A 110,294-nucleotide genomic window follows, 5' to 3' on the forward strand; every position below is an offset into this window, starting at 1 on the left:
GGGCCGGTGGGGGCCGAGATTAGCGCAAAAGCCGGCATTTGGCAGCGCCAGTATTGCCCGTAAAAAAGCCGCATCCGGAAAGGATGCGGCTGGCGTGCGCTTGGCCGACTTAACTGAAGCTGAGCACGCTGTTGGCATTGCCCGCCACGCCGCTGGTGGCCGGCGAATATACCGTCGGGCAACCGGTCGATGCGGCCTTGGTGTCGTAGGCCTCCAAATAACTGGTGCTGTAGGTCTCAAACCCCACCTGGCAGTTCTTTGCCCAACCGCCATTAATTACCATGGTCGTTCCGCAAAGCGCTCGGAACCCATTGTTGCAGTTTTCCGCAATGGCCATCGGCGCGTAAATCACCCCAGCCCAAACCGCTTGGAAACCCGTATCGCAATTGAGCGCCTTGCCGCGCCGCCCCTGCGGCAAAGACGGCACCGGTCCGGAACCATGATTCCATGTCACAGCGCCAGAATGCGCCTCGAAGCCGACCCCCGATTGCTCCACCACGCTACCATCGCACCAGAGATAGGCGTTGCGGGCGGAGGCAAAACCAGTTCGCACCCCGGTAATACGCCCCTCGGTTACCCAAGCTCGGCTGGTATCCGCGCATATTATCCCTTGCGGATTGGTACTGCGGTCGTTGATATCCAGGCGCAATGGCACCTTGGTCAGATAGTTCTTACCCTCCCCGACAATGTTCAAGTTGTGCAGCTCGCAGTGGGAGCCGCCGCCGACAGCGGCGCCCCACTCTTTAACCTTGTTGACCCTCAGCTTGCTGTTGCTGAAGCGGGAGTTTTGCTCCACTTGCAGGCCATTGCTCGCGCCCTCCAGGATCAAAGAGCTTTCCGCGCCCCAAACCCAGGAGCCTTCGCCGATATGCAGGCAACGATGGGTCCAGTTGCCTTCAGCGGCCTCGCCTATCAGGTGAAAACCGGATAACTCGACGCCGCGGGCATTGGAAAACACCACGCCGTGGCTGACTTTGTTGGCATCGGCGATGAAGCGGATCTGGCAGGCCGAGGGGTTGGCGATATTGCCGCGAATGCGGATGCGGCTGGCGAAAGGCTGGTTGCCCAGCCAGATGCCGGTGGCGGTGTATTGACCGTCGTCCACCTTGATCAGCACATCTGTCTTCAGCGTTTTGCCGTTGAGGCTGTTCCACGCGCTGGCGATGTCGGCGAACTCGCGGCCGGGGCCCACTTGCAGCTCCTTGTAGCCGTTTATCCCCCAATCGTCGGTCTTCATCGCATCGGTGATGCCGTAACCGGCCAGCGTGGTCGGCTTGCTGGCGCCGCCCCAGGCGATCTGCTTCACCGCCTGCAGCAACTGGTCTTTGCGCGCCGGGTCCGCGTTCTGGCCGCTGCTTTTGACCACGGTCAACAGCTCCTCCTGGCTGGCGATGACCGCGGACTGGACGTTGTTCAGCCAGTCGGCGCTGACAATGGTGCCCAGCTCGCCGCTGCTGGGGTTGCCGTCGTGAAACAGGGTATCCGGCGTGGGAACCGGCTTGATGACATCTTTCATCAGTCTCTCCAAAAAACAGTGAATGAATCAGGATAGGGACGGGGTTGGCTGGGATTGGCTGCCTAGGCGCGCCCAAACCTCCTGCTGCGTATCGAAGACCGAAGACGCCGGAACCGGCGCGGGGTCGGCCGCAAGGTCTTTGTTTTGATCGGGGTTTGCCGTGGCTTGGGGGTCTTGCATGGAGCGCTCCTGAAGGAAGGGAAGAGCACAGGCTCCCGCCCGCCGGGGCGGGGCTGTGAGGGGAAGGGAGAAAGGACGGGAAGGTCCGCGCTCGGCGCGGTTTAAGGCTGGTAGGCGAAGTAGACGTAGGTGTGGGCCGGCTTCAGATCCTTGAACAGATCTTCCAGTCGCGGATCGCCGAAGGTGGTGAGGCGTTCTCCGGCCAGCGACTGGCCGGCGCGGAAAAAGTACGGCCGGGTCTTGGCGCCGAACACGGTGACTTGCCACACCCAGGGGATGTCCGCCGTCCACAGCTGCTGGCCGGCGCGGTTGAGACCGGCGCGGAAAGGCTGCGGCTCGCTGATGGCGATGCGGTAGCCCATGCCGGCCGCCAGCCGGGTGAAGTAGGGAATGGACAGACCGCCGGTTTCCGCCAGCTTGGCCAGCACCGCCTGCTGGCGCTGCTGGTAGGGCGCGTCCGTCGGCGGGGTCAGGCCGCAAACGCGCTCCCAATCCGGCAGCAGGCCTTCGGCCAGCAGCGGCGTGGTGGCGCCCACCAGCTGCCGGGCGCCGTTCTGCACCCGGTCCAGCGCCGCGCCTTCGCTGCCCAGCTCGGCTTGCAGCCGCGGTCCGTCCGGACTGTAGCTGGTGGGCGGCAGCAAACGCGTCAGCAGTTCGCTATGCGGGGTTTGCGGGCTCATTGCATCCCCCTCACCGTGAGTTTGCCCAGGCGCAGCCATTCCACGGTTTTCTCATTCACCGTCGGTTCGATATTGGTGGCCGGCGACAGCAATTGACGGTCCACCACGCCGGGCAGGTCGGAGATCAAGGCTTCCAGCCGGCTCTTGTACAGCTTGCTGCCGGGGGCCAGGCTGGAGAAATGGGCGGCCAGCACCTGGCGCAGCGGCTCGGTGACGGCTTGCACGGTGGTGCCGTCCACCGTCAGCGCTACTTCGATGTCCACCGGACGCGGCGTGGGCGCCAGCACCAGGCAGTTCTTGGCGGTGACCGGACGCAGGTCCTCGATATGGGCTTGCACCGCGGCCAAGGTGTCGGCCGAGGGCAGACTGTCCTGGGCGGTGATCACCACGTCCACGGTGCCGAGGCCGCGGCGCAACGGGTAGACGTAGGCGGCGGACACTCCCGGCACTTCCAGCGCCCAGCGTCGGTAATCATGGCGGTTGCCGCCGGCCGGCGGACGACGGATCAGTTCCAGCAGCCGCGCCAGCAGAGCGGCGTCGTCCTCTTCGTCCACGCCACCGTCCATGCTGACGAAGCTGACGCGGCTGCCCAAGCCGCTGGGCGCGGCCATCAGTTCCGCCACCGTGCCTGCCGACACATTGCCGGCCAGGCCGGGCAAATCCGCCGCCACCACCACACGGGCCTGGCCGTCCACATCCAGCTGGCCGCCAGCCTGAGTGGTGTAGAGCTGCTCGCCCAGCCGCACTTTCAGACCGGCGGCGAAACCGGCGCCGGGATTGCCGCCCAGCTGCAACAGCCCTTTGGCCGCCACCGGCGGCTTGCGGCCGAGGCCGCGCACCCGGGCGTGCTGCTCCAGATAGTCGCGGTCGGCGCTGTCCGGAAAGATCTGGCGGGCGATCCAGCTTTGATGCTGGTATAAGCCTTCCACCGCGCTGGCGACCGAGCTGGCGCGCACGTAAAAGTCGCTGTCGGGACCGACGTCGGCGTCGGCGCGCAGGTTTTGCAGATCGCGCAGCAGCGCGCCGCGTATGGTTTCAAAATCCGGGGTGGACAAAGGCATCAGGCTATCCTCACATGGTGTTGGAAATGTCGGGTCTGGCCGCCGGCTTCTTCCACTTCGACCAGCAGCAGCAAACGGCCGCTGCCGGGGCGTTGCGCCTCTACGCCGACGCGGCGGGCGCGGCCGTCGCGCAACAAGGGCTGCAAGGCTTGCTCGGCGTATTGGCAGGCCAGCAGGTCGATCTGGTTGCTGTCCTTGCTGCGAGACAATAGATGCAGGCGGGAGCCGAGTTCGGGATCGGCCCACCAGCCGCCCAGCGGGGTCATCAGCCTCAGGTAGACGGCATTGGCCAGGGTGTCGGTGGTGCCGCCGGCGTAATCGCCGGTGATGGGGTCCAATAGAGGGTCCATGGCGTTATTTTCCGGGTTTGAAGGGATTGGGGATAAGGGAAGCGGGTCAGTGCCGGCGAGCGTTCAAGCAAGCGATATCAACAGCACGCTTGGTGAAAATCGTGTTTTACAACGGTGGACTGGTCGTACCGTGCACGCCGTTATGTTGGTGTCCCACCAGGCTCTTGCCGCCGGCCACCACGTCGCCGCTGACGGTGACGCTGCCCTTGACGCTGGCGCCGTTGCCGCCCTGAATGGCCATGCCACCGTTACCGTTGATCTGGCCCTGGGCCACCAGCTGCGCGCTGGTGCTGAGCGTGGGCGTGGTGAAGCTGGCTTGTTCGCTGGCGTTGACCTGCCAGTTTTTGCAACGCAGGCTGAAGGTATCGCACTCCACCTCGATCAAACGGCCGCGTTTAAGCACGATCTTGCTGCCTTCGTCGCTGTACAGCGCCACTTCGCCGGGTTTGAGCTGCTTCAACCGGTAGTTGCCGTGCTCGGTGGCGATCACCACGCCGTGGCTGCTGCGCCCGCCCAAGGGCAGCACCACCGCCATGCTGCCCGGCGGCGGATTGGCGCTGTAGCCGTAATGCTGGAACAGCTCGGCGTCCTGCAGTTGCTCGCCGGCCAAGGCGTCGGCCTGCACGGTTTGCACATCGCCGGCGCTGTCCACACGGGTCAACACCGCGCGGAAGCCCTGCCGCACATTGCTGAAGGCGCGGCGAATTCTCTGGTCTACGTCATTCCACATCGTTTCAACCTTTCTTTGTCTCAGCGTTTGCGCATGACCGGCAGCCAGCGGCCGTCCTCTTTCAACGTCAGCCGGGTAGTGCTGCCCTGCCCGCGCCCGCCGCTGAAGGTGCGCGCCATCAGGAAATAAGTGCCGCCCTTGATGCCATGCGGCTCGCTGTCCACCTGGATGCGCTGGCCGGGTGTCCACAGTTCGCCCGCGCTGTTGCGGTGTCCGGCCACGGTGGCGCTGAGGGTGTAGCCGGCCAGCCGCGCGTCGGCCAGCATCTTGTCCGCGCGCGCCGCCAGTTCCGCCGGGTTGGCGGCGTCCGGCTCCACCACGATGCGCGGTTTGTGATAACGAACATCCGGGTCCGCGGACTGGTGCTTGAGATCGTGTCTGCCCGGGGTCAAGGCTTGACGATGGCCCTGGCCCAGCAGGGTCAGCTGCGAGTAGCGCGGCGCGTGGGAACGGGTTTCCACCAGGCTGAGCACATTGTTGCCCTTGCCGTCGCGGCGCAGGATCAGCTTGGCCTTGGCCGGCGCGCTGTAGTCCGGTCCGCCCACCACCAGGGTGCCGTCCGGATCGAACCAGGCGGCCAGGCCGTTGGCTGCGGCGGCGCGGGTGAGCACGTCCCAGGCGCTGTTGCCCGGGTCCACGCTGATTTTCTCGATCTGGCCCTTGGCCTTGCCATCCACACGCAGGCGGCTGACGCCCAGCGGCTTGATCACGTTCTCCAGCACGTCGCTCAGCGTCATGCCCTTGCCGGTGAGCAGCGGCGCGCTGCAGTCCAGTAACATGCCGGCCAGATCCCGGCCCGATAGCGTCAGTTGGTGGCTGCCGGCGCCTATGCTGTGGCTGATGTCGTCCACCCGCCCCTGCAGCACCACGTCCGCGCCCACCAGCACTTTGACCTCGGCGCCCGGCTCCACCGCTGGCGGCACCTCGCCGCCGGGCAGGCCCAACGACACCTGCCAGGCGTCGGCGGCCACGGTCAGATCGGAGTCGATGCTGTACTGGGTCCAGTAACGATGAGCCTTGCCGGCGATCTCCAGGCTGACTTCGTTCTTGGCCGAGGCGCTTTTAGCGGGCGTAACCATGGATCAGCTCTCCTGCTTGCAAATGGTTGGGATGCGCCAGCTGCGGATTCAGGCGCAGCAGTTCGGCGGCGCGGCCGCTGTCGCCGTACCACAGGTGGGCCAGCTGACGCAGATTGGCGGCGGACTCCACCTTGCGGGTAATCAAGGGCGGCTTGGCGGCCACCAGGCCGGCGGCGCTGCGTTGCACCTGCAGGCCCAGATCGCGCAGGCTTTCAATCACCTGGCGCGCGTCCTCGCCCGGCAGCGCCTTGCGCCATTGCTCTATGGTCTGCTGCAAGGTGGCGCGCACGTCGCCGGCCACTTGCTCCAGCGCCGGCGGCGTCAATGTCGGCTGCGCGGCTTCCGAGCGGAACAAATCGGCGGCGGCGTTCGCCATCGAGGTGGACACGGTCAGCTTGAGCAAGGCGTCGATGCGGATCTCGTCCTCGGTCCAGACCTCCAGCGCCTTGCCGGCCTGGCTCAAGCTGTCCGACGCGCGGCCGATTTTCTTGGACACGCCGTTGAGCCTGTCCTTCATCGCGTTCCAATCGGCCAGAGTGGCCTGCGGCAGCTTCGCTTCCGCCTCCCACTTCAGGCCCGGCCAGATTTCCAGCTTGACGCCAAAACGCCAGTTGGCGACCTCGTCCACCAAGGACGTCACCTGGCCGATGAAGGCTTGCGGATAGGCCAGCAAGTCCACCACCTGGGCAATGCCTTGCTGCGCCATGCCGGCAAGCTGCCGCACGGTATCGCTCAAGCGCACGCGCAACGCGCCCAGCCGGGTCAGCGCGGTATTGGCGTTTTGCAGCAGGCCCTGAGCCTTGGCGAAGGCCTCGCCGCCCAGGCTGCGCGCCTTGGCCGCCAAAGCGCTGATGGCCTCCACCTGCTGCAAAGGCTGCTGGCTGGCGAAAAAGGGATTGCCCGGCGTGGCCTCCACCCAGTTCGCTTCCACGGTGCAGGAATCCGGCGCGTCAGCCTCGTGACTGATCTGGTAATCCAGCAGTTGCGCCTTGGGCATGCTGCCGAATACCGGGTGAATCAACTCGCCCGGACCGGCCTGGTCCAGCGCGGCGACGAAGTCGCGCAGCCGCTGCTGATAATCGCGGCCCCAGAAGAAAACGCTGAGCGAAACCTTGCGCGCCTTGCGGCCCAGGTCTTCTACGTCGGCGCCGTCCAGGTAGGGGTATTCGTGCATCGCCTGGTCGCGCTGGGCGCTGTCCACGCTGCGCAGGCACTCAAAACGCACCCCGCGGAAACTGGCGTCCACCAGCGCGCCGGCGGCGGAACCGGCAAACAGACTGAGATTGAACATCAGCTTCTCCTTTGTTGTTGGCTATTGGCGGCGTTGACGGCGGCGACGATATTGCCGTTTTGGACGTCGACGGTGATATTGGTGGGCTGCGCTAGATGGCTAACCAACTGGCTCAAACTGGCCTGGATCTGCGACATGACGATCAGCAACTGCTCGTTTGAAACATTGGCGTTTGGACCGCCGGACTCGCCGGTGTTGGATAGCGGCGGAGATGCCGGAGCCAATGCGGCCTGCGCGACGGGAATAGACTGAGCATCCTCTGCCCCAGGCAGCGCCACACCTTCCTCAGCCGCTGTTTTCTTTATTGGCTTTTGCGCTGGCTGCGCATTTTTGGGTGTGGTTCGCGGCTTTTCCGCCGTCGTTTTTTTGGTTGCCTCTTTAGGTGCCGTCTGCACGCCAACTTTTGGAGACAAATTGGCCTCCTTCCGCTGCTCAGGCTTTACCTTTTCTTGCTCTACCTGTTTTTGCTCTGCCTTTGCTCGTCTTGCTTTGGTCGCATATTCTTTTTCAACGGATTTAACATAGTCTCTGTTTAGCTCGGCTATTTTCTCTCCGACCATGACTTCCGTATATCTCGCCCCCATCAGGTCGCTGCGGTCGTTATGAGCAAACCAAGTAAATACCCCTGTGCCATCCACATCCACTGCGGAATAAGCGTGGCCATCTTTATCTTCCAAGGTTTTTTTCAAATCGACATCATTAGGCAGCGTGCGAGGAGGGCCCCATTTATTAACGTAATCTCCACCGGTCAAGCCTTGGGCTATTGATTTGACACTATCCCCCGCAGCCTTGCCCACAATGGCTTCCGCCGCCCTTTGCGCAACAGCGCCCTTCATCAGTTTTCCAGCCTTACCACCAACGCCCATAGAAGCAGCGATGCCAAGTCCCTCGGTCATTGCTTCATGGAATCGGCCATTAACGACATGATCGCCAAACCCGATAACATCATTGGTCGCGCTCAAGGCCTGTGCCACGCCAGGCATCATGGCGGGAAGTTTGGGAATCAATTTTGCCAATGCGCCCGGCACGGCCTCTTTCCCCAAAATGGATGCCGCCAATGTCGCGGCCTCGGGAATCGCTTGCTTGCTGGCCACTTTCTTTCTTAATTGTTCCAGCTGGATTTTTTTCTGTCCGGCAGGCAGGTCCTCAAGAGCCTTGGCTGGGCGTGGCAGTTTTTTAGGCGCTTGTTTTTTCGACGTTCGTTTTTTCGGCGATGCAGGCCCTTGGCTTTTTTTGTCGCCAAAGAATGTGTCGTACAATCCCAGCCCCGCGCCCGCCAGCGATTCTGTGACTTTCTTTTCAATCGGCTCGGTCATTTCGCTGACTTTCCCGCCGACCACATCCATGGAACTTTCCGCCGCATTCAACAGCGTGTCGGTAAGGCCGATCTTGCCATCCTTGGGCAGAGATACATGGTCTCCGCCCAAAGCAAACGTATCGAAAGCAGTTCCAGGCCAGCTGCCATCCGGCAAGCCAAAAGCCTCGGTAAAATTTTTGGCGTCTGCCTGTACTATTTTTTTGATATCCATTCCCTGATCCTTGAGGATCTGGGGGATCATTTCTTTGGCGAGCTTATTTGAGGCCTGATTGTAAAGCGCATCGGAATATGGCTTTTTCCCATGCTTCTTCATTAAATTCTTGGTTGATGCGCGGAGAAAAGAGTCATAAACATCGCCAGTCCCGCCATTGGTCGACTCCGCCACGGACAGCCATAGATACAGCCCATCCAGCTCCTGCGAACGCTTGATTGCCTTGGCTTTTTCATGCGGCAGCACTGCGCTTTGATGCGCTTCTTGCTTCATCTTTTCTGCAACCGCACCCTTCAGAAAAGAGTAGATATCCGCATAATCCCCTCTTTTCCTGGCGGCCATTTCTTCTAGCTTCTTCAACTGCTCCGGGCTTAATTTAAGCATAACTGCTCCAGGTCAATGCTTCACCGCCCCGTGAAATCAACTACTCATCAGATAAGGCTCTATACCTGTCAAAATGCACTGATGTCTTACCGCAGCTTAAAACTGCGTATTCGCTCATATGATTTTCTGAGGCGACAAGGCGGGAATATATGAGAAAACGGCTAGATGCTTCCTGTCACACCACATTCCACATCCAGCCGTTAATTATTTAATCAGCCGATTAAATAAGCTTGAGCTCACTCCTGAACCTTACGCAGCGACAGCAGCTTGATATCGCGGCGCGCTTCGCTTTCCACGCCGTATTTCTCGCCCACTTCCAGCGTGAAGCAGTCCAGGTAGCTGGTGCGCTTGCCGCCCGGCGCCACCGGGAATTCGGTGAGCTTGGCGCCTTCGATCGCTTCCCAGTCCAGCTCGCCGGACAGCGGGATGGAGACGGTGACGGACAGCTCGTATTCCGAGATACCACGCGCGAAGCCGCGGGCGCGGCCGCTGCTGTTCATGGTTTTCACCAGCTTGCGGCCGGTCTTGCTGCTGACGTTCAGATCGATGACGTCGATTTCCTGGCCGTTGACTTCCAGTACGATCGAACCTGCGTATTCTTTCAAAGCCATGTGAATGTCCTTTTCGGTTTCATGTGGGCGGCCCGGCCGATTTGATGGCGGGCCGCCGGATCAAGCGTTAACGGGGGAAAACCAGGTCCGCCCGGGTAACAGCGCTGGGGCAAGGCGGCGCGCCGCGGCACCACGCGTGTTTACCCAGCGCCGCTTAGAACCTGTTTACGATCTGCTGCGCGTCGGCGGTACAGCGTTGAAAACCCCTTCGAAATGCTCATGTACCAACCGTACATTCCGCTTTCTCAGCCGCAACGCCTTGTCTCGCCTTAGCTCGCGAGACCGTAAACACGTTCTTACAGCAGCAGATCGATGCGGCCGGCGAACACATGCAGGCCGTTGACTACGTCCACCGGGATCTTGGCGTCCAGACGGTTCACGTCTTGCGCGTCGCGCTCGACGATCAGGCCGTCCTTGTTGGCCTCCACCGCCTCGATGATTTCCAGCTCTTCCAGCTTGTAGAGCACGTCCAGCAGCTCGGAGCGGACCTTGGACGGGGTGCGATCGGACAGCTTTTCGCGCGGGAAGCGCAGCGCCACGCGCTCGCGGCAGGCGCGGCGCACGTAGTCCAGGGTGCGGATGGTGGTCAGATCCAGCAGCGACACGTCGTCCACGCCCTGCGCGTCCTTGGTGTAGGTGCTGATGGAGCGCACGATCTGCACGCGTTCGCCCGGGCCCACTTCCAGCGGGGTCACGCCGTTGTAGAGGGCGTTTTCCTGCTCGGTGCGGCTGGTGCGGGCGGCCAGTTCCACCACATCCAGGCCTTTGAGCTCCAGGGTGTTGAGCGGACGGGCCGGATCTTCCTCGCTGGCGATCACCGCGGCGTAAGCGGCGGCCAGTTCGCCCGGCAGCTTGGCGGAGCCGCGATACCAGGCGGCGCTGACGCGGCCGCTGGCCAGTTTGGACGCGACGGCGCTGACTTCCGACAGCGCGCCGACGGCGCCGACCACGCCAATGGCGCCGCGTTGCTCCATCGGACCGGACACGAAGTCCAGATGGGTGCGCAGCGCGGTGAAGGCGGTGTCGTTGTTGAAGGGATTGACCACGATGTGGTGGCCGCCGCTGACCACGGCCGCCAGCGCCGGAGCGATGTCCGGATCGGCGGCGCCGCCCTTCATCGCGCCCACGGTGATGCCGAGGCCGGCGATCTGTTCCTGCGCTTTCAAGGCGACGGCGTTGCCGGCCGCGCCCTTGTGGCGAGCGGTCAGGGTCAGCACTTCCTTGGCGGCGGCGGCGGTCACCGGCAGATCCGCCAGCTTGTCGACGGCGGTCTTGGCGGCGGCGGCGATCTTGGCGGCGTCGTCGCCTGCGCCCACGGCCACGTCGATGCGGCGGCCGCCGATGAACAGGCTGGCCACGCCGGCGCCGGTGGCCGGGCCGGTGAAGGTGAAGGTGCCGACGGCGGCGGCGGCGCTGTCCGCGTCGTCAACCGCGATCACGCTGAGTTGCAGATAGGGGTTGGCGTTGATGGCGGCGCGGGCCAGCAGATGGGCGTAGGAGCCGCGGCCGAAAGCCTGGGCGGCCTGCTCGTCGCTGAACACGTCCAGCGCGGCCAGAGCCGGTTGAGCGGAGTCGGCGAAACGCTGGCCGATCACCAGCACGCGCTGCGGATTGCCCGGCAGGGTGCGCACCGCCAGCTTGGTGTTGAACTCGAAGTATTTGCCCGGCTTGCGGATGGACGCCGGAATCTGGTCGAAGCTGATGTTGGGGCTGGCCATAAAGTATGGGCTCCTGATTGATGCGGTTGGGGGAAAGTCGCCGCGCCGGACAGCGCGACGGGATACTGCGAAAAATCAAACGGCGGGCGGCTTGGGCTGCAGCACGACATCCTGGGCCTTGACGGCCGTTTTGCCGTCCAGGCTGTAGTCCAGCCGGGTGCTGCGCCATTCGACGGCGGAGCCTTCCAGCCGGCCGCCGAAGCGGGCGAACAGCTGGTCCGGATCCGTCTCGCCTTGCGGCGACGGCCAGTGGCCGTTGTCCAGCGCCTCGTCCAGCCAGTGGGTAGCGAAATCGCAAGCCACCAGACTCCAAGGCTCGCCGTCCCGCTGCGCCTGAGCCAGCGGTCGCACTTGCTCGGGAATCAGCGGCGACACCGCCAGGCCGAAATCCTGGGCCGCCAGCAAGCGACGCACCGCGTAAACCAGCTGCCAGACGCCGGCGCCGGCGTAGCCGCGATCCGCCTGCAGGCGGTCGCCGACGATGACGGTGAAGCGGGCCTGCGCCTTGTAGCGCTGGCGTTGGCTGGCCGAAGGCTGGCAGGCGATAACGCCGCCGGCCACGGTCCACAAGGCCGGCAAGCGCGCCAGCGCCTGCGGATTCAGACCCGGGCTTCCCGCCGCCGGCGTCAGCCGGCTTTGGTAACGGCCTTGCGCCAGATCCAGCCCGCAGAGGCCGGTTTCGTCCAAATCGGCCGCCACTTCGCGCACCATGCGGCCCAGGCCTTGGCGCAGGCGGTCGGCGATGGCGTCTTGCAGTTGGATCAGCTGGGACATGATTTCCTCAATGATTCAGCGGTTTATCGATACGGCTATTGTCTCGCGCCCGCGGTTTTGGGCTTAGCTGAGCGATGTCAGTGGGGGCTTGCGGCCACGGGCGCGGCCGAGGTGGATCAGGCCTTGATGCAGGCCAGCAGGGCGAGGTTGCGAGGACGGATGGATCGGAGCGATTGGGCGTCGCCCACCGCTTGGCCACTAGGAGTGAGCTTGTGAACTTGAACGGATGAGGAAGTCGCCGGCTCATACCCCAACTCAAGCAAGTTATTGCTCTTGCGATCGATGACCCCAACCGCCAGAGCAACATCGTCGTCCACTAGTGCTTGCGTCGATGCTTGCGCCGAACCTAATACCCGACCAGCATCAACCTTACGTCCATCGTCCCAACCACGGATGAATTCGCCCCGCAGATCGGGCAATTGAAACAGCTCGGTGTTTTCCGGACGGGACGAGCCGGTTTGTTCACCCGGCGGAGTGAACTCGGCCTGGTAGCGGCACTTCTTGGAAATCATCCAATCCTGGAAGTAGCCGCCAGCGGAGTCGGCGTAAATCGGGTCGTGGCCATCCACCGAGAACACGATGGTGTTGTCCGGAATATTGACTTTCAGCTCAGTCTTCAAGCTCCACGCCAGCTTGCCGTCGACAAACAGGCGATAGGTCGCGCCGTCGTAACACAGCGCGATGTGATACCAGCGGGCCTCAGGAAACGCATTGGCCTGGCCCTGTACGCCTTCGCAGATAAAACCCGAACCGGGACCGGCCAACCAAACCATGGGCGCCTTGGTCTGCGAATGGATGCCGAGACCGATCTCGCCCCAGGGCGCCGAGGCGTTCATGCCGAAGATCCAATTGGGATGGCCGGTGAACATCGGGTAATGCCAGCCTTCAATCGTGAACGCGTCCGGGTTGAACTTGCTTTGCACGGTGAAGCGGGCGTAATTGCCCTTGGCCTTGGTCTGCAAACTGGTTTTGCCGAATTTGCTTTGCTCGGTGCTCAGGTTTGCAGTGCCCACCAGCACCGCCTCTTTGCCGCTGATCAGATCGATCAATTTGTTGCGATCGTCAAATTTGAGCAGCGCCTGGATGTCCGTGTCCATTTCCTTGTTGGCGAACATATCGCCAATAGCTTGGTACAAAGAGGCATATTGCTGCTTGGACACCAGCGAGCCATCCGCCTTGATCCAGCCCGCCGGCGCTTCCTTGCGGGCGAAATACTGGATGGCGCCGCTCGGAACCGAAGCGCCCGAGTTTGCGCCGTCGTCGCAGCAGCACTGATTCATTTCGATACGTACGGGATTGGTTTCCGCTTGCCCCAGGACATTGACCTGGAATTGCGGCGTGATGCAGACAGTCGTGTTCGACATCTGGCTCTCCTTCTCTGGGTTGATTGAATACAAGGAAGAATCGGCGTCGCGCCTTGGACGCTGTTACCGATCCACAGCGCGTGGGCGGGGGGAGGAAAATAACTTGGAACCGGCGTAGAAATGCACGCGCGGCTTTTGCGCCAAAGCTGTTTGCGCGCTCAGTGGATTAAGCGCTTGAGGAACTCGCCCAGCAACGTCACTGCCAGCGCGGACAACGCGCCGGACATGGCGCCGCTGCGCGCGGCCTGGACTTCGACGTCGCGCAGGCGGCCGTCCAGTTCTTCCAGTTTCTTGTCTTGTTTGGCGAGGTGCGCCACGATCATGTCCAGCTTGCCTTCTATGCGGCCTAGGGCCATCAGATTGTCATGTTCCACGTGAAACCCGCCTTTCAGCCTTCGGCCAGTTGTTGGCAAATCACGCAGCGGGTGCAGCTGGGCATGATCGCCCGCCGCGCGGACGGAATGGGGTCGCCGCAATCCTCGCAGTGGCTGTAGCCTGTCTGGTCGAACTGCTGGTAATGGCGGGCAATCGCTTGCTCGCGGAACTCGGTTTCCAGCTCGCTGGCCCGATCGAAAAAGTCGCTCATGGTTGTGGTCCTTCGGAAGTAAACAGCCCGCCGAGCGCCGTCAGCCTTTGTTCCAGCTGCTGGCACCAGGCGCCGTAATCGGCGGCGTGGGCCAGGAGGTCTGCTGCCGGTAACCCGGCGCCGGCGGAGGCGGCTTGATGGGGATTTGCAATAGATACGGAGTCGGTTGCGGGCACTGCGGCGGCGGAGTAGCCGAGGACTTGCCGGTAGAGGCGCAGGCTGTCAGGGCCAAGGCCGCCATAGCGGCCGCCATCCTGTTGCACGACATATTCGATCCTTTGTTTCTGGTCTCGCAGCCGCTGCTGCAGATCCTGTTGCTGACTCAACAAGCGCGCCTCCTGCCTGCCCAGCAGTTCGCGCAGACGTTGCTGCTGCTGCAAGGCCGCCTGCAGTTGCAATTGGGCGCGCTCCGCTTCCGCGGCCTGGCGGCCTTGATCCGCCGCCCGCTGTTCGGCCAAGCGCGCGCGCCAACTCTCCGCGCCGTGGCGCAGTCCCAGCGGATAGGCCAAACACGCCGCCAACAAGGGCGGCAGCAGCCAGCCCCCCAACTTCAGCCACGCGGGCACCGGCCCCATCAGCGCCCGCCTCGATCTCGCCAGGCGGCGATCAGACGCAAGCCCGCGGAGTAGCCGCCGACAATGCCGAGATAAATCAGCCAGATATCCGCGCCCAAAGTGCCGCGCAGTCCCTCCACCACAAACAAGAGCGTGGCCGCCGCGCAGGCGATGTTCGCCCACAGCCGGGAATGGCTCAGCCGGCGGCCGCCGGGCCGGGTCAGCAAATCGGACAGACGCATCATTTCTTCTCCTTGTCGAGGCTGGTCGAATTCAACTCAAAGTGGGGAAACTCGCGGAACGGCGCGTCGGCCCTGCCATACCAGTTCAGGCCCAGCGCGGCGCCGATCTCGCCCATCACCTGCCAGTGCGGGTGGTGGGCGTCCCAGACCGGCTTGCCGCCGATCAGCGGCACCACGTCGAAAGCTCGCGCCGCTGGACTGCCGTGCAACATGACGTTGTGCGCGGACTGCCCCGCGCGGGCGTTGGTCACCTTCGGCCCAGGCCGGGAACGGCCCTGCGCGTACAAGGCGTCCTGTTCCGCGCCGGAACGCCAGGTGCAGGTGATCAAGGCCTCCACGCCGGCGTCGCGGCAGCGCCGCACAAACGCCTCAGCCAGGGGTTGCAACTGCGGGTGCAGGTCGGAAATAGCTCTGCTGGCCATGAAGACTCCTTGTTGTTGACGAAACGTGGCACATCGGCCGGCCGTCATGCGCGGCGCGCGCGCAGCCCTGCCAGGCACGGACGGAACCGACTAGAAACAAACAGGAGAAATCGGAAGAGAGGGGAAGCGGCGTATAGCCTTAATGCAGATCTTGACTAGGCGTTTTCAGCACGCGCCACACCATGCGGTCGCTCAGTTGGAAACGGATAGCCAGCACGCTGACCGCCTCGTTGGCGCCCAGGCCTTGCTCCAACAGTTGATCGAAGTCGTTCAACAACTGCTGATTGCGCGCCAGGCGCAAAGCCTGACTGCAGCGCGGCACATACAGGATGTCGCCGCCAAAGTGATGCGTCAGGCTGGCGGCGGCGTCTTCGCCTATCACTTCCACTAAGGCGGCGAAGCGCAACTGGCCCGCCTTGCTTTGGTTTTTGGAAATGGGCAAGGTAGTGCCGCCCAAGGCCTGCACCAGTTGCAAGGTGCGCGGCAAGCCGATCAGCTCAGCCACCAGGCGCATGGTTTCGGGCAGGGCCGGGGCGATATTGGCTACGGTCATCGCGGAAATCTCCTTGAAATCACGGGACAAAGACGATAAGTTCTAAATGAGTTATAATTAATCAAGATCAGGCACGCCATCTGCATTTAGAACTGTCGTTCTAAACACGGGCAAGCCCATGAATTCTATTGAAATCGAGCACATCGGCTGGTGCTTCGGAAGATGCCTTGCTTGGGTTCGATTTGTTTTGAACTTATCTCGAATTCATGAGTGCTATTTTAGTTCAAAACATAAAACTGATCAATTAGTACGATGTCACTACCTGTCCTTTTGTACAGGGCATTTGACCGGGCCGTGGCGCCGGCCTCGCACGCCAAATGGAGTTCTACATGGAAAAAAACTTGGAACAGAGTGACTTCAAGCAGCGACTGGAACTGCTGATTGGGGCGGAGAAGCCCTACGCCTGGGCAACCCGCATTGGAATCAACAAAGGTTCGTTCACCAATATGTGGTATCACGGCGGCGTGCCCCGCGCGGCCACCGCCAGCAAGATCGCGGAGGCTAGCGGCTGCAGGCTGGAATGGCTTTTGCACGGCAGCGGCCCGCAGTACGACGCGGCTCCTCCGCCCGGCGCGTCTATCCGACTAGAACGAGATCCGGATTGTTTTGTACCGGACAACGTTCATGAAGAGTTCTGTTTTATCCCGCGCTATAACCTGAAAGCCTCGGCCGGCTTCGGTTCCAATGCCAGCGAAGAAGCGCCGATGTTCTATATGGCGTTCCGAAAATACTGGATCAAGAACCACCTGAACGCCTCCGCCCGGGATCTGGCGGTAATCAGCGTCAAGGGCGACAGCATGAGCGGCGTGCTGGAGGACCGCGATACCATCTTGGTCAACACCGCCGAACATTCTCCCGGCGAAGGGCTTTACGTGATCCGCATGGGCGACGACATCTTCGTCAAGCAGCTGCAGCGTTTGCCTGGCGGCGCGGTGCAGGTTCGCAGCACCAATCCCTTGTACGAGACCTTCACAGTGGACTTGCAGCGCAATACCGGCGAGTTCGAAGTCATCGGCCGCGTGGTCTGGTTCGGGCGCCAGATCGGCTGAGAACCGGTTTGCGATCCGCTGTGCAGCGCGGAGCGTCACAGGGAGTGCATAGCTTCGAAACGCGCAAGCCCCGCGCGTACGTTCCACTTTCTCAATTGTTTTCGCCTGGTCCCGCTCTTGTTCGCGAGAGCGCAAACAGGTTCTGAGCCCGACCTTGCGGGTGTAAACTGCGGTTTTGCCGCACCGCATGAAACGGACACCACCATGATTCAACACATCGAAGCCAGCCTGGTCGAAGCGCAAACCGCCTTGGCCAATCTGCTGGCCAACCCGGAAGCGCTGGCCAGCATCGACGCGGCGGCGCAAACCCTGATCGCCAGCTTGACGGCCGGCGGACGCATCTTTTCCTGCGGCAACGGCGGTTCGATGTGCGACGCCATGCATTTCGCCGAGGAACTGACCGGCCGCTATCGCAAGAACCGCCGCGGCATGGCCGCGGTCGCCATTTCCGATCCCAGCCACATGACTTGCGTGGCCAACGACTACGGCTACGAGTTCGTGTTTTCGCGCTATCTGGAAAGCCACGCCCGCGCCGGCGATGTGCTGATCGGCATCAGCACCAGCGGCAACAGCCAGACCATCGTCAACGCCGCGCAGGTGGCGCGCGAAATGGGCGTCAAGGTGATTATCCTCACCGGCCGCGCCGGCACGCGGCTGGAACCGCTGGCCGACGTCTACGTCAACACGCCCGGCGGCCAGTTTGCGGACCGGGTGCAGGAGCTGCACATCAAGGTGCTGCATATCCTGATTGAATTGGTGGAACGCCACTTCTGCCCGGAAAACTATTGAGTTTCCCTTTCGTCACGCTTGCCATTGTGCGGAAGACGCGCGCCGCGCCCTATGCGACGCCTGTCAGTACAACGGCATGACGGCGCCGCTTAAAAAACCGCCGCCCGGTCAATCCGGCGGCGGTTTTGCTTTACGCCTGCGCGGCGCTAGCGGTTGAGGAAGACGCCGATGCGCTGATACACCTCTCGGCAAACGTCCGGCACGATGGCCTCCAGATTGAGGAAGGCGTGCACCATGCCTTCTAAGTGCAGGTGCTCCGCCTCCACCTCCGCCGCGCGCAGCTTGTCCGCGTAGAGAAACGCCTCATCGCGCAGCGGGTCGAAGCCGGCCGACACCACCAAGGTCGGCGGTAGCTTGCGGCTAAACTCTCCATGCAGCGGCGAGGCCAGCAAGCGGTTCTCCGCGTGCTGGAAGTAGTTATCGAAATACCAGGCCACCCGCGCCTTGGTCAGCAAATAGCCCTCGCCGTTCTCATCCACTGAGGGCTGGCTCAAGGTGTAGTCGACACTGGGATAGATCAGCACTTGGCGTTTGATCCGCAACGATGCGTCGTACTGGCCCAAAGCGCTGAGGCTGGAGGTCAGCGCGCCGCCGGCGGAATCTCCGGCCAGCGACAGCTGACGCACATAGGGCAGCTGGCGCGCGTCCAGCGCCTGCCACAAGCCCTTGGCCACGACGGCGGCGTCCTGCAAACCGCCTGGGTAAGGGCTTTCCGGCGCCAAACGGTAGTCGGCGGCCACCACAATGTGCTGGCTGGCGGCGGCGAGCCGGCGGCAAATCGGATCGTAAACGCTGACGCTGCCCACCATGTGTCCGCCGCCGTGGAAAAACGCCAGCACCGGCAGCGCGCGCTTCGGGTCCGGGTGGTAGATGCGCACCGGCACGGTGAAGTCGCGGCCCGGCACCAGATCGTCGTTGACCCAGGCGATGTCCGGCCCCGGCGTCACCATCTGCCGAGTCAGATTGGCCAGCGCTTCGCGTGCGCCGATCGACGTCGCCTTGTAGCCTTTGGCCACCAGTTCGGCCAATTCGCGGTTGTATTCCTCCAGCCAAACGGCCAGAGCAGGATCGAGCTGATGCATGCAAGCTCCTATCGGCCCAGGCGTGACGGACGGCGCGCGGGCGCAAGCGAGAGAAAGAGGAATGCCCGGCATGGACCGCTGCCGCGCCCAGCCCCGGCGAGCGGTCCGTCTGTGGACTTAAGCAGCTTATACCATTGGTATTGCCGCGCAAGCGCGCAAGGACACTTGCCATGGCCCTTGCGCCAGCCGGACCGGGACACCCCTTCAGCCGAACAAACGCTCCAGCAGGCTGGGTTTGCGCGTTTGCAACAACTGCTCGGCGCCCAAGAGCAAATCGTCTATCAGCCCTGGGTCGCTACGCGGCTGGCGCGCCAGCGCCGGGTTGGAATGGCCGGACGGGGCCAGTTCCAGCAGCGGGCCGCGCCGCGTCAGCCTGTAGCCGCCGGCGCAGCTGGGACAGAATATCTCCTCGCCGTCGGCCATCCCTCGCGGCACGGCGATGATGGGGCCGCAGCCCGCGCAGCATTGCAAGGGAATGCCCGGCTCGCTATGGCCGATGACGTGATCGAACCGCCCGGCCTCGCCCAGCTGAATGAAACGTTCACCCAGTTCGCGGTCGAATTGGGCGCCCAGATTCTCCCGTATGATGGCCAGCGCGCGCTCCTTGGGCATGCCCCGCCGATACGGCCGGGTACTGGTCATCGCATCGAAGGCGTCGGCGATGCCGACGATGCGCGCCGCCAGCGGTATCTCCTTGTCTCTCAACCCCTGCGGGTAGCCGCGGCCGTCCGGCATTTCATGGTGGCTCAGCACCGCGTCCAGCGCCAACTCAGCCAAAGGATGATCGCTCAGCAAGTCGGCGCCCACCCGAGGATGGGTCTTGATGACCTCGTACTCGGCGTCGCTCAGCTTGTCCGGTTTGTTCAACACCGCGTCAGGCACGCCCACCTTGCCCAGGTCGTGCAAAAAACCGCCCAGCGCAATGCGCTCTACCTCGGACTGAGGCAGGCCCAGCTTATCGGCCAGCGCATAGCACAAGCGCGACACCCGCCATAAATGCCCCCCGGTATAGGCGTCGCGCGCCTCCACCATCATCGCCATCGTATACAGCGTTTTCAGCAGCTCTCGCGCTTGTCGCATCTTTCATCCCCGCATGCCGATGGGGCCCGGCCGCAAGAGCGATACCTGCAAGCGCTCCCGCGGCGACTCAGGCCGAATGATTTCAATATGGCATATCAATGCGGCTTTGCTGCGCTGGCAGCAATACGACAGTCGAGCGCCCGGAAATAGAGCAATCATTCCATTTGCATGAAATTTTCATTTTTCTTGGCTAGCCTAGACGGCACGCGGATCGCGCGCCGCCAACGGCGCGGTCCATGCGTTCGCGCCATCGCCTGACGGCGTCCCACACGAGGAGACAACAATGAAATCGCTGCTATTGCTGGGCCTTGCCCTGAGCCCGCTGAGCCACTCCGCCGCCGCCGAACCGGTTCAGCCCGACCCGCGCTACAGCCACGTGCTGTCTTCATCCGGCCCGCTCAGCCGCGAACAGCTGCTGAAGACGGCTCCGCCGGCGCCAATGAGCCGCGCCGCGCGCGGCGACGCCAATATCGAGCTGATGTCGGTGCCCGGCCCGGCCACCTATACCTATCTGCGCTGCTATTACCGCACCGGCGACGCCGCCAGACCCACCACCGACTACGTGTGGGGGCTGGACCCCAGCAGCGGCGACTACTACCGCTTGAACGGCTATTGGTGGTCCAGCAGCGCGCTGGACTGGAAGAACATGTATTACACCGACGTGGCGCAAAGCACGCTGCAATCGGTTTGCCGCGGCACCTTGCAGAAAAAGGGCATTCAGCAGAACCCGGCGATGGTGTTCGCCGCCGACAACCAGCTGTCGTTCAACTACACGGTATGGACCAACGACAAGGCCGGCCAGGGTTCCGGCATCAACAAGATCGTCGCCTTCGGCGATAGCCTGTCGGACAACCAAAACGTCTACAACGCCTCCATGTGGACGCTGCCCAACCGCAACAGTTGGTTCCTCGGCCACTTCAGCAACGGCCAGGTGTGGGTGGAATACCTGGCCGGCCGCCTGCAGTTGCCGGTGTACAACTGGGCGATAGGCGGCGCCGGCGTGGACACGCAAAAACTGGTGATTCCCGGCGTGCAACAGCAGGTGCAGTCGTGGAAAGACTACATGAAGCAAGCTCGCGACTACGATCCGGCCACTACGCTGTTCACCATGCTGATCGGCGGCAACGACTTCGTGAACTACAACAACTCGGTGGACAAAGTGATCAGCGGCCAGAGTCAGGCGCTGACCAGCCTGATAGACGCCGGCGCGCGCAACATTCTGGTGCTCAACCTGCCCGACGTATCCCGGGCGCCGGTATTCCAGTTCAAGTCCGGCGCGGCCCAGGTGGCCGTCCAGGTGCGCGACTACAACCAGCGTCTCAACGCCTTGGCCGCTCAGCTGCGTCTCAAATACGGCAGCGGCCTCAAGCTGAACGTGTTCGACAGCTACGCGCTGTTCAACAAGGTGCTGGGCAACCCCTCCGCCTATCAGTTCAACAACACCACCCAGTCCTGCCTCAACATCAACGCGGACTCCAGCACCAACTATCTGAGCTCGCAGAGCCCGCGCGCCAACTGCGTGAATCCCGACAGCTTCGTGTTCTGGGACACCCTGCACCCCACCACCCGCACGCATAAGGTGCTGGCGGACGAGGTGTACGGCTTCATGAACGGCTCCGCCGGCTTGGCCGCCCTGCCGCGACGCTGAAAACGTGTTTACAATCTGCTGCGCGCGGCCAAGCCGCGCTACCAGACGGGCCGCCTGCAGGCGGCCTGTTGTTTTGCAAGGGCTTTTCCGGACGCGCATTTGAGCGCGGCGGCGGCAGCGCATACAATGAAGGATTTTCCGGCGCGCTCGCCTCCGCGCAGCGAGCCGGCCCGGAACCGCAAGCGAAGGCCCCCGATGTCCTCCCTGACCCCATTGCTGCAAAGCGCCGAAGCCGCGCGCGCAGAACTGATCGCCCGGCTGCAAGCCGAAGACACCAATTGTTATCGTCTATTCCACGGCAGCGTGGAAGGCATGCCCGGCCTGACCGTGGACCGCTACGGCGAACAGTTGCTGGCCCAAACTTTCCACCAGCCGCTGAGCGACGACGAGCTGGCGGAAATCCGCGCCCATTACCAGGCCAGCCACCCCGGCTTGCCGCTGGTCTACAACGACCGCAGCGCCGGCAACTCCCGCATCGGCAACGCGCTGACGCTGGAACAGCAAGCCGAGGCCGAAGCCGACCACACCATCCGCGAACTAAGCGTCAACTACCACTACCGCGCTCGCCACAAGGGCCAGGACCCGTGGCTGTTCCTGGATTTGCGCGCCGCGCGCCGCCGCGTGATGGAGCTGGCGGCCGGCAAAAGCGTGCTGAATCTGTTTGCCTACACTTGCGGCGTCGGCGTCGCCGCGGCCAAGGCCGGCGCCAGCTTCGTGATGAACGTGGACTTCGCCGAATCCAGCCTCAGCGTGGGCCGCGCCAACGCCAAGCTCAATCTGCTGACCACCCGCCCGCGCTGCGTGCAGAGCGATGTGTTCGCCGCCATCCGCCAGTTGTCCGGCATCGGCCAGCCCGAGCGCGTGCGCGGCAAGAAAATGCCGCCCTTCCCCAAGCTGGAAGCGCGTCAGTTCGATCTGGTGTTTCTGGACCCGCCGCGCTATTCCAAGAGCCCCTTCGGCGTGGTGGACCTGATCAACGATTACCAGGCGCTGTTCAAGCCGGCGCTGCTGGCCACCGCACCGGGCGGCACGCTGATTTGCTGCAACAACGTTGCGCAGGTGGACGGCGACGCCTGGCTGGATTCGCTCAAGCGCAGCGCGGCCAAGGCCGGCCGCGAAGTGCGCGCGGCGGAATGGATCGTCCCGGACGCGGACTTCCCCAGCCCGGACGGCAAGCATCCCTTGAAGATTGTCGCGCTCAGCGTCTGATCTGTGCTCTTGACGGCAGCGGGCCCCGGCCCGATTGCCGCGGCCAGATCCAATCTCGCCAAACGCCCGCCTTGCGCGGGCGTTTTCGCATAAAAAGCCACAGCATTTAAGCCATATGGCATTTTTACGCATAACTTAAAATTACCGTATATTTTCATCTGTAAATACTTAAAGATCCCGATACGGCACCACGCCGAAACAGCCGCGCTAGACGGCATACAACAGACAGCTTGACTCAAATCACGTATCGGGAAAGTCTCTATGAAACCTCAACTGCTACGCGGCCTGCTGGCCGCCGCCGGCCTGTTCGCCGCCAGCCAGGCTCACGCCCAGCTGGACCCGCAATTGGACTATCTGTCCCCCGGCGGGCCACTCAGCGAAGCTCAGGTCAAGGCCGCTGCAACCAAACCGGCCGTGGCGATGGGAGCCGCCACCTACACCTATCTGCGCTGCTATTACCGGCTGGACATGAGCCCCGCCAAACCGCAAACCAGCTACCACTGGGCGCTGGACCCCAGCAGCGGCGACTACTACCGCGTCAACGGTTACTGGTGGTCCGGCAGCATCGTCGCGCTGAAGAATATGTTCTACAGCGACGCGGCTCAGGACACCCTGGCCGCCGTCTGCCAGAAAACGCTGGCGGCCAAGGGGGTCAACCGTCCGGTGGCGCTCTACGCCGCCGCCAACAACCAGATGTCCTACAACCACACTATCTGGAGCCAGGACAGCGCCAGCCAGCCGGCGCGCGTCAACAAGCTGATCGTGTTCGGCGATAGCCTGTCCGACACTCAGAACATGTACGGCGCGTCTCAATGGCGGCTGCCCAACGCCAAGAGCTGGTTCATCGGCCGCTTCAGCAACGACCGGGTGTGGGTGGAATATCTAGCCGAGCAGTTGAAGCTGCCGATCTACAACTGGGCTATCGGCGGCTCCGCCGGCGATCAGCACCTGGTGGTGCCGGGCCTGCTGCAGCAGGTGGAATCATGGTCGCAATACATGCAGAAAGCCGCCAATTACCGGCCGGAAAACACCCTGTTCACCATGCTGATAGGCGGCAACGATCTGCTCAACTACGGCCGTACCGTGGACCAGGTGATCACGGACCAAGGCAAGGCGCTGGAAGGCATCATCGCCGCCGGCGCGCGACACATCGTGGTGCTGAACCTGCCCAACCTGGCCCGCACTCCGGCGGCCCAGGCCAGCGGCAAAGCCGCCGCGCTGGCGCCGCAGGTACGCGACTACAACGCCAGACTGGCGCTGCTGGTGACGCAATTGCAACAGAAGTACGGCAGCACGCTGAAGCTGAACCTGTTCGACAGCAACGTCCTGTTCGACGACCTGCTCGACAACCCGTCCAAGTATCAGGTCAGCAACGCCACCCAGTCCTGCCTGGACATCGCCGGCAACGCCAGCCTGCCCTATATCTGGGAACAGAAACCCCGCGCGGAATGCGGCAATCCGGACGCCTTCGTGTTCTGGGACGTGCTGCACCCCACCACCCACACGCATAAGCTGTTGGGCGGCTATGTCGCCAACTTCGTCAAAGCCGCGGATCCGGCGGTCTCCGCCGCGGCGGCGCTGAAGGCGCGGCGCTAAGCGCTGACCCCAAGCCGCCGCCATGGCGCGGCGGCTTGGGGTAAGATGCCGGTTTTAGCCGGACGTCCGCCATGAACCAAGCTCAGCAAGCTGTTCTCAAACCCTGCCCCAAATGCGGCGCGCCCGCTCTGCTGGTCAAGGCCGGCTCCCGCCGCTTCTGGGTACAATGCAGCCGCTACCCGGACAAGGGCAATTGCAGCGCCATCGGCGCCCAGGCCGACAACAAAAAAGAGGCTATCGCCAACTGGAACGCCTCCCGCTGAGCACGCGCCATGAATCTCTCGCCCTATCTCCTGACGCCGCTGCTGCTGGTGTTGTCCAATGTGTTCATGACCTTCGCCTGGTATGCCCACCTGAAGGATATGTCGTCCAAACCCTGGTGGCTGGCCGCGCTGGCAAGTTGGGGCATCGCCTTGTTTGAGTATTTGCTGCAGGTGCCGGCCAACCGCGTCGGCTACGGCGTGATGACGCTGTCGCAGCTGAAGATCATTCAGGAAGTGATATCGCTGTCGGTATTCATACCGTTCGCGGTGTTCTACATGAACCAGCCTTTCCGCTGGGACTATGTCTGGGCCGGGCTGTGCCTGGTGGGCGCGGTCTACTTCATGTTCCGCGGTTAAAGCCGGGCTACTGGTTGGCGCGCACCCAGCGGTGCCATTGGGAAAACAGCTCCGGATTCAGCGCGGCGATGGCGGAACGCTTCCAGATCACGTCGCTCCAGTAGTCGTCGCTGTTGAGGCTGGCGATCTGGCCGCCGGCCTCTTCCAGAATCACCGCGCCGGCGGCGTAATCCCACAAGCGCTGGCCGCCATGAAGATAAAGATCGTAGCGGCCGGCCGCCAGATAACACCAGTCCAGCGTGCTGGAGCCCAGATTGCGCAAGCTGCCGCAGGGGCAGGTGCTGCCGATGCGCGCGGCCAGCTTGCCGGAGCGCAGATATTTGACCTCGACGCTGGCAATGGCGTCGCACATGGTATTGACCACGGTTTTCAAGGGCAGGCGCTGGCCGTTCAGAAAGGCGCCCTCGCCGCGGCTGGCGTAGAACATTTCCTGGGACACCGGGTTGTAAATCACGCCCAACCGGCTTTTTCCGCCCACCATCAGGCCAACGGAAATAGCGAAATACGGCAGTCCGTTGACGAAGTTGGTGGTGCCATCTATCGGGTCCACCACCCACAAACCGTCCTGATTTTCCGCCCACAGCCGGTCCTGCTCGGCCAGTTCCATCTCCTCGCCTAACACCGGGTGGGGCAGAATGCGGGGCAAAGCAGCCTGCAAAGCCTGCTGGCAAGCCATATCGGCCTCGGTGAACAGCGTGCCGTCGTCCTTGCGGCTTTTGCCCACTCGCAAAAAGCGCGGCATCACCTCGTCGCGCGCCACTTCCCTGAGCACCTGCATCACCTGTTCCAGCACCTGCATTCGTTTTCCCCCAAGGCCGCTGCAATCCTATTGCTGCAATCGCAGCAAACAAAGCAAAATACCGGTATCAACAGCGACTTTCAATACGTCATGCCCAGGTTTTACATTGACGCCGACCTCAGCGTCGGCCAAACGCTTGCCTTGCCGGACACCGTCGTGCGCCATATCCAGGTGCTTCGGCTCAATGCCGGCGACGCCGTCACCCTGTTCAACGGCCGCGGCGGCGAGTACTCCGCCGTGCTGGACGCGGTGATGAAACGCGACGCGCATTGCCTCATCGATGGCTTCGACGACGTTTCACGTGAAACGCCGATCTGGCTGGGCCTGGCCCAAGCCATTTCCGGTGGCGACAAAATGGAGTTTACCTTGCAAAAGGGCGTGGAGATGGGCGTGTCCGCGTTTCAGCCCATCGCCGCGGAACGCTCCATCGTCAAGTTGTCCGGCGAGCGCGCCGACAAGCGCGTGGCGCGCTGGCGGGAGATCGTGATTTCCGCCTGCGAACAAAGCGGCCGCAACGCTATTCCTGCAGTATTGCCTATTCTGTCGCTGGAGCAATGGCTGAAACAGGCTCCGAGCGCCGACGCGCGGCTGATCCTGTCGCCGGTGGGCACTCAGCGCCTGGCCGACATCGCCGCCGCGCCTAAGCGCGCCTGGCTGATGGCCGGCCCGGAGGGCGGCTACTCAGCGCGCGAAGAAACCGCGGCGCTGGACGCCGGCTGGACGCCGCTAAAGCTGGGGCCGCGCATCTTGCGCACCGAAACCGCGGCGCTGGCCGCGGTGGCGGCGATGCAGACGGTATGGGGGGACTACCGCTAGCCAGAGCGGAGCGAGGGCTCGGTCCCGCTATAGGAAACGCAGCGGATCAATCTTCCACTTGTCCGGCGACTCGTGTTTGACGATGCGGTCGCCTCCGCCGAATCCCATGCCGCGCGACAGATCCACCATCTCCGGCGGAATGTAGACATTGCTCTTGGTGCTGAAAAACACCTTCACCTTGGGCGAGATCAGATTGCTTTCATTCTGTTCCACCACCACGCCCAGGCGGCCGCTCTCCAGCCGCACCAGGGTGCCGATAGGATAAATGCCTATGCTGCGCATGAAGGCTTGCACCAACTGCGGATTGAAGTGGAACTTGGACCACTCGTAGATCTTGCGCAGGGCGTCGGTGGGCGCCATGCCCTTGTGGTAGCAACGGTCCGAAGTCAGCGCGTCGTACACGTCGACAATGGCCGCCATCTGTCCCAGCTGTGAAATCTCCTCGCCCTTGAGGCCCGCCGGATAGCCGCTGCCGTCGTGACGCTCATGGTGCTGCGCCGCCACCAGCACCGCCGTTTCGGAAATGCCAGTGGTTTGCAGCAGGATCTGCTTGCTCTCCACCACATGGCACTTCATTACCGTGAACTCCTGCTCGGTCAATTTGCCCGGCTTGTTGAGAATGCGGTCCGGAATCTTCATCTTGCCGATATCGTGCAGCATGCCGCCGATGCCGGCGTGATGAATCACTTCCTTGCTCATCCCCATTGCGTTGCAGAAGCTGACCATCAAGGCGCCGACGCTGACTGAATGCTGGAAGGTGTAGTTGTCCTTGTCCTTGATCCGGCACAGCGACAGCAACGCGCCGCCGTTGCGCAGGATGGACGAAGTCATCTTGGTCACCGACGGCTCCACCATCTCCAATTCCACCTGCTTGCCCAGACGCACGTCCTTGAGAATGCCCTGGATGATCAGGTTGGCTTCGCTGTGGATCAACTGGGCACGGCCGAACTCGGAGCCGGCCTCCACCTGCCGCTCCAGAATGGTCTCGTTGCTGCCGAACTCGCGGATCTGCTCCTCCAACAGCTTTTTCACCTCGGTGGCGCTGGGCGCGGAGGGCAAATCCATTCCCTTGCGCGTGTCGATGTACACCTCGTGAATGCCGGAATCGGCAATCTTGCGGATCTCTTCCTCGTTCTTGATCAGGAAACGCTTAAGCAAAAAGGGGTGCGACATCCAATCGCAGTTCAGATCGTGGATGTACATGCCCACCTTGAGATCGGCCACTTCTATGCACTTGATCATTCTGTGCTCTTTATCCCGCCGCGCGTCTGTGCCGCCGGCCGCGCGCATACGTCTCCGCCACCCTGTCACCGGGACCCCGCCGGCCGCAATCGCCGGCGCAAATGGACCGGCACGCCCGATGCCACCCGGGCGCGCCTTCTTTCAGCATCAACTCCGCTATCGGCATTTGCAAGGTATTCCATTAGCCCGACGGCTAAATAAGCGGCGTCGCATGACATGCGAATTCGCCGTCAAAATCGCGCAAAGCCTGCTAGATAACGCAGTGCGCCGCCGCTTGTCACGCGGCTGTAAATATTGCCGCCGCGGCCGTTGTGGCGCGCTCCCCACGCTCCGCCGCGCCGCGGCCGGCTTTTAGCTCGTCGGCATGGACCGGTGCGGGCCTCTGGCTTTAATGTCTATAAATAAGGGCAAGAGGCCGGACCTCGCCTCCGCTCGCGCGCTAACGCGGCAAGCCGCTATATAACAAGCTTCGCAAGGTACTGGGGAAAGAAGAATGAAACAGCAGAAATGGGGCCGCCTGAGCACCCGCATCATTCTGGTGGCCGCCGCCGCCATCGCCGTCGGCTTCGCCGTCATGATCGGCCTGATCGCCTGGCAGAGCTACAGCTCGGCGGTGGACCAAGGCTACAAGCTGGCCTCTGAGCAGGCCAGCAGCTACGCCAAGGACGCGGAAAGCGACTTTGCCCGCAACTTCACCCTGCCGCGCCACCTGGCCGACGCGGTGCTGGGCATACAGCGCGTCGCGCATCCGGACCGCAAGCACACCGACAACACCATCCAGCAGATGCTGGACAACGCGCCGCAGTCGGTGGGCCTGTGGATGCTGTGGGAGCCAAACGCCTTCGACGGTAACGACAACGGCTTCCGCATGGACTGGCCTCGCCATGACCCGACAGGCCGCTACCAGCCCTACATCACCAAGAACGACAAGGGCAAGGCGCAGATGGACGTAATGATGTCGGCGGACCGCGTCAAGGAATTCCCCAAGTTCAAGGACCACCCGGAAAGCTATCAACCCGACTACGAAAAACCGGGCTGGGGCGATTTCTACTACGTGCCCAAGCAACGCGGCCGCGACACCATCACCGAGCCCTACCCCTACGAGGTGCAGAACCGCAAGATCCTGGAAAGCTCGCTGGCCGTGGTGATCAAAGACGCCGCCGGCAAAATGCTGGGCGTCTCCGCCACCGACATCGCGCTGGACGACCTGCAAAAGAAATTCGGCCAGATCCGGCTATATGAAACCGGCTACGTCAGCATGCTGTCCGAAGGCGGCCTCTACGTGGTCAACCCTGACGCCGGCTTGCTGGGCAAACCCGCGCCCAAGGACAGCCCGCTGACGCCCTATCTGGGCAAGATCAAGCAAGGCGAGGACTTCGTTTACGAGGCCGGCGGCTTCACCCATTTCTTCCATCCGGTGAAAGTGGCCAATACCGGCCAGTTCTGGACGCTGGGCGTCAGCATACCCACCGCCGCCATCACCGCCGACGCGCGGCGGCAAAGCCTGACCGCGGTGCTGATAGGCGCGGTGGCGCTGGCGCTGATTCTGCTGGTGCTGGCCGGCGTGGTGCGCGCGCTGACCCGGCCGCTGAATCATCTGGCCGCCACCATGGAGCAATTGGCCTCCGGCAAGGGCGACCTGACCATCCGCATCCCGATCAGCAACCGCGACGAAATCGGCCGCACCGCCGACGCCTTCAACCGTTTCATCGCCAGCCTGCGCGACATGTTCGTGGAGGTGCGCGAACAGAGCCGGGCGGTCACCGCGGCGGCGGTGTCCTTGCAAGAGTCCGCACGCCAGGTGGAAAGCGCTTCCGCATCGCAATCGGACGCCGCCAGCGCCACCGCCGCCGGCGTGGAGGAAGTGACCGTCAGCGTGCAGCACATCGCCAACACTGCGCAGCTGGCCGAGAGCACCGCTAGGGAAACCGGCAGCCTGACCGAGCAGAGCGTCGCCACCGTCAACCAGGTCACCGCCGAAATACGCCGCATGACCGACAATATGCACGCGCTGGCGGATCGAGTGAACGTTCTGGGCGCGCGCTCAACCGAGGTCAGCACCATCGTCAACGTGATCAAGGACATCGCGGACCAAACCAATCTGCTGGCGCTGAACGCGGCGATCGAAGCCGCGCGCGCCGGCGAGATGGGCCGCGGCTTCGCCGTGGTGGCGGACGAGGTGCGCAACCTCGCCGGCCGGACCGCCGAGGCCACGGTGGAAATCAGCCGCATCGTCAACGCCATCGGCCAGGAAACCCGCGACGCCGTCAGCGATGTGCAAAAGAGCAGCCAGTTGGTGGGCAACAGCGTCGCCATCGCCGAAGACGCCAACCAGGCGATGCAAACCGTGCTGGATCGCAGTCACGACCTAGTGGGCAGCATCGTCGACATCGCCTCCTCCACTCGCGAACAATCCGCAGCCAGCCTGGAGATCGCCCAAAACGTGGAACGCATCAGCAGCATGGCCCAAAGCAATAGCGACGTGGTGCGCCAGGTGGCCGCCTCGGTCAGCCATCTGCGCGAACTGTCGGCGCGGCTGGAGGCGCTGGTGGGCGATTTCCGCACCTAAACGCGCGGACGATGAAAGGAAAACCCTGATGACGGCAATCGACTGGTGGCCGTTTGTCGCCGCCTCGCTGCTGCTGGTGGTCACGCCGGGAGCCGGCACCCTATCCATCCTAGGCGCGCTGAGCGGCGGCGGGCTGCGTGCCGGCTACGCGGCCCAGGCCGGTTTGCTGGCCGGCGATCTGATCCTGATCGCGCTGGCCGGCGGCGGCGTGGCGGCGCTGCTGGCCGCCCACCCCGGCTGGTTCGAACTGCTGCGCTATGCCGGCGCGCTCTATCTGGCCTGGCTGGGCGCCAAATTGCTGTTCCGCCGCGACGGAGGAGCCGCCGCCGTAGCCTCGCCGGCGCCGCGCGGCGCCGCCGCCTGGTTCCGACGCTCGCTGTTGATCACCCTGGCCAACCCCAAAGCCATTCTGTTCTTCATGGCCTTCTTCCCGCAATTCCTGGACGCCGGCCGCACCGGCCCGGCCGGCTTCGCGCAGCTGGCGGCGGTGTTCTGCCTGATCAATATGCTCTACCTGGCGCTGCTGGTGTGGCTGGCCGGCCATCTGCGCCGCCGCGCGTTCGCCCCCGGCGGCCGCCTGCTGCTCAACCGCCTGCTAGGCATCTGCTTTCTGGGCCTGGGGATCAAATACGCGCTGCGCTGAGAACCTGTTCATAGTCTGCTGCGCGTAGAAGTGTCCTTTTTTTGCCATTAATTTCGGTAAATGCGACACGGGCCTTACCGCCGCGCTGGAATTGGGATTACAATCCCGCAGTTTTGTTCGGACCACAGGCAATGACCCACGCAAGAACGCTTCCCGCACGACGCACCGCCCGCCACGGCGGGGACCTGGCGTTGGCTCGAGCCGTTGCCGTTCCCGAACCCCGACGCAGTAATAAAACAAGCTCCTGATTCCAGGGGCTTTTTTTTTACCCACGACTCATAAAGCCAATATTGAAAGGACGCGACCATGGCCAACCCCCTCTACCGCAAACACATCATTTCCATACCGGACTTCAGCCGCGAGGAACTGGAGCTGGTGGTGGCCACGGCAACCCGCCTGAAACAACAGCCTCGCAACGACCTGCTGAAGGACAAGCTGGTGGGCAGCTGTTTCTTCGAGCCCTCCACCCGCACCCGGCTGTCCTTCGAGACGGCGGTGCAACGGCTAGGCGGCAGCGTCATCGGCTTCGCCGACGGAGGCAACACCAGCGCCAAGAAGGGCGAAACCCTGGCGGACTCCATCAAGATCATCGGCTCCTACACCGACGCGGTGGTGATGCGCCATCCCAAGGAGGGCGCGGCGCGGCTGGCCAGCGAGTTCTCCGCCGTGCCCATCATCAACGGCGGCGACGGCTCCAACCAGCATCCGACCCAAACCCTGCTGGACCTGTTCACCATCCGGGAAACCCAGGGCACGCTGGAAAACCTGACCGTGGCCTTCATCGGCGACCTCAAATACGGCCGCACCGTGCACTCGCTGACCCAGGCGCTGTCGCTGTTCGGCGCGCGTTTCTACTTCGTGGCGCCGGAGCAACTGGCGATGCCGGACTACATCTGCGAGGAACTAGACGAAAAAGGCATTCAGTACACCGTGGTCGACAGCTTGGACGACGTGATTCCGCAAGTGGACGTGCTGTACATGACCCGGGTGCAACGCGAGCGTTTCGACGAGGCCGAGTTCAAGAAGATTCAGGGCAAGTTCGTGCTGCGCGCCGACATGCTGCACAGCGCCCGCACCAATATGAAGATTCTGCACCCGCTGCCGCGCGTCGACGAAATCGAAACCAGCGTGGACGCCACGCCGCACGCTTATTACTTCGAACAGGCCAAGAACGGGGTCTACGCGCGCCAGGCGCTGCTGTCGCTGGTGTTGAACGAGACCGTCTGATTCAGGAAAAGGAAACCATCATGCAATACACCCGCACCGTAGAAGCGCTGAAGCAAGGCACCGTCATCGACCACATCCCGGCCGGCCAGGGCCTGGTCATCCTGCGTCTGTTCAAACTCAGCGAAACCGGAGAGCGCGTTACCGTGGGTCTGAACCTGTCCAGCCGCCACATGGGCGCCAAGGACATCATCAAGGTGGAGAACATCGCGCTGTCGGAGGAACAGGCCAACGAGCTGGCGCTGTTCGCGCCGCAAGCCACCGTCAATGTGATCGACAACTTCGAGGTGGTGAAGAAGCACAAGCTGGCACTGCCGGACACCATCGAAGGCATCTTCTCCTGCCCCAACTCCAACTGCATCTCGCACAACGAACCGGTGACCAGCTTTTTCTATGTCAAACCCCAGGCGCGCGACACAAAAATGAAATGCAAGTATTGCGAAAAGGTGTTCAGTAGGGATATCGTTGCAGAGGTGCGCTAAGTCGTACAAGGGTGAATAGAGAAATATCAAGAAAACACTGCGTTCGACAGTGGTAAAAAGCACGAGCAAGCGCCGCAGTCATCTGCGGCGCTTCTCATTTCAGGCTCAGGACGCCGCCGGACCCTCGCTGGCGCCGTCGATGAAGCGCTGCAAGAACACCAGGTCCAGCCAGCGGCCGAACTTGAACCCCACCTGCGGCAGCATGCCCACCTGCTGGAAACCCAATTTTTCATGGAAGCGGATAGAACCCGCGTTGGCGGCGTCCACCGCGCCCACCATGGTGTGTTTGCCCAGCCCCTTGGCGCGCGGGAACAAGGCCTGCACCAAGGCGGTGCCTATGCCCTTGCCGCGCGCGTCGGCGGACAGATGCACGCTGTGTTCCACGGTGAAGCGGTAGCCCGGCTTGACGCGGAAATCGCCAAAGCTGGAAAAGCCCAGGATCTTGCCGTTTTCCTCGGCCAACAGCACCGGATAACCGGCGGCGGTGCGGTCCTGGAACCAGACGGCGAACTCCCCGGCGGACAGCGGATCGTCGTTGTAGATGGCGGTGGTGGTGGCGATGACCTCGTTGTAGATATCGAGTATCGCCGCCAGGTCTTCCAGCGTGGCGTCGCGAATAATCATGTTCTGTCCCTTGCTGATGTGGCTTGTTGTTTGGATCGCGGGCACGGACGCCGACGCGGATCCTTAGAACCTATTTACGATCTGCTACGCGTCGGCGATACCGCGTTGAAACCAACTTCGAAATGCTCATGTACCACCTGTACATTCCGCTTTCTCAGCTGTTTTCGCCTTGTCTCGCCTTAGCTCGCGAGATCATAAACACGTTCTTTAGGAATGCAAACAGTGTACCAGCAGCCGGTTCAGCCGGCAGCAGCCGGCTTTTTGCGCGGGCTGCGCTTCTTGCGCACCGGCGTCTCCAGCGTCGGCTCCGCCGCGGGCGGCGTTATCACGGGCGCCGCGAGCACGGATTCCCCATCCTGTTTGAGCCGGATCTCGCAATGCAGTTTGGAGCCGTTTCGGCTTTCCTGCACCGTCAGGAAGTCCAGCTTTTTCACCATCTGCGACAGCCGGGAATGACCGTAAACCCGCGGGTCGAACGAGGGGTCGTTCTTGGCCAGATAAGTGCCCACCACCGACAGCTCCGCCCAGCCGCTGTCGCGCGACACCGCCTCGATCGCATTGGTGAACATGTCCTGCAGCGGGTGGCGCTCCTTCTCCGGCTGCGGTTTGGCGCGGCTGCGCGCGCTGCGCGTCTTGGGCTTGTCGGCCACGTTCTTGGCCGCCGCCGGCTCCGGCCGCAGAATCTCGGTGAACACGAATTTATCGCAGGCGGCGATAAAGGGCCGCGGCGTCTTGGACTGCTCGCCCAGGCCGATCACCATCAGCCCGGATTCGCGCAACCGGGTCGCCAGGCGGGTGAAATCGCTGTCCGAGGACACCAGGCAGAAACCGTCGAAATTACCGGTGTAGAGCAGGTCCATCGCGTCGATGATCAGCGCGGAGTCGGTGGAGTTCTTGCCCTTGGTGTAGGCGAACTGCTGAATCGGCGAAATCGCGTACTGGTGCAAGACTTCTTTCCAGCCCTTCAATTGGCTGGTGGTCCAGTCGCCGTAGGCGCGCTTGACCACGGCGGTGCCGTACTTGGCCACCTCGGCCAGCAACTCGGCGATCAGTGCCGACTGCGCGTTGTCCGCGTCGATCAATACCGTCAGTTTGCGGTTTTCCATGCTTGGTTTCCGTAAGGCAATCGAGCCATGCTAAAACCGGCCGCCGCGGCTGTCAAAACCGGCGGCCGGACGCGGCGGTGCGCAGGTTCTACGGCGGCGCGGCACGCAGCGTTTGCTCCACGATGGCGGCAATCCGCCCCTCGCGCTTCATCTGCCCCAAGACGGCGTTCAGTTGCCGGATGAAATCGTCCAGATAGGGAAAACGCTGCTGGCCGCGCTTGGCGAAGCCGACGTAGGCCTGCTCGCCGTTCAGGCTGGCCGCCACCGCCAGTCCGCCGCGTTGCTCCGCGCTGATCGCTCCGCGCCGCTGCAGCCGCTCCAGCACATAGAGAATGGACAGCTTGTCGTTCAAATAACAATCGATGCGGCCATTGATCAGCTTCAGCAGATTGCCCTGAGTGTCCGGCGCTTCGTCCAACTGAATCTCGCCGCGCTGCACCGCCAGCCAGAACGCCTTGCCGCCGGGGCGGAAACCCGCGTTGTTGCCAAAGCGCAGGCCCAAGAAATCCGCCGGCCAATGCGGCCGCGGCGCGCGCATGATGTCCGCCCGGCAATACACCGCCAACTGCTCCTGCCAGAACGGCGCCGAATACCCCATGTAGTCGCGCTCCGGGCGGTAATACGGCGGCGACAGCGCCGGCGCGCGGCCGGCTTCCAGCTCGGACAGGCCGCGCTTCCACGGCACAGGCCGCAGGTCGATGCGATAGTCGCGCAAGCGCTGCGACGCCTCGCGCAACACTTCGTTGTAAACGCCCTCTGCCCGTCCGTCCTTCTCATAGGAATACGGCGGATAACCGTTGTCGACCAGAATCACCACCTGGCGCGGCGGCGCGGCCTCGACGCCCTGCGTCATCCCGGCCAACAGCAACAGCAATAAACCCGATCTGATCATTTGAATGACATACGCCGTGTCGATAAACACGTTATAGCCGCTGCGTCGGCCGCTGCGCGCGGCAAACAAAAAGCCGCCCAGCGGGCGGCTTTGACGGCGAAGCGCGGATGCGCTTACTTTTTGGCGACGCTCTTGCCGAAGCTTTCCGCGGCGGCGCGCATCTTGGGCAGCAGCACCGGCTCGGCGGCCTTCAAGGTGTCGCCGGCGATGGTGTTGATGATCTGCGGCTGCTGCTTCAGCAGTTTCTGACCCGCGGCGGTTTTGTAGAAAGCGTTGATCTGCTTGAGCTCGTCGGCGCTGAACTGGGCGCTGTAAGCCTTGGCCACAGTCTGCTCGAACTGCTGCTTGGCCGTGCTGGAGCCAAAGTAATCGCTGGCCAGCTTGTGCACGTTCTCGCCGTAGGTCTTGAAGCCTTCCTGCGCCTTCTTCTGCTGGGCTTCGCTCAGCTTGATCTTGTTCTTGACGAAGTATTCCTGCAGCAGCGGCATCGCGCTGGCGGTGGTGCGCTGCGCCAGTTCCGGCAGCATATTGTTCAGGCTCAGCGTGGCGGACAACTCTTTGACGGCGGCGTCCTGGGCGGCGTCGGCGTGCGCCAGCAGCGGCAAAGTCAGCGCCAGGGCGGCCAGGCCGGCTTTGAGCGGGCGTGATGCGAACATGTGGAATCCTTTGGCTTTGAGTTGAAAACGGCTGGCGTCGGCCAGGCCGACGCGAAAACACCGGCAGTGTGACACCGCCGCCGCCGCAGGTCAAAAAAGACGGGGAGCCTCCGCCTAGCGCGCCGCGGCGGGCGCCGGGGGCAACTGGCTTTGCCAGCCCTGGTAGGCGCCGATATTGGCGCGAGTGATCAGCTGCACCGGCACCGTCACCAAGCGCGGCTTGGCATTGGGCGTATCCAGCAATTGGCGGCCTAGCTTCACCGCCTCCACGCCGATGGCGTATGGAGCCTGGCTGACGGAGGCCACAATCTGATTCTGCCCTCGCAACGCCTTCTCTATATCCGGCGAGCCGTCCACCCCGGCCACCATCACCTCCTTGCGGCCGGCTTCCCGCGCGGCCTGCTCCGCCCCCAGCGCCTGGCGGTCGTTGCTGGAGAACACGCCGTTGATCATAGGATAGCGCCGCAGATGTCGTTCCATCAGCCGCTTGCCGCCCCAACTGGACTCCATGCCGCTCTCTTGATGGCTGAGCAAGCGGATTTTGGGAAATGCCGCCAAGCTGCGGCGACAGCCGGCCACCCGGTCCCAGACAGAAGACACCGGCGGACCGTTCTGAATCACCATCGTCCCGCTGCCATGCATCTGCTCCGCCAGATAACGACAGGCCAGCGCGCCGGCCTGGACATTGTCCGATTTAACCGTGCCGTCGACGCCGGGCGCGTCCACGTCCACCGCCACCACTCGCACCCCGGCCTGGTGCGCCAGACGCACCAGCGGCGCCACCGCCTTGCTGTCAGCGGCCACCAGCAGAATCAGCTCCACCTGCTGACGCAGCAGTTGCCGCACTTGTTCTTCCTGCCGCTCCAGGCTGAAATTGGCGGAAAGGGTGGTGACTTGCGCATTGGGATTGGCCGCGCGCGCCTCGTTCAGCGCGCCTCGCGCCACGATCTGATAGAAGGGGTTGTCCAGCGCTCCCACGGATACGCCGATGCGGCTCAAGGGGGCGGCGTAAACGGCGCCGGCCAAGGACAAGCAACAACAGGCAAGAAATCGGCTCGGCATCATGGCCACTCATGAGATGGTTGCAATACGTGCCATCCCAGTTTAGACCACCTGGCTTGGACCGAAACCACGCCGAGCAACGGTTTGGAAGCCGCAACGCTCCCAGCGCCGCCAGCGGCGAGCGGACCTGTTCAAAACCCGGCGCGCTAGAGCAAAACAAGGTGAAAACCGCTGAGAAAGCGAAATGCGCATGTGCCCCATGAGCATTTCGAAGCGACACTCGCCGTGCCGCGTGTCACCACGCGCAGCAGACCCTAAACAGGCTTTCATGCCGCCTGGCTCAGGCTGGCCCGCACCCGCTGCGCCAGCAGCTCCAGTTGCAGCCAACCGTCTTCCCATTGGCAGTGGCCGGACTCCACATTGATGTGGCCGGCCTGCCGCAGCCAAGCGATGGGCGTGCGCCAGTAGCCGGCCAGCCGCGCCGCGCGCGGCGTCTTGCAGAACGGATCATTGCTGCTCGCCACCATCCTGGCCGGAAACGGCAAGGGTTGCCGCGGCGTCGGCGCGAACCCCATTAGCTCGCGCGGAACAAAGGGCCGCTCCACATCCGCCGGCGCCACCAATAAAGCGCCGGCAATTCGTCGCGGATGGCGCTGCGCGTAATGCGCCACCGCTACGCAACCCAGGCTGTGAGCAATGACGATGACCGGCTTTCGCGTCCGGTCCAGTGCCAGATCCAAACTCTGCAGCCAGTCGTCCAGCCGCGGCGCGTCCCAATCGCCCACCTCCACCCGCTCGGCGTTCAAGCGGCGTTGCCAGTGGCTTTGCCAGTGCCGCGGGCCGGAGTTGCGCCAGCCGGGCTGAATGATCAAGTCGAAATCCGCCAGCGAAGGTTCCATCGCTCAGCTCCTTAAGGGTGGATCTCGCACTGTAGAATGACTTTTATATTCTTGGAAATGATATTGAACGAAAAACTTATTCCCCATGCCTCTAAGAAACCCCTGCCGCCGCATAGATTTATTTGGAATTTAAAGATAAAAAACAATCACTTCTGGCGCTAAAACATTTCTGATTAGATGCATTCATCGCTTGCACCCTCAGGACATCGCCATGCCACGACACTCCCTCCGCCACGCCCTTCTCTCCCTCGTCTTGTTCAGCGGCGCCGCGCCGCTGCTGGCCGCCGAGCTGCTCAACGTCTCCTACGACCCGACCCGCGAGCTCTACCAAGACGTCAACAAGGCTTTCGCCGAGCAATGGAAGAAACAGGGCGGCGACGTCGCCATCAAGCAATCGCACGGCGGCTCCGGCAAGCAATCGCTGGCCATCCAGCACGGCCTGGAAGCCGATGTGGCCACACTGGCGCTGGCCTACGACATCGACGTGCTGGCGGACCAGGGCCTGCTGCCCAAGAACTGGCAAAGCCGGCTGCCGGACAATAGCTCGCCCTACACCTCTACCATCGTGTTCCTGGTGCGCAAGGGCAACCCCAAGGGCATCCGCGACTGGGGCGATCTGATCAAGCCCGGCGTTCAGGTGATCACGCCCAACCCCAAAACCTCCGGCGGCGCGCGCTGGAACTATCTGGCGGCCTGGGGTTACGCGCTGAAACAGCCCGGCGGCAACGAGGCCAAGGCCCGCGCCTACGTAGGCGAACTGTATAAACACGTGCCGGTGCTGGACACCGGCGCGCGCGGCGCGACGCTGACCTTCGCCCAACGCGGGCTGGGCGATGTGCTGCTGGCTTGGGAGAACGAAGCGGTGCTGGCGGTCAAAGAGCTGGGACCGGACAAGTTCGACATTGTCACCCCCTCCTTGTCCATCCTGGCGGAACCGCCGGTGGCGGTGGTGGACAAGGTGGCCGACAAGAAAGGCAACCGCAAGCTGGCCGAGGCTTATCTGAAGTTCCTGTACACCCCGCAGGGCCAGACCATCGCGGCGCAGAACTACTACCGGCCGCGCGACGCCAAGATTGCCGCGCAATACGCCGGCCAGTTCCCCAAGGTCAAGCTGTTCACGCTGAAAGACACTTTCGGCGACTGGCGCGGCGCCCAGCGTAAACACTTCGCCGACGGCGGCGTGTTCGATCAGTTAATCACCAAGAAATAACACGCCCTCAAGGCGAACAGCCCGGCTAGCCGGGCTGTTGTTCATACGGGGACAAGAGCTCAGGCCGCCTGGCTTTCGCGCCAGGTCAACCACACCCGCATGTCGAATTCCAGCTGGTGGTAGTCCGGCTCCATATGGCAACACAGCTGGTAGAAAGCCTTGTTGTGGTCCTTCTCCTTCAGATGAGCCAGCTCGTGCACCACGATCATGCGCAGGAAGGGCAAGGGCGCGTCGCGAAACAAGGCAGCGATGCGAATCTCGTTCTTGGTCTTCAGCTTGCCGCCCTGCACCCGCGACACGAAGGTATTGGTGCCCAGCGTGCCCTTGACCGGGTGTTGTTGGCTGTCGTAACTCACCTTGGCCGGCAAGGCGGCGTTTTTTAGATAACGCTGCTTGATCTCGGACACGTACTGATACAGCGCCTTGTCCGTCTGCACATCGTGGCTTTCCGGATACTTGCGCGCCAGCCAGCCGCCCAGCTGGCCGGAATCCAGCAGCGCCCGCACCTGACTGAGCAGCGCGGCGGGATAATGCTGCAAATAGTTGAGGGTAGACATCGCGCCATTGTAAAACGACTGCGCGGCCAGGTGTTGCCGCGGCGCAAACCGACGCTACAGCAAGCAGGATGGATCATCCCATTGATAACTTAACGCCAGCGCGCGGTTGCCGGCGGCGGTATCCACCTCGCTGGACGCCGACGCCGCGCCGCCCAGCGCCCGGTAAAAACCGCAGGCGGCGTGGTTAGCCTGATACACCCATAGATAAAGCGGCCGGCCCGGCGCGACGCGCATGGCTTCCGCCGCCGCCGCGGCCATCAGCGCGCGGCCGATGCCGCGTCCCTGCTGCCCGGCCAGCACATGCAGATTATCCAGATACACGCCCCGCTCCGGCGCCTCGTCCGGCAATAGGCAAACAAAGCCCACCGGCTCTCCCTGCCACAGCGCCAGCCGTACCCAGGGCGGCCGCGCGGCGGCGAAACGATGTCGCCACACAAGCAGGCGCTCGTCCCAAGCGCGCAAGTCCAGATACTCATCCGGCAGGATGCCGCGGTAATGCAGCCGCCAACTGGCGATGTGCAGCGCTGTTATCCGCTCTACATCCCCAGCATCGGCCTCGCGCAGCAATAGATTCTTCGTCATTTTCGCTCCTCCTGGTCGCGATGGTTCCACGCCAGCGGCCAAACTGGCTCTGGCCAAGACCGCCGACAGTCGAGACAATGCCGATTCCCCCACCTTACTCTAGGAAGGTCCTTCATGCATGTCGTGATTTTCCGTGCGGCCACGCGGCAACTGGATGACGAGTACTTCGCCGTGGCGCAGCAAATGCGCCAGCTGGCGCTGGAGCGCTTCGGCTGTCTTGCTTTTGTTTCCGCCTGTGAGAACGGCCAAGAGATCGCACTATCCTACTGGCCTGACGCCGACAGCATCCGCGTGTGGAAGGCCCACGCCGACCATGTGCTGGCGCAGCAGCTGGGACGCGAGCGCTGGTATCGCCAGTATCGGGTGGAAGTGGCGCACATCGAACGCAGCTATGAATGGACCATGGACGCGTCAACCTGAGGTCCGCCGCATGGCGCTGTTTCACGTGGAACCGGGCCGCTTCGCGGCGCGACTAGCTGCTTTTTATCCACGCCAGCGCTTTCTTTAGCCGCTTTTTACGCGCCGGCGCCTAGCATGCAGCCAAGATCCCACCTTCGAGGCCCTTGCTTATGAACGCAAGCAAACCCGTCCGTCACACCTTGCCGGCGCGCGGCATTCCCGACTACCTGCCGGACGAGGACCCGGCGCCGCTGGCGCTGCGCCGCTACATCCTCGAAGCCCGTTTTCCGGCAACGCCCTGCCGGGCCGGGCCGAAACTCGGCTGGCGCGCGTCCTTGCGCGCCTGGTGGCTTCTGGTGAGCGCGCAACGATGAAACGCGGCGATCTCGCTCTGCGCCACCGCCGGCTATTGAATGCCTACGCGCAGGCCCGCCATCAACGCCTGCCCTGGCTCAAACGCAAGACGCGGCTGCCGCGCGCGACACACGCAGGCTGGCTCGCGCGTCTGCGCGCCTGGCTGCGCGGCTGAGCGCCTTATTTGAGCCGCAGCGGCTCCACCAGCACATTGCTGGATTCGTCGGCCAGCCACATCTGGCCGTCCTGGATCGTGGCGCTCAACTGCATGCTGCGCTGGCAGATGGCGACCAACTCCGCCAGCGTGGCCGGCTCAACGCGGAATACGCTGAGCTTGTCCAGCCGGGACAGCTTGTTCTCGATCTGCGGCCACCATACCTCGCTGGCGCGGCCGCCGTAGCTGTACAGCGCCACTTGCTCGGCGCGGCTGCACGCTTTCTTCAGCCGTTTTTCATCCGGTTCGCCCAGTTCCACCCACAGCTCGATATCGTCGGCATAGCTTTTCTGCCACAACTCCGGCTCGTCGTCTGCGCTCAGGCCGCGGCTGAACTGCAGGGTTTCGCTGGCGTTGAGCGCAAAGGCGGCCAGGCGCAGCATCATGCGCTCAAGGGTTTCGGATGGGTGCTGGGCCAGCGTCAGCTGATGACTGGCGTAATAGCCGCGATCCATGTCGGACACGGCAAGATTGGCTTTGTAAATGGTGGCGGACAGGGCCATGCGGAAACCGGCTTTGCGAAAAAAGAAGCTATTGTACGGGTCAGCCGGCTTTTGCGCGCAATCATCGCAAACAACGAGCGCCGCCCTATCTCAAGGCGAAGGCTGGCTGGAACAATCCAAGGGTTCGCCGCGCCAGGTGATGCTGGCCTCGCGGCCCTTGATCCACAGCTCCAGTCCCGGCGCCGCGTAGCGCGCTCCGCTGCCGCTCAGGCCCTGGTGCAAGATGGCGGTGGAACCGTTGTACTCCAGCTTCACCGTGGGGGGATGGGTGCGGTAAAAGGTGGCCAGCACAGTGCGGGTGGCGTTGCCCTTGCAGACATAACGCAAGGGCGTCAGCGACGGCGCCAACCCCCAAGCCGCCTGCAACTGGGTGATGCGCATGATGTAGACGTCGCCCAGACACATATGCATGTCCTCGGACTTGACGCAGTCCTTCAGGCTTTTCACCCAGCGGCGCTGCTCGGCGATCAGTTTGGCCTCGGCTCCCGGCCGCCCTTGCTGAGCCTGCTCCAACGCCTGGGCGTAAACCTTTTCCAAGCGATTGTCCTGCCGGGTCAGGCTGTCGTCCTGACACACCATGGCCTCCACCGGATTGCCCGGCTTTTCGCAGTTGAAATCGGTTGCCACCGGCGCGTTGGCTTCCGCCGCTTCCTCTGCGGCCTTGGCGCTCTCCGCCGCGCGGCCGTGGCCGCCCTCCGAACCGCCCTTGCCGGCGGCCAGCGCCAAGGCCGGACACAAAATGATCAAGCCGACCAGCCTACGGGCGGATCCAGGCATACCGATTTCCTCTGAACTGCGTTATTCGCCGCCCATCCCGGGCGGACACATCAAAACAGGGCATCTTGCGGGCCGCGGCGCTCCGCGCACCGGCGACGTGACAACATGATACCAGTTCACCCATTCGCATTTATTAATAATATCGGCCGTCAAAACGGCCTTGCGCGGGTTTGGATTCCGCTGAAATGGATATGACAATGCGGCGACAAGTTCCCAAACCGACGATTTGAAGGTAAACTCCGGCCTCCCGCGTGCAATTCCAATCTTTGCGCGCCGCGCGCGCTTCATCCCGAAGCGCCCATCGCATCCCTAACTTTTTCCCGTCAGCCTGGATTGGTTCGCACATACTGCGATAGGCCGTCGCAGGAGCAAACATGTCCACACTCACCTTTGCCGACCTCGGTCTGGCCGAACCCCTGTTGCGCGCTGTCAGCGAAACCGGTTACACCACCCCCACCCCGATTCAAGCCCAGGCCATTCCGCAAGTGCTGCAAGGCGGCGATCTGCTGGCCGCGGCCCAGACCGGTACCGGCAAGACCGCCGGCTTCACCCTGCCGCTGCTGCACATCCTGATGGGCAAGCCGGCCACCCAGCCGGGCCGCCCGCGCGCGCTGGTGCTGACTCCCACTCGCGAACTGGCCGCCCAGGTGGAAGAATCGGTGCAGACCTACGGCAAGCACCTGCCGCTCACCTCCATGGTGATGTTCGGCGGCGTCAACATCAATCCGCAAACCCGCGCGCTGCGCAAGCCGCTGGACATCCTGGTGGCCACGCCGGGCCGTCTGCTGGACCACGCCGGTCAACGCAATATCGACCTGTCCGGCGTTGAAATCCTGGTGCTGGACGAAGCCGACCGCATGCTGGATATGGGCTTTATCCACGACATCCGCAAAGTGCTGGCGCTGCTGCCGGCCAAGCGTCAGAACCTGCTGTTCTCCGCCACCTTCTCCGACGAGATCAAGAGCCTGGCCGACCGCCTGCTGGATAATCCCAAGCTGGTGGAAGTGGCGCGACGCAACACCACCAACGAGCTGGTGGACCAAAAAATCCATCTGGTGGACCGCGACCGCAAGACCGACTTGCTGATCCACCTGATCAAGGAGCACAACTGGTTCCAGGCGCTGGTGTTCACTCGCACCAAACACGGCGCCAACCGCTTGGCGGAAAAACTGGACAAGACCGGCATCCCCTCCGCCGCGATTCACGGCAACAAGAGCCAGAACGCACGCACGCGCGCGCTGGCCGACTTCAAGAGCGGCGAATTGCAAGTGCTGGTGGCCACCGACATCGCCGCGCGCGGCCTGGACATCGACCAGCTGCCGCAAGTGGTCAACTTCGAATTGCCCAATGTGCCGGAAGACTACGTGCACCGCATCGGTCGCACCGGCCGCGCCGGCAGCAAGGGCGAGGCGGTGTCGCTGGTCTGCGTCGATGAGTTCAACTTCCTGAAGGATATCGAGAAGCTCACCAAGCAATCGATCGAGCGCTTCGCGGTGCCGGGCTTCGAGGCCGATCTGTCGGTGAAGCCCGAACCCATTCCGATGGGCGGCGGCAACCGCCGCGGCCAGCCGCAACGCCAAGGCGGCGGCGGCAAGCCGCGCCATCAGCCGGACAGCAAGCCCACCGGCCACGGCCTCCGCTCGCCGGCGTCCAAGCCGCGCCAGGGCCAAGGACAGAGTCAGGCCAAAAACGCCACAAACGGCCAGCCTGGTCAACGCTCGTCGCAAGGCCAGGGTCAGGGCCAGCGCAGCAAGCCCGCCGCCTCGCGTCCGAGCTCGGCGTTGTTCAGCCCGCCGAAGGGCCGCTAAGTCCGCGTGCGCCGCGCCGTGTCCTCGCGGCGCGGCCGCCGCAACGCTGCTTTGCCGACCCCGCGGCAATGGAAGCGCTTTACGCCGGACGCCAAACCTGCCTACGATTCAGCAATAGGCCTTTGAGGCCGACAACAATATCGAGCGGAGACGGCGCACGCCGCGCTCCGCACGGGCAGCACGCATGCCGCGCGCACAGATCGAGCAAGGATCGGGGAAATGATGAGACTTCGCAGCTGGCTGCTGGGCAGCCTGGCTGTAGTCCTGCTGGCGGCAGCTCAGCCGCAGGCCGCGCCACGTCTGAAAATCACCCTGTCCAATCAGGAGTGGCCGCCCTATATGGGCAAGGAACTGCCGTATGACGGCATTTTGTCGCGTCTGGTCAAAGAGGCGTTCGCCCGCGCCAACGTCGACGTCGCCTTCCGTTACTACCCCAACAACCGCACGCTGCAATCGGCGCGCAACGGCACCGTGGACGGCAGCTTCGGCTGGGCGCCGACGTCGGAACGCAAGCAGGATCTACTGTTCACTCAGCCAGTGCTGCATGCGCGCATGGTGTTTTTCCAGCGCCGCAACGCCAACTTCCCCTGGAACGACTTGTCCAATCTGCGCCATGCGCGGGTGGGCGTCACCGTCGGCAATTTCTATTCAGACGAGTTCAATCAGCAGGTCAAGGCCGGCCACCTGATCCCCGACATGGCGCCGGACGACGTCACCAATCTGCGCAAGCTGCTGGCCGGCCGCATCGACTTGTTCCCCATCGACGTGGAAGTGGGCCAATACCTTATCGCCCGCAACTTCCAGCCCCGGCTGGCTCAGCAATTGGAGCCGCAAAGCAAATCGTTCTGGGTAGCGCCGCTGCACGTGGTGATCTGGCGCAAACACCGCCAGGGACCGGAATTGGTGGAGCGTTTCAATCGCGGCTTGAAGGCCTTGCAGGACAGCGGAGAGTTCGATCGCATTGTGGCGGAGACCCGAGCCGCCAGCCTGGCCTACCACAAACCGATCAAGGCCCAGTGAAAAGGCCCGGTACGGAGGATGCGACGCTACAACGCGTCCGTGCTGCTCAACACCACCGGGCGGCCGTGGAAATAGCCCTGGAACCAGTGGAAACCCAAATCTCGGCAACGTTCGAACTGCTCGCGGCTGTCCACCTTTTCCGCCAGCAAGATGCCGTCGAAATCGCTCAACTGCGCCATCAGCGCCGGCAGGCTCTCCGTTTCCACCGCAGCCACGTCCACTTTGACAATATCCACCAGCGGCAGCATCGCCGTCTGGTCCGGCCCCAAGTGGATCACGTCGTCCAAGGCCAGGCGGAAGCCGCGTTGGCGCAACAGCGCCATGCGTTGCAGCAAGGGCTCGGTGACGGTCACCGTTTCCAGTATTTCCAGCACCAGCCGTTCCGCCGGCAATTGGTCCAGGATGGCGTCTTGCAACAAATCGGCGCTGGCGTTGATGAAACCGGGAAACTGGCCCAACACATCCACGCTGCCCAGTTCTCCGAAGGCGTTGCGCAACACCTCGGCGCTGGCGAGCAGATCGTCTCGCACCAAGGCGAAATTGGCCGGGCTGGAACGGAACAATAGTTCAAAAGCCACCAGTTGCTGCTGGCGATCGACAATTGCCTGCCGGCCAAGATAACGTGAAGAATTAGGCATGCCGACGATACTACAGGATATTTCCACCGCCGTTGGGCATCTCCTGCTGGTACCGTCAAAAAATATGACAGCTTATGCCTGACCACCGTCATTAAATGCGGTAAGGTTGCAAATTACCCTCACGTCAGCGAGACCGCCATGTTGCCAACCCGACAAATTCCTCGCGAGGAGATCAAAGCGTTGCCGCTGTTCGCCGGCCTGACGCCGGAACAGGTGCGGCTGGCCGCCACGCCGGAGTTGGCCGCCGCCGCGTTGCGGGCGCTGGGCGGTTGCGCGGTGCTGGGCTTCGACACCGAATCCCGTCCCACTTTCCACAAAGGCGAAAAACCGACCGGCCCGCACCTGATCCAGCTGGCCAGCGACGACGGCGCCTGGCTGTTCCCGGTGCAGGATGGCCAGTGCGCGCCGGAGCTGAAAATCCTGTTGGAAGACCCGCAACGGCTATTGGTGGGCTTCGAGCTCAGTTCGGATCAGTCGCTGCTCAAGCAGCGCTTGGGCATACGCTGCGGCCGAGTGCTGGACTTGGTGTCCTGCTTCGACAGCGACGATGCGCGCATCACCGTCGGCGCGGTGCAGGCGGTGGCGCGGCTGTTCGGCCAGTACTTCCGCAAATCCAAAAAACTGTCTACCACCAACTGGTCCAAACTGCCGCTGACGCCGGCGCAACAGGCTTACGCCGGCAACGACGCCTGGGTGGCGCTGCGGGTGTTCCGCGCGCTGGAAGCGCGCGGACGGCTGCCCCCAACGCCCAAACTCAAGGCAGACGCGTGATCCGGTTCAGCGCCGGCACCGCCACCGGCGACGCCACGGCGAAATAACTCTCCAGCACGTCCACGTCCACGCCGCCGCCAACCCGGTTGCCGCCCTGCGTCAACACCGTGAAGCCGTCGCCACCACCGGCGATGAAGTTATTGACCTGCACCCGGTAGCTAGCCGAAGGATCAATAGCTATGCCGTTGATCTTGATGCTGGCGATGTCCACTTTGTTGCCCACCGGCGCCGCCTGGCTCCAGCTATAACTGAAGCCCTTGGATACTTGCAGAATCTTGACCTTGGACGGATCGCTCCATTGCTGCTCCAGCAACTGATCAATCTGCGTACCGGTCAGGGTCAACGTGGTCATCACATTGCCAAATGGCTGAGTGGTGAACAATTGGTTGTACGTCACATTGCCGCCGCCGCCGGGAATGATGTCGGCGCGCACGCCGCCCGGGTTCATGAAAGCCACTACAGCACCCTGGGCGGCGCCGGCCGCCAATTGCGCGTCGGCCACCACGTCGCCCAAGGCGGTTTCGCCGGCCGTGGACGGGGTGCGATCCAAAGTGCCTCCGGCCTGGCCCACGACTCGATTGGCCACTGGGGCCACCAAATCCTTGTACAGCTTGACCAGATTGCTGACTGAGGTCAGCGGCGCGATGTCGCGCGCCACTACCCGGTTCTGAGCTTGAATGGAGCCGGGCTTGACGTCGCGGGTGGCCGGATCCAGCACAAAGTCGATCTCGGTGAACAACTGACCGTAATTCTTGGCGCTGGTCACCCGGCGGCCGTCTATTACGCAGTTGTAGGCCTGATGGGTGTGGCCGGTGACCACCAGCTTCACAGCCGGATCCAGTTTTTTGACGATGTCGACGATGGGGCCGGACACGCCGTTGCAATCGTTGAAATTGCCACTTTGGTAGCCGCCCTCGTGCACCACCACCACCACGGCGGATACGCCCTGCCGCTTCAGTTGCGGAATCAGTTGGTTCACCGTGGCCGCCTCGTCCTGAAAGCTCAGGCCCTTGATGCCGTCCGGCGACACGATTTCCGGCGTGCCTTTCAAAGTCATGCCGATGAAAGCCACCGGGATGCCGCCGAACTTCTTGATTTCATAGGCGGGGAACAAGGTGCCGCCGTCGCTTTTCTTGACGTTGGCCGCCAGGAATTTGAACTTGGCGCCAACGAACTTGCCGTTCTGGCAGGACGTGGTGGGCGCGTCCGTCTTACAACCGCCGTTCTGCATGCGCAGCAATTCCTGCTGGCCGTCGTCGAACTCGTGGTTGCCCACGGCGTTGAGGTCCAGGCCCAGCAAATTCATCGCCTCGATGGTGGGCTCGTCGTGGAACAAGCCGGACACCAGCGGGCTGGCACCGATCAGATCGCCGGCCGACACCACCACGGTATTGGGCGATTTGGCGCGCAGCGACTGCACCCAGGCCGCCAGATAGTCAACGCCGCCGGCGTTGATCTTGACGGTCTTGCTTGGGTCGGCCGGATCCGGCACCGTCAGTTGGCCCGGCATTTCCAGATTGCCGTGGAAATCGTTGAAGGCGATCATCTTAACCGCCACCGGCTGGCGCGAAACACCGGTGTTCTGATCGCCCGGACCCCAGCCGCCGGAGCCGGCGGAACAGCCAAACAGCGCCAGGCTCGCCGCCAGGCACACGCTCATGGTTTTCAGTTTCACGAAACGCATCCTTGTCTTGTTTGTTGTCGCGCGCGCCGGCGCCGCCGGCCACGATCGAAATGAAGAGACGTCCGTCCACTGCCATGGACCGTGATGGACGCTCCGATCGCGCGCACTATAGCAAAACAAAATGACAAAGAGTTAAAACTTTCGTGATGCGAAACAAATCGCCATGCGGCCTCAGTCGGCGCGCGGCTCAGCCTCAAGCGCCGCCAGCGCGTCCGCGGTGTTGAGATTGGGAAAGAGATGGTCGAACGCGACTTCGACATGGTCCAGCCCAGCCAGCCAGCCGCGGATGGAACGGCCGCCGCCGGCCAGATAGGCGGCCAGGCCTGCGCGAAGACCGGGCCCCAGGGCCAGCAGGCTGGGATGCCAGCCTTCGCGGTCCCTCGCGCTGGCCGCTTGGCGGCCAGCCGCCACTTCCGCCAGCAAGCGACGCGAGAAGTCGGCCGGCAGCCGCACCGCATCGCAAGGCATCACCAACCAGACCGCGCCGTCGTCGCGCTCCAAGGCCGCCAACACCCCGGCCAACGGTCCAGGGTAATCCGGCAGGCTGTCCGGCAGCAGCGGGCAGCCAAAGCCGGCGTACACGTCCAGATTGCGGTTGGCCGAGACCCACACCCGTTCGGGTGGCGGCATCTGCGCGGACAGCGCCGCCAAGGCGTGCGCCAACAACGGCCGCCCGGACAACATCGCCAGGCCCTTGTCGACGCCGCCCATGCGCGTGGCGCGGCCGCCGGCCAGAATCAGCGCCTGGTGGCTCATTGCCAGCGTTCCGCCGCCTGGGCGTCGCTGTATTTGGCGTCCACCCAGCGCGCGCTGCCGTCGGCCAGAATTTCCTTTTTCCAGAACGGCGCGTCCTGTTTCAGATAGTCCATCAGGAATTCCGCGGCGGCGAAAGCGTCGCGGCGGTGGCTGCTGGCCACCACCACCAACACGATGGGCTCGCCCAGACCCAGCCGCCCAACGCGGTGGATGACGGTGGCCGCCTGCAACGGCCAGCGCCGGCGCGCCTCCGCCACAATGGCTTCCAAGGCCTTTTCGGTCATGCCCGGATAATGCTCCAGCTCCAACGCCGTCACGTCGCGGCTGTCGCCGTAATCCCGCACCAGCCCGCTGAAGCTGACCACCGCGCCGCAAGCCGGGTTGCCGGACAGCGCGTCGATTTCCTCGCCGGCGCTGAAACGCTGCGGCTGCACCCGCACCGTGAACGCGTCCATGCTCATCCCCCGGTCACCGGCGGAAACACCGCCACCTCGTCGCCGTCGCTCAAGGCGGAGTCCAGGCGCGCCATCTGCTGGTTCACCGCTACGCGGAACACCCGGTCGGCGGCAAGCTCCCGCGCCCAGACCTCGCCCCGCAGCCGCAACTCCACCAGCAGTTCCCCCACCGTGGCCGCGTCGCTGTCCAAGTGTTCGCTCTCCAGGCCGAACTCGTCCCGCAAGCGGGCAAAATACAAAAGATTCAGTTTCATTGCCTGCCTCTGTGCGCATTAAGCGGATACCGCAGTGTAAGCAATCCGTGCCGGGCCTCCAATACGTCAAGGTAGCTAGGCGCCCGCCCGCAAAAAAGCCCGCTCGCGGCGGGCTGGTCGGGACAAGCCGGCAGATCCTTACTTAACGATCTGCGCCAGTTCGCCCTTCAGGTATTTATTGGCCATGGTGTCCAGGTTGATCGCCTTGATCTTGCTGGCCTGGCCGGCGGAGCCAAAGGCCTCGTAGCGGGCGATACAGATGTCGCGCATCGCGTCGGTGGACACTTTCAGGTATTTGCGCGGATCGAACTCGGCCGGGTGCTGGGCCAGGAAGCGGCGAATAGCGCCGGTGGAGGCCAGACGCAGGTCCGTGTCGATGTTGACCTTGCGCACGCCGTGCTTGATGCCTTCCACGATTTCTTCCACCGGCACGCCGTAGGTTTCACCCAGGTCACCGCCAAACTCGTTGATGATCTGCAGCCATTCCTGCGGCACGCTGGAGGAGCCGTGCATCACCAGATGAGTGTTGGGGATGCGAGCGTGGATTTCCTTGATGCGGTCAATGCGCAGCACGTCGTCGGTGGGCTTCTTGCTGAATTTGTAAGCGCCGTGGCTGGTGCCGATGGCGATGGCCAATGCGTCCACGCCGGTGTCCTTGACGAACTGGGCCGCTTCTTCCGGATCGGTCAGCAACTGGCTGTGGTCCAGCACGCCTTCGGCGCCCACGCCGTCCTCTTCGCCGGCCATGCCGGTTTCCAGGCTGCCCAGGCAGCCGATCTCGCCCTCCACCGACACGCCGCAGGCGTGGGCGAAGTTGACCACGGTGCGGGTGACGTCGACGTTGTAGTCATAGTCGGCCGGGGTCTTGCCGTCGCTCTTCAGCGAACCGTCCATCATCACCGAGGAGAAGCCGAGCTGGATTGAGCGTTGGCACACGTCCGGGCTGGTGCCGTGATCCTGGTGCATCACCACCGGGATGTGAGGGAACTCTTCCACCGCGGCCAGGATCATGTGGCGCAGGAAGGGCGCGCCGGCGTATTTGCGCGCGCCGGCGGAAGCCTGCACGATCACCGGGGCGTTCACCTTGTCGGCGGCCTCCATAATGGCGCGCATCTGCTCCAGGTTGTTGACGTTGAAGGCCGGCAGGCCGTAGCCGAATTCCGCTGCGTGATCCAGCAGCTGACGCATGGAAACGAGAGCCATGGTGTTCAATCTCCGCAAACTGCTCCGCCGGAGCGGAGCATGGTTGGCGCCCGGACCGCGCCGCGGCCCAAGGCGAATTCATCAATTCAGTGTCTGGACACGCTGGACAACAATACGCCGGCGCCGACGAAAGCGCCGCCGGACACCTTGTTGACCAGCTTGAGACGCCGCGCGCTGTTCAGCCAGCCGGCCAAACGCGCGCCGCCGCCGGCGTAAGCCAGCTGCCATGACGCCTCGATCACATAAAACGTCGCCGCCAGGATCGCCAGTTGCGGCCCCTGCGGCTGTTGCGCGTTCATAAACTGCGGGAACAACGCGGTAAAGAAAATAAAGGCCTTGGGATTGCTCATCGCCACCAGGAAACCGGTGCGGAACATGCCCCAGGGCGTGTGCTTGCCGCTCGCCGCCCCGCGGACTTCCTCCACCGGCTGCGGCTGGCTGCGCCAGGTCTTGATTCCCAGATAGATCAAATAGGCGGCGCCCGCGTATTTTACCAAGGAAAACAGCAGTTCGGAGGTGGCCAGCACCGCGCCCAGCCCGGCGGCGGAGCCGAACATGATCAAACCCAGGGCCGTCATCAGGCCAAAACACGTCATCAGCGTGCGCCGCACCCCGTAGTGGATGCCGTGGGTCATCGCCAGCAGCATATTGGGGCCGGGCGTGGCCGAGACGAAAAACACGGTGGTGACGAACAGCAACCAGGTATTGAGCGACATGAATATCTCCGGCGGGTGGGCCATCAGAATGAAACGGCGAGGAATGAAACAGTGTAACGCAAGCCATTCATCCTGATAGCCTTTTCCCAAGCCTTAGAATGTATTTACGATCTCGCGAGCTAAGGCGAGACAAGGCGAAAACGAGCGAAAAAGCGGAATGTACACGTGGTACATGAGCATTTTGAGCTCGTACTCACCGTGCAACGCTTCACGACGCGCAGCAGATCGTAAACAGGTTCTTAGCCGGCGCGCTCGCCCAGGATGGTCACCGCCGGCAACTCCTTGCCTTCCAGGAACTCCAGGAAAGCGCCGCCGCCGGTGGAGATGTAGCTGATGCGCTCGGTGATGCCGTACTTGGCGATCGCCGCCAGAGTATCGCCGCCGCCGGCGATGGAGAAGGCCGGCGAGGCGGCGATGGCCTGGGCCAGGGTCTTGGTGCCGCCGCCGAACTGCTCGAACTCGAATACGCCCACCGGGCCGTTCCATACCACGGTGCCGGCTTTGGCGATGATGGCGGCCAGCTCCCGCGCCGAATCCGGGCCGATGTCCAGAATCATGTCGTCGGCCTCCACGTCCGCCGCGTTCTTGGTCACAGCGGCGGCGGTTTCGGCGAACTCCTTGGCGCAGACTACGTCAGCCGGCAACGGCACATTGCCGCCGCGAGCGCGGATCTTGGCGATCACCTTTTTGGCCTCGTCCACCAGTTCGGCTTCGGCCAGCGATTTGCCGATGGCCTTGCCCTCGGCCAGCAAGAAGGTATTGGCGATGCCGCCGCCCACGATCAACTGGTCAACCTTGTCGGCCAGCGATTCCAGAATGGTCAGCTTGGTGGACACTTTGGAGCCGGCGACGATGGCCACCAGCGGCCGCGCCGGCGCTTGCAGCGCCTTGCCCAGCGCTTCCAGCTCGGCGGAGAGCAGCACGCCGGCGCAGGCGGCCGGCGCGAACTGGGCCACCGCGTGGGTGGAGGCTTCCGCGCGGTGAGCGGTGCCGAAGGCGTCGTTGACGAACACGTCGCACAAGGCGGCGTAGGCGCGGCCCAGGTCGGCGTTGTTCTTTTTCTCGCCCTTGTTCAGGCGCACGTTCTCCAGCATCGCCACTTCGCCGGGCGCCACGCTGAAGCCGGACTGCCAGTCCGCCACCAGGCGCACCGGCCGGCCCAAGAGGCCGGACAAACGCTCCACCACCGGCGCCAGGCTGTCTTCCGGCTTGGGTTCGCCCTCGGTGGGGCGGCCCAGATGGGTCATCAGGATCACGCCGGCGCCGGCCTTCAGGCACAGCTCGATGGACGGCAGGCTGGCGCGGATGCGGGTATCGTCGCCGATGACGCCGTTTTTCACCGGCACGTTCATGTCCACGCGGATCAGCACGCGCTTGCCGGCCAGGGCCTGTTCGGAAAGTTTATTGAATTTCATCGTTCGCTCGCTCGGGTTTGGATTCGCTTGTCGATTGATTCATCGGCGCAGATTCCGGCTTGGCGCCGGGACGGCCGCATTTTTTGCAGTACGGAAAAAAGGCGAAATTGCGCGCGCCGCAGTCGCAGCCGCGGAACAGCTGCAGGCCGCAATGCACGCAGTAGTCGGCGTCGTCGCCGGCAATATTGTATTGATGGTCGCAGGACGGGCAAGTTTTCTTCTGGTAGGCGCCCAAGGCCTGGGCGTAGGCCACGTGTCGCGCGCGCTCGCTCTGGCTTTGCTGCAGTTCGGCGCGCTTTTTCTCCGCGTAGCGCTGGAAGGCCTGGATCATGCGCAGGCCGGCGAACACCGTCAGCGCGATGCCGACGGCCAGCCGCACATAGCCGCCGAAATTGGGCAGATAGGGCAGCAACTCGACAAAGAAGGCGAACAAGGCGAACAGGCCGAAGCCGTAAACGAAGAACCAGTAACGATGAGTCCGGTAACGGCTGAACAGCCATACCGCCAGCAAGAGCAGCGGCAGGATCACCGCCAGCCGCAGCAGGAAGACCTTCAACTCGAAGCGCTGGTAGGCCTGCTGGTAACGATCCTGGGCGACCGTCTCCACCCGGACGATTTCCTCTTGCAGCGTTTGCCGGCTCCGCTCCAGCCCGCGCAGGCCGTCGCTCGCCCGGTCTTCCTTCTGCTGCCATTGCAGGATCTGCGCCTGCAGGGCGTCCAGTTCCCGGGTGCGGCGACTGACTTCGGCGCTTTGCCGCGGATCGGCGCTGGCGGCGCGGCTGGCCAGCCAATTGGCCAAGCCCTTGCGCTGGGTCTGGTAATTGCGCTCCAGTTGCTCACGGGTGGCGCCAAGGTTTTCCAGTTGGGCTCGCTGCGCGTCGTTCTGGCGCTGCAAGGCCTTCTGCCGCTGCCGCAGCGGCTCGATGCCGGCCTGCTGTTGCAGCGTTTCCAGCTGCGGCGGGCCGCCGTCCGGCACGTAGAACAGATCGCGGATCACCAGCTCGCCCAGATTGGACAGAAAGCCGGCGAACACCAAAGCCACCAGCCAGGAGGCCAGCCGGACCCATTTTTCAGGGCGGGACAGTGCTTGGTTTTGTCGCATGCTGCTCTCCTGTAACGGCGGGTTCAGCGGGGGCGATTCGGCGATCGCCCGGCAAGTGTATGCCAAAAAAACGGCCCTACCTTAACATCAATCAAATGCCTGTGGATGTAGCGCCCGCGCTAGCAGACGTAAAAAATCCGGGCCGGCATGGCGCGCCGGCCCGGATTTCCTGGATCACTTCGTCGTCAGCAAGCGAACATCGCGCGCGCGGTGCGCAGCATCTGGCAGCTGAAACCCCATTCATTGTCGTACCAGGCCAGCACCTTCACCATATTGCCGCCGGTCACCTTGGTCAGCGTGGAATCGAAGGTGGAGGCTTCTTCGGTGTGGTTGAAGTCGCCGGACACCAGCGGCAGGGTGTTGTAACTCAGAATACCCTTCATCGCGCCGTTGGCGGCTTCCTTCAGGATGTCGTTGACCTCGTCCTTGGTGGTGTCGCGCGCGGCGCTGAAAGTCAGGTCCACCAGCGATACGTTGATGGTGGGCACGCGCACCGAGAAACCGTCCAGCTTGCCTTTCAGCTCCGGCAACACCAGACCGACGGCCTTGGCCGCGCCGGTCTTGGTCGGAATCATATTGTCGGTGGCGGAACGCGCGCGGCGCAGGTCCTTATGTTTGACGTCGGTCAGCACCTGGTCGTTGGTGAAGGCGTGGATGGTGGTCATCAGGCCTTTCTTGATGCCGATGGCCTGGTGCAGCGCCTTGGCCACCGGGGCCAGGCAGTTGGTGGTGCAGCTGGCGTTGGACACCACGGTCATTTCCGGCTTCAACACGTCGTGGTTGACGCCGTACACAATGGTGGCGTCGACATCGTCGCCGCCCGGCGCGGAGATCAGCACCTTCTTGGCGCCGGCGTCCAGGTGGGCCTGGCATTTGTCCTTGCTGGTGAAGGCGCCGGTGCATTCCAGCACCAGGTCCACGTCCAGTTCCTTCCACGGCAGCTCGGCCGGGTTGCGGGTGCTGAAGAACGGGATCTTGTCGCCGTTCAGGATCAGGTGCGCGTCGTCCTGCTCGACCTCGCCGGGGAAGCGGCCGTGCACGGTGTCGAACTTGGTCAGGTGGGCATTGATGTTGAGATCGCCGGTGGCGTTGACGGCCACTACTTTGAAATCGTCGTGCAGCTGGTTTTCGTAGATGGCGCGCAGTACCTGGCGGCCGATACGGCCGTAACCATTGATGGCGATGCGGATAGTCATGCTTCTAAATCTCCTGGGGACGATCCGGAGCGCCCGGCTTCCCGGCCGGCGCTCCGCGTGTTGTGTAGTGCGTCCACTACATGAAACGGCGAACAAAAGGCCATTGCTTTCGCAATGGCCTGTCTTTACATCACAGCAGCGCTTTGGTCTTGGCCACGACATTGTCGACGGTGAAGCCGAAGGCCTGGAACAACTGCGGGGCCGGGGCGGATTCGCCAAAGTGGTCGATGCCGACCACGTCGCCGTCCAGGCCCACGTATTTGCGCCAGAAGTCCGGATGGCCGGCTTCGATCGCCAGCCGCGGCAGGCCCGCCGGCAGCACGCTGTCGCGCCAGGCCTTGTCTTGCCGGTCGAACACATTGGTGCACGGCATGGACACCACGCGCACGGCGACGCCTTCCGCCGCCAGCGCCTCCTGCGCCTTCAGCGCCAGTTCCACTTCGGAACCGGTGGCGATCAGCACCGCGCGGGCGCCGGCGGCGTCGCGCAGCACGTAGCCGCCCTTCTGGATCGCGGCCAGCTGCGCCGCGTCGCGGGCGACGAAGGGCAGGTTCTGGCGGCTCAGCACCATGCTGCTCGGCGTGGTCTTCTGCTCGACGGCGTGCGCCCAGGCCGCCGCGGTTTCGGCGGTGTCGCACGGACGCCAGGTATGGTGGTTGGGGATGTAACGCAGCGTGGCCACTTGCTCCACCGGCTGGTGGGTGGGGCCGTCTTCGCCAAGGCCGATGGAATCGTGGGTGAACACGAAAATCGGGTTGATCTTCATCAGCGAAGCCATGCGCAAGGCGTTGCGGGCGTATTCGCTGAACATCAGGAAGGTGCCGCCGTACGGACGCAGGCCGCCGTGCAGGGTCATGCCGTTCATGATGGCGGCCATGCCGAACTCGCGCACGCCGTAGCTGATGTAGTTGCCCTGGCCGTCGTGGTCTATCCACTTGGAGCCGGACCAGTTGGTCAGATTGGAGCCGGTCAGGTCGGCGGAGCCGCCGACGAATTCCGGCAGCGCCGGCGACAGCGCTTCCAACGCGATCTGGCTGGCCTTGCGGGTGGCCACGGTCTGGGCGGCGTCGGCGATCTTGGCCAAGGCGGCAGCCTTGGTCTCTTCCCAGCCGGCCGGCAGCTCGCCCTGCATGCGGCGGCTGAATTCGGCTGCCAGTTCAGGGTAAGCGGCGCGGTAGGCGTCGAAGCGCTTGTTCCATTCGATCTCGGCCAGCGCGCCCTTGTCGCGCGCGCTCCACTCGGCGTAAATCTCGGCCGGGATCTCGAACGGCGCGTGCGGCCAATTCAAGCCTTCTCGCGCGGCGGCGATTTCGACCGCGCCCAACGGCGAGCCGTGGCAATCGTGGCTGCCCTGCTTGGTGGGCGCGCCGAAGCCGATGGTGGTCTTGCAGCAGATCAGCGTCGGACGCGCGCTTTCCTTCTGCGCGGTGGCGATGGCGGTGGCCACTTCCACCGGATCGTGCCCGTTGACGTTCTTGATCACCTGCCAGCCGTAGGCTTCGAAGCGGGCCGGCGTGTCGTCGGTGAACCAGCCTTCCACGTGGCCGTCGATGGAGATGCCGTTGTCGTCCCAGAAGGCGATCAGCTTGTTGAGCCCCCAGGTGCCGGCCAGCGAGCAGGCTTCGTGGCTGATGCCTTCCATCAGGCAGCCGTCGCCCAGGAAAGCGTAAGTGTGGTGGTCTACGATCTGATGGCCGTCGCGATTGAACTGCGCCGCCAGCATTTTCTCGGCCAGCGCCATGCCCACCGCGTTGGTGATGCCCTGGCCCAGCGGGCCGGTGGTGGTTTCAATGCCGGGAGCGTAGCCGTATTCGGGATGGCCGGGCGTTTTGGAGTGGAGCTGACGGAACTGCTTGAGGTCTTCGATGGAGAGGTCGTAACCGGAGAGGTGCAACAGGCTGTAGATCAACATGGAACCGTGACCGTTGGACAGCACGAAGCGGTCGCGGTCTGGCCAGTTGGGGTTGGCCGGGTTGTGTTTCAGGTGATCGCGCCACAATACTTCCGCGATGTCTGCCATCCCCATCGGGGCGCCGGGGTGACCGGATTTGGCTTTTTCAACAGCATCCATGGACAGGAAACGGATGGCGTTGGCAAGCTCGGTACGGGTGACCATTTCGGGAAAACCTCAAGACTTGTGTGGAAACCGGGACGACGGCCGCGCCATCCGAACATGCCTCCGGCATGGACCAACCGTCGCAAAATCATGGAATTATCGCTGATTTTCACCATAGGCGGCAACCGCCCCGCCGCGCGGAATACCGTGGCGGCATGAAGGGGTATGAAAAATAGCCGGATGCGGCCGTTTTGCAAGATAATGCCGATGCAGGCGTAAAATGCATTTTGAATCAAAAGCCTGCGAATGATTCCGCTCCCGATTTCATCGATGACGAATGGGCATAATGCGGATAAGAGGCGCAGGCGGGGAAACCCGCGTCGCAAATCGCGGTCAGTCTGGCTCTGCCTTTTTGCCGCGCAAACGACGCAACGACGCGAGCCGGCCGGCGCCGCCAAGCGCCGCCGGCTTGTTTGGCACAACCTTTTTTGGAGATTTAGATGCAATCATTCGATGCCCTACCCGCTCCGCGCAAAGTCGCTTTAGGACGCGGCTGGCGCTGGATCGTGGAGGCCTTCTACATTGTTCGCCAGCAGCCGCTGACCTGGATTTTGCTGGCGCTGGCCTATCTGGTGATCAATTTCATCGTCAGCATGATTCCCTTGCTGGGCGGCCCGCTGTCCTTCTTCCTGGCGCCGGTGTTCGCCGCCGGCTTCATCCTGGCGGCGAAAAAATGCGAGCAGGGATCGGAGCTGGAACTGGGCGATCTGTTCGCCGGCTTCAAGACCGCGCTGCGGCCGCTGATCAATGTGGGCATGCTGTACCTGGCCATCCTGATCGTCATCGGCGTGGTGCTGGGCCTGTTGATGGGCGCGATGGGCGTGAGCGTGGCCAAGAGCGACCCCAACGCGATCCCGGTGATCGCCGGCCCCATCGCGCTGTTCGCCTTCATCGGCGGCGTGGCTATCTTCCTGGTCAGCCTGGCTTACTGGTTCGCGCCGGCGCTGGTGACGCTGAACCAGGCCGGCCCGTGGCAGGCGATCCGCGCCAGCCTGCAAGCCGGCCTCGCCAACTGGGGCGCGGTATTGGTAAGCGGTCTGATGCTTGCGGTGCTGGCCTTCATCGCGATGATTCCGCTGGGCCTTGGCCTCTTGCTGTGGTTCCCGGTGCTGTACGTGACCGCCTACACCGGCTGGAAAGATATTTTCGGCCAGTCGGCGACGCCGGCGCGGCCGGACGAGCCGGTGGTGTTTTAAGAACCTGTTCAACGTCTGCTGCGCGTCGGCGATACGGCGTTAAAACCGCTGCGAAATGCTCATGTACCATCGCTTCCTCAGCCGTTTTCGCCTTGTCTCGCCTTAGCTCGCTAGATCGTAAACACGCTCTAAGCCCGGCTCGCCTCTTCAATCAAGCCCCGCCCAGCGGGGCTTTTTCATGCCCTCACAGCAGCATCGCGGCGGCCCAGCCAAAGCCCAGCAAGGGCAGGTTGAAGTGCAGGAAAGTCGGCACCACCGTGCCCCACATATGATCATGCTGGCCATCTGCGTTCAAACCGGCGGTCGGCCCCAGAGTGGAATCCGACGCCGGCGAGCCGGCGTCGCCCAAGGCCGCGGCCGTGCCGACCAGCGAAACGATGGCCAGTTCGGAAAACCCGAACCCCAAGGCCAGCGGCACGTAGATGGAGGCGATGATGGGGACGGTGGAGAAGGACGAGCCTATCCCCATGGTGATCAGCAAACCCACCAACAACATCATGAAAGCGGCCAGCGCGCGGTTGTCGCCAATCAGCGCCACCGAGGAACGCACCAGCGACTGGACGTCGCCGCTGGCGTTCATCACGCTGGCGAAGCCCGCCGCGGCGATCATGATAAAGCCCACCTGGGCCATCAGGCGCATGCCCTGAGTGAAATGGCTGTCCAGTTCGGTCCAGCGCATCACCCCGGAGCCGGAGATCAAGGCAAAACCCACCAGGCCGCCAAACACCATGGACCCGGTCCACAGCTGCGCCAGCAAGGACAGCAACAAGGCCGCGCCAATGGACACCCGCTGCCAAGGACCCAATTTGACGCTGCCGTGTTCACCGCCGGTCACGGCGACATCCTGGTAACTGCGCCGCCGCCGATAGCTGAACAGCAAGGCCAGCGCCAGACCAAACACCATGCCCGACGCTGGGATCAGCATAGCCAAAGGCGCCGCGCTCAAGCCAACCTGAAAGCCGCTGGCCGCGCCGGCCTTGTTGATGTTGCCCACCAGGATATCGTTGAGGAAGATGGCGCCGAAGCCGATCGGCATCGTCATATACATCACGGTAATGGAAAAGGTGATGGCGCAGGCCACCGCGCGCCGGTCCAGTTGCAGCCGGTTCATCACCAGTAGCAAAGGCGGCACCAGGATGGGGATGAAGGCGATATGCACGGGAATGACGGTGCCCGAGGCGAAACCGGCCAGCACCAGGCAAGCCAGCAAACTCCACTTGACCACGCGCAGCATGCGCTCCGAATGCCCTCCGTGCTGGATGTAGCCGACCATCCGGCCCGACAGCCCCTGCACAATGCCGGTGCGCGACAGCGCAATGGCGAAAGCGCCCAAGGTCGCATAGGCCAGCGCCACCGGAGCGCCGGCACCCAAGCCCCCGTTGAACGCTTGCACCACCGCCTCTGGCGACATGCCCGCGTAAATGCCGCCAATGGCGGCGGAAAGAATCAGGGCCAACACCACCGGCACCCGCGACAGGCTCAAAGCCATCATGACCAATACGGCTAACACTACGGCATTCATCGGAGTCTCCTCGTTCACGCCCGTCTTGGCGGGCGCGTCGATAGTCTGGCGTCCCGGCACCGCCGGGCTCCACTCCCCGAACTACGCGCATCATGGTCTGATGGCTCATGATTATCAGCTTCGCCTCCGGCTTGCCGGAGACGAGCGCGCCGGCCCAGGAAACACCTGGAGCCGGCGTTTTACAACCCGCCGCTTTCCCTTTACGCGGTGGGCTGAGTGCTTACAGCGACGGCAGCAGGCCGGTCTCGACGAAACGGTTGTAGGAACCGCTGGCCACCAGCGCGGCGGCTTTCTCGATGTCCGGCGCGAAGTAGCGGTCCTTGTCGTAGAAGCTCACCTGCTCGCGCAACTCCGCCTTGGCCGCTTCCAGCTTGGCCGAGGTCTTGTGCGGCGCGCGGAAGTCCACGCCCTGGCAGGCGGCCAGCAATTCCACCGCCAGGATGCCGGCGGTGTTGCCGGCCATGTCGCGCAGACGGCGGCCGGCGAAAGTGGCCATGGACACGTGGTCTTCCTGGTTGGCCGAGGTGGGCAGGCTGTCCACCGAGGCCGGATGCGCCAGCGATTTGTTTTCCGAAGCCAGGGCCGCGCCGGTGACCTGGGCGATCATGAAGCCGGAGTTGACCCCGCCGTTATTGACCAGGAAGGGCGGCAGCTTGGACAGATTGCTGTCGATCAGCAGCGCCATCCGGCGTTCGGAGAGCGAGCCGATTTCGGCAATCGCCAGCGCCAGATTGTCGGCGGCGAAGGCCACCGGCTCGGCGTGGAAGTTGCCGCCGGACAGGATGTCGTTGTCGGCGGCGAACACCAGCGGGTTGTCGGACACTGAGTTGGCTTCCACCACCAGCACCGCCGCGGCTTGGCGAATCTGGGTCAGGCAAGCGCCCATCACTTGCGGCTGGCAGCGCAGCGAGTACGGGTCCTGCACCTTGCCGCAGTTTTCGTGCGAGCCTTCGATCTCGCTATGTTCCAGCAGGCTGCGGTAAATACGGGCGGCGTCGATCTGGCCGGCGTGGCCGCGCACAGCGTGAATGCGTTCGTCGAACGGCGTGCGGCTGCCCAGCGCGGCTTCCACCGACAGCGCGCCGGCCACCGAGGCCGAGGCGTACAGGTCTTCCGCGGCGAACAGACCTTCCAGCGCAAAGGCGGTGGACGCCTGGGTGCCGTTCAGCAAGGCCAGGCCTTCCTTGGGCGCCAGAGTAATCGGCTCCAGGCCGGCGGAGCGCATCGCCACCGCGCCCGGCACGCGGGTGCCGTTGACGAAGGCTTCACCCTCGCCGATCAACACCGCGCTCATATGCGACAGCGGCGCCAGATCGCCGGACGCGCCCACCGAGCCTTTCTGCGGAATCACTGGATAGATGCGCTGGTTGAACAAGGTGACCAGCGCCTCGATCACCAGCCGGCGGATGCCGGAAAAACCGCGCGCCAGCGAGTTGATTTTCAAAGCCATCACCAGGCGCACGGTGGATTCGTCCATCGGCGCGCCGATGCCGGCGGCGTGGGAGAGCACGATGGAGCGCTGCAGCAATTCCAGCTCTTCCGGCGCGATGCGGGTATTGGCCAGCAAGCCGAAACCGGTGTTGATGCCGTAAGCGGTGCGGCCTTCGGACAGCACCCGCGCCACCGTGGCGGCGGAGGCGTCGATGGCGGCGTGGCTGGACGGATCCAGTTTCAGTTGCAAACCGGTTTCACGTGAAACGCGACGCAGCTCGGCCAGGCTGAGCGTGCCGGGAACAATATTCAATGCCATCTTGAGGTTCTCCTTCTAAAGCGTTTGCAGCGCCGCTCGCCGCGGTGAGCGCTGGTTTTGTGTTATCGCGCCCTGCCGGCAAGCGGCTTGAATGTTCCGGCGAGCGAGCGCCCGCCGGATAAAAAAACCTTGCGCCGCGCCTTTACGCGGCGTCGCGCTGAGCCTGAGCCTCCACGCCGGGCGCCAGCACCCGGCTCCACAGGAAATGTCCAGCCACCACCAGCGCCACCCACACCATGCCCACCAGCAGCGCGGAGCGGGTATCCTCGAAGTAACCAAGCACGCCGATCACGAACAACATGAAGCCGATCGCCGCCAGCGGCGCGTACGGCCAGAACGGCACCGGGAATTTCAGCTCCGCCGCCTGCTCCTTGCTCATCTGGCGGCGCATCGCCACCTGAGACAGCAAGATCATCAGCCACACCCACACCGTGGCGAAGGTGGCGATGGAGGCGATCAGCAAGAACACGTCCTTGGGCATCAGGTAGTTGAGCACCACGCCCAACAACAAGGCGGCGGCCATGACCAACACCGTCATCCACGGCACGCCGTTGGACGACAGCTTGGCGAAACTCTGCGGCGCCTGGCCCTGACGCGCCATGCCGTAAAGCATGCGGCCGGCGCCGAAGATGTCGCTGTTGATCGCCGAGATCGCCGCCGAGATCACCACCGCGTTGAGAATATGGGCGGCGGCGGGAATGCCCAGGCTTTCGAAAATCTGCACGAAGGGGCTGCCCTGGCTGCCGATCTTCGGCCACGGGAAGATGGACATCAGCACGGTCAGCGTCAGCACGTAGAACAACAGGATGCGCACCGGCACCGCGTTGATCGCGCGCGGGATGGTGCGCTGCGGATCCTGCGCCTCCCCGGCGGAAATGCCGATGATCTCGATGCCGCCGAAGGCGAACATCACCACCGCCAGCGAGGCGACCACCCCGCCCCAGCCATTGGGCATGAAACCACCGTGCGACCACAGATTGTGCAGGCCGCTGGCCTCGGCGCTGCCGAAGCCGAACAGGATGATGGCCACGCCGCCGATGATCATCGCGACGATGGCGCCCACCTTGACGATGGACAGCCAGAACTCCATTTCGCCGAACACCTTGACGCTGCACAGGTTCAAGGCGCCGATGAAGAAGATGATGCTCAGCACCCAGATCCAACGGTCCACTTCCGGAAACCACAAACTCATGTAGATGCCGAAGGCGGTCACGTCGGCCAGGCAGACGATGATCATCTCGAAAGCGTAGGTCCAGCCGGTGATCACCCCGGCCAAGGGGCCAAGGTAGCTGGTGGCGTAATGGCCGAAGGAACCGGCCACCGGGTTATGCACCGCCATCTCGCCCAGCGCGCGCATCACCATGTAGACGGCCGCGCCGCCGATCAAATAAGCCAGCAATACCGCCGGACCGGCCATCTGTATCGCCGCCGCCGAACCGTAGAACAAGCCGGTGCCGATGGCCGACCCCAGCGCCATGAAACGGATGTGACGGGCGGTCAGACCGCGCGTCAGTGTTTGTGTCTGCATCTCTCTCCTCCTGGGCATGGCTGCGCTTGTCGACCGAACGCGGATGCGCCCGCTACGCCGCATCCCGCGGCCCGACATGTTTCGTTGCGCAACCCAGCGCCGGCAAACTGTAGAGCCAGCGTGGACGGACCACAAGACCAAGACGCGGAATCCGCGACAGCTCATGACGAAACCATGTGGACTGCGGGCGCGAACGCGCCGGCGCGTCTCAACGAACGCGCAAGAACAACCTGACCGTTTTTTTCCTTTGCAAAACAATTGCCTGCCCCGCCGCTTATTTGTACAAGCTTGTCGTGCGGGGCCGCGGCATCCGGGCCTTCCCGGCTGCCGTCAGTCGCCGCCGGCGTGAGCGCGGCGGCAATACCCTACCTTCAGAACGTAAGGGTTCTCAGCGCTTCAGCATCGGCAGGTCCAATCCCTGCTCTCTCGCGCAGTTCTCGGCGATCTCATAGCCTGCGTCGGCGTGACGCATCACGCCGGTGCCCGGGTCGTTGCGCAGCACGCGGCCCACGCGCTTGGCCGCGGCGTCGCTGCCGTCGCAGACGATGACCACGCCGGAATGCTGGGAGAAGCCCATGCCCACGCCGCCGCCGTGATGCAGCGACACCCAGGTGGCGCCGCCGGCGGTGTTGAGCAAGGCGTTCAGCAAGGGCCAATCGGACACGGCGTCGGAACCGTCCTTCATGCTTTCAGTCTCGCGGTTGGGCGAGGCCACCGAACCGGAGTCCAGGTGGTCGCGGCCAATTACGATGGGCGCTTTCAACTCACCGTTCTTGACCATCTCGTTGAAGGCCAGTCCCAGGCGGGCGCGGTCCTTCAGGCCCACCCAGCAAATACGCGCCGGCAAGCCCTGGAAGCTGATGCGCTCCTTGGCCATATCCAGCCAGTTATGCAGGTGAGGATCGTCCGGGATCAGCTCCTTGACCTTCTGGTCGGTCTTGTAGATATCTTCCGGATCGCCGGACAGCGCCACCCAGCGGAAGGGGCCGATGCCTTCGCAGAACAGCGGGCGCACATAGGCCGGCACGAAGCCGGGGAAGTCGAACGCGTTGGCCACGCCCTCTTCCAGCGCCATCTGGCGGATGTTGTTGCCGTAGTCCAGCGTGGCGGCGCCGTGCTGCTGCAGAGCCAGCATCGCGCGCACCTGCACCGCCATCGACTGCTTGGCGGCGGCGGTGATTTCGGCGGCGGACGTTTTCTGCTTGGCGCGCCATTGCTCCACGGTCCAGCCCTGCGGCAGATAGCCGTGCACCGGGTCGTGGGCCGAGGTCTGGTCGGTGACCACGTCCGGAGTGATGCCGCGTTCAACCAGTTCCGTGAACACGTCGGCGGCGTTGCCCAGCAAGCCCACCGACACCGCCTTGCCGCTGTGCTTGGCCTCATCAATGATGGCCAGCGCCTCGTCCAGGGTCTTGGCCTTGCGGTCCACATAACGGGTTTTCAGTCGGAAATCGATGCGGGTCTCGTCGCATTCGACGGCGATCATGCTGAAGCCGGCCATGGTGGCGGCCAGCGGCTGGGCGCCGCCCATGCCGCCCAAGCCGCCGGTCAGAATCCAGCGGCCTTGCGGCTTGCCGTCGAAGTGCTGGTTAGCCACGGAGAAGAAGGTTTCGTAAGTCCCCTGCACAATCCCTTGCGAACCGATGTAGATCCAGGAGCCGGCGGTCATCTGGCCGTACATCATCAGGCCCTTCTTATCCAGCTCGTTGAAGTGCTCCCAATTGGCCCAGTGCGGCACCAGGTTGGAGTTGGCGATCAAAACGCGCGGCGCGTCGGCGTGAGTCTTGAACACGCCCACCGGCTTGCCGGATTGCACCAGCAGAGTTTCGTCGTCCTCCAGACGCTTGAGCACGTCCAGGATGGTGTCGTAGCACTTCCAGTCGCGGGCGGCGCGGCCAATGCCGCCGTACACCACCAGGCTTTGCGGATGCTCGGCCACTTCCGCGTCCAGATTGTTCTGGATCATGCGGTAGGCGGCTTCGGTCAGCCAGCTCTTGCAAGTCAATTCGGCTCCGCGCGGCGCGCGGATGTGGCGGGTCGGATCAAAACGCGGGTCGGACATCAGTATTCTCCTTTGTAAACCCGCCGCCGGTTGTGACCCGGCGGGCGGGGAATGACGCTATCGCTAAACGGATTCAGGCTTGTTTCAGATGCCGGCCTATGCTCCACGCCAGCCGGGCGGCGGTCTTGGCGCCGTGGCTGTCTATGTCGAAGGCCGGGTTCAATTCCACCAGGTCGGCGGCCGCCAATTTGCCGCTTTCGGCCAGGCGCCGGACCAGGGCCTCGACCACGGGCAGCGCCACCCCCATGGCGGCGGGGGCGGAAACCGCCGGCATCACGCTGGCGGGCAATACATCCAGATCTATGGTCAGGTAGACGATGTCCACCTGATCGACGAAAGCCATCATCGCGCTGCGCACCGTGGACAAGGTATCCAGCGTCATGTCGCTGTCCAGCGTCCACTTGACGCCGAGCGCGCGGGCGCGGGCGAACAGCGCCTGGGTGTTGGACGGCTCGGCCACGCCCAGGCACAGATAGTGGAAAGGCCGGCCGGCTTGCGCGCAATCGGCGGCGATCTGGGCGAACGGGGTGCCGGAGGTGGCCTCGGCCGCTTCGCGAAGATCAAAATGAGCGTCGAAATTGACAATGCCGATCACCTTGTCCGGATGCGCGGCCGCCAGGCCGCGCCAGGTGCCGTAGGCGGTTTCGTGGCCGCCGCCCAGCACCAGCGGGAAATGACCGTCGGCGCGCAGCCGACGCACTTGTTCCGCCAACCGCGCCTGCGCGGCGTCCAGATCGCCGTCGGCGCAGGCCACGTCGCCGGCGTCGCACAAGGGCAAGGCCTGGTGCCAGGCCAGATTGGCCAACGCCTTGCGGATCGCCGTCGACCCGGCGGCCGCGCCGACGCGGCCCTGGTTGCGGCGCACGCCCTCGTCGCAGACAAAGCCGACGATGCCGACGCCCGGCTCCAGCCCGGCGGCGTAGGGCCGCGCCAGTTGATGCCAGCGCCGCGCCAGATCGCCCTCGCCGGCGTCGATCCGGCCGTTCCAAACACTCATGTCCACGCTCATGCTTCAACAGCCTTTCATATGCTGCGCCACGCCGCGGAACACGCGCTGACGCAAAGGATTGTCGCCCAAGCCGTAAACGATCTCGGCCGGCGAATCGATGTCCCACACCAAGAAGTCGGCGACGCGGCCGGCGGCCAAGCGGCCGTTGCTGCCGCCGCGGCCCAGCGCCTGCGCCGCGTGGCGGGTGACGCCGGCCAGCGCCTCTTCCGGCGTCAGGCCGAACAAGACGCAGGCCTGGTTCATCGCCAACCGGATGGAGGCGAACGGGCTGGTGCCGGGATTGAGATCGGTGGACACCGCCATCGGCACGCCGGCGGCGCGGAGCAGCTCCACCGGCGGCTTCTGGGTCTCGCGCAGGAAATAGAAGGCGCCCGGCAGCAGCACCGCCACGGTGTCGGCGGCCTTCAAGGCCGCCACGCCGGCGGCGTCCAGATATTCAACGTGATCGGCGGACCAGCCGCCGAACTCGGCCACCAATTCGGCGCCGTGCAGATTGGACAGCTGCTCGACATGCCCCTTGACCTTGAGACCATGCGCGCGCGCCGCCTCGAACACGCGGCGGGTCTGCGCCGGGCTGAAGCCCACGCTCTCGCAGAAAGCGTCAACCGCCTCCGCCAAGCCGGCGCTCGCTGCGGCCGGCAGGATGGCGTCGACGATGTGGTCGATGTAGGCGTCGGCGCGGCCGGCGAACTCCGGCGGCAGCGCGTGAGCGGCCAGCAAGGTGGCGGACACTTCCACCGGCAGCTCGTCCCGCAAACGCCGCGCCGCGCGCAATTGCTTGAGTTCGTCTTCCAGACTCAGGCCGTAGCCGGACTTGATTTCCACCGTGGTCACGCCCTCGGCCATCAAGGCGCGCAGCCGCGGCTTGGCGGCGGCGGCCAGGCCGGCCTCGTCCAACGCCCGAGTGGCGCGCACAGTGGATACGATGCCGCCGCCCTCGGCGGCAATCTGTTGGTAAGGCACGCCGTTGAGGCGCTTTTCCCATTCGGCGGCGCGGTTGCCGCCGTAGACCAAGTGGGTGTGGCAATCGATGAAGCCTGGGGTGATCCAGGCGCCCTGGGCGTCGATCACCGCGCCGTCGAAACCCGCGGGGTCGATATCCGCGGCCGGCGGCAACGCGACGATGCGGCCGGCTTCCAGCAAAAGCGCATGGCCTTCCAAGGCGCCGTAGGGCGCCGGGAGGCTCGGGTCCATCGTCGCCAGCCTGGCGTTGATCCACAGGCTACGGCGATCCGTTTCGGCTTGACTCATGGTGGGCTCGTTGCGGGTTATTTGTATATACAATTAATCCTATCCAAACTGCCTGTCAAGTTTGGCGCCGTGATTTTTGTAAATAGGCAGAATTGGCAGATTGTGCTTACAGGACAATCATTTGATGTTGCATGGCAACAAAAAAGCCGCCCAGAGGCGGCTTGTGCGAGCGCGAAAATTCAACGCTAATTTGTATATACATTAAAACGCCGCAAACCATCAGGCGCCACGGCGCGGACGCTTAGCGCTTGACCCGGGTTTGCGAACGCAGCTTGTAGCGCGAGCCCGGATGGGTCAGCCGCGCAAAGCTGACCAGCTTCTTGTGCGACCAGGTGCGGCGTAAAACCAACAGGCAGGGCTCACGCGCCGTCATGTCCAGCATCGCCTGCTCCGCCGCGCTGGGCAGCACCGCCTCCACGCTGTGCTCGATATCGGTCAGCGGGCAATTTTTCATCAGGTAGTCATTGGGCGTGCGGCTGCTGAAGTCCTGTTCCAGATAATCCGGCGCGAAGGCGGGGTTGACGTAGCGGTCTTCCAGCTGAATGGCCACATCGTCCTCTCGGTGCACGATCAAGGAGCGAAATACCGTACTGCCTTCCTTTACCCCCAGGCGCAAGGCCACGTCCTCGGTGGCGAGCACGGCCTTGAGTTCGTAAACGTCGGCGCTGTGGCGGTGGCCGCGCGCCTCGATTTCCTCGGAGATATTGTTGATGTCCAGCAAAGGCGACTCAGCCTTGCGCTCGGCCACATAAGTGCCGTCGCCGGCGAAGCGCAGCAGGATGCCGGCCTCGGCCAGATCGCGCACCGCCTTGTTGACGGTCATGCGCGACACCTGGAACTGGCGCGCCAACTCCAGCTCTGGCGGGATCTTGCCGCCGGGCAGAAACTGGCGGGAGCGGATGCCTTCGAGGATGTATTCCTTGATGCGCAAATAACGCGGTTGTGCTGTGGATGACACCTTGGGAACCTAGAAGATTGAACGGTTGGCAAAAGGATTGTAGCCCAAGGCGGCGCGCAAGCCCCTGATCCAGCGCAGACAAAACCGGCCGCGGGCATTGCCGCCGCCGCTTGTCTGCGCCAAGATGGAAGCCCGTCGCCCGTTTGCGAGGCCTGACATGACGCTTGAGCAATGGTTGCAAGAGTATGATCTCAGTCACCGCCATCCCGTCAATATCCGCATTCATAAAATCTGCGTGCCCGCCATCGTGTTCGCGCTCTTGGGCCTGCTATCCAGCGTGCCCTCGCCGCTGAACCTCGCCTGGCTGGCCGCGGCGGCCGGCCTGGCCTTCTATTGGCGGCTGGGCCGCGCGCCCGCGCTGGCGATGGCGGCGATGTGCCTGCCCATGCTCTTGCTTCTGGAGGCGGCGACGCGAGCCGGCCTGCCGCTGGCGTTCCTCTCTCTGGGGCTGTTCGTCGTCGCCTGGATCGGCCAGTTCGTCGGCCACGCGATCGAAGGCAAAAAGCCCTCCTTCCTGCGCGACCTGCAATTCCTGCTGATAGGTCCGCTATGGACGCTGCGCCGCTGGCTATAGCGCGCTATCATCGGTTTTTTGCCCGGAACCCCGTATGTCCGTCGCCCTGCCTCCCGCCGCCTCGCTGTCCAACCGCGCGCCCGGCGTCGATATTCTCGTGATTGCCGCGGCGGATTTCCACGCGGAAATCTCCTTGCTGGGCGGCCAGTTGCTCAGTTTCCGCCCCGCCGGCGAACAACCCTTGCTGTATTTGTCGCCGCAGGCGCGCTACCTGCCGGGCAAGGCCATACGCGGCGGCGTGCCGCTGTGCTGGCCCTGGTTCGGCCCGCACCCGGACGACCCGACGCAGCCGGCCCACGGCGTGGCGCGCACGCAAGCCTGGCGCCTGGACGAAGTCCGGGAAGACGCCGGCGCGTTCCACGTGAAACTCTCCGGCCCCCAACACCACGGCCTTACGGCGGAAATGGAATACCGGCTGGGCGCAGCGGTGGAGGCGGCGCTGACCACCCGCAATCACGGGGATCGTCCCCTGCGACTGGGCGCCGCGCTGCACAGCTATCTGGCCGTAGGCGACGCGCGTCTGGCCACGCTGTCCGGCCTGGACGGCGCACGCTGTCACGACAAAGTGGCAGGCCGCGAACGCCGCTGGCCGGACGGCGAGTTCCGCTTTCACGGCGAAGTGGACAGCATTGTTTACAGCGAGCGGCCCGCCTTGCTCCGCGACCCGGTCTGGCAACGTTGCATTCGCGTCACAGCGGAAGGCGCCGGCAGCGTGGTGGTATGGAACCCGGCGGCTGAAAAGACGGCCTTGCTGGGCGACTTGCCGACAACCGCCTGGCTTGATTTCATCTGCGTGGAAACCGCCAACGCCGGCGACGATGTCCGAGAGCTTGCTCCCGGCGCCAGCCATCGCCTGGCTTGCCGCTTGACGCTGGAGCCCTTCCACGCCGAGGCCGGGGTATAATGAGGGCCGAAACCGCCGCGGCCCTCAGCCCGGCGGACCGCGTTTTTCAGTTCCGGAACCCCTAGCGATGGCCAGACCCGACAAGATTTCCCGTTTCCTGCCGATTTCCTTTGCCAACGGCAACAGCGTGCGCCGCTTCGGCAAACACTGCCCCAGCTGTCGCGCGATGGTGGGCTCGGAGCATATGGAAGGCATCGCCAGCAAGCAGCAGGACAAGATCTTCCTCGCGGCCCAGGCGCGCTGCCCGTCCTGCGGCGCCGGCTTTCCGGTACGTTGCGTGATTACCGACGACAAACGCGTTCACCGCGTGCTGCTCCCGCACTGGGCCTTCCGCATGTGGCTGCACATGGCCACCCGCAACGATCCGCAACCGCCCGGCGACGACAACTGGACGCTGGAGGAAGCCCCGACGGAAACCGCGCAGCAAGGCTTCGTGCTGCCCGACAACGCCTTCGTCACCCGTTCAGAGGAAGTGCTGGGTCGTTTTCAGGGAGAGCCGATCAACGCCTGGATCGAATATCAGGGCCAGCGCTTCGTGTTCGAGCGCGCCGCGCCGCCCAGCGGCGACGCCCGGCTGGACGCCAGCGAACTGCTGTTTGAGGGCCGGCTGATTTACCGTCAGGCTTGAGCGGCGACCTTTAAAAACAACGGCAGCCCGCGGGCTGCCGTTTTTGCGTTCTAAAGCCTAGTACGGCTCACGATCGCGCGCGCCACCGAACTCTCCGTGTCGCGTCCCGCGAAGCGCAGCGGATCGTGAGCAAACCTTAGAACGTGTTTACGATCTCGCGAGCTAAGGCGAGACAAGGCGAAAACGAGCGAAAAAGCGGAATGTACTCGTGGTACATGAGCATTTTGAGCTTGGTTTCAACCGCCGTATCGCCGACGCGCAGCAGATCGTAAACAGGTTCTTAGTGTGCAACGGCCGGGTAACGCTCCCCCACCCACGCCTCGAAACGGCGGCACATTTCCGTCTCCCCCGCGGTGTTGTCGGCGATCAGCTCGGCGCCGTGCACCAGACGTATCGTCGCGTCCAGCCGCTCCGGGTAATCCCGCGCATAATCCCGTTCCGCGGCGGCGGCGATCAGCCTCTCCGCTTCCCTCCAGGCCTCGTCCACGCTGAGGTCGCAGGCTTCCGCCAGATAACGGGCGTTGAAATGCTCGCCGGTCAGGCTCAGCAAAGTGGCGTCGTGATCTAGGCTGTTGCCCGGAGCCCAGTAATGCTTGGCCAGCAGCGGGCCGATCGCCGGATTGTCGGTCAGATAGCCGTATTCGCGCAGGAAATGGGCCCGGGTCTGATACACCGCCATATGCGCCAGCAGATAGCCGTGATAAGACGCCGCCGACTCCTGATTCAACAGATGCGGAATCGCCAGCAGCGGTCGCGGGCCGCATTCGACGCCCAAGATCTCGCGCTCGCAGCGGCGCGCCAGCGCCAACACCGTTTCCGGCGTCAGTTCCGCCTCCGGCAGCCGGTACAGCTCGCGCTCGAAGTAAGCGACCACGGCGATGGACCGCTCGGAGAAGGCGAAGAAAGGCTGGATCGCCTCAATGCGCGCGCGGATCAGCGCGTCCGGCATCGCCTCGCCCGCGGCGTTGCGCGCGTAGCGCTTCAGCCAGTCGGCGTCGTTCAGCAGGCTGTCGCAGAACATGCTCTGGGTTTCGGCGTAAGCCATCGAGGTGGGCGCGAACTCCTGGGAGAAGCACGGCGCGTTTTGGATCACATTGGCGAAATGAGCGGCGTGGCCGCCTTCGTGGAACAAAGTGTTGATCGCGCGCGCGCCACTGCCCACCTGATCCGGCGTGGCGTCGGCGGTGAAATTGATCCTGCCCGGCACCCAACGGCCGCCGTCGTAATAGCTGGGCACCGGCCCGTGGCAGAAGCCGTTCTGATACTTGCCTTTGCGCTCCACGAGGTCCAGCTGCATGGTGGCCTGCCGGTATTGCACGCCCAAGCGGCGAAAACTCAGCACCCAGCGTTCCACCGCCTTGGAGAACGGCAGATAGGGATCCATCTGCCGGGTAACGTCGCCGCTCATATGGAAGCGCAGATTGTACGGCAGCAACGCCTCCGCGCCTTTGTCGTCGGCCAAGCGCCGCAGCGCCCGCTGATTGGCGTCGCGGGTGCGCGCTTCGAAATCATCGAGCACGGCGAACAGCTCCTCCGACCTCATCTGCTCGTTCTTGCGCACCTTGTGCTCAAAATAATCGGCGCTGCCCAGGCTGCGCGCCAGCGCGTTGCGTTGTTTGACGATGTCGAGAAAACCGTTGTCCAGCACCCAGCGCTCCAGATCGAGCAAGGCGTCGTGCGAGCTTTTGCGCGCGGCGAGATCTGGGTTGGTGGCCATATTGATGGCCAGCATGGTGAGCGTCGCCTCTTCGCGCTCGCCGCGCTCGTTGATGTGGCTGAGCGCGAGGTCGCGGCGCTTGGCGAACAACTCGGCCTCCATCTCGATCAGCCGGCGCATCTGCTCCTGCGCCGCCGCGCTGGCGATGATGTTGCTTTCAAACAGGGCCAACCAACCCTGATAGCCGTGCAGCAAGGCGTCGCGCTCCGCGCCGGCCGGCTGCGCCTGCAAACGCTCCAAGGCCGCGCGCACCACCGACAGCCGTTCCGGGCTGGAGATAAAGGCTTTGTAGTCGGCTTCGGCGCGAGCGAAACCGTCGTGGTCGTCGGACACCGCCATATAGGTGTCCCAGAACAGGTCTTCCTTGGTTTTGTGCACCGCCAGGTAATCGTGGTTGAGCTGGTCGAACTCCGCGCGCAGTTCGGCAATTGCTGTCATCTTGCTACTCTCCTTTGCGCTGTCCATCAGCTGCTTTTGGCAGGCCTGGACAGTCTGTTTATGAAATTTGCATTGAGTGTGCGCGCGCCTTCCACACGGGTCAAGTGCGAGCCGCTCCCATCGCTAAGCACCTGTTCAACGCCGTATCGCCGACGCTCAACGGACATTGAACAGGCGCTTAGCTCGCGAGATCGTGAACTGGCTCTAACAACTGGCGGCAGCCCATTGCAGCACTTCGCGCCGAGGGCCGGAGAACGGAGGCGGCACCGCGGACAACAGCAGGCTCAGCCGCGGCTCCGCGCCCAGCGGCTGCACCACGAAGCCCAGCCGTCGCGCCAATTGCAACATGGCGATGTTGCCCGGCGCGCAATCGGCCCAGATCCGGTGCCAGCCCAGCTGCCGATAGCCGAAGTCCAGCATCATTCGCGCCGCTTCCAGCGCGTAGCCCTGGCCCCAGGCCGACTCCGCAAGCTCGATGCCGAAGCCGGCTTCGCCGCCGCGCTCCAGTCCGCGCAGACCCACCGAGCCCAGCAGCGCCTTGTCTTCGACGCGCACGATGGCCAGCTGCCAGGCTCGCCGGGGAGAATCGCGCTGCTGCTCCAGAAAGCGCAGCAACCATTGCCCGCTGCGCGCCGGCGTCACTTCTTCAGGCGGGTAATGACGAGCGAACTCGCGGCCGCTGCGCGCCATCGCGTAGGCAGAGTGGTCGTCCGGGCGGAAATCGCGCAGCATCAGGCGCCGACTGTAGAGCAAGGGGCTCAGCATAAGCCGCCCTTCTCCAGCCTCAGCCGGTGAATGCGCTGTTCCAGCTCCTGACGCTGGTATTGCCCTTGTTGATCTTGGTGTTGAGCCTGGCTTTCTCGCCATGCTTTATCGGCCAACGCCGCGTGGTCGTCGCCGAGAATGTCGCGCAGCAAGTGCCGCGACAGGGGAATAAAGAACAATGCCATGATGGCGTAACCTGTAAAGAACGATAAAGATCATGGACGGCTGGCCCGCGGGGAGCGGGAAGGCGTCCGGCATGCGTCGTCTGGCTTGTGGGGCCTGGCGACGCTGCGCAGTCTGCTACCGGGCCGGCATGGCGTCAAGCATAATCTGCGTGAAACATCCCCATGGCATGACAAGAAAACGGCAACGGCCGCGCCCTCCGAAGCGGCCGTCCAGCGTCGGCGCTTAGAACGTGTTTATGATCTCGCGAGCTAAGGCGAAAACGGCCGAGAAAGCGGAATGGTCATACGGTACATGAGCATTTCGAATGCTGTTTTCAACGCCGTATCGCCGACGCGCAGCAGATCGTAAACAGGTTCTTAGCGCCACCAACCTAGATATCGGGCCAGGCTGGTGGAAATGGCCGCATCGGTCAGCCCCAATTGCAGGCCGACCATCGCCGCGTAAAGCTGCATGCCGTGTTCGTCCGGCATATAGGGCAGCGCCCAATCGCTCAACATCGGATACAGCAAGCAAGCCAGCAACAGGCCGGCCGCCAGCGCCGCCCCCACCCAGGCGCGGGAACGCGCGCGCAGGGCCAAGCGGATCAAAAGGTCCGAACCGAAGAAAACCACGCTAACCAAATAGAGCGCCATGACGCGCCTCCTTGCAAAATATTGACCATGTCACTCCGCCGCCGGCAGCACGAAGGCGGCGCGGAGCGAATGCTTGTTTTTGGGGCAATCAGGGCGGCAACGGCATCACAACGATGCATAGGCGGCGCGGTGCGGCCGCGCTCGGTGCTCTGGAACTACAGACACGGGCCGGATTCGGCTCGGCAATGGGCCGGAGCCGAAAGTGTCCGGCGACGGCCCATTGAGTGGTTTATAGCAAATTATCCTAATGAAAACAGCCCGCGTTTCTTGCGAAACGCGGGCTGTCCTGACGGCGGAAAAATCAGGCCGCGACGGCTCGTCGCCCCTGCCACATCTGCAGCAAGCCGGCGACGGAGTACAGCAGCAAAGCTGCCCAGATCAAGCCGAAACCGATGGCGCGGCCGCTGTCGAAGGCTTCGCCGAACAACAACACGCCCAACGCCAACTGGATGCTGGGGCCGATGTACTGAATCACCCCCACCGTCGCCAGCTTGAGCCGGCGCGCGCCGGCGGCGAACAGCAACAAGGGCACCGCGGTCACCACGCCGGCGCCGATCAGCAAGCTGGTCTGCGCGGCGGAACCATGGCCGAAAGCCCCCTGCCCCTGCCATTCGAACCAGACCAGCGCCACCGCCGCCAGCGGCGTCATCAGGAAGGTTTCCAGCGCCAGCCCCTCCAGCGAAGCCAGCGGCGCTTTCTTGCGCAGCAGTCCGTACAGGCCAAAGGTGACCGCCAGCGACAGCGCGATCCACGGCAACGCCCCGGCGCTGTAGGTGATCCAGGCCACGCCGGCCGCCGCCAGCAGCAAGGCGGCGTTCTGCAAACCGCTCAGGCGCTCGGACAGGAAGAGCCTGCCCAGCAGCACGTTGAACAGCGGATTGATGAAGTAACCCAGGCTGCCCTCCACCACGTGTCCGGCGTTCACCGCCCAGATATAGATCAGCCAATTCAAAGACAGCAGCAAGGAAGACAAGGCGAAAATGCCGAGCTTGCGCGGTTCGCGCACCGCCGCCGGCAACCAGCCCCAATGATTGCGCACGGTCAGCACCGCAGCGACGAACAGCGCCGACCAAACAATGCGGTGGCACAGAATTTGCAAAGCCGGGACATCGTGCAGCGGCTTCCAGTACAGCGGAAACAGACCCCAACAGATGAAGGCGGCAACGGTGAAAGCGACGCCGCGGCCGCTTTCGGAAGTAGAAGCATTTGAACTCATGGGATTTCACACAGCAAGGGAGGGGGTCAGGATGACAGCTTAACCAAATTGCCTCAGCGGAAAAACCGCTATTCAATCAACAGATTGTTCAATATTTAAAACAATGACTTTCCAAATGGCAAGCATGCTGCGCTGGCACAATCGCCGCAGTCGCCGTCCACATCAGTCAATCTCTTTGACGTTGACGTAAACGTAACTTATAGTCCGATCAAATAGAGAAAAGACTCTAGAACCCAGCCCCGGACCAGGGACCGCGCCGACATGTCAAGCAGGCCGGCGATCAAAAACAACACCGGCTGGAGATGGAGCTCAACCGCTGACAACAAAGGAGAAGCCGTCGGCGCCGCATAGACCGCAACCATGCGGCGGGCGCAGACACACCGGGCCGCCGCCCTGGATAGAATCTGTTTACGATCGTAAATACGTTCTTAAGGGGCGGTGGCATCGGGCCAGCGGGTCTAAAACTTAAGGAGAAGGCCGGCCGCACGCGCCCACAAGGCTCAGGCCGGCCCCATCGCCACAAGCGATGGGACGTCCACAGCGCGGCGCTGGCGCCCGCGGGACGCGCCCGAGAATGACAGGAGGAGAAACCATGTCGATCCGCCACGCAGACCTGGAAGAAAAATACACGGCCCCCACCGGCCAGGTGCTGATGACCGGGATTCAGGCGCTGGTGCGCCTGCCCATGCTGCAACAACAACTGGACCGCGCCGCCGGGCTCAATACCGCCGGCTACGTCACCGGCTATCGCGGCTCGCCGCTGGGCAACGTAGACCAGACCATGCAGAAGGCCGGCAAATACCTGCAGGAGCACAATGTTGTGTTCCATCCCGGCCTTAACGAGGACCTGGCCGCCACCGCGGTCTGGGGCACTCAGCAGGTGAATATGTTCGACGGCGCCAAATACGACGGCGTCTATTCACTGTGGTACGGCAAGGGCCCGGGCGTGGATCGCTCCGGCGACGTGCTCAAGCATGGCAACGCCGCCGGCACCAGCCGTTACGGCGGGGTGCTGCTGGTGGCCGGCGACGACCATGCGGCCAAGTCGTCCACCTTCCCGCATCAATCCGACCACATCCTCGCCGCCAGCATGATTCCGGTGCTCAGCCCGTCCGGGGTGCAGGAAATCATCGATTACGGCCTGCATGGCTGGGCGATGAGCCGCTATTCCGGCTGCTGGGTATCCATCAAGGCGATCTCCGACACCATTGAAAGCTCGGCCATCGTCGACATCTCGCCGGAACGGCTGCAGTTCAAGATTCCGGCGGACTTCCCGCTGCCGGAAGACGGCCTCAACATCCGCTGGCCGGACGCCCCTCTGGCGCAGGAAAAACGCGTGCTGCACCACCGCTTGTACGCGGCCCTGGCCTATGCCCGCGAAAACAAGCTGAACCACATCACCCTGGATTCGCCCAAGCCGCGGCTGGGCATCATCACCTGTGGCAAAAGTTATCTGGACGTGATGCAGGCGCTGGACGATCTGGGCATAGACGAAGCCCTGGCCGCCGATATCGGCTTGCGCATCTTCAAGGTGGGCATGGTGTGGCCGCTGGAGCCGGAAGGCGTGCGCCAGTTTGCCGAAGGACTGGAAGAAATCCTGGTGGTGGAGGAAAAACGCCAGATCATCGAGTACCAGCTGAAAGAGCAGCTGTACAACTGGCGCGATGACGTGCGACCGCGCGTGGTGGGCAAGTTCGCCGAAAAAGGCGAATGGGCGCTGCCGCACGGCGACTGGTTGCTACCGGCCGCCGGCGAACTGACCCCCGCGATGATAGCGCGCGCGATCGCCGGCCGGCTGGCGCTGATTTTCGACAGCCCCATCATCCACGACCGGCTGAAGTTCTACGACGACAAGGAAGCCCAGCTGGTCCAGCCTCGCGAATCCATCGCCCGCGTGCCGCACTACTGCTCCGGCTGTCCGCACAACACCAGCACCAAGGTGCCGGAAGGCAGCCGCGCCGTCGCCGGCATCGGCTGCCACTACATGGCGCACTGGATACAGGCCGACAGCACCAAGACCTTCACCCAAATGGGCGGCGAAGGCATCACCTGGGTGGGCCAGGCGCCGTTCACTCACACCAAACACATTTTCACCAATCTGGGCGACGGCACCTACTTCCACTCCGGCCTGCTGGCCATCCGCGCCGCCGTGGCCGCCAAGGTCAACATTACTTACAAGATCCTGTACAACGACGCGGTGGCGATGACAGGCGGCCAGCATGTGGACGGTTATCTGGACGTGCCGATGATCACCCGCCAACTGGCGGCGGAAGGCATTAAGCGCATCGTGATCACCAGCGACGACCCGGACAAATACCAGAACGTCCAGGGCTTGGCGGCCGGCGTGGAAGTCTTCCACCGCCGCGAGCTGGACCGGCTGCAAAAAGAACTGCGCGAAGTCGAGGGCACCAGCATCCTGATCCACGATCAGACCTGCGCCGCCGAGAAGCGCCGCCGCCGCAAACGCGGAGATTTCCCCGACCCCGCCAAACGCGCCTTCATCAACCAGCAGGTATGCGAGGGTTGCGGCGATTGCGGCCAGAAATCCGGCTGTCTGTCGGTGCTGCCGGTGGAAACCCCGCTGGGGCGCAAGCGCAAGATCGACCAATCCAGCTGCAATAAGGACTATTCCTGCGTAGAAGGCTTCTGTCCCAGCTTCGTCACCGTGGAAGGCGGCCAACTGAAGAAATCCGCCGGCAGCAGCGCCAGCCTGAGCACGATGCCGACACTGCCTGAACCGAAGATCCCGCAGCTCCATGAGCCGTTCAGCATCATGGTCACCGGCGTGGGCGGCACCGGCGTGGTCACCATAGGCCAGGTGCTGGGCATGGCCGCCTATCTGGACCGCAAAGGCGTCACCGTGCTGGACATGGCCGGCCTGGCGCAAAAAGGCGGCTCGGTGTGGTCGCATGTGCGCATCGCCGACAGCCAGGACAAGCTGCACGCCGTGCGCATCGCCGCCGGCGACGCCAACCTGGTGCTGGGCTGCGACCTGGTGGTGACCGCCGCCGAGGAGGCGCTGGCCAAAATGCGCGACGGCTTCAGCCACGCCATCGTCAACAACTACGAATCGCCGACCAGCGCCTTCCTGAAGAATCCGGACGTGCGCTTCCCCAGCAAGGCGATGAAAGACGCCATCATCGAATCGGTGGGCACCGGCCGCTACAGCGAGGTCAACGCCACCCGGCTAGCCACCTCCCTGCTGGGCGACGCTATCGCCAGCAATATGTTCATGCTTGGCTACGCTTGGCAAAAGGGCTTGGTTCCGGTAACGCTGGAAGCCATCATGGAAGCGGTGCGCCTGAACGGCGCCGCGGTCAAGTTCAACCAGGACGCCTTCAGTTGGGGCCGACACGCCGCCCACGACCCGGCGCGCATCGAAGCGCTGGTCAGTCCGTCGGCGGTGGTGGCCTTCGTTCCACGTGAAACTCCCGACGCGGTGCTGCACCATCGCGCCACCGCGCTGACCGCCTACCAGAACGCGGCGCTGGCCGAACGCTACAAGACGCTGGTGGCCCGCGTGCGTCAGGCCGAGGAAGCGCTGAACCCGGCCAGCAGCGCGCTGACGCTGGCGGTGGCCAAGAACTACTACCACGTGCTGGCGTACAAGGACGAGTTCGAAGTGGCCAGGCTCTACACCGACGGCGGCTTCCAGCGTGAGCTGGCGCAGCAGTTCGAAGGCGATTACCAACTACGCTTCCACATCGGCGCAGGCTGGATCACCGGCGGGCAGCCGCGCAAAGTGGCTTTCGGCCCCTGGCTGCTGACCGGCATGAAGTGGCTGGCCAAGCTGCGCTTCCTGCGCGGCACCCTGCTGGACCCGTTTGCCCGGCAGGCCGACCGCAAGCTGGAGCGTCGACTGATCGGCGTGTTTGAGCGGCAGGTGGAAGACTTGCTGGGCGGACTGACGCTGGACGCGCTGCCGCGCGCGGTGGAGTTGGTGAAAACCTGGGAAGGCGTGCGCGGCTTCGGCCACATCAAGGAGCGCAACTACCAGCAGGCCAAGAGCAAACAGGCCCAGTTGCTGGGCGAACTGAAGCCGGGCGGCAAAAACCGCCAGGTGGCCTAAGAGCCGCTAACAAAACTCAGTTTTACGGCTGAGGCAAGGCGCGCCGACGCAGGCAGTACAAGTCGTACGACAAGGAGGCGCAACGCAGTATCAGGAGTTTTGTTAGCAGGTCTAGAACGGATTGAAGTTGCTGTAAACGTAGTACCCGAGTGTTCCTACAGCTTGCGGGCGTCGACCATGTCGACGCCCTCTTTTTTTCCCGCCCGTTCTTTCTGCCGGTCAAACCGACTTCGAATTGAAAATGCCAATCGCATTTTCTAATATTAAAGATAGCGCGCTGCCGCCAACTCAAAACTCAAACAAACCGATATGGAGACCCGCCATGCCCCTGACCCCTCGCCACTGGCTGCTCGCTTCCGCCTGCGCGCTCTTGCTCGGCTGCGCGGCCACGCCCGGCAGCGACCGCTGCGCCGGCCAGACCCAGCCGGCCTTGCCCGGCATGGCCGCGGTGGACAATCCCGATCTGCTGAATAGCGCATTGGGCCAACCCGGCAAAGGCGGCCTGTGCGCCGGCCAGGTGCGACGCCAGGAGCCGGCGGATCAAACGGTGACCGTCTACCGCGTCTACGACAACAACAAAGCCAACTCGCGCCTGGGCCGCTGGTGGTCGTTCAGCCAGCCGCAAGGCTCGGTGTCCACCTACCGCGCCGCCAACGCCATCTGCCCGAGCTGGAGCCAGCTCAACCGCATGGTGCGCTGCCAGCTCAAGGTGGGCGCGCAAGTGGCGGTGGGCCCCGGCCAGAGCGCCGATTGCGCGCCGGACGCCAACTATCCGCCTTCGCCGGTCAATCAGGTTTACATCCCCAACTCCGGACCGGACACCTTGTGGGTGGAGCAATGCCAGGATATGGGTGATTTCCCGCCGACCTCTTGAGCGAGACTCCACTCAATTGACGTCAACCATCCAAGCCATCAGCATGGTCGTTTATTCCAACAAGAGAAACGACCATGCGCCTTAAATCCATGCTCGCCGCCGGCCTGTGCGCCGCCCTATTCCACACCGGCCCGGCGTTCGCCGCCGAAGACAGCGTAACCGCCGCCAAAGCGCTGCTGCAGGCAATGCGTTACGACGAGATCATCGCGCAAACGATGCAACAGATGGAAGCCACCATGCAGCAGCAAATGGAGCAGCAGCTGTGGCAAAACCTGCCAAACTGCGCGGAGACGCCTGACTGCAAAAGCAAGGTCGGCACCTTTTTGCAGCAGATGATGAAAACCCAGCAAGCCTATTTCCACTCTCCCGAAACCCGCAAATTGATGAACGAAGTGCAGGTCCAAGCGCTGAGCAAGAATTTTAGCGTCGCCGAGATCCGCGAGATGAGCGCTTTCTATCAGACCCCCACCGGCAGCAAGATGCTGCGGCTGATGCCCAAGATCACGGCGGAAATCGGTCCGGTGCTGATGAAGGACATCGGCCAGCGCTTGATGCCCGAGCTCAAGCAGCAGATGGACGAGTTCGCGCGGCGGAACGACGTCCGCTAAACCGGCCAACACGCAGCAAAACGGGGCCAGCGGCCCCGTTATTGTTGTCCAGCGCCTGCGGCGCTTAGCTCTGACGCACCACCATCGCCTGCTCCGGCGCCGGGAAGCCGCCGGCGGCCAGGGTCTCGCGAATCACGCGGTTGCTGTCAAAATACACCTGCCAATAGTCCTGCGGCTTGCAATACGGCCGCACAGCCAACACCGGTCCCAAGGGCGTGAACTCCAGCAGGCCAACGTCCGGCGCCGGGCTGGCCAGCACATTGGGCACCTTGGCCACCGTCTCCCGCAGCAAACTCATCGCCGCGGCGTGATCGGCGCTGGCGGCCAACTGGGCTTTCAGGTCTACTCGGCGCTGCTCGGTGGCGCTGAAGTTCTGGATGGTGTCGGAAAAGATTTTGTTGTTGCCGATCAGGGTCAGCACCCCGTCCGGCGTATCCACCGCGGTGGCGAACAGACCAATGTGCTTGACCGTGCCGACGACGCCGGCCACGCCCACCAGATCGCCCACTTTGAACGGCCGCAACACCACCAGGAAGATGCCGGCGGCGAAGTTGGCCAACAAGCCGCTCCAGGCCATGCCGACCGCCACGCCGGCGGCGGCGATCACTGCGGCGAAGGTCGTGGTCTGCACTCCGAAGAAACCGAGAATGCCGATCACCAGCACGATAGTCAGCGTCACATCCAGGAAAGATCTCACATACTGACGAATAGTGTGGTCCAGCGACTTGCTGGCCAGCTTGGCGTCCAGCAGCCGGGTGGCGAAATTGATCAGCCAGCGGCCAACCAGCCACAGCAAGATGGCCGATAAAATGTTGAGGCCGATTTTCACCGCCAGATCGGTCCAGTGACTCCAGTTAATGGCATCCATTTGTAAATCCCCCTTTTCAACGGTTTTGCAACATGTTTAAAGATAGGAGATTGACACAGAAATACCAAATGAATTTTAAATGCGAAGCCACGCCGCAGTTCTTTAAAGCCTCTTCAAGTTCTCGCGAGCCGACGCGCGGCGGATCCTGCGCCGCCTCTCAGACCTTGGACAAGGCGCGGCAGGTCTCCCCTATGCCACCCAGAATGCGCAGGTCGAAGGCGTGATCCATGCGCGTGGGCGTGTAATTGATCAAGGCGGTGGCCACGCCGGCCTGCGCCGCTTCCAAAGGAATCAGATTGACCGGCGACACCTCCAGCGACGAGCCCATCACCAGCAGCAGGTCCGCCTGCAAGGCGGCGTCGAAGGCCAACTCAATCAAGGGCACCGCCTCCCCGTACAACACCACGTCGGGCTTGAGCACGTCGTGGCACAGCCGGCAGACCGGCAATGGGTGATGCAGCACGTAATCCAGCGCGTGAGTGGTGTCGCAGCTGGGACAGCTGGCGGTCAGCAAGCTGCCGTGCAATTCCAGTACCTGGCCGCTGCCGGCGCGCGCGTGCAGGCCGTCTATGTTCTGGGTCAGCACCGTCACCCGCTTGCCCTGTTGCTCCAGTTCCGCCAGGAATTGGTGCCCGGCGTTGGGCCGGTAATCGCCAATCAACTTGATGCGGAAGATCTCTCGAAACGCCAGCCAGAACGCCTCCGGGTCGCTGCGGAAATAATCGATGGACACCACTTCGGCCAAGCTCATGCTGCGCGACCACAGGCCGTTGGCGGAGCGAAAGTCCGGGATGCCGGATTCGGTGCTCATGCCGGCGCCGGTCAGCGCCACAATGGTTTCCGCCTGCTCCAGCATCTGGCGAAGGCGGTGTATTTGCTCGGACATCTATGCATTCCAGCTAATGAATGAAGCGAAATCTAAGCCAGGTTCAATCAGCGATAACAACGCCAAACCACAGCTTAGCTTTTCCATGCCGTAGGCTCAGCCGGCCGTTGGCACAGGGTATTTGACGGCGTTTTTCGCCATCTTGTCGCGTACCGCCGCGTCCAGATCCACTCCCGTCACCATCGCCAGCCGCGTCAGGTAGAGCAGCACGTCGGCAATTTCCTCCTGCAGATGGGAGAAGCGCGCCGGATCGTCGCGCAGCGCGACAGCCTCCTCGTCGCTCAGCCATTGGAAGATTTCCGCCAATTCGCCCACCTCTCCCACCAAAGCCAGCATCAGGCCGCGCGGCGTGTGGTAACGGTTCCAATCGCGTTCATCGGCAAAACGCTGCAATGCGGCGGTGAGCTTTTCAGTAGAGATCAGGGCTTCGGTCATCGTTCTATCCGGGTTTCACGTGGAACATCAGGCGCTTGCCGCCTCAGAATCGGTGCAAAGTCTCGCGAGCAAGACAAGGCGTTGCGGCAGAGAAAGCGGAGTGTACATACGGTATATGCGCATTTCGAAGTTGTACTCACCGTGTAACGCGCCACAACGCGCAGCAGGCATTGAGCAGGTTCTTAAACCTTTATCTTATTCCACCAGCTCCAAACTCACCGAACCGTCGCCATGCTCCGCCGCCAGGCGGAACTGCGGCTGGCGCGCCAGATAGCGCAACGCGCCGGCGCCGGTGTCGAAGCGCATGGCGACGCCGGCCACCGGCAGGATGCGCCAGGCCGGCTTGGCCGCCGGGTCCACCACCTTGCGCTCGGCCAGATAGGCGGCCACCGCCGCGCGGTTTTCGTCCGGAGAATCCACCACCACGCGGCTGGCGTCGATGCCGGGGAAGTGGCCGCCGCCGGAGGCGCGGTAGTTGTTGGTGGCCACCAGGAAGCTGGCGTTCTCGTCTATCGGCTTGCCCTGATAGCTCAGCTTGACGATGCGATGGCTGTCCGGCGCCGCCAGCTTGCCGTCGGCGTCGTAGCGCGCCGGCCGGCTGACGTCGATCTCATAGCTGACGCCGGCGATGCTGTCGAAGTTGTAGGAACGGAACTCCGGGTTCAGCAACGGCTGGGTCTTGGGGCCTTTGGGATCGATGCGCAGAAACTGCCCAGCCGACATCTCCAGCCATTCGCGCACTTCACGGCCGCTGACCTTCACCGCCTTCAGCGTGTTGGGATAGATATAGAGATCGGCCAGATTGCGGATCGCCAGCGGGCCGGCCGGGATGTCGGTGTAGTAATTCCAGCCCTGACGGCCGCCGGCCTTGAACGGCGCGGCAGCGGACAGCACCGGCAAGCCTTCGTACTCGGTGCCCTTGACCGCGTTCTTCACATACCAGGCCTGGGCCTCCGCCACAATCTGCACCGAGGGATCGTCCGCCGCCTGGGCGAAGTAGCTGTAGATGGGCGCGCGGGTTTCCGCCACCTTGCCGCGCACATAGTCCAGCGTCCGGCGGTGTTCGGCGGCGATCAGCTCGGCCACCTTGGGCTCGGCGGCCGCCAGCGATCGCTTGGCCTGCTTATCGTAGATGGCGCGCAAGCCGGCCTGTTTGCCGCTGACTTTCCAGCCGCCGTCGCCGCGCTCCAGCACCAGGTCCACCACGCCGATATGGTCGCCCCAGCGTCCCGGCATCACCGCCGGCACGCCGTTGATGGTGCCGGCGGCCAGGTCCACCTTGGAATAGCCGGCGAAGGCGGAAGACGGGAATTCCGCGTGAGCGTGGCCAAACAAGATGGCGTCGATGCCGGCCACCTCGGCCAGGCCGGCCAGGCCGGCCACCGAGTTCTCGGCGAAGCGCGCGCTCTCGCCTTTTTCAAAACCGGAATGCGGCACCGCGATCACGATGTCGGCGCCCTTCTGCTTGAGCTCGGGCAGATAGCGGCGCGCGGTGTCGACGATGTCCCTCACCTCCACCTTGCCCTGCAGATTGGCCTTGTCCCACTGCATGATCTGCGGCGGCACAAAGCCGATCACGCCGATGTTCAGCGTCTGCGGTTGGCCGTCCTCATCCTTGAACTCCCGCTTGAGCAACACATAGGGCTGGAAATAGGGCTGGCCAGTCTTGGCGTCCACCACATTGGCGTTGACATAGGGGAAGGCCGCCGTCTTCAGCGCCTGGCTCAGGAAGGGCAAGCCGTAATTGAATTCGTGGTTGCCGATATTGCCGGCGTCGTAACCCAGCCAGTTGAGGACTTTGTAGGCGGGATGAACCTCGCCTGCGCGCAGCGGCTGAACCTTGGCCACCAGATCGCCCAAGGGATTGCCCTGCAACAGGTCGCCGTTGTCTATCAGCAGATTGTTGGGCGCCTCTTGCCGCGCCGCGCGGATCAGCGTCACCGCGCGCGCCAGGCCGAAATCCTGCGTCGGCTTGTCCTGGTAGTAGTCGTAATCCAGCAGGTTCATGTGCACGTCGGAGGTTTCCAACACCCGCAGCTTCAGCGGGGCGGCCCAGCCGTTGGCGGCCAGCGCGGCCAACAGGGAGGAGACGAGGAGAGGCGCAAGTTTCACGGGACAGCCCTTTTCTGGTTTTATCGCGCCCGCATTATACGCCCGCCGCCGGCCCCTCCAGATAGAAAGCCCCCCAGGCGCACATCGCGTCTATCACCGGCCGCAGCGTGTCGCCCAGCTCGGTCAAGCGGTACTCCACCCGCGGCGGCACTTCCGCGTACACCGTGCGCGCGATCAGGCCGTCGCGCTCCAGTTCGCGCAGCTGCTCGGTCAATACCTTCTGCGACACCCCGCCCAGCAAGCGGCGCAATTCACCGGTGCGCCGGCTGTCCTCGGACAAGTGGCACAGAATCGCGCACTTCCATTTTCCGCCCACCAGCCGCACGGTGGCGTCGATGGGAAAATTCAGTTCGCTCATGCGGGCACAGTTACCTCTTGGTGCTTATGAAACAAAAAAGTGCATACTTATCAACAACTTGATCCGTTGTTAGCATGCCCTTTCCCATTTTACAGGAAGCGCCATGAAAACCCTGATCATCGTTGCCCACCCCAATCTCGAGCAATCCCGAATCAACCGCCGCTGGATGGCCGCGCTGCGCCAGCATCCGGAACGCTACACCGTGCACGCGCTATACCAGGCTTATCCGGACGGGAACATCGACGTGGCGCGCGAACAGGCGCTGCTGAACCAGCACCAGCGCATCGTGCTGCAATTCCCGCTGTACTGGTTCAGTTCGCCGCCGCTGTTGAAAACCTGGCAGGACCAGGTGCTGGACGAGGGCTTCGCCATCGGCGCGCGACCGGAAGACTGGCGCATGCGGGACAAACGCATCAGCGTGGCGGTGTCCACCGGCATACGCGAGCGGGACTTCGCGGCGGACGGCCGTTATCTGTACCGGATAGAGGAAGTGTTGCGGCCGTTCGAACTGACCTGCCGCTACCTCCGCGCCGAATGGCTGCCCGGCTTCGCCCTGCACGGCGCCGAGCACGATCTGAGCGACGCCGAGATCGAGGCCAGCGCGGACGCGTATCTGCGGCACCTGCAGGCCGAGGCAGTATAAATCCACTCGCCATGAAAAATGCCCGGCCGGAGCCGGGCATGATCTTGTCTGGAACGGCTAACTTATTCCCGTTCCAGTGGGAATTACTCCAGCAAGCCTTCCGCCTTCAGCGCCTGCTGCACGAAGGGCAGCGCCGCCACGCGTTTCTGGAAGTCGATCAGCGCCGGGAAATCGCCCAGCGAACGCTGCACGAACTGCGCCCAGTTCAGGCAGGTGAACAGATAGGCGTCGGCCACGCTGAAACGCTCGCCCAGCAGATAAGGCGTTTTCGCCAGTTGCTGCTCCGCCAGCGCCAGCCGGCGGGTCAGCTTGTCCCAGGTCTGCTGCTTGAGTTCGTCGCTATTGGGATAGAACAGCGGCGAGAAGCCCTTGTGCACCTCGGTGGCGATATAGTTCAGCCACTCTTGCAGCCGGTAGCGTTCCAGCGTGCCGTTGGCCGGCGCCAGCTGTTTGGCCGGCGCCTGATCCGCCAGGTATTGCACAATGGCCACGCCCTCGGTCAGCAGCTCGCCGTTATCCAGCTGCAAGGCCGGCACATAACCGCGCGGATTGATGGTGGAGAAGTCCACCCCGCCCTCGGTCAGATGCGGCTGGACCTTGAGATTCACCTTCTCGGTGTCGAACGGCAGGCCGCTGGCGAACAACACGATATGCGGGGACAGCGAGCAGGCGCCGGGGGAAAAATACAGTTTCATCGCTTTTCTCCAGTTCAGAATGTCTCGGGACAAAACGCAGGAATGCGGAAAACCCGGACAGCCTGAGCCAAATCGATGACAGTTGCAACCATGCCGCCGATAGGGCCGCTGCCGCGGCGATTCAGCCCAGCAGGGAAACGATCCAGCCCGGATGGATATTCCAGCCGGCAAAGCCCGCCAGCCAGAAAAACACGCCCAGCGCGCCAAAAGCCCAGGCGCACAAGAGCGGGATGACATTGGCGGCCAGCGCCGCCACCGCGGCGCAGGCCACGGCGATGGACAGGCCGGCGTCGCTGACGTCGAACAGCTCGTGGCGCGCGTTCAACTCCTCAAAGCCCTGCTCCTTGGCCTTGGCCTTGAGCTGCAAAACCTGCGCCTCCGCGGCGTAGCGAGCGATGTCGCGTTGGATAGCCGCCTGCTCCGGCCTCAAGGCCGCCGCCGCCGCAGGATTGGCCAACTCCAGCAAGCGCGCCTGGCGCTGACTGCTTTCCGCCAGATGCTGCTTGATCTTCTTGGACTGGTATTCGGACCAGCTGTCCACCGCGTCCGCCTTCAATAGCTGGCGCGCCTGCACGATATTGTCGTCCTTCAGCTTGCCCAGCCCCATGAACACCGACAGCAGCACCACGGTCAGCGCCACCAGGCTGTTCAAGTACTTCTTCTCCGCTTCCACGCTGATTTCCAGTTCCATCTCACGCTCCCGGCTGACGATAGGGGGTTCCCATCGCCATAACGCAATACAGCGTCAAACCGTGGACAGGGACAATCGATCGTCAGGACGATTTTTTGGAAAACAGCCGCGGGCGGGAGTCCGCTCCGGAACCGGCGGGCGTCTGCGGCCGGGTCTTCAGCGCCACGAACAAGTCCTCCACCTGCTGACGCGCCCACGGGGTGCGCCGCAAGAAAGCCAGGCTGGATTTGACGCTGGGGTCATGATTGAAGCAGCGGATCTGGATGCGCCGCCCCAGCTCCGGCCAGCCGTAATGGCCGACCAACTGGTTCAGCATCTGTTCTAGCGTGACGCCGTGGGTGGGGTTTTTGGGTTGCGGTGCGCTCATGGTCGTGTTTTCTGGCTGGGGCGGGCGCAGTGTACCTTGCGCCTGCCGCGCCGCAAAGCCGTGCTCACGCGGCCGGCTTGGGCTTGCGTTGCCGCGGCGCGCGTTTGGGCGCGGGCTTGACCGGCGCCGGAGCCTCCGGAGGCGAACTGTGCCGCTGCGCCAAGCCCATCGCCAGCGCCAGCCGGCCCAGGCGCTGCTGCTTCTCGCCGCTGATGGGGCCCGCCGCCTGCAGCAGCAGAATCGCCAGCTCCAGCGCGAACTGGCGTTGTTGCTCGGTGGGCAACAAATGTTCCAGCGTCGCCAGCGCGCGCTTCTCGTCGTTGCGCACCAGCCAAGTCTGGCGCCGAACCGCCTGCTTGAACTGCTCCAGCGTCAAATCCTCGCCCAAGGCGGTTTCCTGCATCACCCGGCGGATAGCGTTGAACGGCCTCACGTCCACTACCCCGTTGCCGATGGCGACATAGATCAACAAGCGCAAAAACCCGTCCACCGGCCCGCCTTCGGCGTAATGGGCCTCCAGCTCCTGGCGCTTGAGCCGAAGCATCTCGCTGCGCTCCCAGCTGCCGTCCGCCTTGCGCACTCCGTATTCGCGCTGCGGTTTCAAACCGGCCAGCACCGCGCTCCACGGCGATTCGAACAAGGTTCGGAAACTCAACTCTTGCCAGGCGTCGCGACCATCGCGCCAACCGTCCAGCGCCGTCTCCATCAACTGCGCGTAGCTTTGCTGCCATTGCCAGAACGGATTGTCCTCCGCCGCGGGCCGCCGTTCGTCGCGCACCTTCTCCGCCCATTGCCGCAGCCCGGCCAGCCAGGGGTTGCGGCTGGAAAACCAGCGCCGCTCCAATCGCGACGGATGCATTTCACGCCACCAGCGCGCGGTATGCTCGTTGCCGTACAAGCGCAGCCAGGGAGAGATGAAGGTATCGTACAGCTGCTGGTTGACCTCTCCCACCCGGCGCACCACTTCGAAGGCGGCCTCGCCCTGGCGGCCGTCGCCCAACGCCAGAATGTCGTCGATGTCGCGCGGCTCGAAGCGGATCACGTAGCGGCCTTGCAAGTATTCCAGCCCCGCCATTTCCGGGTGGGTATCGGTGATGATGGCTTCATACAAGCCGGGCGGCAGCACATCGATCAAGTCCAACGCGCTGGCCAACTCGCTGTGTTCCTTGTTGGCCACGCCGGCGGACACGAAAATGCCCAGGTGGCCCACCTGCTCGTGCAGGCAATAGACGATGGTCTGCTCATTGACGCGGATGTCCTCCACGCTGTGGTACAGGTCCGCGATCCAGAACAAGGCCTGCTGCGGCGGGGTGATGTTGTCGCCCCAGGAAGCGAACACCACGATGGGCGAGCGGATGTTGCGCAAATCCACCGCCTGCCGCCCCTCCTCCAGCGTCACCTCGCCATGGCTCAGCCGGTTGCCGACGAACAGGTTTTGGGTAATCCATTCCATCTCGGCCTTGTTGAGCAGATAGTGGCCGCCCCACCAGCGCTCGAACTCCAGGAAACGCTCACGCTCGGAGTCCACCTTGGCGTACAGCGAGTAAGGCTTTTTCCAGTAGGTGTTGGCCGGGTCCAGCTGTTCGAAATTGCTGACCAGATGAGCCCCGTCAAACTGGCCGTGGCCCAGATCGCCCACCAGCGAGGCCATCCAGGTGCCGCCGTACAAGCCGCCGGAATAGCGCATCGGATTCTTGCCGGCCACGCCGGCCCAGTAAGACAACGGCGAACCGGCCAACAGGATGGGTCCCACCAGCTCCGGCGCGGTGGCCGCCAGCATCGCCAGCGCCCAGCCGCCCTGGCAATTGCCGATGACGAAGGGTTTGCCGGCGCTGTGCGGATGCAGCTGGTTCACCTTTTGCAGGAAGATCTTCTCGGCGCGCCACACGCATTCAATCGTCTGCTTGGGCTCCGGCACCGGGAAAAACATCACGAAATAACAAGGATGGCCTTGGCGCAAGGCGATGCCGATCTCGCTGTCCATCTTGAAACCGCCGATGCCGGGGCCGTGGCCGGCGCGCGGGTCTATCACCACGAAGGGCCGTTTGGCCGGGTCCGGTTTCGGACAACCGTCCGGCGGGCGGATCGCCGACAGCGCGTAATTGACCGGCTGCTCAAGTTCGCGACCGTCCACGATGATGTCGTAGTCGAACACCAGCACCGGCGGGTGACCGGAGGCGGCGTGCTCCAGATAGGTGTCCCCGCGCTGGCGCAGAATGTCGCAATACAGCACCGAACGCTGCCAGGCGTCGATCCAATACTCCACCAAGGCGCCGTTCAAACCGCCGGCGCCGAGCGCGGAGAACCAAGGAAATGAAGAGTCAGGCAGGCTCATGCGAAAACGCTCCGGCGACGATAAGGGAATGCCGCAATTCACTCTAGTCCAAATCCCCGCCCCGGTCGGGAAAAAGCCCGTAAGCAAAACGCTTGCCGGCGAGCTTTACATTTGGTAACAATTGATCCCGGCCCACTCACACTTAATTGACAGTCGCCATCCAGAATAATGGAGTGATCCTGCCGATGTCGTCCGCCCGCATCGCAGCCATCAATGGAATGGCCCACCTATGAAACCGCAGATACCCTTTATATTCGCCTGCCTCGCCGCCGGCGCCGCTCTGGCCGCGCCGCCGGAACCCGCTTGCCCGCCGATGGGCAATTTCGCCGGCCGTCCGTGGAAGATAGACCCGGCCAAACGCGACGCTTTTATCGCCCAGCACCAGAAAGCGCTGCACGACAAGCTCAAGATCCTGCCGGCCCAGGAGGCCGCGTGGCTGGCCTTCGCCAGCGCCACCCGCCCCGGTCCGATGCCGTCTTGCGAAAACGCGTCCACCGCGCCGGAACGCATGGAACAGCGCGTGCTGATGGCCCAGCGCCACCTGCTGAACCTGCAAAAGCGTTTGGAAGCGCTCAAATCCTTCTACGGCCAGCTCACGCCCGAGCAGCAGAAAATCATGGACCAGGACAGCCCGCCGCTGATGGGGGGCCGGGGCCAGGGGCCGATGCGCAAACTGCAGGCCGGCCAAGGCAATGAGCCCCACAACTAAGAAGCTGTTCAAAGCCTCGTGAGCAAGATCGGGGCAAGATCTTGCGGCAGAGAAAGCGGAAGGCACCCACGGCAGATGGGCATGTCGCGTCTCACCAAGCGCAGCAGATTTTGAACAGGCTCCAGGAATCCCTTAATCACCTCGCCGGCATGACAGAACGGAGAACAGATGGTTAAGCCGCCGGGCGCCGACAGCGCCGTCCCGCGCATTGTTGCAAACTACTAAGCGGGCCGGCCCGGTTAACACTCGGTAACAAGCCCCGTCCTACCCGCAACACTTGCCAGACATCCATGGTCAATACTGCTTGCATGATCAACCTCCGTAGGAGTCTTCAATCATGACCAAGCTGTTCAAGCCCATGCTGATCGCCACGCTACTGGCCGCCGGCCTCGCCGGCTCCGCGCTGGCCGCCGGCGACCCTCCGTCGCAAAGCCCGATGCCGATGATGGAAAAAGGCCGCCACATGGACCCGGCCCAGCGCGAAGCCATGGCCGCGCGCCACCTGCAAGGGCTACACGATCAACTGAAACTGCAAGCCAGCCAGGAAGGCGCCTGGAAAACCTTTGCCGCCTCGATGAAGCCGGGCGAACGGGCGATGCCACCCAAGCCGCAGGCCGGCGACACCGCTCCTCAGCGCATGGAACGCATGTTGGACATGATGAAACAGCACCAGGACGCGATGCAGAAACGCCTGGACGCGCTGAAAACTTTCTACGCTCAGCTCACGCCGGAGCAACAGAAAGTGATGGACCAATGGCACGGCCAGATGGGCCGCCGCATGGGCCCGATGTCCAAACCACAGTCCAAATAAGCGCCGCGCGTCCGACAGCAAAAACGGCAGCCTCCGGCTGCCGTTTTTAGCGTGGCGGTTATGCGCCTATCACTCAAACGCGTCCAAACCACTTATCGCCGAAGTTAACCAACAACACCCCGCCCACCACCAGCGCCGCGCCCAGCAGCCGAGGCGCGTTCACCTCGCGCAGCGGCATCGCCAACCAGCCAAAACGGTCGAACATCAGGGATACGCACACCTGGCCGGAGATCACCAGGGACAGCATGGCCGCCACGCCCAGCCGCGGCGCCAGCAAGGTGGTGCCGAACACGAACATCGCCCCCATCGCGCCGCCCAGCAGCATCCACCACTCCACTCGGCCCAACTGCGCCAGATCCTGCCATTTCTGACCGGTGGCGACGGCCAGGCCGGCCAGACACAGGCTGCCCACGGAAAACGACACCAGCGCCGCCAACAGCGTGCTATTGCCCAGCACGCCCTTGAGCTGGTTGTTGATGGCGGCCTGCAGGGGCACCACGACGCCAATGAGGAAAGCGAATAAAGGATAAATAGGGTTCATGACGATCCAGTCGAATCAACGGAGGGTTTCACGTGAAACAGCGTTCACGCCGTGGTGTTGCGATGGAAGGCGATCTTCTGAGGATTGCGGGTATACGCGCAGAAGCCGGGCTTGGGACCCACCTTGGGATGGTTGCGGCAAGTATTGGGGCGCCGCTCGTAAATGCCGCACAAACGGGTCTTCTGATCCAGGTGCATGCAGTCGCCGTTGGCACGCCTCGCCAGCGTGAACAGTTCCCGCTTGAAATTGAAGTGCTGGATCAGCCGCTGCTTTTCCAGACGTTTGGCGATGTTCTTGATCGGCTCTTCCAACTCGAACTCGTCCACCACGCCCATGCGCACCAGATCCGGCAGCCGCACTTCCACCGGCATGGAACAGCAGCTGCCCATGCAGTCGTCGCACAAACCGTTCTTGTATTTGACCCAGGTGTCCAGGCGCTCAATGTCGGCCACGTTTGATTCCCCGTGATGCCGGCGTGGCCGGCGATAATGTATTAAAGGATTGTTCCGGATAGGAAAAAAGGAAAGAGGCGCATTTTACGCGCCTCTCCGCCGCCGCCGCAATCGACTCACCGACCGTTTCAGATCGGCAATCCAGCGCTCAAGACTGCGGACGCTGCTTGAAGAAGGTCAAGGGCGCGGAGTACGGCACCTCGCTTGGCGGCGCGGCCTTCAGGATGTGCTTTTTCATCTTGCCCATCACATGCATCTCGCAAGGCCGGCATTCGAACTTCAATGTGTAGGTCTCGTTGCCGGATTTCAGCGTCATCGGATCGGCGCGCACCTGGCCCATCACGCCCTTCACGCCCTTGGCTTGCTTCGGACACAGGTTGAAGGAGAAACGCAGGCAGTGCTTCGTGATCATCAGGCTGACCTCGCCCTCTTCCTGATGCGCCTCGTAAGCAGCGTCGATGACCTCCACCCCGTGCTTTCGGTAGAACTGCCAGGCCAGGTTGTTATAGACGTTGGCCAGATAGCTCAGCGTCTTTTCCGGATACGGCGCCGGCGGCTGCAGCGCCGCCTTGCGCGGCTGGCGCGGCCAGGCCTGCAAACGCGCGGCCTCCAGCCGGGCGATGCCGTCTCGGCGCAAGGCATTGATCGCCGAGGCGGGCACGAACCACGGCTGAGAGAGTTGCAGCGTTACATCGTGGGCGACGAACATGGTGTTGCCCAGCTTGGCCAGATTGTCTCGCAGTCCGGCCAGCGCCTTCTCCGCATCCTTGGCCGGCTCCAGCGCCAGCGGGCTACAGGCAACGGCGCTGACGCCGTCCTCGTCGGTGATGCTCAATTCCAGGCCTTCGGCGTTTTCGGCCAGCGTCATCCACACGCCCACCTTGCGCTCAGCGGACTTTTTCAACAGCGCCAGCTCCCAGGCGTGGTCGCGGTTGCGGCAGATGTCCACGCCCGGCTTGAGGCCGGCCAGCACCGAGGCGTCGTTGGGAAACACCCTCCACAACAATTCGCCGTCCGCGGTCTTGCCCACTTGCTGCACGGTATTGGCCTGCACGCCCACCACTTCGCGCTTCTTCATGAAGTTGATGCCATCGCCGTTGCTCATGGTTTCGCAAGTGGCGATCTCCAGCCAGTCCGGTCCCACCTTGCTGACCACGCCCAGGCCGACGCCGACGAATTTGGGCGAATCGAAAGCGCCGATGTCGATCTTGCGACCTGTGGCGAAGTAATCGGTGCCGCCGCGGTGGAAGGTTTTGTCCGGGTCCGGCGCGAAGAAGATCTCGCTGTCGCCGCTGGAGGCGCGCGCCAGTTCCGGCCGCCGTTCGATGATCTCGTCCAGCAGCAGCCGGTAGTGGGCGGTGATGTTCTTCACGTAGGACACGTCCTTGTAGCGGCCCTCAATCTTCAGGGAACGCACGCCGGCGTCCAGTAGCGCCTCCAGATTAACGCTCTGATTGTTGTCCTTCATCGACAGCAAATGCTTGTCGAAAGCCACCACGCCGCCGTCCTTGTCGGTCAGCGTATACGGCAGCCTACAGGCTTGCGAGCAGTCGCCGCGGTTGGCGCTGCGGCCGTTGTCGGCGTGGCTGATATAGCACTGGCCGGAGAAGGCCACGCACAGCGCGCCGTGAATGAAGTATTCGATGGTGGCGGCGTCGCCCACCGCGTCGGCAGCCTGGCGGATTTGCGGAATCGTCAGCTCGCGCGCCAGCACCACCTGGGAGAAGCCGGCGTCGGACAGGAAACGCGCTTTTTCCGGCGTGCGGATGTCGCACTGAGTGGATGCATGCAGCTGGATGGGCGGCAAATCCAGCTCCAGGATGCCCATATCCTGGATGATCAGCGCGTCCACGCCGGCGTCGTACAACTGCCAGATCAGCTTGCGCGCCGGCTCCAGTTCGGCGTCGTGCAAGATGGTGTTGAGCGTGGCGAAGATGCGCGCGTGGTAGCGGTGCGCAAACGCGGTCAGGCCGGCGATGTCCTCCACGCTGTTGCAGGCGTTGTGACGCGCGCCGAAGCTGGGCCCGCCGATGTACACCGCGTCGGCGCCGTGCAAGATGGCCTCGCGGCCGATTTCGGCGGTCTTGGCGGGCGATAGCAACTCGATCTGGTGCGACAACAGGCTCATGGCGTTTCCTGACATTTAGTATAGGTGGCCGCGTCGGGCGATGGCGGCCGCAAAGGGGCGGAATTATAACGGAATCATGGAGTTATAGGTAGGAATTTGCAGCAGCGGCTTTTAAGTTCAGCCTCGGGATCACGGCCTTGCCATGCCACCGTCACATGCCGCGTCTACACCTCCAAATAGTCAAAATCGGTTTTATGCATGCAAAAACCAATTCGGAGAGCGTCATGTTCAACCGCCTGACCATCGCCCAGCGCCTAAGCGCACTCGTCGCGGCCCTGCTGGCCATCACTATTCTGATCAGCCTGTTTGGCCAGCACGCGCAAAAAGGCATACTCGACGACTTCGCCACCACCTACAACGACCGGGTGGTCTGCCTGAAGCAGCTGAAAACCGTGGCCGACAGCTACGCTGTCGGCATAGTCGATGGGGCGCACAAACTGCATGCCGGCGCCATCGACGCGGCCGGTTTTCTCGGTGGCATCGACGCCGCGCAAGTGGCGCTGAAAAAACAATGGGGCGACTACCGCGCCACTTATCTGACCGATGAGGAAAAAACCCTGGCCGACCAGGCAGAGGCGGCGATGCGCCACGCCGACGCCAGCGTGGCCCGACTCAAAAGCCTGGCCCAGTCCGGGGACCGCGCCGCGATGCAACTCTTCCTGGACAAGGAAATGTACCCGGCCATCGATCCCATCGCCAACCGCATCGCCGCGCTGATCGACTTACAGCTGCGAGTGGCGGCGGAAGAATTCGTCAAGGCGCAGGAGCGCGCCGCCGCCAGCCGCGTCGTCGCCATCGCGCTCTTGATCTGCGGCGTGGCGCTGGGCGCCGTGCTGTCGCTGATCATCATCCGCTCGCTGATGGCCGAGCTGGGCGGCGAGCCGCGCGACGTGGTGGCGCTGACCGAGCGCATCGCCAACGGCGACCTCAGCCAAAGGCTGCAGGTCAAGGCAGGCGATCAGCACAGTGTGGTCGCCTCAATGGCGCGCATGCAAAGCGGGCTGATCCGCATGGTGCGCGCCATGCAACAGATCATCAGCCAGCTAAGCGCCAACGCCACCGAGCTGGCGGCGGCGGCGGAACAGGTGGCCGCCAGCGCCGAGGAACAGACCCGGGCCGCCTCGTCGATGTCGGCCTCGGTGGAGCAATTGTCGGTCAGCATTTGCTCGGTGGACGACAACACCACCGACGTGGCCACCGAATCCGTCTCCACCGGCGACCTGGCCACCCGCGGCGAATCCATCATCGACCAAACCCTGCACACCATAGAATCGGTGGCCGACATGGCGCGCGCCTCGCAGGTGCAAGCCGACCTGATGAGCAGCCGCTCGCAGCAGATCTCCAATGTGATCCAGGTAATACGCGACGTGGCCGACCAAACCAATCTGCTGGCGCTGAACGCCGCCATTGAAGCCGCGCGCGCCGGCGAACAGGGCCGCGGCTTCGCCGTGGTGGCCGACGAAGTGCGCAAGCTATCCGAGCGCACTGCCCAGTCCACCTCCGAAATCGGCGCCAGCATCCGCGAAATGCTGGATAGCAGCGCCCATGTGGTGCAGAACATCCACCACACCGTGGACCACATGGAAGTGGGACTGCAGCAGGCCAGCGACGCGCGCGCAGCCATCACCGGCATCAACGACAAGGTGGCCAGGGTCAAACAGTCGCTGAGCGCGATTTCGGTGTCGCTGCACGAGCAGCAGGCCACCGGCACCGGCATCGCCGCCAATGTGGAGAAAGTGGCGCAGATGTCCGAGGAAACCAGCGCCGCCGCCAACCAAACCGCGGACTCCGCCAGCCAGATGGAACAGATGTCGCACGAGCTGCAATCCAGCATCAACTATTTCACCTTGCCGCAGGCCGGCCAAAGCCAAAGCGAAGAAACACCGCTGCAAACCGGCCACTCCTTGGCGGCCGCCGGCTGAAACCCCGTTTACCCCCTCTCCGCACTTGGCCTGGCGCTTGCCAGGCTTTTTTTTAGTCTGGCAATGCCCCATGGCCTATGGGTCAGCCGGCGCTTACCTTCGCCGCAACGCCATGCTGCATAGCAACAATGTCGATAAGCGAACACTCATCGCTCTCGTACACACTATTGCGATTGAAAACGCATTGTTTCCACGGCCAATCATTCGTTGGCGCTACAAATTTCGTTCGCAAAAACAAAAAGCAGATGCCTTTCATTTGCATTTGGCGGCGATCTTGCGCCAATAAGCGGCTATTTCAGGGAAACCCATGTGCATGGCAGCATTGCAACAATATGACGAATTATTTTGCAATACCAATGAGATACCAATTGAGAACCAGTAAAAGACCAGATAGTTTTAGCGCAGGACATCCAACAGAGGTGTCGCCACGTGATTGGAGTGACTGAAATGCCTAAGCCGACCAAGCTTGCCCTACTACTGTTGACCGCCCTGCCCTGTGTCGTCATGGCGGCGGAAGACTCGATTCCGACTAACGACACCTCGCCCACCCAGGGCGCGCCAGCCACTTTCGAGCCGGTGGACGTCTACGACTTGATTACCAAGTCCGAAACCACCGTCAGCGCCATCTATTACGGCCGCAACCGCCAAGCGGACTGGCCCGCTCCGCCCAACGGCAAAAACCGCGACGACATCACCGTCAACGCGCTCAACCTGGGCCTGAACTTCCGTTCCGGCTACGCCTGGAACAAGCTGGGCTTCGACGCCGCCGCCCACGCCGCCATCCGCCTGGACAGCGGCAAAGGCTGGTCGGAAGTGCTGAATCACGACGTCAACGACAGCTCCCAGCCCGGCGGCGTGGACAAGAGCGCCGCGGTGTTGAGCCAGGCCGCGCTGAAATTCCGTCAGCACGAAGACGGCCAGGGCTTCTCCGCCCGCGCCGGCTACACCCCGATAGGCATCGGCACCCTGGGCACCTCCGGCGGCCTGCAATCCCACGCCTACCGGGGCGTGGAAATGAAATACAAGTTCGGCGACTTCGAAGTGGGCTACGGCTGGGCCGACCAATTCCGCAATGAGTGGGACACCCGCTTCCGCGACATGACCAATTCCTGGGAGCAGGGCCGCAGCAACGGCAGCACCGCCAAACGAGTCGATTACGTCAACAGCCTGGGCTTCCGCTACGCGCCCAAAAACGGCTTCGTCGACGTTGGCGTAGGCGAAGGCAAGGACTACCGCCGCAACGCCCAGATCGCCGGCTCCTACTCCTGGCAGCTCAACGGCGACGACAAGCTGACCGCCACCGGCTACTACTTCACCGGCAAGTACCAGACTCAGCTCTCCGGCTTCCAGAACCCCAAGAGCGAATACCACGCCAGCGGCAGCGTCAGCTACGCCACCAACGGCTGGACGCTGATGGGCGGCCTGGGCTACACCAAGGCCCCGGACTCCGGCGAGTTGAACTTCCGCATGACGCCGTGGGGCAATAGCGACAACCGCAACTTCATCCAGACCTGGGGCCAGCTGGACGACTTCGTCTGGGACGGCACCACCGTCTACAAGCTGGGTGTCAACTACGACCTGGCCAAGGTGGGCGTGCCCGGCTTGACCGTGGGCCTGTCCGGCAACTACGCCACCGGGATGAAAAACCCGGGCAAGGCCGATACCAAGGCCCATGAAGTGGACTTCAGCATCGGCTACAGCGTGCAAAGCGGCATGTTCAAGGGCGCCAGCATCGGCGTCTATCCGGCCTGGTTGCGCACCGACGGCTTCTACGGCAAATCCGACCGCAACGACGTGAAAGTCATCGCCTCCTACAGCAAGACCTTCTGATCCGCGCGGCCAGCCGGGCGTCCTATCGCCCGTCCTGCCGCCGGCTCACTGGCATTGAACTGGTCTCGCTTTCATTGACACCACTTCAATGCCACAATGCGGAAAAACGCCAATCAAATGGCATAACAATACAGCAAGCCCGCCGTCAGACTGGCCGCCCGCCAGCGCCGGCCTCCATGGAGAAACCATCATGAAACTCAACGCCTTCGCTCGCGCCGCCTTGCTCGCCGCCGGCTGCGCCGTCGCCCTGCCGGCGCTGGCCGCCGACAAGCCGGTGCTGGAAGTGTGGACTATGAGCCTGTCGCCCAAATTCGACGGCTACTTCAAGGATCTGGTCGGCAAATACAACGCCCAGAACCCCAATGTCGAAATCAAATGGACCGACTACCCCTGGGACGTGATCCAGTCCAAGTTCACCGCCGCCGTCGGCGCCGGCAAACCGCCGGCCCTGGTCAACCTGAACGTGCCCTGGGCTTACGACTACAAGCAAAGCGGCCTGCTGCAGCCGCTGGACGGCGTGATCAACAAGGGCCAGTACGTGGACGGCGCGATCAAGGACGTCACTTTCGACGGCAAGGTTTACGCCTTCCCTCACTACAACGGCGCCAACGTCATCGCCTACAACGCCGAACTGTTCAAGAAAGCCGGCCTCAACCCGGCCAAGCCGCCCAAATCGCTGGACGAGCAGCTGGCTTACGCCAAAACCATCAAGGCCAAAACCGGCGTCGCCGGCTTCGCCCCGGCGCTAGGCCCCACCAAGATCGAAGGCTTTCTGATCCAGAACGGCCTGCCCTTGCTCAAGGACGGCAAACCGGTGTTCAACAGCCCGGCCCACGTGGCCATGCTGAAAAAACTGGGCGACGCCTACAAGTCCGGCGCGCTGCTGAAGGACAATCTGTTCGCCCAGGACAACTTCCAGGTATCCATCGCCGCCTACAACAGCGGCCGCATGGCCATGCTGGTCACCACCCCGGCCTCGCTGACCCGGGTGCGCGACGAAGCGCCCAAGCTCTACCAGTCCACCCAAGTGGCTCCGGCGCCCATCGGCCCCACCGGTATCGCCGCCGGCGGCTGGATGTTCAACTTCGGCGTGGCGCGCAACGTCAACAAGGCGCTGCTGCCGGAGATCGGCAAGTTCGGCAACTACCTGACCAACGCCGACAACCAGCTCGCCTTCGCCAAGCTGGCCGGCACCCTGCCCACCGCGCGCAAGGCGGCGCAGGACCCCTACTTCCAGAAAGTGGCCAATGACGCCGGCGCGGCGGAAAAAGCCGTAGGCGTGGCCGCCGCCAGCCTGGACAAGACCCGCACCATCTACCTGGCCGGCGTCAAGGACCCGGACGTGCTGTCCGCCCGCCTGGCCGCCGCGGTGGAGAAAGCCGTCACCGGCCGCCAGGACCCCAAGGCCGCACTGGACGAGGCCGCGGCGTTCTGGAGCGGCAAACTGTAAAACGCGCTTGAACGCGGCGGCGTCCCAAACGCCGCCGCCCCGCAACCCGCAGGCCGACGCCGCATCCCGGCGCCGGCCTGCCGCTACGTCACAAGGTTCTGCCCATGCGCACCAAGACCACGCTGCAAGCCTATCTGTTCCTGGCCCCGGCGCTGCTGCTGATGCTGGCGTTCTCCTTCTGGCCGGTGGGCTTCGGCAGCTTCATCGCCTTCACCCAGTACAATCTGATCGACAGCCCGCGCTGGGTGGGCCTGGACAATTTCCGCGATTTGTTCGGCGATGAACTGTTCCTGGCCTCGCTGAAAAATTCCGCCGTCTACCTGCTGGTAGTGCCGGTGATCCAGGTCGTCGCCATGCTGCTGGCGGTGCTGGTCAACAACCAGCTGCCGGCGATCAAGTGGTTCCGCGCAGCCTACTACCTGCCCGTGGTCACCTCGGTATCGGTAATCGGCATCATCTGGAACTTCATGTACACCGAGGACGGCGTGCTTAACGCCGCACTGCACTGGCTGCGGGTGATCAACGAACCGGTGGGCTGGCTCAACGACGACCGCATCGCGCTGTTCGCGGTGATGTTCATCACCGTCTGGCGCGGCCTGGGCTGGTATATGGTGCTCTACCTGGCCGGCCTGCAAGCGGTGCCGGCCGATATCTACGAAGCCGCGCAACTGGACGGCGCCAACGCCTGGCAGCGCTTCTGGCGCATCACCGTGCCGCTGCTGGCGCCCACCATCCTGCTGTGCTCGGTGATGTCGGTGCTGGCCGCGGTCAAGGCTTTCGAGGAGGTGCAGATCATGACCAAGGGCGGGCCGATGCAATCCACCTACACCGCGCTGTTCTACGCCTACGAGTTCGGCATCAAATCGCTGAACTTCGGCCGCGCGCTGGCCGCCAGCCTGGTGATGTCGGTGTTCTGCGTGGCGCTGGCGTGGTTGAACTTCCGCTATCTGCAGCCGCGCGACGCTTAAGGAAACGCCATGCACAACACCGCCACCCTCGCCGCGCCCGCCGCCCGCCGCCACAGCGCCCGGCTGAGCAAGCTGGCCGGCCGCGGCCTGCACTATCTGGTGCTGAGCCTGATCGCCGTCGTCACCGTCTACCCGTTCTGGTGGACGCTGGTCACCGCGCTGTCCACCGAGGGCGATGTGTTCGCCTTCCCGCCTCCCTTGCTGCCCAGCGCCCCCGGCCTGGACAACTTCAAGGAGGCGGTGTCCAGCATCGATCTGCTGGCCTTCTACAAGAACTCCGTCATCATCGCGCTGGCCACCGTGGCCGGCACCCTGCTCGTCAGCGCGCTGGCCGCCTACCCGCTGGCGCGGATGCGCTTTCCCGGCCGCAAGCTGGTGTTCGGCGCCATCCTCGCCACCATGATCCTGCCCAGCGAAGTCAATTTCCTGGTCAACTTCATCACCGTGTCCAAGCTGCAACTCACCGACAGCTACAGCGGCGTGGTGCTGCCCACGCTGGCGGGGGCGGTGGGCATCTTCCTGATGAAGCAGGCCTTTGAGGCGGTGCCGCAGGACTTGATCGACGCCGCCCGCGTCGACGGCGCCGGCGACTGGCAGATTTTCTGGAAAATCATGCTGCCGCTGTCGCGCCCGGCCTTGGCGGCGCTGACCATACTCACCATGGTGTCGGCGTGGAACCAATACATCTGGCCGTCCATCGTGATGTCCAGCCCGGACAAATTCCCGCTGTCGGTGGGCGTGCTCTACCTGTCCGGCGCCTTCAGTTTCAAAACCCGGGTGGTGGCCGCCGGCGCGGTGCTGACCGTGCTGCCCATCCTGCTGGTCTTCCTGTTCACCCAGCGCTACTTCCTGCGCGGATTCGATGGAGCCGTCAAATGAGCGACACCCTGCAACAACTGGCCGGCCAGGCGCTGATGGTGGATGTGGCCGGCCCGCGCCTGGGCGAGGACGAAGCCGCCTTCCTGCAACAGCTGGGCGCGCGCGCCATCTGCCTGTTTCGCCGAAATGTGCCGGACGAGGCCAGCATCCGCCGGTTGATCGCCGATCTGCAATGCGCGCTGGGCGAAGACATCCTGATCGGCATGGACCAGGAAGGCGGCGCGGTGATGCGCACCCTGTTCCTGCCGGCGGCGCCGTCGGCGATGGCGCTGGGTGCGGTGGACGACGCGGAACTGGCCGAGAAAGTGGGCGCCGCGGTGGCGCGCGGCCTGGCCAGCCTGGGCGTGAACTGGAATTTCGCCCCGGTGCTGGACCTCAACAACAACCCCGACAATCCGGTGATCTCGGAACGCTCCTTCGGCGAAAACCCGCTCAAGGCGGCGAGACTGGCGCGCGCCTGGATCAGCGGCCATCTGTCCGAAGGCGTGGCCTGCTGCGTCAAGCACTTCCCCGGCCACGGCGACACCCACACCGACTCCCATCTGGATCTGCCTGTGGTAGACAAGCCCAAGGCCGAGTTGCGCGATTACGAGCTGTCGCCGTTCGCCGCGCTGGCCGACCTCGCCCCCGGCATGATGAGCGCCCACATCCGTTTTCCGACGCTGGACGCGGACTGGCCGGCCACGCTGTCGCCGGCCATCCTGCAACAACTGCTGCGCGAACAGCTGGGCTACCAAGGCGTGATGATCACCGACGGCATGAATATGAAGGCCATCCGCGAACGCTGGGGCCAGGCCCAGGGCAGCGCCCAGGCGCTGGCCGCCGGCGCCGACCTCAGCCTGGTGCTGCAATTCCAGGACGAAATGGAGGATAGCAAGCAGGCGCTGATAGCCGCCGTTGCCGCCGGTCGGCTGAGCGAGGCGCGGCTACAGGAAGCGGCCGCGCGCGTGGACGCGCTGATCCGGCGCTACCCTAGCCGCCAGAGCGATTACAGCGCGGCGCAGCGCGCCGCCGACGCCGAATTGTTCGCCGACGTCTGGCGCCGCGCGCTGACCGCCCACGGCCAGCCGCAACGCCCGCCGGCCAACGCCATACTGCGCCTGGTGGTGCAGGACCAGGCGCCGTCCGACGGCGTGTCCGAGGCCGGCCTGTCCGCCGACGCGCTGATCGCCCGGCTGTCGCGCCGCTTCAGCCTGGAAGTGATCCGCTACCAGCGGCGCGAGGAACTGGATTGGCGCCGGCTGCCTCAGGACGGCCGCTACACCGTGGTCGCCTCCACCACCCGCGAGCGCTACGGCGCGCGCGAACGCGCCGAATGGCGGCCGGATCTGCACCTGGCCTTGTGGAACCCCTACGGCGCCGCCGATCTCGACGCGCCGGCGCTGATCAGCTACGGCTTCGCCGACGCCGCGCTGGACGCCGTCGCCCAATGGCTGACCGGCGAGATAGAAGCCGCAGGCGCGCTGCCGGCGCGCTTGCAATAAAAGGATTCGATATGGCCCACCTCAAGCTCAGCAATATTCAGAAAGTCTACGACGACGGCAACGCCGTCATCCACGGCGTGGACCTCGCCGTCCGCGACGGCGAATTCATGGTTTTCGTCGGCCCGTCCGGCTGCGGAAAATCCACGATGATGCGCATGATCGCCGGCCTGGAAGACATCAGCGCCGGCGAACTGTGGATAGGCGGCCAGCTCGCCAACGACATCCAGCCGTCCAAGCGCGGCGTGGCCATGGTGTTCCAGAGCTACGCGCTCTACCCCCACATGACGGTGAGGGAAAACATGGCTTTCGGCCTCAAGCTAGCCGGCAAGAGCAAGCAGGAAATCGCCGCCGCCGTGCACCGCGCGGCGCTGACCCTGCAGATAGAACACCTGCTGGACCGCAAACCCAAGGCGCTGTCCGGCGGCCAGCGCCAGCGCGTGGCCATCGGCCGCGCCATCGTGCGCAAGCCGGAGGTGTTTCTGTTCGACGAACCGCTGTCCAATCTGGACGCCGCGCTCAGGGTGCAGATGCGCATCGAACTGGCGCGGCTGCACAAGGAATTGGGCAGCACCATGATTTACGTCACCCACGACCAGGTGGAAGCGATGACCATGGGCGACCGCATCGCTGTGTTCAACGCCGGCCGCATCGAGCAGGTGGGCACGCCGCTGGAGCTCTATCAGCGCCCGGCCAACCGCTTCGTCGCCGGCTTCATCGGCTCGCCCAAGATGAATTTCCTGCCGGCGGCCATCGTTGCGGACACTCCGGCCGGCCTGACGCTGGAACTGCCCGGCGGCAAGCAGCTGAGCCTGCCGTTTCAAGGCCGCGCCGGCGACGCCGTCACCCTGGGCGTGCGCGCCGAGCACCTGCGCTTCGCCGACGCCGGCGTGCCGGCGACGGTGCAGCTGGTCGAACACCTGGGCGATGTGCAGATCGTCTACGTCCAGGCCGACGGCGTGGCCGAGCCCATCGCCGTCAAACTGGGCGGCCAGGACAGTGCGCCACAGGCCGGCAGCGGCTGCCGCCTGACGCTGGACGCCGAGCACTGTCATCTATTCGACGCCCGTGGCCAGGCCTTGCCCCGGCTGGCGGCGCAAGCGCAGGCCCAGGCCGAGACGGTGTGAACAACGGCAGCGCATAAGCAAAAAGGACGCGATCGCGTCCTTTTTCATTTATCCACAGGAAAACTTATCCTGCCGTTTTATCCACAGTTTACCGCCCCGGAGAAATGGCGAACGGCGAGACCCGGTTCGCCAAGCCGGCGGCAAAGCTTATCCACAGGCTCACGCCATTACGCCACTTTATCCACAGCCGCTAGCTCAAAGCTCGCCCGCGCCGCATCCAGTTCGAAACGGACCAGCCGCCCGGCATGCGGCCGCAGTTGCTCGGCCAGCCAGTCCATGCCCGCCGCGCCGGAAGGAAAAGCGCCGTCCGGCCGCTCGCTGACGAAGACCACGTCGCGGCTGCCGGCGTCCAGTTTGAACAGGTCCGATTCCAACCAGTTCAAACTGCGACACACCACCTGTCGTTCACCGTTGAGCCATACCGCCTCGCCCGCTTGCGGCGTCTCGGCTTGATCCCTCCCCAGCGGCAGAAAAGACTCGTCGCCGATGGCCAGGTCCAATTGCAATACGCCGCCCAGCTTGGCGATGTCCTCGCCGCCAAACGGACTCAGGCTCAGCAAGGACGCCTGATTGTACAAATCCACCAGCGGCAGGATGCTGCGCAACTTGTCCTTTTGCGCCGCCTTGACCAGGTATTCCAGCGAACAGCGCGCCTTCTTGTCGCCGGGCAAGTCCTTGTACAACTGTTTCCAGGCTTGCAACAACTCGTCCAGATCGCGCTCCGGCTCCGGCAAGGTCGGCAGCCGCGCCGGCAAAGCGGCGGCGTTTATGTCCAACGCGATCAGGCCGCTCACCTGGATCTGAGGCAGGCGGGACAATAAGGCGGGGCTCAGGGCAATCTGCATCATCGGGCTTTCCACGGTTGAATCCGTGTCAGCATAGGCCCGCCGCGGACAAAGGGGAAACGCGTTTTTTTGCTGGGGTATTAGTGAAACTGAATCCATTATGATTTCTGGCTTCCCATTCAATAAAAACCATTACTGACAACAAATAAAACATCATTAAAAACAAGCAAAGCATTAATTATTTTTAATGTATTTATTTTTTTATATAAACGCAATGGAATGCAAATAGAAATACTAGTCTTTAAGCCAGTTTCCGGTGCCTACCATTAAATAAATCATCATTATTTTTAAATAATTAGGGGTGCAATCATGGGAACTTGGCATCAAGTTGCACTGGATGGGAGTGTGAGCAAAAACGGTGGGGTATTGAAAGCCACCAGCACGGTCGCCTGCGACAATATAAAAGTTGGTCAGACCGGAGATATTGTCGAATACCCGGACGGCAGCACCGCCATCGTCACCGCTGGCTGCGGCTACGCTTTTTATAACAAGGAAACCGGCAAGTCACTGGCGCTGATAGGCAGCCCACTCAGCAACGGCGACATGATCCACTCAGGCCCAGCCAATGGCTTGCGCTTCCTTGATGAACGCGAAGGGAAACCCACCCCCGGCTTCTTGGACCCTGACTGGAGGCCGAGCCTTGTCAAAGAGATATAACTGCTGTCTTGGGGCAAGCACCACCGCCGGCGGCGTCATCGTAGCCGCCAGCGGGCAAGGACGCATCGAAGGCAGGGAACTGGCCGTTGAAGGCGATCCCATTCACTGCCCGGCCTGCAACCGCCTTGGCCGCATTATCTGCGTGCCGCCGCGGACATCGGAAATCTGGCATGGCAAACAAGCCGCGCTGGAGGGCGATCTGTGCATCTGCCAGTGCGAACCGCCACCCAAACTGATCGCCAATCAAAATCTGAAAAGCAATTCGACCGACGAAGGCGAACCTCCGCCTCCGCCGCCTGGATATGCAGCAGCGCGGGACTATGTCTCGCCCTACCGCTTCGAAATCCAGTACCAACTGGTCAGCGAGACAACAGGCAAACCGCAAGTGGGCATGCCATATCGCATAGACCTGCAAGACCATACCTTCAGAACCGGACTGACGGATTCACTGGGCATGACCCAACTCATCGTCAGCACTATGTGCATGAATTCAACTTTGACGGCACCCTACCATGACGACCATACAGAGACTTTTGATGGCGAGATCGGAAGCGACGCCTGTTGTAGTGACGATTCCTGAACCCGAACTCAGCGGCATGGCCTGGGTGGAGCGCTATCCAGGCAGCAACAGCCTATCGGAGCTGGAACCAGCCTTCCAAGCCAATGTTCGGGCTTTTATTGATGCGATGATGACCGCAGGGGCAAGAATCAGAATTGCATCAACCTACCGTCCGGAGAAAAGAGCATATCTTATGCATTGGAGCTATAAAATAGCCAAGAAAAAAGTCAAACCAAACAAAGCTGATTCTAGAGCTGATGTGCCTATCATGTGGGACCATGGTGATGAGGATAGATCCATTAATGCTGCCATAGCTATGGCTAATTATTTTCAAACTCTTCACTTAGGAAAACCACCAGCGTTGCGGTCTCGTCATACAGCTAGGCTAGCGATCGATATGAATATTACGTGGACTGGTAGTTTAATAATTTCAAATAAAAATGGAGAGCGATTAACAATTGAAAGTACCCCTCGCATGGGAATGAACAAAGAATTACATATAATAGGAGCCAGTTATGGGGTAATCAAATTTAAAGGTGGTGCATGGGATAAACCTCACTGGTCCTCTGATGGAAGATAAAATGAAAAACACATTTATATTGTTAATAATCATAACTAGCAATACTTACGCCGGAAATTTAACAAAAAAAGATGTTAAACGCTTTCTTGAAAATGCCGAAATTTGCCAACACTTATTAGGTGAGGTTAGTGGGGAAGGTGATGCAGAACAAGCTATTGTTATCAGAAATGCTAATCAAGTATGCGAACAAGCCAAGAAACAGAGAAAGCGCTTATTATTAAAATATAAGCACGATGAAAGTGTGATCAAATCTATTAAAGAATTTGACGAAACTTTTGCTGATGGACAATAGAATCTACTCATCATTTAGCAGTGAGAGATAACAGGTATGGGTGACGCGAGACAATGCGAAGTCATCAAGGGGGTGAATAAGTATTGCGCGCGTGGTAAACGATAACAAAAGCGCTTGCTAATATATAAGGCAGACCCTGACGTGATGGCTGAATTAAAGAAATGGAATGAAATACTCGCCATTTTTATACTGCTTTCTTGCAATATCTATGCCAACAATCTCAGTAATACAGATGTCAAAGCATTCATCGACAATGCTGAAACCTGTGAGTATCTAGCAGGAGAGATAACAGGTATGGGTGACGCGAGACAACGCGAAGTCACCAAGGGGGTGAATAAGTATTGTGAGCGTGCTAAACGACAACAAAAGCGCTTGCTAATAAAATATAAGGCAGACCCTGAAGTGGTGGCTGAACTAAAGAAATGGAATGAAGTATTCGGTATTGTGGAATGAAACGGCTTGCCAATGCTCGCCTTCCCTGAATCTACGGGCTTGGATGCTGTGGATAAAAACAGCGCGCAGTTGAGCATCGTCAGCGTCTAAAGCCACAGGCTGCAAATCAAGCAAGCCGGGCGCAAACACCAAGCCCGGCCCCATGGCCGGGCATAAACCGCATTGGCGCGGGCTCAGTGGATGGAGCCGCCCATCTTGCCGTCCGCGTCCAGGAATTCGGCGGCGCTGAGCACCGCCTCTTCCAGCAGCGAGAAGAAGCCGGCCCAATACTCGCCCTCCGGCCCTTCCGCGGTGAAATCGGCGTATTCCGCCATGCGCGCCAGCAAGGAATCCTCGGCAGCGCAGGGATGGTGAGCCACGTGTTCAATGTAATGGCCGGCGAACTCGCGGCCCATTCGGTACGCCTCTTGCTCGCCGGCGCCGGCCGGCACTGCCGCGCAGTACAGACGCAAACGCGGCGGCAAGCAGACGGCGAAAGAGGGTTCCTGCAGCGACTCCGCCTGGCCGGCGGCGTCATCATGGCGACGAAATGGACGTTTTACGGACATAAGGCCTCCCATTGTCATAGCGCCTGTTCAATGCCTTGACGCAAGCTCAAGGGCGTAAACAGGCTTTTGCAACGCGCCTTGCCTTCAGGCGTGGAGCGGATAAGGTAACAGCTTTTGCGGACCAAGGCCCGCGCGAGACAAGATCGGCGGCTCCGCCGCCGGATAAAGCGGGCGCCGCGCGCCTTCCTTACCGCCGGCCGGGAGCCTGTTTTTCGATCTCGCGAGCGAAGGCGAGACAGGGCAAAAACGGTGGTGAAAACGGAGTGTGCGCACAGTACATGAACATCTCGAAGTGTTTTCAAGGCCGTATCGCCCTTGCTCGCGAACCTTTGGAACAGGCTCTGAGGATCAGCCTATCTTGATCAGCCCAAGCCCAACGGCCACCCCAAGCAAAACCAGCGAGAAGGCCCACATCGGAAGCAGGGAATAGCGAATGTGCCTCCCCATGTCCAAGCCGGCCAAACCCAGCCCCAACCACAGCGCAGGGGAAAAGGGACTGACGAAAGTGCCAATCACATTGCCGATTTGCAGCGCGTAAATGGCCGATGTCGTTTCCACGCCATAAGCGGACACGATTTCCAGAATCACCGGCAGCAAGGCAAAGTAATAGGCGTCCGTGCTCAACACCAGATCCAGCGGCAAGCCGAACACGCCCAGGATCAAGTGCAGGTAGGGCGTCGCCTCGCTTGGCAAAACCCGCACCAAATCCGCGGCGATCGCCTTGAGCATGCCGCTGCCGTTGAGGACGCCCAGAAAGGAGCCGGCGGCCAGGATGATGGCTCCCATCAGCAGGGCGTTTGGAGCATGCGCGCGGATGCGCTCCAACTGTTGATCCACGTCCGGATAATTAATGACCAAGGCGATTCCCAGGCCGATCATGAAGATATAGCCGGACGGCAGGATGCCGGAAATCAGCGTGCCTATCACCCCCAAAAACAGAGCCATATTGACGAAGAACAGTTTGGGCAGCGGCTGTTTGTCATGGAGGTCTTCCAGCGGTTCCGCATCATTCGCCGCCTGCAAGGGGCCTTGCTTGCGCAAGCGTCGGGCTTCGAACACGCCCAGCACCGCCGCGAGCGCCACCAGCAAGCCCGCGCCTATCAATTGCAAAGGAATCAAAGGCTGCCATAGCGCGGCCGGGTCCAGATCGGTCACCGCCGCCGCGCGTCCCAGCGGACCGGCCCACGGCATCATATTGAGGATGCCCGCGCCCAACGCCAGCAGCAGCATCATCAAATAGGGATTCATGCCCAAACGCCGATACAGGGGCAGCAGCGTGGGCACCGTCAGCAAAAAGGTGGTGGCGCCGACGCCGTCCAGATGCGCCAGCATACCCACCACCGCCGTGCACACCGCCACGGTGACGACATTGCCTCTGGAAATTCCCACCATGCCGTTGACGAT

The 110,294-nt window shown here is 63.1% G+C and carries 112 protein-coding genes (1 of these 112 running past the window's edge); 42 read left to right on the plus strand and 70 right to left on the minus strand.

Annotated elements, in window-relative coordinates; genetic code table 11:
• Positions 1–109: 109 nt before the first annotated feature.
• The 18 genes from HA052_RS08130 to HA052_RS08215 form a co-directional block, all read right to left on the minus strand.
• Complete coding sequence (locus HA052_RS08130) at positions 110–1,516, minus strand: hypothetical protein (protein WP_166451545.1); 1,407 nt, start codon at positions 1,514–1,516, stop codon at positions 110–112.
• A 281-nt stretch (positions 1,517–1,797) separates the two neighbouring features.
• Positions 1,798–2,376 (minus strand): YmfQ family protein, encoded by a 579-nt coding sequence (locus tag HA052_RS08135; RefSeq protein ID WP_166451546.1) that lies wholly within the window; start codon positions 2,374–2,376, stop codon positions 1,798–1,800.
• A complete protein-coding gene (locus HA052_RS08140) occupies positions 2,373–3,437 on the minus strand; it encodes a baseplate J/gp47 family protein (RefSeq protein WP_166451547.1) in 1,065 nt (354 codons plus the stop codon). The genes HA052_RS08135 and HA052_RS08140 overlap by 4 nt, the downstream gene beginning before the upstream one ends.
• Positions 3,437–3,787: a phage GP46 family protein gene (locus HA052_RS08145; RefSeq protein WP_107801249.1), complete on the minus strand. Its 351-nt coding sequence runs from the start codon at positions 3,785–3,787 to the stop codon at positions 3,437–3,439. Before HA052_RS08145 ends, HA052_RS08140 begins: the two co-directional genes overlap by 1 nt.
• Positions 3,788–3,893: 106 nt before the next feature.
• On the minus strand, positions 3,894–4,517 hold the full coding sequence (locus HA052_RS08150; RefSeq protein ID WP_166451548.1) for a phage baseplate assembly protein V: 624 nt from the start codon (positions 4,515–4,517) through the stop codon (positions 3,894–3,896).
• Between the two features lie 20 nt (positions 4,518–4,537).
• Positions 4,538–5,596, minus strand: a complete 1,059-nt coding sequence (locus tag HA052_RS08155) for a phage baseplate assembly protein (protein WP_240937312.1) — start codon at positions 5,594–5,596, stop codon at positions 4,538–4,540.
• The gene (locus HA052_RS08160) at positions 5,580–6,887 is read right to left on the minus strand and encodes a DNA circularization protein (protein WP_107801251.1); all 1,308 of its coding nucleotides are present in this window, start codon (positions 6,885–6,887) and stop codon (positions 5,580–5,582) included. The genes HA052_RS08155 and HA052_RS08160 overlap by 17 nt, the downstream gene beginning before the upstream one ends.
• Complete coding sequence (locus tag HA052_RS08165) at positions 6,887–8,800, minus strand: hypothetical protein (protein ID WP_166451549.1); 1,914 nt, start codon at positions 8,798–8,800, stop codon at positions 6,887–6,889. The genes HA052_RS08160 and HA052_RS08165 overlap by 1 nt, the downstream gene beginning before the upstream one ends.
• 236 nt (positions 8,801–9,036) lie before the next feature.
• Positions 9,037–9,411 (minus strand): hypothetical protein, encoded by a 375-nt coding sequence (locus HA052_RS08170; protein ID WP_019104097.1) that lies wholly within the window; start codon positions 9,409–9,411, stop codon positions 9,037–9,039.
• Positions 9,412–9,707: 296 nt separating this feature from the next.
• On the minus strand, positions 9,708–11,129 hold the full coding sequence (locus tag HA052_RS08175) for a phage tail sheath C-terminal domain-containing protein (RefSeq protein ID WP_166451550.1): 1,422 nt from the start codon (positions 11,127–11,129) through the stop codon (positions 9,708–9,710).
• A 75-nt stretch (positions 11,130–11,204) separates the two neighbouring features.
• Positions 11,205–11,903 (minus strand): phage protein Gp37, encoded by a 699-nt coding sequence (locus HA052_RS08180; protein ID WP_166451551.1) that lies wholly within the window; start codon positions 11,901–11,903, stop codon positions 11,205–11,207.
• Positions 11,904–12,019: 116 nt separating this feature from the next.
• A complete protein-coding gene (locus HA052_RS08185; protein WP_166451552.1) occupies positions 12,020–13,300 on the minus strand; it encodes a tail fiber protein in 1,281 nt (426 codons plus the stop codon).
• Between the two features lie 125 nt (positions 13,301–13,425).
• Positions 13,426–13,641, minus strand: coding sequence for a hypothetical protein (locus tag HA052_RS08190; protein ID WP_043640201.1), 216 nt, complete (start codon positions 13,639–13,641; stop codon positions 13,426–13,428).
• A 14-nt stretch (positions 13,642–13,655) separates the two neighbouring features.
• Positions 13,656–13,853: a TraR/DksA family transcriptional regulator gene (locus HA052_RS08195; protein WP_043589247.1), complete on the minus strand. Its 198-nt coding sequence runs from the start codon at positions 13,851–13,853 to the stop codon at positions 13,656–13,658.
• Positions 13,850–14,428, minus strand: a complete 579-nt coding sequence (locus HA052_RS08200) for a hypothetical protein (protein WP_166451553.1) — start codon at positions 14,426–14,428, stop codon at positions 13,850–13,852. The genes HA052_RS08195 and HA052_RS08200 overlap by 4 nt, the downstream gene beginning before the upstream one ends.
• Positions 14,428–14,652: a hypothetical protein gene (locus HA052_RS08205; RefSeq protein WP_227105798.1), complete on the minus strand. Its 225-nt coding sequence runs from the start codon at positions 14,650–14,652 to the stop codon at positions 14,428–14,430. Before HA052_RS08205 ends, HA052_RS08200 begins: the two co-directional genes overlap by 1 nt.
• Entirely contained in the window at positions 14,649–15,071 is a 423-nt protein-coding gene (locus tag HA052_RS08210; protein WP_166451554.1) for a M15 family metallopeptidase, read from the minus strand. The genes HA052_RS08205 and HA052_RS08210 overlap by 4 nt, the downstream gene beginning before the upstream one ends.
• 139 nt (positions 15,072–15,210) lie before the next feature.
• A complete protein-coding gene (locus tag HA052_RS08215) occupies positions 15,211–15,624 on the minus strand; it encodes a Mor transcription activator family protein (RefSeq protein WP_019102031.1) in 414 nt (137 codons plus the stop codon).
• Positions 15,625–15,953: 329 nt separating this feature from the next.
• On the opposite strand from HA052_RS08215, the gene HA052_RS08220 reads away from it, so the two are divergent.
• Both HA052_RS08220 and HA052_RS08225 read left to right on the plus strand, forming a co-directional pair.
• Positions 15,954–16,673: a S24 family peptidase gene (locus tag HA052_RS08220; RefSeq protein WP_166451555.1), complete on the plus strand. Its 720-nt coding sequence runs from the start codon at positions 15,954–15,956 to the stop codon at positions 16,671–16,673.
• A gap of 204 nt (positions 16,674–16,877) precedes the next feature.
• Positions 16,878–17,462 carry an SIS domain-containing protein gene (locus tag HA052_RS08225; RefSeq protein ID WP_166451556.1) on the plus strand — a complete coding sequence of 195 codons (585 nt, stop codon included), beginning with the start codon at positions 16,878–16,880 and terminating at the stop codon, positions 17,460–17,462.
• A gap of 146 nt (positions 17,463–17,608) precedes the next feature.
• Here the strand turns inward: HA052_RS08225 and HA052_RS08230 are convergent, their stop codons facing one another.
• Together HA052_RS08230 and HA052_RS08235 are read right to left on the minus strand one after the other, a co-directional pair.
• Positions 17,609–18,544: an alpha/beta hydrolase gene (locus tag HA052_RS08230; protein WP_166451557.1), complete on the minus strand. Its 936-nt coding sequence runs from the start codon at positions 18,542–18,544 to the stop codon at positions 17,609–17,611.
• A 204-nt stretch (positions 18,545–18,748) separates the two neighbouring features.
• Complete coding sequence (locus tag HA052_RS08235; protein ID WP_166451558.1) at positions 18,749–19,624, minus strand: HD-GYP domain-containing protein; 876 nt, start codon at positions 19,622–19,624, stop codon at positions 18,749–18,751.
• Between the two features lie 283 nt (positions 19,625–19,907).
• Between HA052_RS08235 and HA052_RS08240 the strand changes: the two genes are divergently transcribed.
• The 5 genes from HA052_RS08240 to HA052_RS08260 all read left to right on the plus strand — a co-directional run bounded on the left by HA052_RS08240 (position 19,908) and on the right by HA052_RS08260 (position 24,697).
• Positions 19,908–21,272 (plus strand): SGNH/GDSL hydrolase family protein, encoded by a 1,365-nt coding sequence (locus tag HA052_RS08240; protein ID WP_166451559.1) that lies wholly within the window; start codon positions 19,908–19,910, stop codon positions 21,270–21,272.
• A 195-nt stretch (positions 21,273–21,467) separates the two neighbouring features.
• Positions 21,468–22,481: a class I SAM-dependent rRNA methyltransferase gene (locus tag HA052_RS08245; protein WP_166451560.1), complete on the plus strand. Its 1,014-nt coding sequence runs from the start codon at positions 21,468–21,470 to the stop codon at positions 22,479–22,481.
• A gap of 261 nt (positions 22,482–22,742) precedes the next feature.
• Positions 22,743–24,077: an SGNH/GDSL hydrolase family protein gene (locus HA052_RS08250; protein WP_166451561.1), complete on the plus strand. Its 1,335-nt coding sequence runs from the start codon at positions 22,743–22,745 to the stop codon at positions 24,075–24,077.
• A 71-nt stretch (positions 24,078–24,148) separates the two neighbouring features.
• Positions 24,149–24,340 (plus strand): Lar family restriction alleviation protein, encoded by a 192-nt coding sequence (locus HA052_RS08255; protein WP_107732172.1) that lies wholly within the window; start codon positions 24,149–24,151, stop codon positions 24,338–24,340.
• A 9-nt stretch (positions 24,341–24,349) separates the two neighbouring features.
• Positions 24,350–24,697 carry a DMT family protein gene (locus HA052_RS08260; protein WP_107732173.1) on the plus strand — a complete coding sequence of 116 codons (348 nt, stop codon included), beginning with the start codon at positions 24,350–24,352 and terminating at the stop codon, positions 24,695–24,697.
• A 7-nt stretch (positions 24,698–24,704) separates the two neighbouring features.
• Here the strand turns inward: HA052_RS08260 and HA052_RS08265 are convergent, their stop codons facing one another.
• Complete coding sequence (locus HA052_RS08265) at positions 24,705–25,496, minus strand: inositol monophosphatase family protein (protein ID WP_166451562.1); 792 nt, start codon at positions 25,494–25,496, stop codon at positions 24,705–24,707.
• 90 nt (positions 25,497–25,586) lie between these two features.
• Here HA052_RS08265 and HA052_RS08270 point away from each other — a divergent pair, with 90 nt between their 5' ends.
• The gene (locus tag HA052_RS08270) at positions 25,587–26,312 is read left to right on the plus strand and encodes a 16S rRNA (uracil(1498)-N(3))-methyltransferase (RefSeq protein WP_166451563.1); all 726 of its coding nucleotides are present in this window, start codon (positions 25,587–25,589) and stop codon (positions 26,310–26,312) included.
• A gap of 27 nt (positions 26,313–26,339) precedes the next feature.
• On the opposite strand, the gene HA052_RS08275 is transcribed toward HA052_RS08270, so the two are convergent.
• Positions 26,340–27,554 carry an HD-GYP domain-containing protein gene (locus HA052_RS08275; protein WP_081549163.1) on the minus strand — a complete coding sequence of 405 codons (1,215 nt, stop codon included), beginning with the start codon at positions 27,552–27,554 and terminating at the stop codon, positions 26,340–26,342.
• A 493-nt stretch (positions 27,555–28,047) separates the two neighbouring features.
• Between HA052_RS08275 and HA052_RS08280 the strand changes: the two genes are divergently transcribed.
• The 4 genes from HA052_RS08280 to pyrI all read left to right on the plus strand — a co-directional run bounded on the left by HA052_RS08280 (position 28,048) and on the right by pyrI (position 32,472).
• A complete protein-coding gene (locus HA052_RS08280; protein WP_166451564.1) occupies positions 28,048–30,123 on the plus strand; it encodes a methyl-accepting chemotaxis protein in 2,076 nt (691 codons plus the stop codon).
• Positions 30,124–30,151: 28 nt separating this feature from the next.
• A complete protein-coding gene (locus HA052_RS08285; RefSeq protein ID WP_081549137.1) occupies positions 30,152–30,766 on the plus strand; it encodes a LysE family transporter in 615 nt (204 codons plus the stop codon).
• Between the two features lie 306 nt (positions 30,767–31,072).
• Positions 31,073–31,993: an aspartate carbamoyltransferase gene (gene pyrB / locus HA052_RS08290; protein WP_166451565.1), complete on the plus strand. Its 921-nt coding sequence runs from the start codon at positions 31,073–31,075 to the stop codon at positions 31,991–31,993.
• Positions 31,994–32,013: 20 nt separating this feature from the next.
• On the plus strand, positions 32,014–32,472 hold the full coding sequence (gene pyrI, locus HA052_RS08295) for an aspartate carbamoyltransferase regulatory subunit (RefSeq protein WP_043589228.1): 459 nt from the start codon (positions 32,014–32,016) through the stop codon (positions 32,470–32,472).
• A 105-nt stretch (positions 32,473–32,577) separates the two neighbouring features.
• On the opposite strand, the gene HA052_RS08300 is transcribed toward pyrI, so the two are convergent.
• The 6 genes from HA052_RS08300 to HA052_RS08325 form a co-directional block, all read right to left on the minus strand.
• Positions 32,578–33,096 (minus strand): GNAT family N-acetyltransferase, encoded by a 519-nt coding sequence (locus HA052_RS08300; RefSeq protein WP_166451566.1) that lies wholly within the window; start codon positions 33,094–33,096, stop codon positions 32,578–32,580.
• Positions 33,097–33,335: 239 nt separating this feature from the next.
• A complete protein-coding gene (locus HA052_RS08305; protein ID WP_166451567.1) occupies positions 33,336–34,202 on the minus strand; it encodes an NYN domain-containing protein in 867 nt (288 codons plus the stop codon).
• An 88-nt stretch (positions 34,203–34,290) separates the two neighbouring features.
• Entirely contained in the window at positions 34,291–35,094 is an 804-nt protein-coding gene (locus HA052_RS08310; protein ID WP_166451568.1) for a substrate-binding periplasmic protein, read from the minus strand.
• 113 nt (positions 35,095–35,207) lie between these two features.
• The gene (locus tag HA052_RS08315) at positions 35,208–35,750 is read right to left on the minus strand and encodes a DUF2059 domain-containing protein (RefSeq protein ID WP_081547419.1); all 543 of its coding nucleotides are present in this window, start codon (positions 35,748–35,750) and stop codon (positions 35,208–35,210) included.
• 114 nt (positions 35,751–35,864) lie between these two features.
• Complete coding sequence (locus tag HA052_RS08320) at positions 35,865–36,815, minus strand: substrate-binding domain-containing protein (RefSeq protein ID WP_166451569.1); 951 nt, start codon at positions 36,813–36,815, stop codon at positions 35,865–35,867.
• 263 nt (positions 36,816–37,078) lie between these two features.
• A complete protein-coding gene (locus tag HA052_RS08325) occupies positions 37,079–37,651 on the minus strand; it encodes an RBBP9/YdeN family alpha/beta hydrolase (protein ID WP_081547423.1) in 573 nt (190 codons plus the stop codon).
• A gap of 211 nt (positions 37,652–37,862) precedes the next feature.
• Here HA052_RS08325 and HA052_RS08330 point away from each other — a divergent pair, with 211 nt between their 5' ends.
• Entirely contained in the window at positions 37,863–38,861 is a 999-nt protein-coding gene (locus tag HA052_RS08330; RefSeq protein ID WP_166451570.1) for a sulfate ABC transporter substrate-binding protein, read from the plus strand.
• A 59-nt stretch (positions 38,862–38,920) separates the two neighbouring features.
• On the opposite strand, the gene HA052_RS08335 is transcribed toward HA052_RS08330, so the two are convergent.
• Together HA052_RS08335 and HA052_RS08340 are read right to left on the minus strand one after the other, a co-directional pair.
• Positions 38,921–39,418: a M48 metallopeptidase family protein gene (locus HA052_RS08335; RefSeq protein ID WP_166451571.1), complete on the minus strand. Its 498-nt coding sequence runs from the start codon at positions 39,416–39,418 to the stop codon at positions 38,921–38,923.
• A 54-nt stretch (positions 39,419–39,472) separates the two neighbouring features.
• On the minus strand, positions 39,473–40,000 hold the full coding sequence (locus HA052_RS08340) for a GNAT family N-acetyltransferase (protein WP_081547429.1): 528 nt from the start codon (positions 39,998–40,000) through the stop codon (positions 39,473–39,475).
• Positions 40,001–40,114: 114 nt separating this feature from the next.
• Between HA052_RS08340 and HA052_RS08345 the strand changes: the two genes are divergently transcribed.
• The 3 genes from HA052_RS08345 (at position 40,115) to HA052_RS08355 (ending at position 40,928) form a co-directional block, all read left to right on the plus strand.
• Positions 40,115–40,420 carry an antibiotic biosynthesis monooxygenase family protein gene (locus HA052_RS08345; protein WP_166451572.1) on the plus strand — a complete coding sequence of 102 codons (306 nt, stop codon included), beginning with the start codon at positions 40,115–40,117 and terminating at the stop codon, positions 40,418–40,420.
• A gap of 149 nt (positions 40,421–40,569) precedes the next feature.
• Complete coding sequence (locus HA052_RS08350) at positions 40,570–40,773, plus strand: hypothetical protein (protein WP_166451573.1); 204 nt, start codon at positions 40,570–40,572, stop codon at positions 40,771–40,773.
• On the plus strand, positions 40,770–40,928 hold the full coding sequence (locus HA052_RS08355) for a hypothetical protein (protein WP_166451574.1): 159 nt from the start codon (positions 40,770–40,772) through the stop codon (positions 40,926–40,928). The genes HA052_RS08350 and HA052_RS08355 overlap by 4 nt, the downstream gene beginning before the upstream one ends.
• A gap of 5 nt (positions 40,929–40,933) precedes the next feature.
• Here the strand turns inward: HA052_RS08355 and HA052_RS08360 are convergent, their stop codons facing one another.
• Both HA052_RS08360 and HA052_RS08365 read right to left on the minus strand, forming a co-directional pair.
• The gene (locus HA052_RS08360) at positions 40,934–41,470 is read right to left on the minus strand and encodes a YaeQ family protein (RefSeq protein WP_081547435.1); all 537 of its coding nucleotides are present in this window, start codon (positions 41,468–41,470) and stop codon (positions 40,934–40,936) included.
• 90 nt (positions 41,471–41,560) lie between these two features.
• On the minus strand, positions 41,561–42,247 hold the full coding sequence (locus HA052_RS08365; protein WP_081547437.1) for an MliC family protein: 687 nt from the start codon (positions 42,245–42,247) through the stop codon (positions 41,561–41,563).
• A gap of 374 nt (positions 42,248–42,621) precedes the next feature.
• Between HA052_RS08365 and HA052_RS08370 the strand changes: the two genes are divergently transcribed.
• Positions 42,622–44,055, plus strand: a complete 1,434-nt coding sequence (locus tag HA052_RS08370) for a DEAD/DEAH box helicase (RefSeq protein ID WP_166451575.1) — start codon at positions 42,622–42,624, stop codon at positions 44,053–44,055.
• 219 nt (positions 44,056–44,274) lie between these two features.
• Positions 44,275–45,075: a substrate-binding periplasmic protein gene (locus HA052_RS08375; RefSeq protein ID WP_206118828.1), complete on the plus strand. Its 801-nt coding sequence runs from the start codon at positions 44,275–44,277 to the stop codon at positions 45,073–45,075.
• Between the two features lie 26 nt (positions 45,076–45,101).
• On the opposite strand, the gene HA052_RS08380 is transcribed toward HA052_RS08375, so the two are convergent.
• A complete protein-coding gene (locus tag HA052_RS08380) occupies positions 45,102–45,713 on the minus strand; it encodes an EAL and HDOD domain-containing protein (RefSeq protein ID WP_166451576.1) in 612 nt (203 codons plus the stop codon).
• A gap of 138 nt (positions 45,714–45,851) precedes the next feature.
• Between HA052_RS08380 and HA052_RS08385 the strand changes: the two genes are divergently transcribed.
• Complete coding sequence (locus HA052_RS08385) at positions 45,852–46,484, plus strand: 3'-5' exonuclease (RefSeq protein ID WP_166451577.1); 633 nt, start codon at positions 45,852–45,854, stop codon at positions 46,482–46,484.
• Here the strand turns inward: HA052_RS08385 and HA052_RS08390 are convergent.
• The 10 genes from HA052_RS08390 to tkt form a co-directional block, all read right to left on the minus strand.
• A complete protein-coding gene (locus tag HA052_RS08390) occupies positions 46,468–48,159 on the minus strand; it encodes a 5'-nucleotidase C-terminal domain-containing protein (protein ID WP_166451578.1) in 1,692 nt (563 codons plus the stop codon). The two genes, HA052_RS08385 and HA052_RS08390, sit on opposite strands and share 17 nt — an antisense overlap.
• Before the next feature lie 180 nt (positions 48,160–48,339).
• Complete coding sequence (gene mobA / locus HA052_RS08395) at positions 48,340–48,924, minus strand: molybdenum cofactor guanylyltransferase MobA (protein WP_166451579.1); 585 nt, start codon at positions 48,922–48,924, stop codon at positions 48,340–48,342.
• Complete coding sequence (moaE, locus tag HA052_RS08400; protein WP_166451580.1) at positions 48,921–49,379, minus strand: molybdopterin synthase catalytic subunit MoaE; 459 nt, start codon at positions 49,377–49,379, stop codon at positions 48,921–48,923. The genes mobA and moaE overlap by 4 nt, the downstream gene beginning before the upstream one ends.
• A gap of 2 nt (positions 49,380–49,381) precedes the next feature.
• A complete protein-coding gene (locus HA052_RS08405) occupies positions 49,382–49,633 on the minus strand; it encodes a MoaD/ThiS family protein (protein ID WP_166451581.1) in 252 nt (83 codons plus the stop codon).
• A 138-nt stretch (positions 49,634–49,771) separates the two neighbouring features.
• Positions 49,772–50,836 carry a class II fructose-bisphosphate aldolase gene (gene fba, locus HA052_RS08410; protein WP_166451582.1) on the minus strand — a complete coding sequence of 355 codons (1,065 nt, stop codon included), beginning with the start codon at positions 50,834–50,836 and terminating at the stop codon, positions 49,772–49,774.
• 86 nt (positions 50,837–50,922) lie between these two features.
• Complete coding sequence (locus tag HA052_RS08415) at positions 50,923–51,552, minus strand: LysE family translocator (RefSeq protein ID WP_166451583.1); 630 nt, start codon at positions 51,550–51,552, stop codon at positions 50,923–50,925.
• Between the two features lie 239 nt (positions 51,553–51,791).
• Positions 51,792–52,967 carry a phosphoglycerate kinase gene (locus tag HA052_RS08420; RefSeq protein ID WP_081547455.1) on the minus strand — a complete coding sequence of 392 codons (1,176 nt, stop codon included), beginning with the start codon at positions 52,965–52,967 and terminating at the stop codon, positions 51,792–51,794.
• Positions 52,954–54,069 carry a zinc ribbon domain-containing protein gene (locus HA052_RS08425; RefSeq protein ID WP_166451584.1) on the minus strand — a complete coding sequence of 372 codons (1,116 nt, stop codon included), beginning with the start codon at positions 54,067–54,069 and terminating at the stop codon, positions 52,954–52,956. The genes HA052_RS08420 and HA052_RS08425 overlap by 14 nt, the downstream gene beginning before the upstream one ends.
• A gap of 185 nt (positions 54,070–54,254) precedes the next feature.
• The gene (gene gap, locus HA052_RS08430; RefSeq protein ID WP_166451585.1) at positions 54,255–55,265 is read right to left on the minus strand and encodes a type I glyceraldehyde-3-phosphate dehydrogenase; all 1,011 of its coding nucleotides are present in this window, start codon (positions 55,263–55,265) and stop codon (positions 54,255–54,257) included.
• A 130-nt stretch (positions 55,266–55,395) separates the two neighbouring features.
• Positions 55,396–57,381 carry a transketolase gene (gene tkt / locus HA052_RS08435; protein ID WP_166451586.1) on the minus strand — a complete coding sequence of 662 codons (1,986 nt, stop codon included), beginning with the start codon at positions 57,379–57,381 and terminating at the stop codon, positions 55,396–55,398.
• A 440-nt stretch (positions 57,382–57,821) separates the two neighbouring features.
• On the opposite strand from tkt, the gene HA052_RS08440 reads away from it, so the two are divergent.
• Positions 57,822–58,577 (plus strand): BPSS1780 family membrane protein, encoded by a 756-nt coding sequence (locus HA052_RS08440; protein WP_081547463.1) that lies wholly within the window; start codon positions 57,822–57,824, stop codon positions 58,575–58,577.
• A gap of 184 nt (positions 58,578–58,761) precedes the next feature.
• Here HA052_RS08440 and HA052_RS08445 read toward each other — a convergent pair whose 3' ends face one another.
• The 7 genes from HA052_RS08445 to hutC form a co-directional block, all read right to left on the minus strand.
• Complete coding sequence (locus tag HA052_RS08445; protein ID WP_081547465.1) at positions 58,762–60,099, minus strand: Na+/H+ antiporter family protein; 1,338 nt, start codon at positions 60,097–60,099, stop codon at positions 58,762–58,764.
• 220 nt (positions 60,100–60,319) lie between these two features.
• The gene (gene hutH, locus HA052_RS08450; RefSeq protein WP_166451587.1) at positions 60,320–61,849 is read right to left on the minus strand and encodes a histidine ammonia-lyase; all 1,530 of its coding nucleotides are present in this window, start codon (positions 61,847–61,849) and stop codon (positions 60,320–60,322) included.
• 142 nt (positions 61,850–61,991) lie between these two features.
• Positions 61,992–63,377, minus strand: a complete 1,386-nt coding sequence (locus HA052_RS08455) for an amino acid permease (protein ID WP_166451588.1) — start codon at positions 63,375–63,377, stop codon at positions 61,992–61,994.
• 388 nt (positions 63,378–63,765) lie between these two features.
• Positions 63,766–65,439: a urocanate hydratase gene (gene hutU / locus HA052_RS08460; protein WP_166451589.1), complete on the minus strand. Its 1,674-nt coding sequence runs from the start codon at positions 65,437–65,439 to the stop codon at positions 63,766–63,768.
• A 73-nt stretch (positions 65,440–65,512) separates the two neighbouring features.
• On the minus strand, positions 65,513–66,436 hold the full coding sequence (gene hutG / locus HA052_RS08465; protein WP_240937313.1) for a formimidoylglutamase: 924 nt from the start codon (positions 66,434–66,436) through the stop codon (positions 65,513–65,515).
• A 15-nt stretch (positions 66,437–66,451) separates the two neighbouring features.
• On the minus strand, positions 66,452–67,699 hold the full coding sequence (gene hutI / locus HA052_RS08470; protein ID WP_166451591.1) for an imidazolonepropionase: 1,248 nt from the start codon (positions 67,697–67,699) through the stop codon (positions 66,452–66,454).
• Positions 67,700–67,940: 241 nt separating this feature from the next.
• On the minus strand, positions 67,941–68,657 hold the full coding sequence (gene hutC / locus HA052_RS08475) for a histidine utilization transcriptional repressor HutC (protein ID WP_019104164.1): 717 nt from the start codon (positions 68,655–68,657) through the stop codon (positions 67,941–67,943).
• 157 nt (positions 68,658–68,814) lie between these two features.
• Between hutC and HA052_RS08480 the strand changes: the two genes are divergently transcribed.
• The 3 genes from HA052_RS08480 (at position 68,815) to HA052_RS08490 (ending at position 70,763) form a co-directional block, all read left to right on the plus strand.
• Complete coding sequence (locus tag HA052_RS08480; RefSeq protein WP_166451592.1) at positions 68,815–69,231, plus strand: Mpo1 family 2-hydroxy fatty acid dioxygenase; 417 nt, start codon at positions 68,815–68,817, stop codon at positions 69,229–69,231.
• A 34-nt stretch (positions 69,232–69,265) separates the two neighbouring features.
• A complete protein-coding gene (locus HA052_RS08485; protein ID WP_166451593.1) occupies positions 69,266–70,135 on the plus strand; it encodes a D-hexose-6-phosphate mutarotase in 870 nt (289 codons plus the stop codon).
• Between the two features lie 67 nt (positions 70,136–70,202).
• The gene (locus HA052_RS08490; RefSeq protein ID WP_081547479.1) at positions 70,203–70,763 is read left to right on the plus strand and encodes a hypothetical protein; all 561 of its coding nucleotides are present in this window, start codon (positions 70,203–70,205) and stop codon (positions 70,761–70,763) included.
• 280 nt (positions 70,764–71,043) lie between these two features.
• Here the strand turns inward: HA052_RS08490 and HA052_RS08495 are convergent, their stop codons facing one another.
• The 5 genes from HA052_RS08495 to rarD all read right to left on the minus strand — a co-directional run bounded on the left by HA052_RS08495 (position 71,044) and on the right by rarD (position 75,717).
• The gene (locus HA052_RS08495; protein WP_166451594.1) at positions 71,044–72,918 is read right to left on the minus strand and encodes a M3 family metallopeptidase; all 1,875 of its coding nucleotides are present in this window, start codon (positions 72,916–72,918) and stop codon (positions 71,044–71,046) included.
• A 204-nt stretch (positions 72,919–73,122) separates the two neighbouring features.
• Complete coding sequence (locus HA052_RS08500; protein ID WP_166451595.1) at positions 73,123–73,683, minus strand: GNAT family N-acetyltransferase; 561 nt, start codon at positions 73,681–73,683, stop codon at positions 73,123–73,125.
• Positions 73,677–73,868: a hypothetical protein gene (locus HA052_RS08505; RefSeq protein WP_166451596.1), complete on the minus strand. Its 192-nt coding sequence runs from the start codon at positions 73,866–73,868 to the stop codon at positions 73,677–73,679. The genes HA052_RS08500 and HA052_RS08505 overlap by 7 nt, the downstream gene beginning before the upstream one ends.
• Before the next feature lie 357 nt (positions 73,869–74,225).
• The gene (locus tag HA052_RS08510) at positions 74,226–74,501 is read right to left on the minus strand and encodes a hypothetical protein (RefSeq protein WP_081547485.1); all 276 of its coding nucleotides are present in this window, start codon (positions 74,499–74,501) and stop codon (positions 74,226–74,228) included.
• A gap of 301 nt (positions 74,502–74,802) precedes the next feature.
• Positions 74,803–75,717, minus strand: a complete 915-nt coding sequence (gene rarD, locus HA052_RS08515) for an EamA family transporter RarD (RefSeq protein WP_166451597.1) — start codon at positions 75,715–75,717, stop codon at positions 74,803–74,805.
• Between the two features lie 592 nt (positions 75,718–76,309).
• On the opposite strand from rarD, the gene HA052_RS08520 reads away from it, so the two are divergent.
• The 3 genes from HA052_RS08520 (at position 76,310) to HA052_RS08530 (ending at position 81,268) form a co-directional block, all read left to right on the plus strand.
• The gene (locus tag HA052_RS08520; RefSeq protein WP_166451598.1) at positions 76,310–79,786 is read left to right on the plus strand and encodes an indolepyruvate ferredoxin oxidoreductase family protein; all 3,477 of its coding nucleotides are present in this window, start codon (positions 76,310–76,312) and stop codon (positions 79,784–79,786) included.
• Between the two features lie 322 nt (positions 79,787–80,108).
• On the plus strand, positions 80,109–80,660 hold the full coding sequence (locus HA052_RS08525; protein ID WP_166451599.1) for a hypothetical protein: 552 nt from the start codon (positions 80,109–80,111) through the stop codon (positions 80,658–80,660).
• A gap of 74 nt (positions 80,661–80,734) precedes the next feature.
• Positions 80,735–81,268 (plus strand): DUF2059 domain-containing protein, encoded by a 534-nt coding sequence (locus HA052_RS08530; RefSeq protein WP_166451600.1) that lies wholly within the window; start codon positions 80,735–80,737, stop codon positions 81,266–81,268.
• Between the two features lie 64 nt (positions 81,269–81,332).
• Here the strand turns inward: HA052_RS08530 and HA052_RS08535 are convergent, their stop codons facing one another.
• The 5 genes from HA052_RS08535 to HA052_RS08555 form a co-directional block, all read right to left on the minus strand.
• Positions 81,333–82,136, minus strand: a complete 804-nt coding sequence (locus tag HA052_RS08535) for a mechanosensitive ion channel family protein (protein ID WP_081547495.1) — start codon at positions 82,134–82,136, stop codon at positions 81,333–81,335.
• Between the two features lie 157 nt (positions 82,137–82,293).
• Positions 82,294–83,022, minus strand: coding sequence for an NAD-dependent protein deacylase (locus tag HA052_RS08540; RefSeq protein WP_166451601.1), 729 nt, complete (start codon positions 83,020–83,022; stop codon positions 82,294–82,296).
• Positions 83,023–83,118: 96 nt separating this feature from the next.
• Entirely contained in the window at positions 83,119–83,457 is a 339-nt protein-coding gene (locus tag HA052_RS08545) for a nucleotide pyrophosphohydrolase (RefSeq protein ID WP_166451602.1), read from the minus strand.
• Positions 83,458–83,652: 195 nt separating this feature from the next.
• Positions 83,653–85,569 (minus strand): bifunctional 2',3'-cyclic-nucleotide 2'-phosphodiesterase/3'-nucleotidase, encoded by a 1,917-nt coding sequence (locus HA052_RS08550; protein WP_166451603.1) that lies wholly within the window; start codon positions 85,567–85,569, stop codon positions 83,653–83,655.
• Positions 85,570–85,603: 34 nt separating this feature from the next.
• On the minus strand, positions 85,604–85,927 hold the full coding sequence (locus HA052_RS08555) for a winged helix-turn-helix transcriptional regulator (RefSeq protein ID WP_081547503.1): 324 nt from the start codon (positions 85,925–85,927) through the stop codon (positions 85,604–85,606).
• A gap of 103 nt (positions 85,928–86,030) precedes the next feature.
• Between HA052_RS08555 and HA052_RS08560 the strand changes: the two genes are divergently transcribed.
• Positions 86,031–86,570, plus strand: a complete 540-nt coding sequence (locus HA052_RS08560) for an NAD(P)H-dependent oxidoreductase (RefSeq protein WP_166451604.1) — start codon at positions 86,031–86,033, stop codon at positions 86,568–86,570.
• Positions 86,571–86,653: 83 nt separating this feature from the next.
• Here HA052_RS08560 and gstA read toward each other — a convergent pair whose 3' ends face one another.
• From gstA to HA052_RS08580, 4 genes are all read right to left on the minus strand, one after another.
• Positions 86,654–87,265 (minus strand): glutathione transferase GstA, encoded by a 612-nt coding sequence (gene gstA / locus HA052_RS08565; protein WP_081547507.1) that lies wholly within the window; start codon positions 87,263–87,265, stop codon positions 86,654–86,656.
• A 121-nt stretch (positions 87,266–87,386) separates the two neighbouring features.
• The gene (locus HA052_RS08570) at positions 87,387–87,956 is read right to left on the minus strand and encodes a DUF4337 domain-containing protein (protein WP_081547509.1); all 570 of its coding nucleotides are present in this window, start codon (positions 87,954–87,956) and stop codon (positions 87,387–87,389) included.
• A gap of 82 nt (positions 87,957–88,038) precedes the next feature.
• Positions 88,039–88,323, minus strand: coding sequence for a VF530 family protein (locus HA052_RS08575; protein WP_081547511.1), 285 nt, complete (start codon positions 88,321–88,323; stop codon positions 88,039–88,041).
• A 64-nt stretch (positions 88,324–88,387) separates the two neighbouring features.
• A complete protein-coding gene (locus HA052_RS08580) occupies positions 88,388–90,658 on the minus strand; it encodes a TerB family tellurite resistance protein (protein ID WP_166451605.1) in 2,271 nt (756 codons plus the stop codon).
• 229 nt (positions 90,659–90,887) lie between these two features.
• Here HA052_RS08580 and HA052_RS08585 point away from each other — a divergent pair, with 229 nt between their 5' ends.
• Together HA052_RS08585 and HA052_RS08590 are read left to right on the plus strand one after the other, a co-directional pair.
• Positions 90,888–91,367, plus strand: coding sequence for a Spy/CpxP family protein refolding chaperone (locus tag HA052_RS08585; RefSeq protein ID WP_166451606.1), 480 nt, complete (start codon positions 90,888–90,890; stop codon positions 91,365–91,367).
• A gap of 337 nt (positions 91,368–91,704) precedes the next feature.
• Positions 91,705–92,178: a Spy/CpxP family protein refolding chaperone gene (locus HA052_RS08590; RefSeq protein ID WP_166451607.1), complete on the plus strand. Its 474-nt coding sequence runs from the start codon at positions 91,705–91,707 to the stop codon at positions 92,176–92,178.
• 73 nt (positions 92,179–92,251) lie between these two features.
• Here HA052_RS08590 and HA052_RS08595 read toward each other — a convergent pair whose 3' ends face one another.
• The 3 genes from HA052_RS08595 to HA052_RS08605 all read right to left on the minus strand — a co-directional run bounded on the left by HA052_RS08595 (position 92,252) and on the right by HA052_RS08605 (position 95,299).
• Positions 92,252–92,719, minus strand: a complete 468-nt coding sequence (locus HA052_RS08595; protein WP_166451608.1) for a DMT family transporter — start codon at positions 92,717–92,719, stop codon at positions 92,252–92,254.
• 44 nt (positions 92,720–92,763) lie between these two features.
• Positions 92,764–93,171 (minus strand): YkgJ family cysteine cluster protein, encoded by a 408-nt coding sequence (locus HA052_RS08600; protein WP_081547521.1) that lies wholly within the window; start codon positions 93,169–93,171, stop codon positions 92,764–92,766.
• Between the two features lie 148 nt (positions 93,172–93,319).
• Positions 93,320–95,299, minus strand: coding sequence for a peptidase U32 family protein (locus HA052_RS08605; RefSeq protein ID WP_166451609.1), 1,980 nt, complete (start codon positions 95,297–95,299; stop codon positions 93,320–93,322).
• 224 nt (positions 95,300–95,523) lie between these two features.
• Here HA052_RS08605 and HA052_RS08610 point away from each other — a divergent pair, with 224 nt between their 5' ends.
• The 8 genes from HA052_RS08610 (at position 95,524) to HA052_RS08645 (ending at position 104,956) form a co-directional block, all read left to right on the plus strand.
• Positions 95,524–97,221: a methyl-accepting chemotaxis protein gene (locus HA052_RS08610; RefSeq protein ID WP_166451610.1), complete on the plus strand. Its 1,698-nt coding sequence runs from the start codon at positions 95,524–95,526 to the stop codon at positions 97,219–97,221.
• Between the two features lie 70 nt (positions 97,222–97,291).
• Positions 97,292–97,507 (plus strand): hypothetical protein, encoded by a 216-nt coding sequence (locus HA052_RS08615; RefSeq protein WP_166451611.1) that lies wholly within the window; start codon positions 97,292–97,294, stop codon positions 97,505–97,507.
• Positions 97,508–97,668: 161 nt separating this feature from the next.
• Complete coding sequence (locus tag HA052_RS08620; RefSeq protein ID WP_081547527.1) at positions 97,669–99,051, plus strand: OprD family outer membrane porin; 1,383 nt, start codon at positions 97,669–97,671, stop codon at positions 99,049–99,051.
• A 190-nt stretch (positions 99,052–99,241) separates the two neighbouring features.
• Positions 99,242–100,501: an ABC transporter substrate-binding protein gene (locus HA052_RS08625; RefSeq protein ID WP_048412866.1), complete on the plus strand. Its 1,260-nt coding sequence runs from the start codon at positions 99,242–99,244 to the stop codon at positions 100,499–100,501.
• 104 nt (positions 100,502–100,605) lie between these two features.
• Positions 100,606–101,469 carry a carbohydrate ABC transporter permease gene (locus HA052_RS08630; protein ID WP_081547531.1) on the plus strand — a complete coding sequence of 288 codons (864 nt, stop codon included), beginning with the start codon at positions 100,606–100,608 and terminating at the stop codon, positions 101,467–101,469.
• A 9-nt stretch (positions 101,470–101,478) separates the two neighbouring features.
• Positions 101,479–102,348, plus strand: a complete 870-nt coding sequence (locus tag HA052_RS08635) for a carbohydrate ABC transporter permease (protein WP_081547533.1) — start codon at positions 101,479–101,481, stop codon at positions 102,346–102,348.
• Positions 102,345–103,832, plus strand: a complete 1,488-nt coding sequence (gene nagZ / locus HA052_RS08640) for a beta-N-acetylhexosaminidase (protein WP_166451612.1) — start codon at positions 102,345–102,347, stop codon at positions 103,830–103,832. Before HA052_RS08635 ends, nagZ begins: the two co-directional genes overlap by 4 nt.
• An 11-nt stretch (positions 103,833–103,843) precedes the next feature.
• Positions 103,844–104,956 carry an ABC transporter ATP-binding protein gene (locus HA052_RS08645; protein WP_166451613.1) on the plus strand — a complete coding sequence of 371 codons (1,113 nt, stop codon included), beginning with the start codon at positions 103,844–103,846 and terminating at the stop codon, positions 104,954–104,956.
• 167 nt (positions 104,957–105,123) lie between these two features.
• Here the strand turns inward: HA052_RS08645 and HA052_RS08650 are convergent, their stop codons facing one another.
• On the minus strand, positions 105,124–105,804 hold the full coding sequence (locus HA052_RS08650; protein ID WP_166451614.1) for a B3/B4 domain-containing protein: 681 nt from the start codon (positions 105,802–105,804) through the stop codon (positions 105,124–105,126).
• A 306-nt stretch (positions 105,805–106,110) separates the two neighbouring features.
• Between HA052_RS08650 and HA052_RS08655 the strand changes: the two genes are divergently transcribed.
• The 5 genes from HA052_RS08655 (at position 106,111) to HA052_RS08675 (ending at position 108,342) form a co-directional block, all read left to right on the plus strand.
• Positions 106,111–106,458, plus strand: coding sequence for a hypothetical protein (locus HA052_RS08655; protein WP_166451615.1), 348 nt, complete (start codon positions 106,111–106,113; stop codon positions 106,456–106,458).
• Positions 106,442–107,038, plus strand: coding sequence for a PAAR domain-containing protein (locus tag HA052_RS08660; RefSeq protein ID WP_166451616.1), 597 nt, complete (start codon positions 106,442–106,444; stop codon positions 107,036–107,038). Before HA052_RS08655 ends, HA052_RS08660 begins: the two co-directional genes overlap by 17 nt.
• Positions 106,971–107,597 carry a M15 family metallopeptidase domain-containing protein gene (locus HA052_RS08665; RefSeq protein WP_206118830.1) on the plus strand — a complete coding sequence of 209 codons (627 nt, stop codon included), beginning with the start codon at positions 106,971–106,973 and terminating at the stop codon, positions 107,595–107,597. The genes HA052_RS08660 and HA052_RS08665 overlap by 68 nt, the downstream gene beginning before the upstream one ends.
• 1 nt (position 107,598) lies before the next feature.
• The gene (locus HA052_RS08670) at positions 107,599–107,889 is read left to right on the plus strand and encodes a hypothetical protein (protein WP_166451617.1); all 291 of its coding nucleotides are present in this window, start codon (positions 107,599–107,601) and stop codon (positions 107,887–107,889) included.
• Between the two features lie 144 nt (positions 107,890–108,033).
• A complete protein-coding gene (locus HA052_RS08675; RefSeq protein WP_166451618.1) occupies positions 108,034–108,342 on the plus strand; it encodes a hypothetical protein in 309 nt (102 codons plus the stop codon).
• 173 nt (positions 108,343–108,515) lie between these two features.
• Here HA052_RS08675 and HA052_RS08680 read toward each other — a convergent pair whose 3' ends face one another.
• On the minus strand, positions 108,516–108,890 hold the full coding sequence (locus tag HA052_RS08680; RefSeq protein WP_166451619.1) for a hypothetical protein: 375 nt from the start codon (positions 108,888–108,890) through the stop codon (positions 108,516–108,518).
• 348 nt (positions 108,891–109,238) lie between these two features.
• On the minus strand, positions 109,239–110,294 hold the 3' portion of the coding sequence (locus HA052_RS08685) for a CitMHS family transporter (RefSeq protein WP_166451620.1). Its footprint extends 246 nt past the window's final position; only the last 1,056 of its 1,302 coding nucleotides appear in the window; its start codon lies beyond the right edge, outside the window — the gene reads right to left on this strand; it ends in the stop codon at positions 109,239–109,241.

Origin of the sequence: Chromobacterium fluminis (assembly GCF_011602385.1) — a bacterium.
GTDB classification, from domain to species: Bacteria; Pseudomonadota; Gammaproteobacteria; order Burkholderiales; family Chromobacteriaceae; genus Chromobacterium; species Chromobacterium fluminis.

What these genes read in the sequence shown, in the direction of transcription:
- HA052_RS08130 (WP_166451545.1), bottom strand. Translation starts at nt 1,516, where the DNA reads ATGAAAGATGTCATCAAGCCGGTTCCCACGCCGGATACCCTGTTTCAC.
- HA052_RS08135 (WP_166451546.1), bottom strand. Translation starts at nt 2,376, where the DNA reads ATGAGCCCGCAAACCCCGCATAGCGAACTGCTGACGCGTTTGCTGCCG.
- HA052_RS08140 (WP_166451547.1), bottom strand. Translation starts at nt 3,437, where the DNA reads ATGCCTTTGTCCACCCCGGATTTTGAAACCATACGCGGCGCGCTGCTG.
- HA052_RS08145 (WP_107801249.1), bottom strand. Translation starts at nt 3,787, where the DNA reads ATGGACCCTCTATTGGACCCCATCACCGGCGATTACGCCGGCGGCACC.
- HA052_RS08150 (WP_166451548.1), bottom strand. Translation starts at nt 4,517, where the DNA reads ATGTGGAATGACGTAGACCAGAGAATTCGCCGCGCCTTCAGCAATGTG.
- HA052_RS08155 (WP_240937312.1), bottom strand. Translation starts at nt 5,596, where the DNA reads ATGGTTACGCCCGCTAAAAGCGCCTCGGCCAAGAACGAAGTCAGCCTG.
- HA052_RS08160 (WP_107801251.1), bottom strand. Translation starts at nt 6,887, where the DNA reads ATGTTCAATCTCAGTCTGTTTGCCGGTTCCGCCGCCGGCGCGCTGGTG.
- HA052_RS08165 (WP_166451549.1), bottom strand. Translation starts at nt 8,800, where the DNA reads ATGCTTAAATTAAGCCCGGAGCAGTTGAAGAAGCTAGAAGAAATGGCC.
- HA052_RS08170 (WP_019104097.1), bottom strand. Translation starts at nt 9,411, where the DNA reads ATGGCTTTGAAAGAATACGCAGGTTCGATCGTACTGGAAGTCAACGGC.
- HA052_RS08175 (WP_166451550.1), bottom strand. Translation starts at nt 11,129, where the DNA reads ATGGCCAGCCCCAACATCAGCTTCGACCAGATTCCGGCGTCCATCCGC.
- HA052_RS08180 (WP_166451551.1), bottom strand. Translation starts at nt 11,903, where the DNA reads ATGTCCCAGCTGATCCAACTGCAAGACGCCATCGCCGACCGCCTGCGC.
- HA052_RS08195 (WP_043589247.1), bottom strand. Translation starts at nt 13,853, where the DNA reads ATGAGCGACTTTTTCGATCGGGCCAGCGAGCTGGAAACCGAGTTCCGC.
- HA052_RS08200 (WP_166451553.1), bottom strand. Translation starts at nt 14,428, where the DNA reads ATGGGGCCGGTGCCCGCGTGGCTGAAGTTGGGGGGCTGGCTGCTGCCG.
- HA052_RS08205 (WP_227105798.1), bottom strand. Translation starts at nt 14,652, where the DNA reads ATGATGCGTCTGTCCGATTTGCTGACCCGGCCCGGCGGCCGCCGGCTG.
- HA052_RS08210 (WP_166451554.1), bottom strand. Translation starts at nt 15,071, where the DNA reads ATGGCCAGCAGAGCTATTTCCGACCTGCACCCGCAGTTGCAACCCCTG.
- HA052_RS08215 (WP_019102031.1), bottom strand. Translation starts at nt 15,624, where the DNA reads ATGACCGTAGCCAATATCGCCCCGGCCCTGCCCGAAACCATGCGCCTG.
- HA052_RS08220 (WP_166451555.1), top strand. Translation starts at nt 15,954, where the DNA reads ATGGAAAAAAACTTGGAACAGAGTGACTTCAAGCAGCGACTGGAACTG.
- HA052_RS08225 (WP_166451556.1), top strand. Translation starts at nt 16,878, where the DNA reads ATGATTCAACACATCGAAGCCAGCCTGGTCGAAGCGCAAACCGCCTTG.
- HA052_RS08230 (WP_166451557.1), bottom strand. Translation starts at nt 18,544, where the DNA reads ATGCATCAGCTCGATCCTGCTCTGGCCGTTTGGCTGGAGGAATACAAC.
- HA052_RS08235 (WP_166451558.1), bottom strand. Translation starts at nt 19,624, where the DNA reads ATGCGACAAGCGCGAGAGCTGCTGAAAACGCTGTATACGATGGCGATG.
- HA052_RS08240 (WP_166451559.1), top strand. Translation starts at nt 19,908, where the DNA reads ATGAAATCGCTGCTATTGCTGGGCCTTGCCCTGAGCCCGCTGAGCCAC.
- HA052_RS08245 (WP_166451560.1), top strand. Translation starts at nt 21,468, where the DNA reads ATGTCCTCCCTGACCCCATTGCTGCAAAGCGCCGAAGCCGCGCGCGCA.
- HA052_RS08250 (WP_166451561.1), top strand. Translation starts at nt 22,743, where the DNA reads ATGAAACCTCAACTGCTACGCGGCCTGCTGGCCGCCGCCGGCCTGTTC.
- HA052_RS08255 (WP_107732172.1), top strand. Translation starts at nt 24,149, where the DNA reads ATGAACCAAGCTCAGCAAGCTGTTCTCAAACCCTGCCCCAAATGCGGC.
- HA052_RS08260 (WP_107732173.1), top strand. Translation starts at nt 24,350, where the DNA reads ATGAATCTCTCGCCCTATCTCCTGACGCCGCTGCTGCTGGTGTTGTCC.
- HA052_RS08265 (WP_166451562.1), bottom strand. Translation starts at nt 25,496, where the DNA reads ATGCAGGTGCTGGAACAGGTGATGCAGGTGCTCAGGGAAGTGGCGCGC.
- HA052_RS08270 (WP_166451563.1), top strand. Translation starts at nt 25,587, where the DNA reads ATGCCCAGGTTTTACATTGACGCCGACCTCAGCGTCGGCCAAACGCTT.
- HA052_RS08275 (WP_081549163.1), bottom strand. Translation starts at nt 27,554, where the DNA reads ATGATCAAGTGCATAGAAGTGGCCGATCTCAAGGTGGGCATGTACATC.
- HA052_RS08280 (WP_166451564.1), top strand. Translation starts at nt 28,048, where the DNA reads ATGAAACAGCAGAAATGGGGCCGCCTGAGCACCCGCATCATTCTGGTG.
- HA052_RS08285 (WP_081549137.1), top strand. Translation starts at nt 30,152, where the DNA reads ATGACGGCAATCGACTGGTGGCCGTTTGTCGCCGCCTCGCTGCTGCTG.
- pyrB (WP_166451565.1), top strand. Translation starts at nt 31,073, where the DNA reads ATGGCCAACCCCCTCTACCGCAAACACATCATTTCCATACCGGACTTC.
- pyrI (WP_043589228.1), top strand. Translation starts at nt 32,014, where the DNA reads ATGCAATACACCCGCACCGTAGAAGCGCTGAAGCAAGGCACCGTCATC.
- HA052_RS08300 (WP_166451566.1), bottom strand. Translation starts at nt 33,096, where the DNA reads ATGATTATTCGCGACGCCACGCTGGAAGACCTGGCGGCGATACTCGAT.
- HA052_RS08305 (WP_166451567.1), bottom strand. Translation starts at nt 34,202, where the DNA reads ATGGAAAACCGCAAACTGACGGTATTGATCGACGCGGACAACGCGCAG.
- HA052_RS08310 (WP_166451568.1), bottom strand. Translation starts at nt 35,094, where the DNA reads ATGATCAGATCGGGTTTATTGCTGTTGCTGTTGGCCGGGATGACGCAG.
- HA052_RS08315 (WP_081547419.1), bottom strand. Translation starts at nt 35,750, where the DNA reads ATGTTCGCATCACGCCCGCTCAAAGCCGGCCTGGCCGCCCTGGCGCTG.
- HA052_RS08320 (WP_166451569.1), bottom strand. Translation starts at nt 36,815, where the DNA reads ATGATGCCGAGCCGATTTCTTGCCTGTTGTTGCTTGTCCTTGGCCGGC.
- HA052_RS08325 (WP_081547423.1), bottom strand. Translation starts at nt 37,651, where the DNA reads ATGGAACCTTCGCTGGCGGATTTCGACTTGATCATTCAGCCCGGCTGG.
- HA052_RS08330 (WP_166451570.1), top strand. Translation starts at nt 37,863, where the DNA reads ATGCCACGACACTCCCTCCGCCACGCCCTTCTCTCCCTCGTCTTGTTC.
- HA052_RS08335 (WP_166451571.1), bottom strand. Translation starts at nt 39,418, where the DNA reads ATGTCTACCCTCAACTATTTGCAGCATTATCCCGCCGCGCTGCTCAGT.
- HA052_RS08340 (WP_081547429.1), bottom strand. Translation starts at nt 40,000, where the DNA reads ATGACGAAGAATCTATTGCTGCGCGAGGCCGATGCTGGGGATGTAGAG.
- HA052_RS08345 (WP_166451572.1), top strand. Translation starts at nt 40,115, where the DNA reads ATGCATGTCGTGATTTTCCGTGCGGCCACGCGGCAACTGGATGACGAG.
- HA052_RS08350 (WP_166451573.1), top strand. Translation starts at nt 40,570, where the DNA reads ATGAACGCAAGCAAACCCGTCCGTCACACCTTGCCGGCGCGCGGCATT.
- HA052_RS08355 (WP_166451574.1), top strand. Translation starts at nt 40,770, where the DNA reads ATGAAACGCGGCGATCTCGCTCTGCGCCACCGCCGGCTATTGAATGCC.
- HA052_RS08360 (WP_081547435.1), bottom strand. Translation starts at nt 41,470, where the DNA reads ATGGCCCTGTCCGCCACCATTTACAAAGCCAATCTTGCCGTGTCCGAC.
- HA052_RS08365 (WP_081547437.1), bottom strand. Translation starts at nt 42,247, where the DNA reads ATGCCTGGATCCGCCCGTAGGCTGGTCGGCTTGATCATTTTGTGTCCG.
- HA052_RS08370 (WP_166451575.1), top strand. Translation starts at nt 42,622, where the DNA reads ATGTCCACACTCACCTTTGCCGACCTCGGTCTGGCCGAACCCCTGTTG.
- HA052_RS08375 (WP_206118828.1), top strand. Translation starts at nt 44,275, where the DNA reads ATGATGAGACTTCGCAGCTGGCTGCTGGGCAGCCTGGCTGTAGTCCTG.
- HA052_RS08380 (WP_166451576.1), bottom strand. Translation starts at nt 45,713, where the DNA reads ATGCCTAATTCTTCACGTTATCTTGGCCGGCAGGCAATTGTCGATCGC.
- HA052_RS08385 (WP_166451577.1), top strand. Translation starts at nt 45,852, where the DNA reads ATGTTGCCAACCCGACAAATTCCTCGCGAGGAGATCAAAGCGTTGCCG.
- mobA (WP_166451579.1), bottom strand. Translation starts at nt 48,924, where the DNA reads ATGAGCCACCAGGCGCTGATTCTGGCCGGCGGCCGCGCCACGCGCATG.
- moaE (WP_166451580.1), bottom strand. Translation starts at nt 49,379, where the DNA reads ATGGACGCGTTCACGGTGCGGGTGCAGCCGCAGCGTTTCAGCGCCGGC.
- HA052_RS08405 (WP_166451581.1), bottom strand. Translation starts at nt 49,633, where the DNA reads ATGAAACTGAATCTTTTGTATTTTGCCCGCTTGCGGGACGAGTTCGGC.
- fba (WP_166451582.1), bottom strand. Translation starts at nt 50,836, where the DNA reads ATGGCTCTCGTTTCCATGCGTCAGCTGCTGGATCACGCAGCGGAATTC.
- HA052_RS08415 (WP_166451583.1), bottom strand. Translation starts at nt 51,552, where the DNA reads ATGTCGCTCAATACCTGGTTGCTGTTCGTCACCACCGTGTTTTTCGTC.
- HA052_RS08420 (WP_081547455.1), bottom strand. Translation starts at nt 52,967, where the DNA reads ATGAAATTCAATAAACTTTCCGAACAGGCCCTGGCCGGCAAGCGCGTG.
- HA052_RS08425 (WP_166451584.1), bottom strand. Translation starts at nt 54,069, where the DNA reads ATGCGACAAAACCAAGCACTGTCCCGCCCTGAAAAATGGGTCCGGCTG.
- gap (WP_166451585.1), bottom strand. Translation starts at nt 55,265, where the DNA reads ATGACTATCCGCATCGCCATCAATGGTTACGGCCGTATCGGCCGCCAG.
- tkt (WP_166451586.1), bottom strand. Translation starts at nt 57,381, where the DNA reads ATGGTCACCCGTACCGAGCTTGCCAACGCCATCCGTTTCCTGTCCATG.
- HA052_RS08440 (WP_081547463.1), top strand. Translation starts at nt 57,822, where the DNA reads ATGCAATCATTCGATGCCCTACCCGCTCCGCGCAAAGTCGCTTTAGGA.
- HA052_RS08445 (WP_081547465.1), bottom strand. Translation starts at nt 60,099, where the DNA reads ATGAATGCCGTAGTGTTAGCCGTATTGGTCATGATGGCTTTGAGCCTG.
- hutH (WP_166451587.1), bottom strand. Translation starts at nt 61,849, where the DNA reads ATGGCATTGAATATTGTTCCCGGCACGCTCAGCCTGGCCGAGCTGCGT.
- HA052_RS08455 (WP_166451588.1), bottom strand. Translation starts at nt 63,377, where the DNA reads ATGCAGACACAAACACTGACGCGCGGTCTGACCGCCCGTCACATCCGT.
- hutU (WP_166451589.1), bottom strand. Translation starts at nt 65,439, where the DNA reads ATGTCCGACCCGCGTTTTGATCCGACCCGCCACATCCGCGCGCCGCGC.
- hutG (WP_240937313.1), bottom strand. Translation starts at nt 66,436, where the DNA reads ATGAGTGTTTGGAACGGCCGGATCGACGCCGGCGAGGGCGATCTGGCG.
- hutI (WP_166451591.1), bottom strand. Translation starts at nt 67,699, where the DNA reads ATGAGTCAAGCCGAAACGGATCGCCGTAGCCTGTGGATCAACGCCAGG.
- HA052_RS08480 (WP_166451592.1), top strand. Translation starts at nt 68,815, where the DNA reads ATGACGCTTGAGCAATGGTTGCAAGAGTATGATCTCAGTCACCGCCAT.
- HA052_RS08485 (WP_166451593.1), top strand. Translation starts at nt 69,266, where the DNA reads ATGTCCGTCGCCCTGCCTCCCGCCGCCTCGCTGTCCAACCGCGCGCCC.
- HA052_RS08490 (WP_081547479.1), top strand. Translation starts at nt 70,203, where the DNA reads ATGGCCAGACCCGACAAGATTTCCCGTTTCCTGCCGATTTCCTTTGCC.
- HA052_RS08495 (WP_166451594.1), bottom strand. Translation starts at nt 72,918, where the DNA reads ATGACAGCAATTGCCGAACTGCGCGCGGAGTTCGACCAGCTCAACCAC.
- HA052_RS08500 (WP_166451595.1), bottom strand. Translation starts at nt 73,683, where the DNA reads ATGCTGAGCCCCTTGCTCTACAGTCGGCGCCTGATGCTGCGCGATTTC.
- HA052_RS08505 (WP_166451596.1), bottom strand. Translation starts at nt 73,868, where the DNA reads ATGGCATTGTTCTTTATTCCCCTGTCGCGGCACTTGCTGCGCGACATT.
- HA052_RS08510 (WP_081547485.1), bottom strand. Translation starts at nt 74,501, where the DNA reads ATGGCGCTCTATTTGGTTAGCGTGGTTTTCTTCGGTTCGGACCTTTTG.
- rarD (WP_166451597.1), bottom strand. Translation starts at nt 75,717, where the DNA reads ATGAGTTCAAATGCTTCTACTTCCGAAAGCGGCCGCGGCGTCGCTTTC.
- HA052_RS08520 (WP_166451598.1), top strand. Translation starts at nt 76,310, where the DNA reads ATGTCGATCCGCCACGCAGACCTGGAAGAAAAATACACGGCCCCCACC.
- HA052_RS08525 (WP_166451599.1), top strand. Translation starts at nt 80,109, where the DNA reads ATGCCCCTGACCCCTCGCCACTGGCTGCTCGCTTCCGCCTGCGCGCTC.
- HA052_RS08530 (WP_166451600.1), top strand. Translation starts at nt 80,735, where the DNA reads ATGCGCCTTAAATCCATGCTCGCCGCCGGCCTGTGCGCCGCCCTATTC.
- HA052_RS08535 (WP_081547495.1), bottom strand. Translation starts at nt 82,136, where the DNA reads ATGGATGCCATTAACTGGAGTCACTGGACCGATCTGGCGGTGAAAATC.
- HA052_RS08540 (WP_166451601.1), bottom strand. Translation starts at nt 83,022, where the DNA reads ATGTCCGAGCAAATACACCGCCTTCGCCAGATGCTGGAGCAGGCGGAA.
- HA052_RS08545 (WP_166451602.1), bottom strand. Translation starts at nt 83,457, where the DNA reads ATGACCGAAGCCCTGATCTCTACTGAAAAGCTCACCGCCGCATTGCAG.
- HA052_RS08555 (WP_081547503.1), bottom strand. Translation starts at nt 85,927, where the DNA reads ATGAGCGAACTGAATTTTCCCATCGACGCCACCGTGCGGCTGGTGGGC.
- HA052_RS08560 (WP_166451604.1), top strand. Translation starts at nt 86,031, where the DNA reads ATGAAAACCCTGATCATCGTTGCCCACCCCAATCTCGAGCAATCCCGA.
- gstA (WP_081547507.1), bottom strand. Translation starts at nt 87,265, where the DNA reads ATGAAACTGTATTTTTCCCCCGGCGCCTGCTCGCTGTCCCCGCATATC.
- HA052_RS08570 (WP_081547509.1), bottom strand. Translation starts at nt 87,956, where the DNA reads ATGGAACTGGAAATCAGCGTGGAAGCGGAGAAGAAGTACTTGAACAGC.
- HA052_RS08575 (WP_081547511.1), bottom strand. Translation starts at nt 88,323, where the DNA reads ATGAGCGCACCGCAACCCAAAAACCCCACCCACGGCGTCACGCTAGAA.
- HA052_RS08580 (WP_166451605.1), bottom strand. Translation starts at nt 90,658, where the DNA reads ATGAGCCTGCCTGACTCTTCATTTCCTTGGTTCTCCGCGCTCGGCGCC.
- HA052_RS08585 (WP_166451606.1), top strand. Translation starts at nt 90,888, where the DNA reads ATGAAACCGCAGATACCCTTTATATTCGCCTGCCTCGCCGCCGGCGCC.
- HA052_RS08590 (WP_166451607.1), top strand. Translation starts at nt 91,705, where the DNA reads ATGACCAAGCTGTTCAAGCCCATGCTGATCGCCACGCTACTGGCCGCC.
- HA052_RS08595 (WP_166451608.1), bottom strand. Translation starts at nt 92,719, where the DNA reads ATGAACCCTATTTATCCTTTATTCGCTTTCCTCATTGGCGTCGTGGTG.
- HA052_RS08605 (WP_166451609.1), bottom strand. Translation starts at nt 95,299, where the DNA reads ATGAGCCTGTTGTCGCACCAGATCGAGTTGCTATCGCCCGCCAAGACC.
- HA052_RS08610 (WP_166451610.1), top strand. Translation starts at nt 95,524, where the DNA reads ATGTTCAACCGCCTGACCATCGCCCAGCGCCTAAGCGCACTCGTCGCG.
- HA052_RS08615 (WP_166451611.1), top strand. Translation starts at nt 97,292, where the DNA reads ATGGCCTATGGGTCAGCCGGCGCTTACCTTCGCCGCAACGCCATGCTG.
- HA052_RS08620 (WP_081547527.1), top strand. Translation starts at nt 97,669, where the DNA reads ATGCCTAAGCCGACCAAGCTTGCCCTACTACTGTTGACCGCCCTGCCC.
- HA052_RS08625 (WP_048412866.1), top strand. Translation starts at nt 99,242, where the DNA reads ATGAAACTCAACGCCTTCGCTCGCGCCGCCTTGCTCGCCGCCGGCTGC.
- HA052_RS08630 (WP_081547531.1), top strand. Translation starts at nt 100,606, where the DNA reads ATGCGCACCAAGACCACGCTGCAAGCCTATCTGTTCCTGGCCCCGGCG.
- HA052_RS08635 (WP_081547533.1), top strand. Translation starts at nt 101,479, where the DNA reads ATGCACAACACCGCCACCCTCGCCGCGCCCGCCGCCCGCCGCCACAGC.
- nagZ (WP_166451612.1), top strand. Translation starts at nt 102,345, where the DNA reads ATGAGCGACACCCTGCAACAACTGGCCGGCCAGGCGCTGATGGTGGAT.
- HA052_RS08645 (WP_166451613.1), top strand. Translation starts at nt 103,844, where the DNA reads ATGGCCCACCTCAAGCTCAGCAATATTCAGAAAGTCTACGACGACGGC.
- HA052_RS08650 (WP_166451614.1), bottom strand. Translation starts at nt 105,804, where the DNA reads ATGATGCAGATTGCCCTGAGCCCCGCCTTATTGTCCCGCCTGCCTCAG.
- HA052_RS08655 (WP_166451615.1), top strand. Translation starts at nt 106,111, where the DNA reads ATGGGAACTTGGCATCAAGTTGCACTGGATGGGAGTGTGAGCAAAAAC.
- HA052_RS08665 (WP_206118830.1), top strand. Translation starts at nt 106,971, where the DNA reads ATGACGACCATACAGAGACTTTTGATGGCGAGATCGGAAGCGACGCCT.
- HA052_RS08670 (WP_166451617.1), top strand. Translation starts at nt 107,599, where the DNA reads ATGAAAAACACATTTATATTGTTAATAATCATAACTAGCAATACTTAC.
- HA052_RS08675 (WP_166451618.1), top strand. Translation starts at nt 108,034, where the DNA reads ATGGCTGAATTAAAGAAATGGAATGAAATACTCGCCATTTTTATACTG.
- HA052_RS08680 (WP_166451619.1), bottom strand. Translation starts at nt 108,890, where the DNA reads ATGTCCGTAAAACGTCCATTTCGTCGCCATGATGACGCCGCCGGCCAG.